The sequence below is a fragment of the Mucilaginibacter gynuensis genome, assembly GCF_039541195.1.
Lineage (GTDB): Bacteria > Bacteroidota > Bacteroidia > Sphingobacteriales > Sphingobacteriaceae > Mucilaginibacter > Mucilaginibacter gynuensis.
Genome location: NZ_BAABFT010000005.1, coordinates 346,028 through 461,370, shown reverse-complemented (window position 1 = coordinate 461,370; position 115,343 = coordinate 346,028). Strand labels below are relative to the sequence as shown.

At 42.8% G+C, this 115,343-nt stretch carries 100 protein-coding genes (1 of these 100 cut by a window edge); 47 read left to right on the top strand and 53 right to left on the bottom strand.

What is annotated here, in order from left to right; all coding sequences use genetic code 11:
- The 5 genes from ABD894_RS12835 to ABD894_RS12815 form a co-directional block, all read left to right on the top strand.
- Positions 1-376, top strand: partial view of a helix-turn-helix domain-containing protein gene (locus tag ABD894_RS12835; RefSeq protein ID WP_345211442.1) — the final stretch only. 515 nt of this gene lie to the left of the window's left edge; the window shows 376 of its 891 coding nt (coding positions 516-891); the start codon falls outside the window, past its left edge; the stop codon is at positions 374-376.
- 95 nt (positions 377-471) lie between these two features.
- Positions 472-1,452, top strand: a complete 981-nt coding sequence (locus ABD894_RS12830; protein WP_345211441.1) for a hypothetical protein — start codon at positions 472-474, stop codon at positions 1,450-1,452.
- A gap of 355 nt (positions 1,453-1,807) precedes the next feature.
- Complete coding sequence (locus tag ABD894_RS12825; protein ID WP_345211434.1) at positions 1,808-2,716, top strand: alpha/beta fold hydrolase; 909 nt, start codon at positions 1,808-1,810, stop codon at positions 2,714-2,716.
- Between the two features lie 348 nt (positions 2,717-3,064).
- Positions 3,065-3,991, top strand: coding sequence for a DMT family transporter (locus ABD894_RS12820; RefSeq protein WP_345211440.1), 927 nt, complete (start codon positions 3,065-3,067; stop codon positions 3,989-3,991).
- Between the two features lie 161 nt (positions 3,992-4,152).
- Complete coding sequence (locus ABD894_RS12815) at positions 4,153-4,800, top strand: response regulator (protein ID WP_345211439.1); 648 nt, start codon at positions 4,153-4,155, stop codon at positions 4,798-4,800.
- Positions 4,801-5,070: 270 nt separating this feature from the next.
- On the opposite strand, the gene ABD894_RS12810 is transcribed toward ABD894_RS12815, so the two are convergent.
- Positions 5,071-6,381, bottom strand: a complete 1,311-nt coding sequence (locus tag ABD894_RS12810; protein WP_345211438.1) for a glycosyltransferase — start codon at positions 6,379-6,381, stop codon at positions 5,071-5,073.
- Positions 6,382-6,456: 75 nt separating this feature from the next.
- A complete protein-coding gene (locus ABD894_RS12805) occupies positions 6,457-6,705 on the bottom strand; it encodes a hypothetical protein (protein WP_345211437.1) in 249 nt (82 codons plus the stop codon).
- A gap of 541 nt (positions 6,706-7,246) precedes the next feature.
- Here ABD894_RS12805 and ABD894_RS12800 point away from each other — a divergent pair.
- Entirely contained in the window at positions 7,247-8,062 is an 816-nt protein-coding gene (locus ABD894_RS12800) for an SDR family oxidoreductase (protein WP_345211436.1), read from the top strand.
- A gap of 75 nt (positions 8,063-8,137) precedes the next feature.
- Here the strand turns inward: ABD894_RS12800 and ABD894_RS12795 are convergent, their stop codons facing one another.
- Entirely contained in the window at positions 8,138-8,746 is a 609-nt protein-coding gene (locus tag ABD894_RS12795; RefSeq protein WP_345211435.1) for an acyl-CoA thioesterase, read from the bottom strand.
- A gap of 69 nt (positions 8,747-8,815) precedes the next feature.
- Between ABD894_RS12795 and ABD894_RS12790 the strand changes: the two genes are divergently transcribed.
- The 5 genes from ABD894_RS12790 to ABD894_RS12770 all read left to right on the top strand — a co-directional run bounded on the left by ABD894_RS12790 (position 8,816) and on the right by ABD894_RS12770 (position 13,721).
- Entirely contained in the window at positions 8,816-9,724 is a 909-nt protein-coding gene (locus ABD894_RS12790) for an alpha/beta fold hydrolase (protein ID WP_345211434.1), read from the top strand.
- A 135-nt stretch (positions 9,725-9,859) separates the two neighbouring features.
- Positions 9,860-10,225 (top strand): CoA-binding protein, encoded by a 366-nt coding sequence (locus tag ABD894_RS12785; protein ID WP_345211433.1) that lies wholly within the window; start codon positions 9,860-9,862, stop codon positions 10,223-10,225.
- A gap of 421 nt (positions 10,226-10,646) precedes the next feature.
- Entirely contained in the window at positions 10,647-10,769 is a 123-nt protein-coding gene (locus ABD894_RS12780; protein ID WP_345211432.1) for a hypothetical protein, read from the top strand.
- A 232-nt stretch (positions 10,770-11,001) separates the two neighbouring features.
- A complete protein-coding gene (locus tag ABD894_RS12775; protein WP_345211431.1) occupies positions 11,002-12,237 on the top strand; it encodes a condensation domain-containing protein in 1,236 nt (411 codons plus the stop codon).
- 164 nt (positions 12,238-12,401) lie between these two features.
- The gene (locus tag ABD894_RS12770; RefSeq protein ID WP_345211430.1) at positions 12,402-13,721 is read left to right on the top strand and encodes an SGNH/GDSL hydrolase family protein; all 1,320 of its coding nucleotides are present in this window, start codon (positions 12,402-12,404) and stop codon (positions 13,719-13,721) included.
- A 96-nt stretch (positions 13,722-13,817) separates the two neighbouring features.
- Here the strand turns inward: ABD894_RS12770 and ABD894_RS12765 are convergent, their stop codons facing one another.
- From ABD894_RS12765 to ABD894_RS12755, 3 genes are all read right to left on the bottom strand, one after another.
- Positions 13,818-14,546, bottom strand: coding sequence for a DUF3891 family protein (locus tag ABD894_RS12765; protein ID WP_345211429.1), 729 nt, complete (start codon positions 14,544-14,546; stop codon positions 13,818-13,820).
- Between the two features lie 327 nt (positions 14,547-14,873).
- Positions 14,874-15,308: a hypothetical protein gene (locus ABD894_RS12760; protein WP_345211428.1), complete on the bottom strand. Its 435-nt coding sequence runs from the start codon at positions 15,306-15,308 to the stop codon at positions 14,874-14,876.
- A gap of 5 nt (positions 15,309-15,313) precedes the next feature.
- Positions 15,314-15,601, bottom strand: a complete 288-nt coding sequence (locus tag ABD894_RS12755) for a hypothetical protein (protein WP_345211427.1) — start codon at positions 15,599-15,601, stop codon at positions 15,314-15,316.
- Between the two features lie 661 nt (positions 15,602-16,262).
- Here ABD894_RS12755 and ABD894_RS12750 point away from each other — a divergent pair.
- From ABD894_RS12750 to ABD894_RS12725, 6 genes are all read left to right on the top strand, one after another.
- The gene (locus tag ABD894_RS12750) at positions 16,263-18,629 is read left to right on the top strand and encodes a kelch repeat-containing protein (RefSeq protein WP_345211426.1); all 2,367 of its coding nucleotides are present in this window, start codon (positions 16,263-16,265) and stop codon (positions 18,627-18,629) included.
- Between the two features lie 473 nt (positions 18,630-19,102).
- A complete protein-coding gene (locus ABD894_RS12745) occupies positions 19,103-21,364 on the top strand; it encodes a GH92 family glycosyl hydrolase (protein WP_345211425.1) in 2,262 nt (753 codons plus the stop codon).
- Positions 21,365-21,759: 395 nt separating this feature from the next.
- Positions 21,760-24,864, top strand: a complete 3,105-nt coding sequence (locus tag ABD894_RS12740; protein WP_345211424.1) for a SusC/RagA family TonB-linked outer membrane protein — start codon at positions 21,760-21,762, stop codon at positions 24,862-24,864.
- 8 nt (positions 24,865-24,872) lie between these two features.
- Complete coding sequence (locus ABD894_RS12735; RefSeq protein ID WP_345211423.1) at positions 24,873-26,660, top strand: RagB/SusD family nutrient uptake outer membrane protein; 1,788 nt, start codon at positions 24,873-24,875, stop codon at positions 26,658-26,660.
- Positions 26,661-26,679: 19 nt separating this feature from the next.
- Positions 26,680-27,384: a DUF3823 domain-containing protein gene (locus ABD894_RS12730; protein ID WP_345211422.1), complete on the top strand. Its 705-nt coding sequence runs from the start codon at positions 26,680-26,682 to the stop codon at positions 27,382-27,384.
- Between the two features lie 245 nt (positions 27,385-27,629).
- Positions 27,630-28,295, top strand: coding sequence for a site-specific integrase (locus ABD894_RS12725; protein ID WP_345211421.1), 666 nt, complete (start codon positions 27,630-27,632; stop codon positions 28,293-28,295).
- Between the two features lie 114 nt (positions 28,296-28,409).
- Here ABD894_RS12725 and ABD894_RS12720 read toward each other — a convergent pair whose 3' ends face one another.
- The 13 genes from ABD894_RS12720 to ABD894_RS12660 all read right to left on the bottom strand — a co-directional run bounded on the left by ABD894_RS12720 (position 28,410) and on the right by ABD894_RS12660 (position 40,093).
- Positions 28,410-28,712 (bottom strand): alpha/beta fold hydrolase, encoded by a 303-nt coding sequence (locus ABD894_RS12720; protein WP_345211420.1) that lies wholly within the window; start codon positions 28,710-28,712, stop codon positions 28,410-28,412.
- A 158-nt stretch (positions 28,713-28,870) separates the two neighbouring features.
- Positions 28,871-29,617, bottom strand: coding sequence for a sensor histidine kinase (locus ABD894_RS12715; protein WP_345211419.1), 747 nt, complete (start codon positions 29,615-29,617; stop codon positions 28,871-28,873).
- 122 nt (positions 29,618-29,739) lie between these two features.
- Positions 29,740-30,153: a hypothetical protein gene (locus ABD894_RS12710; RefSeq protein ID WP_345211418.1), complete on the bottom strand. Its 414-nt coding sequence runs from the start codon at positions 30,151-30,153 to the stop codon at positions 29,740-29,742.
- A gap of 23 nt (positions 30,154-30,176) precedes the next feature.
- Positions 30,177-30,359 carry a hypothetical protein gene (locus ABD894_RS12705; protein WP_345211417.1) on the bottom strand — a complete coding sequence of 61 codons (183 nt, stop codon included), beginning with the start codon at positions 30,357-30,359 and terminating at the stop codon, positions 30,177-30,179.
- A gap of 56 nt (positions 30,360-30,415) precedes the next feature.
- A complete protein-coding gene (locus ABD894_RS12700) occupies positions 30,416-31,207 on the bottom strand; it encodes an alpha/beta hydrolase (RefSeq protein WP_345211416.1) in 792 nt (263 codons plus the stop codon).
- Positions 31,208-31,262: 55 nt separating this feature from the next.
- A complete protein-coding gene (locus ABD894_RS12695; protein ID WP_345211415.1) occupies positions 31,263-32,054 on the bottom strand; it encodes a DUF1223 domain-containing protein in 792 nt (263 codons plus the stop codon).
- A 122-nt stretch (positions 32,055-32,176) separates the two neighbouring features.
- Positions 32,177-32,776, bottom strand: coding sequence for a LytR/AlgR family response regulator transcription factor (locus ABD894_RS12690; protein WP_345211414.1), 600 nt, complete (start codon positions 32,774-32,776; stop codon positions 32,177-32,179).
- A gap of 59 nt (positions 32,777-32,835) precedes the next feature.
- A complete protein-coding gene (locus tag ABD894_RS12685) occupies positions 32,836-33,036 on the bottom strand; it encodes a hypothetical protein (RefSeq protein ID WP_345211413.1) in 201 nt (66 codons plus the stop codon).
- Positions 33,037-33,394: 358 nt separating this feature from the next.
- Positions 33,395-35,401: a tetratricopeptide repeat-containing sensor histidine kinase gene (locus ABD894_RS12680; protein ID WP_345211412.1), complete on the bottom strand. Its 2,007-nt coding sequence runs from the start codon at positions 35,399-35,401 to the stop codon at positions 33,395-33,397.
- Between the two features lie 73 nt (positions 35,402-35,474).
- Positions 35,475-36,854, bottom strand: a complete 1,380-nt coding sequence (locus tag ABD894_RS12675; protein WP_345211411.1) for a sigma-54-dependent transcriptional regulator — start codon at positions 36,852-36,854, stop codon at positions 35,475-35,477.
- Positions 36,855-37,133: 279 nt separating this feature from the next.
- A complete protein-coding gene (locus ABD894_RS12670) occupies positions 37,134-38,618 on the bottom strand; it encodes a catalase (protein ID WP_345211410.1) in 1,485 nt (494 codons plus the stop codon).
- 184 nt (positions 38,619-38,802) lie between these two features.
- Positions 38,803-39,471, bottom strand: coding sequence for an adenylate/guanylate cyclase domain-containing protein (locus ABD894_RS12665; protein ID WP_345211409.1), 669 nt, complete (start codon positions 39,469-39,471; stop codon positions 38,803-38,805).
- Between the two features lie 223 nt (positions 39,472-39,694).
- Entirely contained in the window at positions 39,695-40,093 is a 399-nt protein-coding gene (locus ABD894_RS12660; RefSeq protein WP_345211408.1) for a DoxX family protein, read from the bottom strand.
- A 365-nt stretch (positions 40,094-40,458) separates the two neighbouring features.
- Between ABD894_RS12660 and ABD894_RS12655 the strand changes: the two genes are divergently transcribed.
- The 9 genes from ABD894_RS12655 (at position 40,459) to ABD894_RS12615 (ending at position 48,416) form a co-directional block, all read left to right on the top strand.
- Positions 40,459-41,394, top strand: coding sequence for a heme-binding domain-containing protein (locus tag ABD894_RS12655; protein WP_345211407.1), 936 nt, complete (start codon positions 40,459-40,461; stop codon positions 41,392-41,394).
- A gap of 19 nt (positions 41,395-41,413) precedes the next feature.
- Complete coding sequence (locus tag ABD894_RS12650; RefSeq protein ID WP_345211406.1) at positions 41,414-41,875, top strand: hypothetical protein; 462 nt, start codon at positions 41,414-41,416, stop codon at positions 41,873-41,875.
- Between the two features lie 406 nt (positions 41,876-42,281).
- On the top strand, positions 42,282-43,562 hold the full coding sequence (locus tag ABD894_RS12645; protein ID WP_345211405.1) for an epoxide hydrolase family protein: 1,281 nt from the start codon (positions 42,282-42,284) through the stop codon (positions 43,560-43,562).
- 13 nt (positions 43,563-43,575) lie between these two features.
- Complete coding sequence (locus ABD894_RS12640; protein WP_345211404.1) at positions 43,576-44,046, top strand: nuclear transport factor 2 family protein; 471 nt, start codon at positions 43,576-43,578, stop codon at positions 44,044-44,046.
- Positions 44,047-44,055: 9 nt separating this feature from the next.
- Complete coding sequence (locus ABD894_RS12635; RefSeq protein ID WP_345211403.1) at positions 44,056-45,273, top strand: epoxide hydrolase family protein; 1,218 nt, start codon at positions 44,056-44,058, stop codon at positions 45,271-45,273.
- A 102-nt stretch (positions 45,274-45,375) separates the two neighbouring features.
- Positions 45,376-46,116 carry an SDR family oxidoreductase gene (locus tag ABD894_RS12630; RefSeq protein ID WP_345211402.1) on the top strand — a complete coding sequence of 247 codons (741 nt, stop codon included), beginning with the start codon at positions 45,376-45,378 and terminating at the stop codon, positions 46,114-46,116.
- A gap of 195 nt (positions 46,117-46,311) precedes the next feature.
- Complete coding sequence (locus tag ABD894_RS12625) at positions 46,312-46,689, top strand: winged helix-turn-helix transcriptional regulator (protein WP_345211401.1); 378 nt, start codon at positions 46,312-46,314, stop codon at positions 46,687-46,689.
- 164 nt (positions 46,690-46,853) lie between these two features.
- Entirely contained in the window at positions 46,854-47,906 is a 1,053-nt protein-coding gene (locus ABD894_RS12620; RefSeq protein WP_345211400.1) for an alpha/beta hydrolase, read from the top strand.
- A gap of 51 nt (positions 47,907-47,957) precedes the next feature.
- On the top strand, positions 47,958-48,416 hold the full coding sequence (locus ABD894_RS12615; protein ID WP_345211399.1) for an organic hydroperoxide resistance protein: 459 nt from the start codon (positions 47,958-47,960) through the stop codon (positions 48,414-48,416).
- 68 nt (positions 48,417-48,484) lie between these two features.
- Here ABD894_RS12615 and ABD894_RS12610 read toward each other — a convergent pair whose 3' ends face one another.
- Both ABD894_RS12610 and ABD894_RS12605 read right to left on the bottom strand, forming a co-directional pair.
- Positions 48,485-49,105 (bottom strand): TetR/AcrR family transcriptional regulator, encoded by a 621-nt coding sequence (locus ABD894_RS12610; protein WP_345211398.1) that lies wholly within the window; start codon positions 49,103-49,105, stop codon positions 48,485-48,487.
- A gap of 5 nt (positions 49,106-49,110) precedes the next feature.
- Positions 49,111-50,709 (bottom strand): ABC-F family ATP-binding cassette domain-containing protein, encoded by a 1,599-nt coding sequence (locus ABD894_RS12605; protein WP_345211397.1) that lies wholly within the window; start codon positions 50,707-50,709, stop codon positions 49,111-49,113.
- Positions 50,710-50,960: 251 nt separating this feature from the next.
- Between ABD894_RS12605 and ABD894_RS12600 the strand changes: the two genes are divergently transcribed.
- The 3 genes from ABD894_RS12600 to ABD894_RS12590 all read left to right on the top strand — a co-directional run bounded on the left by ABD894_RS12600 (position 50,961) and on the right by ABD894_RS12590 (position 53,927).
- Positions 50,961-51,992, top strand: coding sequence for a sensor histidine kinase (locus tag ABD894_RS12600; RefSeq protein WP_345211396.1), 1,032 nt, complete (start codon positions 50,961-50,963; stop codon positions 51,990-51,992).
- Positions 51,973-52,734 (top strand): LytR/AlgR family response regulator transcription factor, encoded by a 762-nt coding sequence (locus tag ABD894_RS12595; RefSeq protein WP_345211395.1) that lies wholly within the window; start codon positions 51,973-51,975, stop codon positions 52,732-52,734. The genes ABD894_RS12600 and ABD894_RS12595 overlap by 20 nt, the downstream gene beginning before the upstream one ends.
- Before the next feature lie 242 nt (positions 52,735-52,976).
- Positions 52,977-53,927: an alpha/beta fold hydrolase gene (locus tag ABD894_RS12590; protein WP_345211394.1), complete on the top strand. Its 951-nt coding sequence runs from the start codon at positions 52,977-52,979 to the stop codon at positions 53,925-53,927.
- 1,001 nt (positions 53,928-54,928) lie between these two features.
- Here the strand turns inward: ABD894_RS12590 and ABD894_RS12585 are convergent.
- Complete coding sequence (locus ABD894_RS12585) at positions 54,929-55,276, bottom strand: DUF7009 family protein (RefSeq protein ID WP_345211393.1); 348 nt, start codon at positions 55,274-55,276, stop codon at positions 54,929-54,931.
- Between the two features lie 16 nt (positions 55,277-55,292).
- Positions 55,293-56,036 (bottom strand): uroporphyrinogen-III C-methyltransferase, encoded by a 744-nt coding sequence (gene cobA / locus ABD894_RS12580; RefSeq protein ID WP_345211392.1) that lies wholly within the window; start codon positions 56,034-56,036, stop codon positions 55,293-55,295.
- 311 nt (positions 56,037-56,347) lie between these two features.
- Between cobA and nirB the strand changes: the two genes are divergently transcribed.
- From nirB to ABD894_RS12550, 6 genes are all read left to right on the top strand, one after another.
- A complete protein-coding gene (gene nirB / locus ABD894_RS12575) occupies positions 56,348-58,840 on the top strand; it encodes a nitrite reductase large subunit NirB (RefSeq protein ID WP_345211391.1) in 2,493 nt (830 codons plus the stop codon).
- 57 nt (positions 58,841-58,897) lie between these two features.
- On the top strand, positions 58,898-59,248 hold the full coding sequence (gene nirD / locus ABD894_RS12570) for a nitrite reductase small subunit NirD (protein WP_345211390.1): 351 nt from the start codon (positions 58,898-58,900) through the stop codon (positions 59,246-59,248).
- Positions 59,249-59,806: 558 nt separating this feature from the next.
- Complete coding sequence (locus tag ABD894_RS12565) at positions 59,807-61,348, top strand: alginate export family protein (RefSeq protein WP_345211389.1); 1,542 nt, start codon at positions 59,807-59,809, stop codon at positions 61,346-61,348.
- Between the two features lie 145 nt (positions 61,349-61,493).
- On the top strand, positions 61,494-62,795 hold the full coding sequence (locus ABD894_RS12560; RefSeq protein WP_345211388.1) for a NarK family nitrate/nitrite MFS transporter: 1,302 nt from the start codon (positions 61,494-61,496) through the stop codon (positions 62,793-62,795).
- 9 nt (positions 62,796-62,804) lie between these two features.
- Positions 62,805-66,317, top strand: coding sequence for a molybdopterin-dependent oxidoreductase (locus ABD894_RS12555; protein ID WP_345211387.1), 3,513 nt, complete (start codon positions 62,805-62,807; stop codon positions 66,315-66,317).
- A gap of 1 nt (position 66,318) precedes the next feature.
- On the top strand, positions 66,319-67,761 hold the full coding sequence (locus ABD894_RS12550) for a rubredoxin (protein ID WP_345211386.1): 1,443 nt from the start codon (positions 66,319-66,321) through the stop codon (positions 67,759-67,761).
- A 7-nt stretch (positions 67,762-67,768) separates the two neighbouring features.
- Here the strand turns inward: ABD894_RS12550 and ABD894_RS12545 are convergent, their stop codons facing one another.
- A complete protein-coding gene (locus ABD894_RS12545) occupies positions 67,769-68,734 on the bottom strand; it encodes a DUF5996 family protein (RefSeq protein ID WP_345211385.1) in 966 nt (321 codons plus the stop codon).
- A gap of 309 nt (positions 68,735-69,043) precedes the next feature.
- Here ABD894_RS12545 and ABD894_RS12540 point away from each other — a divergent pair, with 309 nt between their 5' ends.
- From ABD894_RS12540 to ABD894_RS12520, 5 genes are all read left to right on the top strand, one after another.
- Positions 69,044-69,463 (top strand): cupin domain-containing protein, encoded by a 420-nt coding sequence (locus tag ABD894_RS12540; RefSeq protein WP_345211384.1) that lies wholly within the window; start codon positions 69,044-69,046, stop codon positions 69,461-69,463.
- Positions 69,464-69,527: 64 nt separating this feature from the next.
- Entirely contained in the window at positions 69,528-69,881 is a 354-nt protein-coding gene (locus tag ABD894_RS12535) for an ArsC/Spx/MgsR family protein (RefSeq protein WP_345211383.1), read from the top strand.
- A gap of 13 nt (positions 69,882-69,894) precedes the next feature.
- Positions 69,895-70,746 carry an SDR family oxidoreductase gene (locus ABD894_RS12530; protein WP_345211382.1) on the top strand — a complete coding sequence of 284 codons (852 nt, stop codon included), beginning with the start codon at positions 69,895-69,897 and terminating at the stop codon, positions 70,744-70,746.
- Between the two features lie 247 nt (positions 70,747-70,993).
- Positions 70,994-71,749, top strand: a complete 756-nt coding sequence (locus ABD894_RS12525; protein ID WP_345211381.1) for an SDR family oxidoreductase — start codon at positions 70,994-70,996, stop codon at positions 71,747-71,749.
- Positions 71,750-71,972: 223 nt separating this feature from the next.
- Positions 71,973-72,851: a pirin family protein gene (locus ABD894_RS12520; RefSeq protein WP_345211380.1), complete on the top strand. Its 879-nt coding sequence runs from the start codon at positions 71,973-71,975 to the stop codon at positions 72,849-72,851.
- Positions 72,852-72,920: 69 nt separating this feature from the next.
- Here the strand turns inward: ABD894_RS12520 and ABD894_RS12515 are convergent, their stop codons facing one another.
- From ABD894_RS12515 to hmpA, 5 genes are all read right to left on the bottom strand, one after another.
- The gene (locus ABD894_RS12515; protein WP_345211379.1) at positions 72,921-74,387 is read right to left on the bottom strand and encodes an aminotransferase-like domain-containing protein; all 1,467 of its coding nucleotides are present in this window, start codon (positions 74,385-74,387) and stop codon (positions 72,921-72,923) included.
- A 38-nt stretch (positions 74,388-74,425) separates the two neighbouring features.
- Entirely contained in the window at positions 74,426-75,286 is an 861-nt protein-coding gene (locus ABD894_RS12510) for a succinate dehydrogenase cytochrome b subunit (protein WP_345211378.1), read from the bottom strand.
- A 27-nt stretch (positions 75,287-75,313) separates the two neighbouring features.
- A complete protein-coding gene (locus ABD894_RS12505) occupies positions 75,314-76,618 on the bottom strand; it encodes an NAD(P)/FAD-dependent oxidoreductase (RefSeq protein WP_345211377.1) in 1,305 nt (434 codons plus the stop codon).
- Positions 76,619-76,841: 223 nt separating this feature from the next.
- Entirely contained in the window at positions 76,842-77,282 is a 441-nt protein-coding gene (locus tag ABD894_RS12500) for a carboxymuconolactone decarboxylase family protein (RefSeq protein WP_345211376.1), read from the bottom strand.
- Between the two features lie 82 nt (positions 77,283-77,364).
- Positions 77,365-78,576 carry an NO-inducible flavohemoprotein gene (gene hmpA / locus ABD894_RS12495; protein WP_345211375.1) on the bottom strand — a complete coding sequence of 404 codons (1,212 nt, stop codon included), beginning with the start codon at positions 78,574-78,576 and terminating at the stop codon, positions 77,365-77,367.
- 140 nt (positions 78,577-78,716) lie between these two features.
- Here hmpA and ABD894_RS12490 point away from each other — a divergent pair, with 140 nt between their 5' ends.
- Positions 78,717-79,154, top strand: a complete 438-nt coding sequence (locus tag ABD894_RS12490) for an RrF2 family transcriptional regulator (RefSeq protein ID WP_345211374.1) — start codon at positions 78,717-78,719, stop codon at positions 79,152-79,154.
- An 82-nt stretch (positions 79,155-79,236) separates the two neighbouring features.
- On the opposite strand, the gene ABD894_RS12485 is transcribed toward ABD894_RS12490, so the two are convergent.
- The 13 genes from ABD894_RS12485 to ABD894_RS12425 all read right to left on the bottom strand — a co-directional run bounded on the left by ABD894_RS12485 (position 79,237) and on the right by ABD894_RS12425 (position 93,597).
- Complete coding sequence (locus ABD894_RS12485) at positions 79,237-79,707, bottom strand: DoxX family protein (protein WP_345211373.1); 471 nt, start codon at positions 79,705-79,707, stop codon at positions 79,237-79,239.
- A 109-nt stretch (positions 79,708-79,816) separates the two neighbouring features.
- Positions 79,817-80,269 (bottom strand): carboxymuconolactone decarboxylase family protein, encoded by a 453-nt coding sequence (locus ABD894_RS12480; protein ID WP_345211372.1) that lies wholly within the window; start codon positions 80,267-80,269, stop codon positions 79,817-79,819.
- Between the two features lie 68 nt (positions 80,270-80,337).
- Entirely contained in the window at positions 80,338-81,333 is a 996-nt protein-coding gene (locus tag ABD894_RS12475; RefSeq protein ID WP_345211371.1) for a hypothetical protein, read from the bottom strand.
- A gap of 49 nt (positions 81,334-81,382) precedes the next feature.
- On the bottom strand, positions 81,383-82,390 hold the full coding sequence (locus ABD894_RS12470; RefSeq protein WP_345211370.1) for a bestrophin family protein: 1,008 nt from the start codon (positions 82,388-82,390) through the stop codon (positions 81,383-81,385).
- 8 nt (positions 82,391-82,398) lie between these two features.
- Complete coding sequence (locus ABD894_RS12465; protein WP_345211369.1) at positions 82,399-83,064, bottom strand: FAD-binding oxidoreductase; 666 nt, start codon at positions 83,062-83,064, stop codon at positions 82,399-82,401.
- A gap of 131 nt (positions 83,065-83,195) precedes the next feature.
- The gene (locus ABD894_RS12460) at positions 83,196-83,534 is read right to left on the bottom strand and encodes a YciI family protein (RefSeq protein ID WP_345211368.1); all 339 of its coding nucleotides are present in this window, start codon (positions 83,532-83,534) and stop codon (positions 83,196-83,198) included.
- A 53-nt stretch (positions 83,535-83,587) separates the two neighbouring features.
- Complete coding sequence (locus ABD894_RS12455) at positions 83,588-83,926, bottom strand: YciI family protein (protein WP_345211367.1); 339 nt, start codon at positions 83,924-83,926, stop codon at positions 83,588-83,590.
- Between the two features lie 33 nt (positions 83,927-83,959).
- Positions 83,960-84,127 (bottom strand): hypothetical protein, encoded by a 168-nt coding sequence (locus ABD894_RS12450; protein WP_345211366.1) that lies wholly within the window; start codon positions 84,125-84,127, stop codon positions 83,960-83,962.
- A gap of 380 nt (positions 84,128-84,507) precedes the next feature.
- Positions 84,508-87,201 carry a sigma 54-interacting transcriptional regulator gene (locus tag ABD894_RS12445; RefSeq protein ID WP_345211365.1) on the bottom strand — a complete coding sequence of 898 codons (2,694 nt, stop codon included), beginning with the start codon at positions 87,199-87,201 and terminating at the stop codon, positions 84,508-84,510.
- A gap of 49 nt (positions 87,202-87,250) precedes the next feature.
- Entirely contained in the window at positions 87,251-89,956 is a 2,706-nt protein-coding gene (locus ABD894_RS12440; RefSeq protein WP_345211364.1) for a sigma 54-interacting transcriptional regulator, read from the bottom strand.
- 702 nt (positions 89,957-90,658) lie between these two features.
- Positions 90,659-91,582 (bottom strand): DUF5996 family protein, encoded by a 924-nt coding sequence (locus tag ABD894_RS12435; protein ID WP_345211363.1) that lies wholly within the window; start codon positions 91,580-91,582, stop codon positions 90,659-90,661.
- Between the two features lie 17 nt (positions 91,583-91,599).
- The gene (locus ABD894_RS12430; protein WP_345211362.1) at positions 91,600-92,466 is read right to left on the bottom strand and encodes an alpha/beta hydrolase; all 867 of its coding nucleotides are present in this window, start codon (positions 92,464-92,466) and stop codon (positions 91,600-91,602) included.
- A gap of 396 nt (positions 92,467-92,862) precedes the next feature.
- Positions 92,863-93,597: an SDR family NAD(P)-dependent oxidoreductase gene (locus ABD894_RS12425; RefSeq protein ID WP_345211361.1), complete on the bottom strand. Its 735-nt coding sequence runs from the start codon at positions 93,595-93,597 to the stop codon at positions 92,863-92,865.
- A gap of 391 nt (positions 93,598-93,988) precedes the next feature.
- Here ABD894_RS12425 and ABD894_RS12420 point away from each other — a divergent pair, with 391 nt between their 5' ends.
- Positions 93,989-94,675 carry a DsbA family oxidoreductase gene (locus tag ABD894_RS12420; RefSeq protein ID WP_345211360.1) on the top strand — a complete coding sequence of 229 codons (687 nt, stop codon included), beginning with the start codon at positions 93,989-93,991 and terminating at the stop codon, positions 94,673-94,675.
- Positions 94,676-94,720: 45 nt separating this feature from the next.
- Here the strand turns inward: ABD894_RS12420 and ABD894_RS12415 are convergent, their stop codons facing one another.
- Together ABD894_RS12415 and ABD894_RS12410 are read right to left on the bottom strand one after the other, a co-directional pair.
- Positions 94,721-97,072: a tetratricopeptide repeat-containing sensor histidine kinase gene (locus ABD894_RS12415; RefSeq protein WP_345211359.1), complete on the bottom strand. Its 2,352-nt coding sequence runs from the start codon at positions 97,070-97,072 to the stop codon at positions 94,721-94,723.
- A 319-nt stretch (positions 97,073-97,391) separates the two neighbouring features.
- Entirely contained in the window at positions 97,392-99,320 is a 1,929-nt protein-coding gene (locus ABD894_RS12410) for a sigma 54-interacting transcriptional regulator (protein WP_345211358.1), read from the bottom strand.
- A 330-nt stretch (positions 99,321-99,650) separates the two neighbouring features.
- Here ABD894_RS12410 and ABD894_RS12405 point away from each other — a divergent pair, with 330 nt between their 5' ends.
- Positions 99,651-100,751 carry a sigma-54 interaction domain-containing protein gene (locus ABD894_RS12405; RefSeq protein ID WP_345211357.1) on the top strand — a complete coding sequence of 367 codons (1,101 nt, stop codon included), beginning with the start codon at positions 99,651-99,653 and terminating at the stop codon, positions 100,749-100,751.
- 70 nt (positions 100,752-100,821) lie between these two features.
- Here the strand turns inward: ABD894_RS12405 and ABD894_RS12400 are convergent, their stop codons facing one another.
- The 3 genes from ABD894_RS12400 to ABD894_RS12390 form a co-directional block, all read right to left on the bottom strand.
- Entirely contained in the window at positions 100,822-101,202 is a 381-nt protein-coding gene (locus tag ABD894_RS12400; RefSeq protein WP_345211356.1) for an alpha/beta fold hydrolase, read from the bottom strand.
- A 49-nt stretch (positions 101,203-101,251) separates the two neighbouring features.
- Complete coding sequence (locus ABD894_RS12395; protein WP_345211355.1) at positions 101,252-101,515, bottom strand: alpha/beta fold hydrolase; 264 nt, start codon at positions 101,513-101,515, stop codon at positions 101,252-101,254.
- Between the two features lie 171 nt (positions 101,516-101,686).
- The gene (locus tag ABD894_RS12390; RefSeq protein WP_345211354.1) at positions 101,687-102,046 is read right to left on the bottom strand and encodes a winged helix-turn-helix transcriptional regulator; all 360 of its coding nucleotides are present in this window, start codon (positions 102,044-102,046) and stop codon (positions 101,687-101,689) included.
- A 112-nt stretch (positions 102,047-102,158) separates the two neighbouring features.
- On the opposite strand from ABD894_RS12390, the gene ABD894_RS12385 reads away from it, so the two are divergent.
- Both ABD894_RS12385 and ABD894_RS12380 read left to right on the top strand, forming a co-directional pair.
- Positions 102,159-102,914, top strand: coding sequence for an SDR family NAD(P)-dependent oxidoreductase (locus ABD894_RS12385; RefSeq protein ID WP_345211353.1), 756 nt, complete (start codon positions 102,159-102,161; stop codon positions 102,912-102,914).
- A gap of 33 nt (positions 102,915-102,947) precedes the next feature.
- A complete protein-coding gene (locus ABD894_RS12380) occupies positions 102,948-103,418 on the top strand; it encodes a nuclear transport factor 2 family protein (RefSeq protein ID WP_345211352.1) in 471 nt (156 codons plus the stop codon).
- Positions 103,419-103,795: 377 nt separating this feature from the next.
- On the opposite strand, the gene ABD894_RS12375 is transcribed toward ABD894_RS12380, so the two are convergent.
- The 6 genes from ABD894_RS12375 to ABD894_RS12350 form a co-directional block, all read right to left on the bottom strand.
- Positions 103,796-105,109 carry a DUF4302 domain-containing protein gene (locus ABD894_RS12375; RefSeq protein WP_345211351.1) on the bottom strand — a complete coding sequence of 438 codons (1,314 nt, stop codon included), beginning with the start codon at positions 105,107-105,109 and terminating at the stop codon, positions 103,796-103,798.
- A gap of 17 nt (positions 105,110-105,126) precedes the next feature.
- Entirely contained in the window at positions 105,127-106,476 is a 1,350-nt protein-coding gene (locus tag ABD894_RS12370) for a zinc-binding metallopeptidase (RefSeq protein ID WP_345211350.1), read from the bottom strand.
- A 20-nt stretch (positions 106,477-106,496) separates the two neighbouring features.
- Entirely contained in the window at positions 106,497-107,969 is a 1,473-nt protein-coding gene (locus ABD894_RS12365) for a RagB/SusD family nutrient uptake outer membrane protein (protein WP_345211349.1), read from the bottom strand.
- Positions 107,970-107,981: 12 nt separating this feature from the next.
- Positions 107,982-111,563: a SusC/RagA family TonB-linked outer membrane protein gene (locus ABD894_RS12360; protein ID WP_345211348.1), complete on the bottom strand. Its 3,582-nt coding sequence runs from the start codon at positions 111,561-111,563 to the stop codon at positions 107,982-107,984.
- Between the two features lie 110 nt (positions 111,564-111,673).
- The gene (locus tag ABD894_RS12355) at positions 111,674-112,660 is read right to left on the bottom strand and encodes a FecR family protein (RefSeq protein WP_345211347.1); all 987 of its coding nucleotides are present in this window, start codon (positions 112,658-112,660) and stop codon (positions 111,674-111,676) included.
- A gap of 156 nt (positions 112,661-112,816) precedes the next feature.
- Entirely contained in the window at positions 112,817-113,410 is a 594-nt protein-coding gene (locus ABD894_RS12350; protein WP_345211346.1) for an RNA polymerase sigma-70 factor, read from the bottom strand.
- Positions 113,411-113,832: 422 nt separating this feature from the next.
- Here ABD894_RS12350 and ABD894_RS12345 point away from each other — a divergent pair, with 422 nt between their 5' ends.
- Both ABD894_RS12345 and ABD894_RS12340 read left to right on the top strand, forming a co-directional pair.
- On the top strand, positions 113,833-114,198 hold the full coding sequence (locus ABD894_RS12345) for a response regulator (protein WP_345211345.1): 366 nt from the start codon (positions 113,833-113,835) through the stop codon (positions 114,196-114,198).
- A gap of 134 nt (positions 114,199-114,332) precedes the next feature.
- On the top strand, positions 114,333-115,316 hold the full coding sequence (locus ABD894_RS12340) for a helix-turn-helix domain-containing protein (protein WP_345211344.1): 984 nt from the start codon (positions 114,333-114,335) through the stop codon (positions 115,314-115,316).
- Positions 115,317-115,343 lie beyond the last annotated feature (27 nt).

The following is a 115,343-nucleotide window of genomic DNA, read 5'->3' as shown; positions in this document are numbered from 1 at the left end:
TCAAAATAACGACCCCGACTCCTTCAGACGATTTACGCAATTGGTAGATGCGCATTATAAAAAGAAACATACGGTAGCTGACTATGCTGATCTTTTATTAATCGCACCTAAAACACTTACCCACCGTTTTAAACGGATGAACCTGCCTCAGCCAAACGAGGTTATTAAAAACCGTATTATTCTGGAAGCGAAACGACTTTTGGTACATACTGCCATGAGCGCGAAAGAAATTGCTTATGAATTGGGTTATGACGACCCGGCATATTTCAGCCGTTTATTTTTCATCAAAACCGGAGATTCGCCATCGGGATTCAGGTCTAAGTATCTCGGGCAAAGTACTGCTGTAGCTGCTCCCCAAATTATGATGGAAGCGTAATTAACGCCTAACACGCTCAGCCGCTTTATCCGGGAGGAAGGGCATCCATTTTCAATCATTAGTTTTCAAAATTTTTGACAGTTATTATTTATCTTATGAAATTTTCCCAGACCATTTTATTCTCAGGTCTTTTTACCATCCTTTCATTAACCGCTTCGGAAAGTAATGCGCAGCATAAAAAGACCGACGCGAAATTGCAAGCAGTTCAGAAACAATATGGCCTCGATCCCAACACCCCATTGCTTTCGCGGATCGCCGTGACCCCTGACGATGTTATCATTAAATTCAGGGAAGCCGGTATGTCGCCTACGGAGCATCAGCTAACCAAAGAAGAGACGAAGGTGATCTCTAAGGCTATTGCCGCTCTGCCACCTTTACATCAGCGGGTATTAAGGCAACACTTAAAAAGTATCAGTTTTCTCGATAATATGCCTAACACCGCGTTAACATCTCCCGTTACAAAAGATGAAGGTGTTAATCTCTACCATATTACCTTTCGGGCAGGTATCCTTCATCAAACTATTTCTGAATGGGTTACGGAAAAAGAGCGAACGTGTTATACGGCGGGCGACTCATCGGTATCTGTATCCATACAGGCAGGTATGCTGAGTGCAATTACCTATGTGATGTTACATGAAGGCACGCATGTTGTGGATGGCTCACTTCAACTTCTTGCAATCGATACTATAGGCGGTAAGCCTCAACCTAATAAATTTACTGCTGATTTTTCCAGGGGGATATGGAAGAATATTGGCATCCATGACTGGCATTTTAAGGATTCACTGATGGTAAAGAGTCGTTTCCGGCCGGGCGGACGCCGTTTTCTGACCGGGGAAGCGGTCCGGGTTTATGAGGGGCTTAGTCAAACGCCATTCATGTCACTTTACGGCACAGCCAGCTGGCATGAGGACCTCGCTGAATTGCTTACAGTTTATCATCTGAATCAGATGTTTAAGCAGCCCTTCCGTTTTGTGGTCGTTAAAAATGGGAAGGAAGTTTTTAGCTATGAACCTATGAAATCAGCCTTGCTTCAGCGACGTTTATGGTTGTTAAAATATTTTTATTCAAAAGCGTAATATAAATGTGTGTAAAAGACGAAATCGTGGATTTTACACACATCATTTTCGACTTTTTCAACTGAACGCCACCTTGAAAGGATTGAATATTCCATTGTCATTATTTTGAATGAACCACAAAAATAAGCATCTGATTGCCGGAGGAAATAACCAAAAACGGGGACATGGAATATAGAAGCGGTCAGGCCACCGGATGCGGCGGGCAGACCGTTATTTCGGTCATCCGGGAAAAATCTGCAAGACACTCCGCTATTTGTCCATTCCCCGGCGCCTGTTTTCTGGTCACCTTTGTACTGTTAACCAATAGCAATATAAAACATAACATAAATCAAAAACTTAATCAAACACCAAAACAATGAAAGCACTTATCTCAACCATCAGCCTTTTAGCCGCGCTAACCTTCAACCAAACCGTTAACGCCCAGGCGAAAAGAACGCCCGCCTCAGCCGGGCGCGCAGAGTACATCGAAGTAGAGAAAAACGTTAAACTGCATGTAACGGACCTTGGCGAAGGAAAGCCTGTTGTGCTGATTCACGGCTGGCCGTTAAACGATGCTATGTACGAGTATCAGTACCAGTATCTGGTTAATAAAGGGTTCCGGGTGATCGGTATCTCACTAAGAGGTTTCGGAAAATCAGACAGGCCTTACGGGAAGTATAACTTTGATGTTTTTTCTGATGACATTAAAGTAGTACTGGAGAAACTGAACATAGAAAATGCGGTACTGGGCGGTTTTTCAATGGGTGGCGCAGTGGTAACGCATTATGTTACCAAGTATAACGGCGCGCATGTAAGCAAACTGGCTTTATTTGCCGCAGCTGCCCCATCATGGAAACAACGCGAAGGTTTTCCGTATGGTGCAACGGATGAGGCCGCGGCAGGCTTGATTAAAACGACAGAAACCAACAGGCAGCAACTTATAGCAGATTTCGGCAAAGGCTTTGGTGCAACAGAAACCAGCCTGTCGGCAGAACAATCACAGTGGCTTGCCGGTATCAACCTTGATGCGTCACCTTATGCCACTACCCAATCAATCACCGCACTGCGTGACCTTGACCTGCGCCCGGTATTGTCAAAGATCAAGATTCCGGTAGCGATATTCCACGGTACAAAAGACAAGCTGTGTGACTTTGTATTTGCCGAGGAACTGCATAAAGGCATTAAAAACTCCTACATCGTAAAGTTTGAAAACAGCGGCCATGCACTGTTCCTGGAGGAAATGGATAAGTTCAATACTGAACTGGAAAAATTCGCAAAATCATAAAGGTTCATAATCACCTGCAGGCTTACAAAGCTCTGCAGGTGATTACCTTGCTATGCGAGAAGTTAAATGTAGCGCCGAAAACGTTCACATATACAAATTAAAGGGCTCAATTTTCCGCAGCCAAACGAAGTTATCAAGAACCGCATCATCCTGAAAGCCCAACGCTTCCTGGTAGATACAGAAGTGACAACCAGGGAAATTGCCTATGAATTAGGATATGAAGATCCGGCCTGTTTCAGCCGCTTATTCTTTATCAAAAACAAATCATTCTTCCTCGGGCTTCAGGCTCAATAACACGATGCCTGGTAAAGGGCAGCGACAGTCATTAAGAAATTTATAAGTATTATCATGCAATTAAGCAAAAAACGAGCTATCTTTTTGGGGCTGGCGGCTTCGCTGCTTTTTTCGATAACGTTTATCCTCAACCGGTTGATGTCTTTACATGGCGGTGGCTGGATTTGGAGTGCATCGTTACGGTTTTATTGGATGCTTCCTTTCTTTCTTATCATTGTCGCCTGTCAGAGAGGGCTAAAGGGATTGTTGGCAGAGATCAAAAAAGATTTTGGTGCCTGGCTGGTTTGGAGCACAATAGGATTTGGCTTTTTTTATGCGCCACTAACTTTCGCCGCTGCATATACACCTTCCTGGTTATTGGCCAGCACCTGGCAGGTCACCATTATTGCGGGAATAATTCTGGCACCTTTTATTAATAGGAACGCATCCGGTATACAACATGATTTTCGTTCGTCTGTAATTTTTTCAGGAATAATTCTTTTAGGGATCATCATTATGCAGGTAAGACACGCGCAAATAATACCTGCCGAAAATATTTTAAAAGGCGTAACGCCTGTAATAATAGCTGCTTTTGCTTATCCGCTTGGAAACAGGAAGATGATGCAGCTTACCAATGGCAGGTTAAACGTTTATCAGCGTGTGTTGGGCATGATTTTGTGTAGCATGCCGTTTTGGTTCATACTCAATATTTATGAAATAGTGGTAGCCCGAAGCACACCGTCAGTTGATCAATATCTCCAGACGCTTGTTGTGGCCGTCTTTTCCGGCGTATTGGCAACGATCTTATTCTTCTCTGCTACTGATAAAGCACGTGCTGACGAAAAGCAGCTGGCGGCAGTAGAAGCCACACAATCAACAGAGGTACTGTTTGCTCTTATTGGCGAGGTTGTCATCCTCGGCAGTGCGCTGCCTGATGCCTATGGCGTAGCCGGTATAGCACTGGTTATGCTTGGTATGACGCTTCATAGCTTAAAGAGTTAGCCCGGCAAACCTACAGTTAATGATTTCGTGGTGATATAAACATTCGCATCGTTACGAAAAAAAAACGGTTCTCAGGTAACCTTGCATGTTGCATTCAGTAGCTAATCAGTTGATGGGCTTACTTATAACTATACATTTTATCAAAATTTTATTTAAAAAATATGTGTATCCGAGTAGCTATTTTTGATGACAATAAAAATATTCGTAATAGCATCATCTTATTGCTAAACACCGACCCGGCTTTTGAGGTGGTGGGAAATTTTAGCAATGCACAGCATTGCGTTCAAAATGTGTTGACCTCAAGACCGGATGTGGTGTTGATGGATATCAGAATGCCGGGTATTGATGGCATTGAAGCCGTAAAGCTGTTAAGCAAGGAGTTTCCGCACATTCAGATACTGATACAAACTGTTTTTGAGGACGATGAGCGGGTGTTCGAATCCATTTGTGCGGGTGCATCAGGGTATATTTTGAAAAACCAGCTTACCAGCTCTTTAACAGATGCTATCAAAGAATTACAAAGCGGCGGATCACCTATGAGCCCATCAATAGCCCGTAGAGTATTGAATATATTGCAGCAGGGGTACCAGGGGAAGAAACAAGCAGTAAGCGATGATTATAAACTAACCATACGTGAAAAGGAAGTACTAACGGCGCTGGTAAATGGTTTAAGTTATAAGATGATAGGGCATGAGTTGGGCATCAGCTATGAAACTGTACGGAGTCACATGAAAAATATCTATGAAAAACTGCATGTAGCCTCACTAACCGAAGTGGTAGCTAAGGCCATTAATCAAAGGATCGTATGACGAATCAGGCATCATCACCATGAACTTTGCTAACTTGTCATGTCCAGTTTTGGGCCATTTGAAAAATTGAATAATGTAATTTGCTACGTCATTCATGCTTGTTTGAGTTTTGTTTTAAATCGATCGATCCTGAGTCAAATACCGCAAGTATTAACTTCTGAGACAGATCAGGTATGATATCCCCTTTGTTTTTCTTGTATATTGAAGATGGGGATGGTAAGAATTAATACTTGCAATTGTCTCAGGAATATTGTTCTATTTGACGGTCTGCTACATCATTGAGCTATCGGGGGGCAGCAGGTTTTCAACATACATTGAACATAACGCTAAACTGTCATATTGATTCATTTCATCACGAAGTGATATCACCCGCTCTTTATAATTCTTGTCAATCATAATTCGCTCTACTGCCGCGAAAATGGCATCAGAAGACGGCTTCTCCGTTTTCAGGTCTATCCCCAAACCAAAGTAGTCGATTCTCGCACAAATTTCATTTTTGAGTTCATGTATACCTGCGGCTACAATCGGAACGCCGTTCTTAATGCTTAAAATAGTTCCACCATAACCACCATTGGTTATAAATACAGCCACATAAGGCATAATATCATCAAACGGGATATAATCTTCAATAATAATATTTTCATGCTTATATTTTTCTCGAAGCTGCTCCGTCCCGTTTCCTCCCGTCGTAGCTACAATCAATACATCCGTTCCGGCAAAAGCAAAGAGTGTTGGCTCCAATATTTTGCTAACATCGCCCTCTATTGTTCCTTGTGTAACCAACACTATTTTGTCACTCTCTTTCAGTCTCGGATCATACCATTTGTGCTGTTGTCGCGGCGCAGCATAAGGTAACAGGGCACCAATATAGTTGATGTTTTTACCGATATCACTGCGCGTATATTCAAATCCGGGTACGCCGATCTGCAGATATATTGTTGCTTCCTTTACTAATGTATCGAAAATGAAAGAACCGGTAACTGTTATATTGTAACGATGCAAATCAGCTTTATATAAGTTAATTAACTCTTTAATGCCGGTATATTTCTGCCTGTACATTTCAGCGTAAGCTACATGTGTTTCTTTGTTATTGGCTGGTGGTAGTGCCCTGCCAGCCGGGGCCGTATCTACAGAATCTTCAATAAGGGGTACTATGCCGATAGCCATTACCGGCACATTCAATTTGTAACGCACGAACGGCATTCCGGAGAACATGCTGTCGGCAATAAACAAATCAAACGGGAATGTATTATATATTTCCCTGATGTCTGCAAAGTACTCCGTTGCACGGTCAATGAAAAGGTTTTTAAGATAAATTTTCCCCTTTTGATGACCGGGTGCAGTTAAAAGTTCTGGTAGTTCGGTAACGAGATTCTCACCATTAAGCTCTTTTGCAGTTACAAAAGGGTAATGTAGAATTCCCAACCGTCTTAATTTATCACTAAATATTTTTGAAGTGTACCATCGCACATCATACCCTGTTTCATGCAGATACCTGGCGAGTCCTGTCAGTGGGTTAAAATGGCCGTCTGTCGGAACATTTGCGATTAATATTCTCTTTCCTTTAAATTGATTTTTCATGAATTATAGCGCAAGTAATATTGTACGGGTAGGAGGTATCGGCTACTATTTGTTTTTCTTCCATTCCAGATATTTTTATGCTACAAAAGCATTCCCGTCTACGGTAAAATGATCGGCGGAATTATACTCGAATACAAACCGGGCATTCAAAGCTTTCATTTTTGTTTCCAAAAGTTTCACTGCCTGATTTAGCATGAAATTACCTGAAGTACTCTCCGTTATAAGATTTTTTTGACAGACGCTACTGACATATTTTACTTTGCATTGCTGCGCATAACAGGCAAATGCCGTAATCAATAAAAAACTTAAAAATATGCTTTCCATAAAATTTGTTTAGATAGTGGCCTCCCCACTCATTATTGAGTTGTTTTGAAAATCATCATTTAACTAATTCAAAGGTGGATTTAAAATCGATCCTAATCCATCCCCAATACCGGTGAACCGGTCACTGTTCCGGGGAATAAATTCTGAAGTAACCCTGGGTAAATCAGCCTCCTTAACGATTATGTCCGGTCGCGTCATTACCGTGTGTTAATGCCGTATAGCTTTAACCGTCTGCCATGGCAAGAACGTGAATAAAGTCATGTTTGAAGCACACTGCACGATGCCATTCGGCGATCGTGTGATTATTTCGATAGGTCTCAGAATTGGTTTTTAATATCCCCATGTTTGGGGATAGTTCTGAAAATAGTCTTTCCCGTATTTTGTGTCTCAAATAGTAAAGGATGAATTTGAGTAAAACCGGTTCAACAGGTTACTCGACTGAACAAAGGGAGTGATCCCAGCCAGTTTTTTATGGAATTCATCAATATCAGGGTGCCTGAAATAAAAAATTAGCGGGTGCCCTTTCTTCAATCATCATTTTATGAAATTAAACAACAAGATTATTGTTATCACCGGTGCCTCATCCGGCATTGGTAAATCATTAGCTGTCGAATGTGCCAGCCGCGGTGCAAATATTGTTTTGGCCGCCCGGCAGTATGATAAGCTTTGTAAAATTGGGCAGGATCTTGAAAAGCAATATCAGATTAAAGCACTGGCCGTACAATGCGATGTTGTTGTAGAAGCTGACTGCGCCAACCTTATTAAACAGGCAGTGGCCACCTTCGGCAAAATTGATGTGCTGATTAGTAATGCAGGTATTGCTATGCGCGCTCTTTTTCAGGATGTTGAGCTAAATGTACTAAAGAGGGTAATGGATGTTAACTTTTGGGGTACGGTATATTGCACCAAGTACGCCTTCCCCGAAATCCTGAAAACTAAAGGGAGCATTGTAGGGGTATCATCCATAGCCGGCTACAAAGGTTTACCCGGCCGTACAGGGTACGTTTCGTCTAAATTCGCGATGAATGGATTTTTAGATTCATTACGGGTGGAAAATTTGAAAACTGGTGTTCATGTATTAACCGCCTGCCCGGGTTTTACTACCTCAAACATACGGAATGTCGCTTTGTCAAAAGACGGCACCCAGCAAGGGGAAAGTTCTATGAACGAAAGTAAAATGATGAGTAGTGAAAAAGTTGCGCGAATGATCATGAATGGGGTTGAAAACCGCTCGCGGACACTTATTATGACAGGCCAGGGGAAATTTACCGTAGCGTTAAGCAAATTTTTACCGGTGCTTCTGGATAAAATAGCATACCGCGTTTTCTCGAAAGAAAAGAACCCGCTACTTAAGTGACACAAAGCAAAGAGGCGCACAATTGCGCCTCTTTGCTTTGTTATAAATATGATATGCTGAAATGATCTTTTCCGGTTAGTCTTCAAGTACAGAAAAGTCTTGCAAACGTACAAGCACTGATTCAGGTAAGTACGGCCGGCCTCCGCTGGCAGGTACACAGGTTCCTGAAAATACGGCCTTTGCCATTGCTTTATTATTCAGCAGAATAGCTTGTTTGAAATGTAGCTTGGGCATTCCAATTCTATCCCTATAAACAGAACAGGTTACAGTGAATTCATCACCTTTTTTGAGCGATCTTAAAAAGTGGAGACTGTAACTTGAAAGAACCATATATACGCCGTTTTTCGCTTCGGTTTCAAAATCAAACCCGAGCACATCACGAATAAAATCATGCCTGCACCACTCCATATAAAAGGGATAATACAGGCCGTCCATTATTCCCTGCACATCAATGTGCTCATCTTTTACAATATAGCTTTTTGAATATTCCATTGTCATTATTTTGAATGAGACACAAAAATAAGCATCTGCTTGCCGGAGGAAATAACCAAAAACGGGGACATGGAATGTAGAGGCGGTCAGGCCACCTGATGCGGCGGGCAGACCGTTTATTTCGGTCATCCGGGAAAAATCTGCAAGACACTCCGCTATTTGTCCATTCCCCGGCGCCTGTTTTCTGGTCACCTTTGTACTGTTAACCAATAGCAATATAAAACATAACATAAATCAAAAACTTAATCAAACACCAAAACAATGAAAGCACTTATCTCAACCATCAGCCTGTTAGCCGCGCTAACCTTCAACCAAACCGTTAACGCCCAGGCGAAAAGAACGCCCGCTTCAGCCGGGCGCGCAGAGTACATCGAAGTAGAGAAAAACGTTAAACTGCACGTAACGGACCTTGGCGAAGGGAAGCCTGTTGTGCTGATTCACGGCTGGCCGTTAAACGATGCTATGTACGAGTATCAGTACCAGTATCTGGTTAATAAAGGGTTCCGGGTGATCGGTATCTCACTAAGAGGTTTCGGAAAATCAGACAGGCCTTACGGGAAGTATAACTTTGATGTTTTTTCTGATGACATTAAAGTAGTACTGGAGAAACTGAACATAGAAAATGCGGTACTGGGCGGTTTTTCAATGGGTGGCGCAGTGGTAACGCATTATGTTACCAAGTATAACGGCGCGCATGTAAGCAAACTGGCTTTATTTGCCGCAGCTGCCCCATCATGGAAACAACGCGAAGGTTTTCCGTATGGTGCAACGGATGAGGCCGCGGCAGGCTTGATTAAAACGACAGAAACCAACAGGCAGCAACTTATAGCAGATTTCGGCAAAGGCTTTGGTGCAACAGAAACCAGCCTGTCGGCAGAACAATCACAGTGGCTTGCCGGTATCAACCTTGATGCGTCACCTTATGCCACTACCCAATCAATCACCGCACTGCGTGACCTTGACCTGCGCCCGGTATTGTCAAAGATCAAGATTCCGGTAGCGATATTCCACGGTACAAAAGACAAGCTGTGTGACTTTGTATTTGCCGAGGAACTGCATAAAGGCATTAAAAACTCCTACATCGTAAAGTTTGAAAACAGCGGCCATGCACTGTTCCTGGAGGAAATGGATAAGTTCAATACTGAACTGGAAAAATTCGCAAAATCATGAAGAAATTTCCCTTAGGCTGTTACTAAAACAACCGTGCCATAACATAACCGGAAGGGGAGATCGACAATGCGTCTGGATCAATCACCTTCCGGTTCTTCTTTTAAATTAAAAAATAACTGATAGAATTTTTGACCCATGAAAAATAAGAAGACACTCATATTGGGCGCATCCGCAGATCCGGACCGGTACGCTTATCTCGCGGCCAACAGCTTGGTAAGCCATGGGCATACCATTGTAAATATAGGCGTTAAAACGGGTATGGTTGCCGGCGTTCCCATTGAAAAACCCGAAATAATTTATAACGATATTGACACTATTACGCTATATCTAAGCCCGCAGAATCAACCACCGTTATACGATTATATTTTAGCCACTAAACCCAATCGTATTATTTTCAATCCCGGCACTGAAAATCAAATGCTTCAGCAGCTGGCCACCGAACAGAATATCATGATCGATTATGCCTGTACACTTGTGTTGCTGGCAACCGGGCAGTATTAGTAGAATTGATCTCGCCTCAGGTCTGTCTGGCACCCATAGTGGACAGGTTTCTTCAAGTAAAAGCAGCAAATGTATTGCTGCCGGCACGCGGCAAGCCTTGAATAGCTTGGGCGAAAATGCTGGCGCTGTTTTTCCCCTTCCATATAATTTTTAACAGGTGGTGATTTAAGCTGATCTACCCCTATTGAGTTACAAGGCTACCGCAATCGGTGATTTTTTGACGCGCTGAGTCCTGCCATCTTTGCGCTAAAGATATGACTATGAAAATTAAATCAAATTTAGCGTTACTGGCATTTGCATGCCTGACGGTTACCAGGTGTGACAAGGATGATGAGGGGAAGCCAACTCCTTTAATCCTACGGCAGCAGATAAGAAATTCTCTTTTGTAGGCATGCATACACAAAAGCGAAAAATCACCAGTATGAGGATTACTTCGGGAAATAAGGTCATCGCTCCGGGCATAACAGATGGCGTTGCGACAGACCTCGTCACCATGGACGATTTCTTCTACAGCGAACCCAAAAGCCTGTTGATCCGGCTTTGAGGCCGCAATGAAACAGTGTAGGGGTTAAATCAAATGAAGCTTTGGCGTAACAGGGAAATATGTACTTAATGTAGTGCCTTTTCTCCATTCCCCGGCCCGCTTGCCTTCCTCAACTTTGCAGTAGCAATTTCAGGCGTTACAACGGTGATAATTAAAGTATTCGCGCTGGCAAATGAGTGGTAAGCGCATTGTCGGCCGTGTACGCCTTTACACTTAAATAAAAATAAATCAAATGAAAAATCAGCAAAACCGCACTTTAGGTGCATTCGAAAAAACCTTTTGGCTTTTGGACCAAATTGACTCCAAAGACTTTGTACTTGCCGCAGAAATTGACGGTACTGAAGCTGTTCAGGCCTGGCGACAGGCAATAGACATGGTACAACTGCGTCACCCTAATCTTTCAGTTAAAATCGTTATTGACCAGTTCTCCAGACCTGTACTTGAACACGTTGATGATATGACGATCCCGCTCAGGGTATTGAATGTAAAGGATGATTACCGTTGGGAGCAAGAGGTTGAAAAAGAGCTCGCCACCAGATTTAATACCGCAGAAGGTCCGCTTTTAAGAGCTGTTCTGATCCAGAAACCGGAAACTACGATCCTGGTGCTGGCCGCACATCATGCAGTAGCTGATGGTACCTCTATCAGCTATTTATTCAGGGATATCCTAACCGCTGTTACCGGTAGGGAATTACAGCCAATGGCTCCTCAGCAATCGAATGACGAAACTTTGGGCCTTCCGGAAGATCTTGCAATCGCGGGTTCTGATAAGACTGCATCACTACAAAATGAGTTTAAGAAAGTTGCGCCAAAGGTTTCCAGCATCAGGCTCAATAAAGAGATTTCGCGTAGGCTGATTGAAAAGGCCCGCGAAGAAGGAACCACCGTTCATGGCGCTATCTGTGCAGCAGTACTTTTCGCAACCAGAACAAAGCGTGCAACATGGTCTGACAGGAAGATTGAACTTATTTCTCCGATATGCGCCAGAAAACCACTCCGCCTGGATGATAACTATGGACTGAATATCACAACACATGCCGTGTATTTTGAGGGCGAACAGCAAAAAACATTTTGGGAGGTAGCCCGTGAGGCTAAAGCCGGCCTTGCAGGCACCGATACAGAGCAGCATGTGAAAAACTATATCAACTTTTTCCGGGATATCACTTTCAATAGCGCCGATATTCAAAAAATGATCGACATTTTGAAAAATGCCTTCAACCACGAAATTATGGTAACAAATCTCGGAAAGGTGAAATATGAAACCAATTTCGGAAAGCTCAAACTCAAAGCGGTTTATGGCCCAATGGTACGTTCGGGAAAAGGGCAGGAGCAGACTATCGGAGCGATCAGCACTAACGACTCACTGAGCCTTACCAACACAAGTGACAATCCTATTGAGGGGCTTCTTGAAGCTGTGGTGCAGACATTAACCAGCGCCTGCGCTATAAATCAGGAATTGGCGGTTTAATGCGGTGCCGGTATCGGCATCACCCGTTTGTTTCATAACTACAAAAGCCTGCAAAGTTGCATTTGCAGGCTTTTTTTAAGCCTTGTGTATGGATATCAAAATATTCCAGGCCACAAGTGCTTCGTTTTAGAAAATTATTATCATCTTTTATCAATTAATTAAAAATGAAATTTTATCCATCTGCCTTATTTAACGTTTTTATAATTGCTGTAACCGGCTTGTCGTCCTGTAAATCCGATCGTAATTTACCGGATGGAACGCCGGCAGATAAAGCGGATTTTTCCAGGTATATTGCCATTGGAAACTCCCTTACTGCGGGTTCGGCCGATAAGGGATTATATCTCGAGGGACAGCAGAATTCTTACCCGGAAATTTTGGCCGCACAAATGAAAACAGTAGGTGGTGGCAGCTTTTCGACGCCTTTTTTCAGTGCAGGCCAGGAGAACGGAAGCGGTTATCTGTTGCTGAAGGGACTGAGTACCGACGGCATACCTCAGTTGGAGGAAGTTAAAACAAACCTGGCAGTGCGGGGAGAAATTACAATTCCCGGAATAGGTAAGGTTAGCCTGCTAACCAAATACCAGGGTCCGCTTAATAATTACGGCGTTCCAAGCATCCGGCTTGCCGATGTTACTTCTACAGGCTTTGGAAATGTGAATGAATATTTCGAGCGATTGCTTCCCGGAAACCCGCCTTCGAATAAAATCTCGTATATGGACTTTGTTACGGAAAAGCCATTTACCTTTTTTACTTGCTGGTTGGGCAGTAATGATGTGCTGCAGTATGCAGCTACTGGCGGAGCATCGAAAGAACTATTTCCAACTGATAAAGCTAACTTTGATAAATTATATAACCTAGTAGCCGAAAAACTGACCTCAAAGGGCGCTAAGGGAGTAATAGCAACTATACCTGATATTACGAAAAGTGCGTTTTTTACAGCTTTTACCTATTCCTCTTTATTGAAAAGGATTCAATTGTCAGCACCACAAATTAAAGATCTCTACATACAAACAGGGGATACCCAAGTAAGGGCGGCCACGCCTGAGGATCTCTTCACTTTGTCGTTGGGTGCAGCTAATGTTTTGGGCAAACTTAATGCGCAGGGCCTGCCTTACGGCTTACATCCGGGCAACCCTATAGAAAACCATTTTGTGCTGGATAAAAGTGAAGTTGTAGTTGTTAAAGAATATACAGATGCTTATAATACAACAATTAAAGGGGTTGCAAAAGCCCGGAATCTGGCATTATACGATGCCTTTAGCGACTTAAATGAGGCAGCAGGCACTGAAGGCATAACTGAAAACGGCATTAAGTTTACAGGTGCATTCATCACAGGAAATTTGTTTTCATTAGATGGGGTTCACCTTACGCCAAGAGGATACGCGCACATTGCTAATAGAATAATTAAAGTAATTAATGAAAAGTATCAATCGAATATACCATTGACGGATGTCTCAAAATTCAGAGCTATAAAGACGCGTTAGAAGATGTTATCCATTCAACAAAAGGGCTGCTATTAAGAGCAGCCTTTTTTGTTGCCATTACGGGCAATTTTCATAGGCATACCAGGGTTTTCCGGCTCAATACCGACTGAATCTCCAAATTGTAAGAATAACCGGTGCCTCATGAAATGCGCTACTGAATTCTTTATTATCACGAAAACATAACTGATGAAGTAAACGGCTTTCAACAGGTAGATCAAATGCAGGTTTACAGAAAGGCCAGGGGCTGATGTGTAACGTACCGGTTGGTGATTGAATTAATTGGTGGCGCTGACCGTTAGGACCTTTGCTGATTTCGATGGCCCTGGCTTCGGGCTGGCATTCCCGTTTACAGATCAGCAGTGATAAGGCATCACACCATTCCAGGAGCCGGTAATCACACTCTGCCTGGTATTGGCTGATTCCAAGCTCCTTTCGCCAACATTCACGCAATGCTGCTTGCTCCTGCATAAATTTTACACCTTCCGGAACGCCGATTGCCAGTTGCCCGTAAACGAATGCCAGATGCATGGATGACAGCAGAGCGATGTACCGGCTTTTGGACGGCGAGGCTTCCATGGTGCGGATACAATGCTCGTGATCATAAGCGGACATACGGAAATCTATCGGCCCGCCCTGTTCCGTAAGCAAATGATGTTCACCCGGCTCAATACGTGCATCATCATGTGCTGAAATGGCAAGAATTGTTTCGAACCAGCGTTGAGACCGAACGCTCTGATGCCAATAAGAAGCCAACATACCCGCCAGCATACCATGCGCGCGCTGAGTGACAATCTCCCAGCCTTTTTCCGTATAATTAACGATCATCAGGTAGTTATTTAAGGGTATTTGTAATGTTAAATGTTCATGTTATATCCCAACATGCATAGCAATCCGCAATTCGGGGTCTACAATGATCTTGATTGCGTAATGACGAAAACTCTTACTGGTATCTACACAAAGGTGAAGTAATAAACTATCCGTGAATAATTCATAAGCAGTGTGATAACATGCCGGAACGGGTAAAGACGTGGTTGTAAATAGACGGCGGCCGTATAGAAAAACTACACGGCCTAACGCCATCTTTCGGTTTACTTGGTTAGCATCTTCAGTTAATAATTGAAAACGGTTAACTGATGCGAAGTTTTGGAGCGTTTATTTGAGCTTCGTCGTTGGATTTTGCGCGGCGTCAATCTCGTTTTTCAATTGTTCAACCTCCATGGTCAGGGCGGTTAATTTTGTCATCTGTTCCTGCAAGGCTGCGGTCAGGATCGAAACTAATTGCTGCACATCCAGGGCCGGTTCATTCACGCTGTAATAATTGTTTTTGCCGCGGGTTTTCCAAACAGGAACATTGGTGATGATTTCCGGCAATGTTTCCTTTGTTGCTGTTATATCGAGCCCGAATTTGAGCACGGGTTTTGTTTTTCCGTAATTTAAGATAACAGGGCGCAAACGCCCCACAATTTCCCCCGCATGTGTCAGCGCATGTTCTGGAACTGCCTGATCAATCGTTTTATTCTCCTGTGCCTTGGAGGCGCTAATTATCAATGAAAATAATACAGCTATTGGTATGATTCGTTTGTACATCTTATTTATATTTCTATCCAGTAGTTTGTGCTGAAATCTTTATCGCCCACTGTTCCGGCACTTTTTTCGAACTGTAGCATAAATTCTTCATTGTCATAAGTTTCGTCCCAGCTTTCGAGGTTAAGCTTAACATTGAGTTGCGCAGTATCAGGGATGCGGCTTTCGATAAAGCTAACAATATGCTCACCTAACTGCCTTGCCGAAACGGGCATGGGCGCTATTTCTTTTTCTTTCTCCGCGACCTTACTGATCGTTATGATGAAGCCATTTGGAATTACTTGATTTGTGCTCATTTGCGTTAAATTATAGCGCAAAGGACGATAAACGCCTGATATGATACCATACCCGATATGGGGGGTAATTCTTGTCAGATTGAGGGATAAATAATAGGTAAAAAGATTAATGCGGGGTAGCTTATCGCTGTAAACAGTTGAGGTAATTTAGCTTGGTAAAACAAGATATTGGGCATTGCCTTAATTAAAGGCAGAAATCAGTTTGACCTGTCTTTTTTAGGATTATTTGCCAAATATTTACCAGATTCATGGGCGCCGATGCCTGATTTCCCACATACTGATTAGTAACTGAATTAAGAAATTAATAATTAAAATAGCATAGTATGGTTTTGTATTTTTACAGTTAAATTTGGTATCGTTTAACGGATAAAGTCCTTTATAAACCGTCTCCGTAACAGTAATTATTAAAAAATCTGACGAGGTTTTTCATATGAGGAATATTTACTTAATAAGAAGTATATTAATTTTTGCATGTATAATTTTATTCCATCATTGCAGCTGGGGTCAAAACTATGGTCTGGGTTTTTTAAGTCATGAAGTACAGCAGGATCAACGGACATCTCTTAACCTCGGATCGGAAAAGGGGCTGTGTCTTTCTGATAATTTTACGGTATCATTTGATCTGTCGTTCGAAGCTCATCAGGGAGTATATTTTGGTTATGTGGTAAGAATTATTGAAGATAATAAACGCAATTACGACCTGGTTTATAATACATCTAAAGATCAGTTTAATGTAATTGCAGGGGATAGTCTTTGCGGTATAAATTTTAGTGTATCTCGTGAAAGCTTGTATAATCGGTGGAATAATATTACCATCAGTTTCAACGGCGATGCAGGTGAACTAACGATCATAAGCAACGGCAAAAGATACACCCAAAAGAAGATACACCCTGCAAAAGGCAGCTGTTATAAGTTACTCTTCGGCGCTAACCAGTTCGAACCGTTTGCCACTACTGATACCCCTCCGATGAAAGTACGTAACGTCAAGATATTTAAAAAAGGACGTCTCGAATATCATTGGCCGTTAGATGAAGTGGAGGGAACGGTCGCTGTTGATCTTGTAAAAAATGCCAAAGCGATGGTACACAACCCGTCATGGCAAACAGCCTTGCACTCCAAATGGCAAAAAGGCAAATCGATTACAGTTAATGGGATAGCCAGTGTGGCCTTTGATGAAAAAAACGAAGCAGTTTACGTGGTTGCGGAAGATACAGTATATAGTTATGCGGTAAAAAATGCCACATGGCTGATGAAAAATACCAATGATAAGATTAATTTAAATCAAGGTAATCGCTCTTTTTTTAACCCTGCTGATCAGCGCCTGTATAACTATATCCTCGGTAAGGAAACGCCTGCGATCCATGGGTTTGAAAACGGTAACTGGCAGGGAAACTTCCCACTTGGCGAGGTGACCGGTTATTGGCATGCCAACAAAATGTTCTCAAGCGTTGATTCCTCCTTATACCTGTTCGGTGGTTACGGTTATCTGGTATATCGCAACAGTGTGCAACGCTATAATTTTAATAGCCATAAATGGAGTAATCTTAAATATAAAGGTGACTTTTTTACGCCGCGATACCTGGCCGGATTAGGCGCGACAGAAAAAGGAGATACGGCTTATATTTTAGGAGGGTATGGAAATTCCAGCGGTCAGCAAATCCTCAACCCCAGAAACTTGTATGATATGATGCGATTTACGGTAAAAGATAAGACTTTTACCAGGCTTTTTGAATTGAAAATTAACAGGGAAGATTTTGCGCTGGCCAACTCATTAATACTGGACAGCAAAAAAAAGATATACTACGGTTTAATTTATCCAAGGCATAAGTATAATTCTTCTTTACAATTGATCAGAGGTTCATTGCAAGACCCCTCGTTTCAGCTTTTAGGAAGTGTGATTCCTTACGCATTTCACGACGTGCACTCGTTTGCGGACCTCTTTTATTGCAAAAACAGCAATAAGTTTGTTGCGGTTACTTTGTTGAGAACGGATAATAACAAATCAGTTGTAAATGTTTATACCTTATTGGGGCCGCCTTATATTGCGCCGGTTAAAACTATCCCGGAGCATAACAATAAAGTCCGGTATGCTTTGTACACCGTTGCCTGCATTGTGCTCTTTTGCCTGTTCTTCATATTTTTTAAAGGCTACCGAAGAAGAAAGCTGAAGATCGAAACAGCAGAAAGTGAATACAATCACGCAAATCATGAGCCTGTAAGTGAGCAATTTAATGAAATGGAACTCGCGGAGCATCTCGAAGTTCAAACGGCTAAGGTTCCGGCATTTAAAAATACAATCCTCTTATTTGGCGATCTGCAGGTATTTGACGCAACGGGAAACAGTATTACCAAACAATTTACTCCGCTGATCAGGGAGTTATTCCTGCTTATTCTACTTCATTCGGTTAAGCTTGGGCGTGGTGTAAGCTCTGATAAATTGAACGAGATGTTTTGGTTTGATAAATCGGAAAAAAGTGCCCGCAACAATCGTTCAGTGGCTATTGTGAAACTGAAATCGCTGTTGGAGAAGCTGGATTTCTGTACGCTTTCCAAAGATTCAGGCTATTGGATGATGGAGATTGATTATCAGCACTTTTATATTGATTACCACAGTTATCTGAATATTATCAATAACCGTAAAAAGTTAGATGACGACGCCATTAAGCATCTTTCAAGTATCGTTCAGCGCGGAAGTTTCTTGTCTACCAGTGAGTATGAATGGCTGGATAATTTCAAGTCGGAAATATCCGGTAATATTATTGATACCTACCTGCATTACTTACATAAGCCTGAGCATCATAACGATCCTGAATCTTTGATTAGAATAGCCAATTACATCCTCAATATTGATCCGGTTAATGAAGAGGCCATGACTTTAAAATGCCAGTCGTTTGTGGCTTTAGGAAAACACTCACTTGCCAAAGGCACTTTTGAGAATTTCGAAAAGGCTTACAAACACATGTATGATAAATCTTTCGGAAAAAATTTCTCAGCGATACTCGAAAATGCCTACAATTTGAAGGGGTAATTCAACGATTATTTATAGTGAAGGCGGCATTAACAGAGTTGTATTAACCGGTCGCTTTGGCATTAAATTTATGTCTTTTTTATCCTCATTTCGTTTTCCCACCGCGACACAACAACGGTAGCCGGTTAATGCGAACTACCGTACTAAGTTGTTTACAGAATAAGCGCTTCAATACTACCGTCATATACTCATTAAGCAATTACATGTTATTGCTACTACATATTTAAATTGCCGAGTACTGAAAATTATATCAATGGGCGTGAAGTACAGTACGAATAGCCTGGGTTTGCTGCCTGTTTTAAAAAATTATTTGCCTGTTCCATGAATTTGCTCAAATGCTAATTTATAATTAAGCTTTTTTTAATGATTTAAATGTACTTAGGCAACGGCTGCTATAATTATTACAGCCTGTCGTCTGTATGCATATCGTAATATGCTTAGTTAAGTGATCAGCAATCTAATTTAAACCTAATATGTTCACCAGTACATTTTCAAAAAAATCCACTAAAAATCTTGTTTCATCTATTTTGTTATTGATGGGTATTTCCTTTTCGGTAATGGCACAAAACGATAAATTTGATGGTAATCTTGGGTACGTTGATCCTTCAATAGGTAATGTTGGCCAGTTACTGGAGCCTACCCGGCCTACGGTACAGCTCCCCAATCAGATGATGCGGATGTACCCCATCCGGAAAGACTATATCGATGATCAAATTTCCAGTTTCCCTTTATTAATTGTGTCGCATCGATTAGGGCAGGCATTCTCCATTAAGCCTACGGTGAGCGGCGTAAATGAAGATAGCTATAATGCCCGGATGACCTATGATCATGACCTGGAGGTGCTACAGCCATGGCATTATTCTACTTACCTGATTGATGATGATATTACCGTAAAATATGTTCCCGGTAAAAGAGCAGGCATTTATCAATTTGATTTTCCGGAAAATAGAGAGAAGCATATTTTACTAAGCATGTTTAACGATGGGCCATCTCAATGGAAATTTATTTCGCACAACGAAATTACAGGTTTTGAAACCTATCATGGTGATATTAAGATTTTTGTGTATGCTGTACTTAGCGAGGGAGGTACTTTCGGCACTTTAACCGGCAACAAAATTACCGAAACAAAACAGGTTGCAGGAAACAAGTCCATAGCTTGGGTCCGTTTCCCCGGGGCTGAATCAAAAACGATTAGTGTTAAATATGCGGTTTCATTTATAAGTGCAGATCAGGCAAAAAAGAATTATGCGGAGGAACTATCCGGTATAACGTTCGACCAGCTTAAAAAAGCCGGTCAGATGGCTTGGGAAAAGGTGATGGGCCAAATAAAAGTAACGGGCGGTACGGAGGCTCAAAAGCGCAGTTTTTATTCGGCACTTTATCGCTGTTACGAACGGCCGGTTAATATCCTCGAAGGTGGAAAATATTATAGTGGTTATGATAAAAAGGTACACGATAGTAAGCGCCCTTTTTACGTGGATGACTGGATGTGGGATACCTATCTGGCACACCATCCTTTACGAACAATACTGAACCCGGCCCAAGAAGAAGATATTCTCAATTCCTATATTAACATGTTTGAACAGAGTGGCTGGATGCCTACTTTTCCGGTTTTGTTCGGTGACCATGCCTGTATGAATGGGTTTCATTCGGCTGTTGTATTTACCGATGCACTTAATAAAGGTATAGGTGGCTTCGATGCTGAAAAGGCATATAAAGGCATGTTTAAAAACGCAACACAGGCTACCATGCTACCATGGGAAAACGGGCCAAAAGGCCCTTTAGAAGATTTCTATTATAAAGAAGGTTATTTCCCTGCATTGCATCCGGAAGAAAAGGAAACGTTCGCAATGGTGCACAATTTTGAAAAAAGGCAGGCTGTCGCAGTTACGTTAGGGCATAGTTATGATGACTGGGCGCTGGCGCAATTCGCAGCAAAAATCGGTAAAACAAAGGATGCCGGAATGTTTACTCATCGGGCACTTAACTACAGGAATCTTTGGAGCAATAAAGAAATGATGTTTATGCCAAAAGACGATAAAGGTAACTGGATTGATATTGACCCCAAATATGACGGGGGAATGGGCGGACGGGATTATTTTGACGAAAATAACGGCTGGACGTATATGTGGCAGGTGCAGCACGATATACCTGGCCTTATGGAACTGATGGGCGGAAAAATAAATTTCGAAGCCCGGCTCGATCAGTTGTTTCGCGAAGGGCTTGATCGCTCCAAACAGGAAGTTCAGGTAAAATTTCCCGATTTTACAGGAATTGTAGGACAGTATTCAATGGGTAACGAGCCAAGTTTTCACATCCCTTATCTATATAATTACACCGGTTCGCCATGGAAGACGCAGAAACGTATCCGCATGCTGCTGGATGTTTGGTTTAAGGATAATATTTTTGGTATTCCCGGGGATGAAGACGGCGGTGGCATGACAGCCTTTGTGGTTTTTTCGTCAATGGGATTTTACCCGGTAACACCGGGCGTGCCGGTATACACTATAGGCAGCCCTGTTTTTGAAAGTGTTGTTATCGATTTGCAAAATGGAAAACAATTCAAACTTATTGCGAAGAATTGTTCGGTCATCAACAAGTATATTCAGCATGCTACCTTGAATGGTGTAGTACTTGATACGCCATTTTTTAAGCATGAGGACCTCATGGCCGGAGGCGAACTGGTGCTGGTAATGGGCCCCAAACCGAATAAACAATGGGGAGTTGAAAAATAGCTGACAGCAGGTGCATTTTAAAAGGGCAGCTTTACAATAAAGCTGCCCTTTTTTTTATGTGCTGACAGATGTCGGCATGCCTGGCAATACGCTTTAGATAATGGTTGATTTCCTTAAACCACTACTTCCGCTGTGATTATGTATGTGGTTAAAATATCTTCGATATACAAACCGGTTTCTGCTAACGGGTTCCACATATTTGAAGCCGCCGGAATAGTGTACCCAATACATCACCGCATAGAAATAAGAAAACTATTTTTATTTAATAATAATTTAATTGGTTGTTATACAGCTTGTTGCAATCGATTGCTGCACAGCTAATTCTTTTTTAATTCTTTACTAATCTCTGACATTTTCTTTGCTATTCAGTAATAAACCAAATTAAACCCAAAAGCATGAAAAAATTTTTATTTATCTTTTTGATGTGGTGTATTGTCCTGAAAGTTCATGGGCAAAGCACCTCCATTAATGGTAAAGTCCTGGATGACACAGGTCAGCCGCTGATTGGAGCCGTTGTAAAAGTCAATGGAGAGTCGGCGGCAACCGCTACCTCATCAGATGGTGTTTTTACCCTGAAAGTAATCAATCCCTCCGCTACCCTTACAATCAATTATGTAGGGTTTGAAACAAAGGAAGTACCGCTTAACGGCAGTAATACCATCACGGTAACCCTGGCTCCTTTGAGTAAAGGACTACAGGAAGTAGTTGTAGTGGGCTATGGTACCCAAAAAAAGGTATCACTTACCGGAGCTGTAGCATCCATTGCCGGTAAAGACATTGTAACTACTAAAAATGAGAACGTGTTTAACTCATTAACCGGTAAGATACCCGGGTTAAACATAGCTCAAAAAAGCAGCGAACCCGGTTCATTCAACACCATTCTAAGTATACGGGGTTCAAGCCGGAATCCGCTGATCATCATTGATGGGGTACCCCGCGGTAGCCTGGAACGCCTTGACCCCAATGATATCGATAATATCTCTGTACTCAAGGATGCGTCAGCGGCTATCTACGGTGTACGCGCTGCCGATGGTGTAATACTTGTTACCACAAAGTCAGGCAAGAAAGGAAAAACTGAACTTACCTATACCGGCAATTATGGCGTTCAGCGCCCGGTAGGCCTTGAACGGACTGTAGATGCCATTGAATACATGACGTTAATGAATGAGAAATTCGGACATAGCCTTGACAACCCGGTTGTACGTTATACTGAAGACGACTTTAACCTGTACAGGAACGGCACGAAAATCACCACAGATTGGTATACGCCGGTATTAGATCGTTCGGTTCCGCAAAACCAGCATAACATTACGGCAACAGGCGGTTCCGAAAGTTCAAACTACTTCCTTAGCTTAGGGCACAGCAACCAAAAGGGGTTTTGGAAAAGCGGCGACCTGAACTATGAAAAATACAATCTGCGCTCAAATGTTACCGCAAAAATTGCAAAAGGCCTTACAGCAGAGATGCGCCTATCGGGATTAAAGGACACAAAGAACCAGCCATGGACCGATACCTGGGTATTATTTAAAAGCCTTTTTGGACAACTGCCGCTCACCGACCTGTACGCCAATAATAACCCCGCCTACCCAGGCGCCGCACGGGATGACAACAATCCTCTGGTTACTACAAGGACAGATAAGACAGGTTACAAGCGCGACGACAATATTTTATTTCAGGGTTCAGTAGCTCTGAATTACGAAATTCCTTTTATCAGCGGCCTGAACGCCCGCGTTTTCTACAGTTATGATTATAATTCTAATGAATATAAAGGATATCAGCTGCCGTATGACCTGTATACTTACGATCCTGAAAGTAAGATTTACAGCTCAAGAACTTTTTCTACACCAATGGGCATATCCAGGGGTTTTAGCCGTGGATCTACCTACCTGATGCAATTCCAGCTTAATTACAATAGGTCCTTTGGTAAACATACGGTTGGCGCACTGGCCCTTTACGAGGAAACGACAGGTAAGGGCGATAATTTTAACGGTTACAGGGAACTGGCTTTTAAAATTGACCAGCTCTTTGCCGGTAATTCATCCAATCAAACCGCGACACAAGACGTTGGCGGGCTATCGGATTGGGCAAGGAAAGCAGTGGTTGGGCGTGTGAACTATGATTTTAATTCGCGGTACCTTGCAACATTCAGCTTTCGTTATGACGGATCTTCGAGATTCAGGAATTCGCAGCAATGGGGCCTGTTTCCAAGCGCTGAATTAGGTTGGCGCGTTTCGGAAGAATCATTTTTTAAAAATAGCAGAGCCCTTTCGGCAATCAGCAACTTTAAGATCCGGGGATCGTACGGTAAGCTTGGTAACGAGGATGCCGTAAATTATCAGTTCCTGTCAGGTTATAACTTCCCGTCTGGTAATTACTTATGGAATGGCGAACTGACGAACGGCCTTGCTGATAAGGGTTTGCCGAATACAAATATAACCTGGTATACCTATACCACATCAAACATAGGTATTGATCTGGAAATATGGAAAGGGTTACTGGGAGTGCAGGTTGATGCTTTTAGAAGAGATGGTAAAGACTTATTAGGCAACAGGCTGGGGACATTACCGGGTTCTGTAGGCGCTGATCTGCCGCAGGAAAATATCAACAGCGACCGTACACAGGGGCTCGAATTAAACCTGACGCACCGTAATGTGATAGGTGGGGTTGGGTATAGTATTGGTGCCAATATTGGCTATGCCCGTACAAAACTAAGATACCAGGAGGTTGGTATATTTGGTAACGCTTATGAAAACTGGCGGAACAATCCCAACAATCGCTACAATGATATTTGGTGGGGGCTGGGATATGAAGGCCAATTTCAATCCTACGATGAAATTTATAATTCACCGGTTAATTATGGCGGTGGTAACCGCGGTACACTGCCCGGCGATTACAAGTACACCGACTGGAATGAGGATGGGGTAATTGACGGCTGGGATGAGCATCCCATCGCTACAAGAGGCATTCAGGAAAACGATGTTACACAAAGAAACATACCTAAGATAAACTATGGTATCAACGTTTCTGCTACTTATAAAGGAGTTGACCTCAGTATGTTATGGCAGGGAGCTGCATTGGTAAATGTTGACTACCCTGAAATGCTGAAAGAACCGCTTGCCTTTGGCGGGAGCGCCAGCGCGCTGAAGATGTTTATGGACAGATGGCATCCTGAGGTACCCGGGGCGGATATCTATAATCCTAACACTAAATGGATACCGGGCTATTATGCTTATACAGGTACCGTTGCCGCAAATAATTCTGAACGGGCTGTCCAAAATGCCTCTTATCTCCGCTTGAAAAGTTTGGAGATCGGCTATACATTCCCACTGGCCTGGACAAGTAAAATCGGCATCAAACGCGCACGATTTTATTTGAACGGTTATAACCTGGTTACTTTCACAGGTATCAGGGGCCTTGATCCGGAACATACCTCAGACATTTACGGATATACCTATCCAATGAACAAAACCTATAACGCTGGTATCAACATCAGTTTTTAAACAACGCCATGAAATATTTAAAAAGATTTATAGTACTGCTAACGCTGTTTACAGCAACAGCATGCAACAAACTGGATATTGCTCCTGTAAATATCCTTAAGGATGAAGAGGTATTTAGCACAGACGCCGGGGTTGGCGCTTATATGATACCAATCTATGCAAATTTGCCGATAGAAGATTTCAGGTATAATTTTAGTGATGGCTTTAACGCGTTCCCTGCATTTCCTGCACTGGGCCTTTTCACGGCCGAACTGCTTCAGATAGATTATGTTTTCAGGGGCTCTATAGAAAGCGGAAGTTTTGGGTATTGGCCTTATGGTGATATCCGTAAGATCAATTATTTTTTAGAGGCACTGCCAAAAAATTCATCCAGTTTTTCTCAAGCACAGGTTAACGCTTACCTGGGTGAAGCGCACTTTTTGAGGGCCTATTTTTACTTTGATCTGGTGAAACGATACGGCGGGGTGCCTATTGCGAAAACACCACAGGATCCCTTCAATTCAACGCCTGAAGCTCTTCGCATTCCACGGAGTAACGAAGAAGATGTATATAAGTTTATTGAAGAAGAATTGAACCAGGCCATTGAGCTGATGCCGGATATTGCTGCAGACGAAGCTGTTAAAGGGCGCGCCAACAGAAATGTTGCCCTTGCTTTAAAATCGCGGGCCATGTTGTATGCAGGATCTATTGCGAAGTATGGCAGCATCCAATTGAATGGCCTGTTGGGTATACCGTCGTCGCAGGCACAAAATTATTTTCAGAAGAGCTACGATGCCGCGATTTTGCTGGAGGGGAAATATACCTTGTACCGTGCAAATGCGGATAAATACCAGAATTATGTAAACCTGTTTCTGGATAGGAACAGTTCTGAAAATATTTTTATCAAAGATTATAAATATCCGGAAAGAACACATTCATGGGATGCCCTTAACATCCCCAAGCAGTTTGTGAGTGGTTACGGCTCATTTATCAACCCGACACTGGATTATGTGGAGCTGTATGGCACCCTGAAAGTTAACGACGACAATGGTAACCCGATACGTTTTGACCAGCGGGTTGATCTTTTTAAAGATGTGGAGCCGCGCTTGCGTGCCACGGTTATTTTACCCGGCGACACATTTCGTGGTGACGTGATAGACGTACAGCGTGGTATCTACCCAACGTATAAAAATGGTGACGAGTCAGCTAATAACGCCGTACTCAAAACTGCTGGTAGTACAGATGTGCTTTACAATGGTAAACGGGTGGTTGGCCTGAGTGGGATGGGTATAGGCGGATCTACAGGAACGGGCTTTTATGTACGTAAATATCTAAATCCCAATTTAGCACAGGCTGATTTAAACTTGTGGCGTTCTGACCAGGCCTGGATAGACATACGTTATGCGGAAGTTTTATTAAATAAGGCAGAAGCCGGAGTAGAACTGGGCACTTCAAATGCAGCGGCAAAAGCATTGGAAGCCATCAATGATATCAGAGATCGTGCCGGCGCAGTGTCATTACAACCGGCGCAACTTACCCTCAACGCGGTACGGACAGAGCGACGTAAAGAACTTGCTTTTGAAAACCACAGCTGGTGGGACAACAGAAGATGGAGAGTGGCGGATAAGGAGTTTAACAACCGAATATACAAAGTGCTGTATCCTTATTACGTATTCGATGAAAACAAGTACATCTTTAAAAAGGATGACGATATAACGAAGTCGAGATTTACTTTCCAGGTTAAATTTTATTACGAGCCGATTCCTGGCAATCAGATCAACAAAAACCCATTACTGGTGCAAAATCCGCTTTACTAACATACCCAATTAAAAAACAATGAAAAAATATAGATTTTATATCACGCTTCTGTTCGTAGCTGCAATGTTAACAGTAAGCTGCAACAAAGTAGACAACTACCCGGAGCCCGACAAAACCCTTACAGGTAAAATTGTTGACGCGGAAACCAACGAGCCGCTGTATACCGAACAACCTGATGGTACGAGGATCAGACTATTGCAAACGGATTGGAACGAAAGCCCCATACCGCAATACTTTTGGGCCAAATCAGATGGTACTTTCCGAAATACAAAAATTTTTAAAGGTAAGTATGATGTAACCCCGGTGGACGGACCGTTTGTGCCGCTTACCGAACCTCAAAAAATTGATTTAACCGGCGAGGCAGATGTTACTTTCAAGGTAGTGCCTTTTTTGAGAGTGACGTTACTGAATTCGTCAGTGAATGGCACTACAGTCACCGTAAGCTACAAGATCGAAAGGCCTTCTGCAACGTTTAAAATTACGGATGCGAAGGTGTTTGTATCAACCACCTCGCAAGCCACTAATGCATCCTTCGATAACAAGTTAAGTCAAACAAATGATTTGCAGGGTATTGCTGATGATGTGATATTGGCAACCACTTATACAGCTAACCTCACCCTGCCGGCCAAGCGCAGCTTTTATATAAGGGTGGGAGCGCGATCTGAAGACAATGTTTCCAGGCGGTATAATTACACCAACGCGATTAAAGTAGATATACCTTAGTCTCAAACAACAGTGTTATCACCGGCTTAAAAATGCACAACTTATGCAGCCACTATCAAAAAGGATATATCAAATTCTTTGAGTTTTGAACCGGCTTTTTTGTCGATTGTTTCATGGTTAATAATACAATTAGATTTTTTGAGAAATTACGGAGGTAGCCCCGTAGTAAGGGATACCTCCGTAATTTACTAACGTATATTTTTATTGATACTGATAAAATCCATTGAAAAGTAGCCTCACCTGAATTGGGCTGGAAAGCGGATAATTATTTCGCAAAATTTCGATCCGCATTGCAAGAAGCATTTAATAAGGGTCTACTCCCGGAAAACCTATATGCATTGGTCAAGCCTATCAAAGTTAATGAAACACATAGGGAACGATTAGAATTAGAGGAACTGCAGAAATTAATATCGACACCAATTCAGCCTGAAATAATGAAACGTGCATCTGTTTTTTCAGTTTTGACCGGCCTGAGATTTTCTGATGTTAAAGCGATAAAATGGTCGGAACTGAGAGGAACTTCAGGCAAATATTATTTTCAATATCGTCAACAAAAAACACTGGTTGCCGAGTATTTGCCAATTTCAGACGATGCCGTAAAATTAATGGGAGTGAGGGGGTGCGAAGATGAAGAAATCTTTAAAAACCTGCCTTATTCATCCATTCGTATTTTCCTGGTAAAATGGCTCGCTAAGGCAGGGATCAAAAAAAATATAACATTCCATAGTTTTAGGCATACTTATGCAACCCTACAACTTGAATTTGGAACTGATTTATATACCGTTTCAAAAATGCTCGGCCATAAACATATTAAAACTACCCAGGTTTATGCGAAGGTTGTCGACAAAAAGAAAAATCAAACTGTTAACAAAATCAAGTTGAATATAGATAAATTAAATTTATTTGCATAAATAGCAGTCTTCTAGCAACAAAAGTGCTGCAGTATATGGTACTTGCAGCACTTTTTTTATAATGACATATGTGTGTTAGTTTTTAAGAAAGCTATTGGCAGAAGCTACAAATTGTTAATGATTTTGGAAGAACGAAGAATGGCCTGCATCAGGATAAACCACTAAAGTGGCGTTAGGTAAACTCTTGGAAATATTTGCCGCATTGATTATCTGTATTGAGATGTCGTTCTCACCCTGCGCAATAAAAACCGGCTGATTGACTTTTTTTAAATCATTAAGCGCCTCAGGATAAGGCTGAACCCAACCCAGTACCGCTGTAACTTCGGCCAGACCTGTTTCCTGACTTAGTACAGCGTCGCGGTTAACTGTTCTTTTTTGTATTCGGGCATAAGCTGGACATCCGGAGTCATTGATCACCGTGTTCGGAAAAAGAGGATAAGGTGTTCCGTTACACTTTGACCATGTTAAGTAGCTGATTTGAAAGTTGGAATTTATTTTTAACAACACAACACCATGGTCTGATTAGCACGGAATAGAATGGTGAAGCATGCAGGAATGTTCTGCAGATTGCTCTCTCAAGTTAATGTGAAAGGTAAAGGCACCGGTAAAGAAATAAAGAAGGTTGAACCGCTGCCTTCTTTACTTTTTACCCATATTTGTCCGCCATGGTGGCAAACAATTTCTTTTGCGATATATAAACCTATACCATAGCCTTTTTTGAGTCTAACCTGATCACAGTCACCCCGGAAATATCGGCCAAAAAGCTTTTGTTGATTTTCCTGACTGATCCCGATACCTTGATCGACAACGGCAAGCGTTATTACTTCATTGGCATATTTGCACGAAACGTTGACCTCGCTCTGCTGGGATGAATACTTCACCGCGTTAGAAATAAGATTTACTATTACCTGTTTGATCTTTCCACGGTCAGCGTAAACACTACACTCGTAATTGCTAACCATAGTAAAATGATGGCTTCTAAAGTATTGAGAATAGTCATCTAAAATTTCGGTCAGCAAATCGTTAATTTTGAAACAGGTTTTACGAAGTACGATCTTTCCCGAAAAAACCAGGCTCATATCCAGCATATTATCTAAAACTGCGGTCATTTCGATTACCTGATGGTCTATTTTTTCCAGCAGGCTTTCGGCATGGTCATTACGGATGTTGAGTTTTTTTGCCATCTGAACATATAACTTTATGACGGAAAGAGGGGATTTGAGTTCATGGCTCAATAAGGCCATTAGGTCGCAGTTATTATGCTCTGCTGAGAGGTTGTCTCTCTTCTCAATTATCTGCTGATGAGCTGTACTTGTCGCCATGATTCATTAGATTGTCAATAAGGTAAAAATATTTGTCCCGGTATATAAATCCAACCATAATAGAGCGAAACGGGCTCATTAATATCTGAAAAAGGCATTTGCCTCCCTGAGCAGGAAACGATTTACTGTGTAGTAACGTCGGTTTGGTAAGTGATTATAGCGGGCAAATAAAGGTTATACTTCCGTGCGTCTGCCGCCCAGCTGCCTGTAATGCTGAAAATATTTTTGTAAGTGGGCAGGTGCCTGCTTACGGAGTTTCTTTTAATGCTATCCGCAGCAGCCAGGTACTTCAATAACCAAAGCGGGTTAGGTAATAAATTCCCTAAGTCCCGGTCTATATTTACCTGGTTCGCATGGGTTGCAGGCATAAACTGCTGGCGGCCAATAGCAATCGGACTAAAATGCCATCCCGACCGGCTATTGGTTCTGATGGTGATGGCTTCCTCTGTACAATGCAACTCGTTTGGCCCGGCGTTCTGAGCTTTGGTTATAACAGCAAACAACAAGATGAGCACGCTAAATAAGATATTTTTCATAACGTTGATGGGTCAGGGTATTCTCAAAATATCTTTTTAACGCGAGATCCGTCATTCAATTCAGGTTTTTTCCTTTGTCCCAGTATGATCATTCCACAAGACTGGGCATTTGTTTCGAAGCGGCTGGATGCTACATTGAACAGGGATGCCAATCCAATCAGGCAACCGGATAATGTTCGTTTTATTTGGCTGAAGATGGTTTTCATTTTTTAATGATTTAAAAAAGGCTTCGTCTTGGAGTGCGCGAAGCCTTTTGTGGGTATTACTGATGATTTGCTGCTGCCATGATTACCCTGGCAACTGCTTCGGGTTGTGAGATGAACACGACATGAGAACCTTTTATTTCTGTTATCTTAGCTTTGGCTCTTTTATACATCTGCCGCTCCACACCAGGATTGATCGCCTTATCGGCAGTTGCAACAATACCATAGGCAGGTTTGGTTTTCCAGGCAACTTTGCTCACTGGTTCAGCAAAGCAATGGCCAATGATAGGGGCCTGTGACGCACACATGAAATCACTTTGTGCTTTTGGAACATCAGCGGCAAAACCACTATGAAATTTGGCCAGAACGAAATACACAAAGCCTAATTTGTCGGGTTCGGTAAAGCCTGCTTCAGGCGCTGCAGGTGCCGCACCTACCCATTTGGCGGTGTTTTCGCCGGCATCAGGCGCAAAGGCTGCAACGTAAACCAGGGCGGCAACTTTTGGATTAACACCAGCCTGTGTAATCACAGTGCCTCCCCAGGAGTGGCCAACCAGTACCACCGGCCCTTTCTGGTTTTCAATAACACTGTTAGTAGCATTAACATCTGCCGCAAGCGAGGTGAGCGGGTTTTGTACTATACTTACGTGATAACCTTTTTTGATCAGGATATCATATACCCCTCTCCAGCCCGAGCCGTCGGCAAAGGCGCCATGTACGAGTACGATGTTCTTTATTGGCTTTTGTCGGGCTTCGGCAGTTTTTACCGGGCCAAATAACAGCCCGGTTAACAGCAATGCGGCGATCATCGTTAATTTAAAACCGTGTAACAGATTCGCTTGTGTTTTCATGATTTGATTTTTATAAGGTGAATTGATTAATATGTTAGTTATGTGATTTGTATGATTACTGGTTATGTCCTGCGTTGCTTAAAGTTGCCCGGCCCACCGCGCTGATCACACCGGTATCTGCATTTTGTAAGAAGCCTACAATCTCCCAATCTGTTGCATTAAAAGCTACCGGTAGATCGATTTGAGCGGATCCGCTATCCCCGGTTTTCAGATCGAAGGTGTACAGGTTTCGGACGATCTGTGCATGGTGCAGGGTTCTGCCTTCATTCTCGCCTTTAGTTACTTTACTTACTGCATGCTTTTCTACAACTGCCAGCAGTAACTGATCGCCGTTGGCTTTACTTTTTAACTGGTAATCTATTTTTATTTTACCGGCCGATAGGTCGCTTTTAAGTACAATATCCTGTGCGACAGGGGTGTTTAAAGCGCTTTTTATAGCAGAATTTGCAGCATTTTCGTCTGATCCGACAAATTCTGCTTTACCATTAACAATCACCTGCGGCGTATATACCTGGCCGGTGAACTGACGGCTGTACTGGTACTGACGTTTGCTGAACAGCGCATTGCTGAAAACATCCTTCCAGCCCTGACGGTTCCAGTAATCTACATGATAGGCCAACACATAAACCGGTTTATTTCCGGCTTCCTGTTGGATGCGGGCCAAAAGTTCGTCGGCAGGCGGACAACTGCTGCAGCCTTCTGAGGTGAATAATTCGAGAACGGCAAAGCCGTCACCGGCAACACTTTGTTTTGATTTAGACGCGAAGCTGCTGTTTGCTAAAAATGCCCCGGTAATAATAAGCAGTGCTGCAAAAGCACATATTGTTGAAAGTTTGATCGGTTTCATGATATTTATTTTTTGTTTTGATTCAAAAGTAGCAGCCATTTTAACCGGCTTTCAGCAGTTATTGGCCGAAGCGGACATCTTCAGCCTTCAATCGGGATTTATCCGGCCCGAGCTCAATATGCTTACCTGTCACCCATCCACGATAAAAAGGTATTGGTCTTCTCCTTATGGATCAGTAATTTATCAGGCGTATCAATAACAAGCTTTACAAACAGTTTACGCAGGAAGTAATGTTCTACTTCCTTAATGGCCTTGAAACTGATCAGATATTTGCGATTGACCCGAAAGAATTGATCCGGAGATACTGAATTAGTGATTTGGTCGAGTGATTGATTGAGTGTGTATTCCTGCTGATCGAAACCCACCAGTGAAACCGCATTATTGCGGATATTAAAAAAAGCGATATGATCAGTTTGTACGGTTGTATACTTCTGATTTTTAAATACCAAAAAGCTTGTTTTGTAAGTGGATGGTTTTATGGGTGATGCGTCAGGCTCGGTTGCCATCATTTCTTTTTCTGTTGCTTTAGGTACAAAAAGCGACGGTATTGGCTGCGTCAGCACATTATTAAAAAATAAGTTATCGGGTCGGCCAAACTCGCTGATTACAGGCAAGCTATATTCCGGCAGAAATAAGAACTTGTCTTTGATGAACAGGACTTCTCTTCCAACTCCCGTACTTTGCAGATCGATTATCGTTGCGTTTTTAAATAAGTTATTCATATCAGATAATTAAATGTGTATTGGGTAAGGATCTTATGCTATTTGGTATTTATTGGGTATTATTTAGTTGTGGCTATGTCAAATGCTCCGGATTCTTCCTTTACAATTTCAGCAAGCGGAAACGGGTAGTCAACCGTGTTCAGCTTAGGCTTAAGAGAATAGCTCGTAACAGCAGGGTATTTGATACGGGCTGCACAAATAATAATGACGACTATACAGTCGAGCATCACCAGGTGGGTTAATATGAACATGAGTTCCATTTCAGATGATTTTAAATATTTGGTATTACTTTCCGCCACATCCCTGCCAGAATTAACTATTGTTTAAACTCCCGGGCTTAAATACAAAGCTTGTGCCTGTATTTAAATATTTGAAATACAGATACATAAGTTAATGCGCCAAAGTCGGTATCATGATATTTCATGATTTTCAAGGGTAAAAGATGAAATTCAATGATTTTACAGCGTGGGTTGCTGCAGGATAAAAATTGCTTAAATAAATGGAGTGCAGCACGACAGAATGATACGTACTTGCAGTATAGTGATTTGATGAGTGGTGGCTATACTGGTGGCGATCGGTAAGATGGTTTAGTCAAAAGGATATTTGTTATCTTGGTGATTAAAGCTCTAGGTTTGGATTAAAGCTTACTATAACGGCCGTGCCGTTAGCGATCTCGAAACTTATTGTGGCATCGATGTCTGAGCACAGCCCTTTCATCAATTCGATCCCGAGTGAGTGATTGGCTGATTCATACGGATCGTTCAGAAAGCCGATGCCATTATCAGATATCCTGAGTTTAACCTGCTCCTCATCCCAAAATAAACTGATATGAATTTCATTTCTGTACCGGTCCGGAAATGCGTATTTGATGGCGTTGGTAACGGCTTCATTGATGATCAGGCTCAACGGTATGGCATAAGAAATGTTCAGCGTGATTGGCGTTATATCGAACTTAAAACTGATATGATTGGTTACGCCGAAGCTCGTTTCCAGATTATGAACAAGCTCTGGGATGTATTCCCCCATATTGATGGTTTTGATATCGTCGGAACGGTATAATTTTTGATGGATGAGCGACATGGCAAATATCCTGTGCTGGCTGTTCTGCATGGCCTTGAGCGCATCGCCGTGAAGGTACTTTGCCTGTGTTTCCAGCAACGAAATCACCGTGTGCAGGTTATTTTTCACCCGATGATGTATTTCTTTTAACAACCATTCTTTTTCTGTAACCAGCTGTTCCAGCATGTTGTTTTTACGGGCCATGGTGTGGTTGGTTCTTTTAGTAACCCGGGCCTGGCGAAAAAGCAGACCGGCTATTACTAACAGCATTATGGAAATTGCTATGATCCAGTTCCTGGTAGATTCTGCTTGTTTCAGATTCAGAAACTGGACTTTGGCCGAGTTGTTCAGGTCATGAATTTTTTTATCTTTTTGTTCAGAATTGTAAGCGATCTGTAACTCTTCAATCTGTTTATTTTTTGAATCGTTAAAGATGGAATCTTTGATGCGAATATTTTGCTGTAACCAGCTAATTGCGCTTTCATTGTGTTTCATTGCCGAATCTGCTTTAAAGAGCAGCAAGTAAACATTCTTCTTTTCCGTTTCGTTGCCCGATTTTTTATAACCCTTAAGCGCTTCCAACAAAAGCGTTTTGGCAGCGAACAGGCGTTTTCTGATTAAATAATACTTACCAACGTGATGATAGCTAACGGCCTGTTCATGGAGCGAAAAATGATTTTCGGGGTTCTTCACCATGCCAATTATTTCCTGGTTCCTGTTATCAGCAAGTTTAAACAGCTTTAAAGCTTCGTAGCACATTGCAAGCTGGGAAATGTTATCTCTGCGGATACTGGGATCATTGGATGGAAACTTTTCAATATCTGCTTTTACAAGTAAGAGTGCCTCTTTAGGCCTGCCTAAATCGATAAGGTTGATCACTATAGTCGTCCGAATGATAGACATCAAAGAAATATTTTTGATCCGCCTTGCACACTCATAAGCTTTTTTCGACCAATGCAAGCTGCTTTTAGGATTATTCAGGTCAAAATAGATCACGGCAAGGCGATCATAAAATGTCAAAGCATAAATCGTGTCAGCACCGCGCATAGTCTTAACGGTCTTCAAGGCATAAAACAACGATTTGTCGTATTTTCCGGAATAGGAATACACTGATGAAAGCAAATCGGTCGCAAGCATTAAATTATGATCAGAAGCCTTTGGGTTGTTGATGATCTGGAATAATTCATGCTCGGCAGAAACGAAAGATTGTTGCTGTAAATAGATATCAGCTATTTGCCTGTTGATTTCCAGTTCTTCCTGCAGGTCATTCAATTTTCTAATGAGGTCCAAAGCTTGCTGATAGCATTCCAGACGGAAAATATTATTTTTTGGATTTACAGGTATGTCCCTGGCGATGTAAAGCCAGGCATTGTATTCGTTCCTCACATCCCCTGCATTTTTGCATTGCAGAGCAATAGGCATAAGCAGCTTCTTTGTTTCTATAGACGGGTCTTGCTGATAGGCTGTATCAATCTTTAATATTTGCTGTAAAACAGAATCTTTAAGTTGCGCTATAGTCGTAGCGGTAACAAAAAGCAAGCAAAATAAAGCTGTGAAAATTTTCATGAATGGGTACTTTAATAGCATATCAGAACGCGCCGGATAATGTTTTTAACACAGATGAAATGATGAGTGCGCTTTAACCAAATTGTTTAGAAATGCCCAGTTTAACCATTCGTGATTTAAGGGTGGATGAATTTATTTCCAGCAACTCTGCCGCGCCCCCGGGGCCATAGATCTTCCAGTTGCATTTTGCCAGTGCGCCGAGGATGTGGTCCCGCTCGTTATCGGTTATATTTTTGATAGATTTAGATTCGGTTCCCGTAGCGCCGGTTTGTATAAGAACCGGCAATAATATATGGTCAATTTCATGGCCTTTACAAAGTAATACAGAACGCTCAATAAGGTTGATAAGCTGGCGCACATTGCCCGGCCAGGGGTAATCGTTTAGCGCCTGCTTTACAGAATCTGAAAAACCGGAAATAGTTTTATGATTTGCTTTTGCAAAAATCTGTAAGTAATGCTCCGCAATAGGCATAATGTCGGCTTTTCTGTACCGTAACGGGCTAAGTTCTATTGGAAATACGTATAGCCGGTAATACAGGTCGAGCCTGAATCGCCCGGCCTCAATTTCTTCCTCCAGCTTTCGGTTGGTGGCAGCAATGATGCGAACGTTCACTTTCCTGTTTTTTCCCCCGATGGGGCAAATTTCTTTTTCCTGCAGAACGCGTAATAGTTTGCACTGTATCTCCAGCGGCATTTCACCAATCTCGTCAAGAAAGATGGTGCCGTTCTCCGCTTGCGCAAACTTGCCGGTTCGTTTATCGGTTGCTCCCGTAAAGCTCCCTTTTTCGTGCCCAAAAAGTTCGGACTCGATCAACGTCGGTGTAAGAGCTGCACAATCTACAATCACCAATGGCATCTTACTGCGGCCCGAATGTTCATGAATAGCTTTTGCCACCAATTCTTTACCTGTTCCGCTTTCACCCAGAATAAGCACAGGGCTTTCTGCCGCCGCGGCAATTTGTATTAGCCGGCCAACTTCTTTAAGCCCCGAACTTTTGCCTGCCATACCGAAGTTGGAAGCAAGGGTGCTTTTGGTACCGGCCGGGTTTTTCGGCAGCATAGATGCCCGGGTGAGAGAAAGATGTTCCTGGTGCAAATCTGCAGCAATATCCAGCATGGCCAATACGTCTTTTTCACGGAATGGTTTAACCAGGAAGCCATATGGCTGGGTTTGCTTTGCCAGGGAAAAGGTTTGCTTATCTGAATTTGCTGAAAGATATATGAAGGGAATTTGTTTCTCTTTGAGGATGGGAGCCAGGTCAATGCCGGTTCGTGGCCCCTTCAAAAAAATATCAAGCAATACAAGATCAGGTATTTCAGATCGTAGGATATTTAGCGCTTCGTCAACAGATCGTGCGATGGGGCAAGTAGCATATCCTGCCGGCTCCAGCATCTTGCGTAAATTATTCGCTTCAATAAATTGATCTTCTACAATCAGTACCTTGCTCTTCATAATATTTCATTTTCCATTTATTATACAATAAGATAACAATTACCTCAAATATATAGGCGATATCAAAAAAAATGTTGGTTCCCTTCATGATACCACGTCATCTAAAATATAATTTTTTCGCAAGCTTTCTGATAGCGGCAGCCAGGTCAAAAAAAAACAAGATGCGGGTTAGAAGAAAGTTTTGCCGATTGATACTTTGTTGAGCTGCTTAGTGATTATTTAAGCTGAACAGTCAACCCTGCCGAAAGACGGGGTTGACTAATACTTTTTCCAGGCTTACTAACTTATTTTATACATTCCATAACCTTCAAAATTGTTCACTTCCTCAAGCGATAAACCAAGGCTGGCAGCTACGCCCTTTCCATAGTTCAGATCCGCTTTAATGCAATTCCTGATATGACGTATCTGAATAAATTTTTGCGCTCCGCCTATTGATGCGGCAGTATTGTTGAATAACAATTGCTGCTGCTCGGGGTTCATTAACCTAAACAATGCCCCGGGCTGGCTGTAGTAATCTTCATCTTCCCGATGATTCCAGTGTGCAGCATCTCCGGTTATTTTTAGCGGCGGCTCACTAAAATCCGGCTGCTCCTGCCATTCCCGGAAGCTATTCGGTTCATATGATTTTGCACCGCCGTAATTCGTATCCGTGCGCATAGCGCCGTCGCGATGATAAGCATGATACGGACATTTTGGTGAATTCACCGGAATTTGGTGATGGTTTACTCCTAAGCGGTAACGTTGGGCATCTCCATATGAAAAAAGCCGCCCCTGCAACATTTTATCCGGCGAGAAACCAATACCGGGAACAACATGAGCCGGATTAAAAGCGGCCTGCTCTACTTCCGCAAAATAGTTATCAGGATTGCGGTTAAGCTCAATTTCACCTACTGGAATCAGTGGGTAATCGGCATGGGGCCATACTTTGGTTAAATCGAACGGATTTATCGGGTAGCTTGCGGTGGCCTCCTCATCCATAATCTGTACAAAGAATTTCCATTTTGGAAATTCGCCCCGCGCTATACTTTCAAGCAGATCGCGTTGATGACTTTCCCGGTCGGCCCCTATCAGCAGCCCGGCTTCCTGATCAGATAAATTTTGAATACCCTGTGCGGTTTTGAAATGAAACTTTACCCAATACCGCTTATGGTTTGCACTAATGAAACTGAAAGTATGGCTTCCAAACCCATTCATATGGCGATAAGTTTTGGGCAGCCCCCTGTCGCTCATTACAATAGTTACCTGGTGCAGCGCCTCCGGTAGTAATGTCCAGAAATCCCAGTTGTTATCCGCGCTTCGCAGATTCGTATGCGGGTCCCTCTTGACCGCATGGTTGAGGTCGGGAAATTTCATAGGATCTCTTAGAAAAAAAACCGGAGTGTTGTTACCAACCAGGTCCCATATACCTTCTTCGGTGTAAAACTTAATGGCAAAACCACGAATATCACGTTCTGCATCCGCAGCACCGCGCTCTCCTGCCACAGTAGAGAAACGAACGAATATCGGGGTCTCTTTTCCAACCTCAGCAAATAATTTTGCGCGCGTGTAAGGCGTTATATCGTGCGTAACCTTGAAGGTGCCGTAAGCGCCTGAGCCTTTGGCATGCATCCTTCTTTCCGGGATAACCTCCCGGTCGAAATGTGCCATTTTCTCTAGGAACCAGGCGTCCTGTAAGAGTGCCGGCCCATGCTGTCCGGCGGTCATAATGTTCTGATTGTCGGGTACCGGCGCACCGGCACGTGTAGTTAATTGATGTTGGTCCATTGCAATTAATATGGTTAATGATTGTTTGATGACATGATTACCTGCTCTATACTTCGACTGAAATTATCTATATCTGCTTTTAACGCAGAGCGGCAAATAGGCGAACCGGGCAATTTTAGCCTTCAAACGGACACTAACCAGTAGCTTTCAAACAAAACCATGTACTTTACAATAACCTTGAATACTATCCGGCGATAGCCATATGATGGTCAAGTGTTATTCCCAATGTATAATTATTGCAAACTTTATGGTAGCTGCGGCCGGCCAGCCAAATTGTTTGTAAAGCACGTACGCCGGGAATCGCTACTTGTTTTTTGTTCTTTCCGAGTTTTTCGTGTTCAACTACGGCCAGTTGACTGTAAAAAGCATCAGACAAGATCAGGTCGTTATCAACCTTTTTGGTATGAGCCTGTAACCGCGCGGCTATATTTACCGGAAGCCCCATAACTGACAATGGCATATCTTCACTATATTCATGCTCTACAATAACTTTGCCGGTATGCAGCCCGATACCTACTTCCAGCGGAAAGCCAAACTTGGATAAGGCAAATTCCTGGTTAACAAATTCTAATGATTCAAAAAGCATTTTCGTGCTGCGCAGCGCCTGCTTAGCGGCCGTACGAAGCGTAGTATCCAAACCGAACACCGCATATAAACCATCGCCGGCCCGGTTAATGATATTGCCACCAAAGTTGGTAATGATCTTGACAAACAGATCAAGCAGCTTTTTAATGGTTTGTATGTTCTCCTTTTCCGATCCATGCTGAAGTAATCCTGTAAAATCCCTGATGTCCAGAAATAATATGGCCAGTTCCATTTCGGTCACCAACTGATCTGCCGGCAATATTGCCATCGTCTTTTTGGCATCGGGGCATAATAGCCCGTCACGTCCCTTTTCGCAGTCTTCCTGTAACAGTTCGGTTAGCGTAAACCCGATAGTGGCATTATCGGTAGCTTCTGTGTAATTTTAATGGACAAGATTATTCATACTAATGGTGTTTAAAGGAGTTTTTGAGATTAAATTACTGCCAATTCCTTTGTTAATCCGCCAGGAATTGACAGTAAAACCCGTAAAATTATTTGATCCCGTTTGCGATCGAGTAAGTGGCAGGGTATAATCTGCGGAACATGAGATAGGTAATGCCAACCATAACGAATGCGACGATCGCATCTGTTGTTGCCGGAAATCCCAATACGGCGATTTTTGACAAGAAAGCGAACGTGATATCAAAAAAGATCCCTGCGAACACCCATTCTTTTAACCTTAACAGGCGGTTAGGGATAAGCAGTACGGCAACGCCCGAAAGCTTAGCTACGCCCAGGATATAAATAAAGTGTGGAGGATAACCCAGTTTTACGGTAATATCCCAGATAACCTGGTTGTGAGTAAGTTCACCTGTTCCGCTTGCGCCGAACCATAATGAAGTTAATGCTGCACCGATCCAGTAAATTGTTTTTGTTGTTTTAAGTGTCATGGCTTACGTTTTTTATTTGTTTAATGATGTAAAGGTGAGGCCGTTTGGCGTGTTTAAACAGCGTAATCGCTCCGAACCGGGCGATTTGAGACTTCAGATAGACACTTCACCGGCTGACCTATTTTCGGTTGTTTAATTTTGCCGTGGCAAACACCGGAAATCATTAAGGTTGAGATTGATTTAGGTTTCCCCAATTACGATTGATACAACAATACTATTAAATACGGGTGATGATGTTACCCGGGTCTGGTTCGCAGTCAAAAATGCCTGTTTCGATACTTGCTTTGTCCAAATCGGCGCTTTAATAATTTTTTAGGGCAATACCGGCAGTTACTTTTATGCTTAATCAATAACAAAGCAACGCTATGAAAACCCCGGGCAATACATTATATAAAAGATCATTGATCATCTTGATCGGACCAGTTATACTGCTGGCTGCTTTACAGTTTTTTTCACCGGCTGTTGAAAATCCACCGGTTAAAAAAGAGATAATACTGCCTGCAGATGTTAAAGCGATTATGAAAAGGGCATGTTATGATTGCCATTCCAACCAGGCTGAGCCGGCCTGGTTCGACCGCATAGCGCCGGCATCCTACCTGGTAGCACATGATATTAAGGAGGGCCGCTCAAGATTTAACTTTTCAGACTGGGATGCCAATCCTCCGGCAGTGCAGCAGTTGCTGCTGTGGGAAATGGTAAACGCTATAACAGAAAATAAAATGCCGCTGCCGTCTTACCTGGCCATGCATCCGGAAGCCCAAATTTCGGCAGCGGAATTAACAACGCTCCGCAACTATGTAAATACCCTGCCGGGAAGGCATAAAACAGATACTGCAAGCATCGTAAAACCCGGAACTGCCCGGCAGGTTAAACCGCCTGTACCTGTATCACTGAACGGTATAGCCTATTTCGCAGATTTTAAAACCTGGCAAATTATCAGCACTACAGATAAATATGACGGCGGCAGTATGCGGGTGGTTTACGGTAATGAACTAATGATAAAGGCTATTAAAAGCCGGAAGTTTCCCTTTCCGGATGGGACGAAGATTGTGAAGGTAGTTTGGGGGAAACAAAAGGAAGATAAAGACGGCATTGTTTACCCCGGTAATTTTCAAAATGTTCAGATCATGATCAAGGACAGCAAAAAATATGCTTCAACCGAAGGCTGGGGCTTCGCCAAGTTTGACGGATTGGACCATAAACCATTCGGTAAAACGGCACTTTTTGCCAAAACATGTATTAATTGCCACCGTTTACTGGTGCCTGAAAGTGATTTCGTTTTTAATATTCCAACTAAATAAATTATTAAACCTTAATACCATGTTAGTAAAAACACCCTCTGCGGCTATCCTCATACTTGCACTTTTTTCCTGTAACCGTCCCGATGTGCCGGTACTTGCGCCCGAATACCTTCATAACGTAAAAAACTTAAAAGTAATCACATCCATGATCAACACTAAGGATAGTACTATCTCCATCCTGTATGGTAACGAACAAGCTTTAAGATTCTCCGGCGATACGCTTAACGGTCACCAGCCCGGCGAAGAATTTGAAATGGTAACCTGGGAACAAAAGCCTATGCCCCATTGGTATGGAACGAATATGAACGGCAGAATCTTATTCATAGAAACGGTAAAGGTAAATGCCGGCACAGCCAATGGTGTAAATTTCAAATACGCGCTAAAACAGGGTCCGGCAGCACCCTTTATTAAACCAAAGTCTCATCAGGCTGACAGGATAAATTTGATTACCAGGCAGGTGGCAGCGGTTTTTCCATTTTAGCGAATGAGCGCAATTAACCCGCACGGTAAATATTAAAAAATTAAATGCGAAATGTCGGGAGAGGTCCGGCTATCGCAATTATCTACGTTGAAAGCAGTAGTGATGTCAGCGTGTATTTTTTAATAATTAATGGCTGGAATTTCTTCCGGCCATTCGCGTACCTGGTACGCTTTTTCTGTTTTTAGCGACCGGCATAAGGTAACCGCATCTAAGCAGTGATCAATATTTACCTTTTGTGGGATAACCATTGCGGGTGCTGCAAGGCACCCTTGCTGGCTTCGAGGCTGGTATTGCCCGATACACCGCCTAATACGTCCGCTTAAACCCTTTCCTAATGGATGCAGGCCTGCTGTAAAGATACTTTTGATCTAACAACGCAATTATGCATCATATTAACCTATTACAAATGAAAACTAAATTCAAAAACTTTGGCAAGGCTATCGCAGGAATTATCCTGATCGGCGCGGGCTTCTCTGCATCTGCACAATCGGTTACCGCAGGCAAAAACGATCAGTCTATCAGACCCTTCACCGTAAACATTCCTGATGCCGCTATTGCGGATATGAAAAAACGAATAGCGGATACCCGCTGGCCGGAAAAAGAAACCGTTAACGACGCTTCGCAGGGTGTGCAACTACAACGATTGAAAACACTGGCAAATTATTGGGCAACAGATTACGACTGGAAAAAAGCAGAAGCTAAAATTAATGCCTATCCACAGTTCATGACTACAATTGATGGTCTTGATATTCATTTTATCCACGTTCGGTCAAAATATCCCAACGCTATGCCTTTGATCATGACACACGGCTGGCCGGGTTCGGTTTTTGAGCTTTTAAAGGTAATTGGCCCGCTAACAGACCCGGTAGCTTACGGCGGAAAAGCCGAAGATGCATTTGACCTCGTTATTCCTTCTATACCCGGTTTTGGATTCTCCGGTAAACCTGCTACCACCGGCTGGGATTCTGACCACATCGGGCATGCCTGGGCCGAACTGATGGAGCGGCTGGGTTATGCCAAATACGTATCACAAGGCGGCGACTGCGGCTCGGTTATTTCCCAGCGCATGGCCAAAAACCATGAAAAGGGCTTGATCGGAATCCACGTAAATATGCCGGCAACCATTCCTGCCGAAATTGCAAAAGCATTGACCAATGGTGAAAAAGCGCCTGCCGGTTTATCTCCCAAAGAACTGGAAGCCTATAAAACCATTGATATTTTTTACCGCAAAAGCACCGGTTATTCCGGAATGATGGTGACCAAGCCACAAACCATAGGTTATAGTTTGGCAGATTCGCCGGTTGGCCAGGCTGCCTGGATGTATGATGAATTTGCAGGCTGGACATTTTCTGGCGGTGACCCGGAAAAATCACTCACCAAAGATGAAATGCTTGATGATATCTCATTATACTGGTTAACTAATACCGGCGCCTCATCAGCAAGAATTTATTGGGAAGATCACTCCAATAATTTTAATGCAGTGAACCTGGATCTTCCTGTTGCAGTAACCGTATTTCCCGGTGAGATCTACAAAGCACCAAAAAGCTGGGCTACCCGGGCTTACCATAACCTCATCTATTTTAACGAAGTAAGCAAAGGCGGGCATTTTGCTGCCTGGGAGGAGCCCCAGTTATTTTCTGAAGAGGTGCGTAAAGCTTTTAAATCCTTACGTCCGTCAATTAAATAAATTCAGGATGACTATGTCAACGATACATATCCTCGAGATCAAGGATGAAATAAGAGGATTGATGGCCGCGTATGTAAGGTATGCCGATGAAAAGCAATGGAATAAATTGGCAGCACTTTTTACTGTTGATGGAACCTTTATACCAAAAAACGTAGCGGGTGAGGTGCTCCTGGAAATGAAAGGCAGGAATGAGATTGAGGAAACCATATTCAATAGCATTGGCGAAACCATCGCCATACATCACCTCTTTTCCTATCAGGTTGAAGTGGAAAATGAGCAAAGCGCCCGTGGTGTATTCTCCATGGAAGACCGCCTGATCCGGCCGATCGACCCGAATGAAGAGCTGACGGTAAGCGATACCATTACTGATTTCAAAACCATGCATGGCTATGGCCATTACCATGGTGAATTTATCAAAGACGATGGCCGATGGTACATTTCGCGGCTGATACTTGCCAGATTAAAAATTGATTTTACCTATTAAATATTTTATATGAAAACGCAATTAGAACCCTATAGAATCCATGTTCCGGATGATGTTTTAACCGACCTTAAGGAGCGATTAAAAAGAACACGCTGGGCCCAGGATCTTAACAACGAAGATCAGTACTACGGACTGAGCACTGCATTTTTAAAAGAATACGGAGATCACTGGTTAAACAATTATGACTGGCGAGCAGCAGAAGAACAATTGAATGCAGTGAACCAGTATAAGGTAGAGATAGATGGTCAACCCATTCATTTCATTTACGAGAAAGGTAAAGGCCCTAACCCTACGCCGATCATCCTTTCGCACGGTTGGCCATGGAGCTATTGGATGTGGAGCAAACTGATTGGGCCGCTGACCGACCCGGCAGCCCATGGCGGCGACCCGGCCAACTCTTTTGATGTGATCATCCCTTCGTTGCCCGGTTTCGGCTTCTCTACCCCGGTAACTAACGGCGAACTTAATTTTTGGAAGATTGCCGATCTGTGGCATAAACTGATGACCGAAGTGCTGGGGTATAAAAAATTTGCAGCCGCAGGTAGTGATTACGGCATGCTGGTAACCGCGCAGTTAGGGCATAAGTATGCAGCTGATCTGATAGGTATCCATTTAGGCCACGAGATGCCGCTCACTATTTTTCAGAGCGAACGCCCCTGGGACCTTACCGAAGGTAACCTGGTACCTGCCGGCCTTCCCGACGATGTACGCAAGGAGATACTGCATTTTCAGCAAACGTTTGCTTCACACGTAGCCGTCCATATGCTGGATGCACAAACGCTGACGCATGCCCTCAATGATTCGCCAATTGGAATGCTGGCCTGGATACTGCAGCGCTGGAAAAAATGGAGCGATAAGAATGCGCCTTTTACAGATTCTTACACCAAGGATGATGTGATCACATTTGCCATGATCTACTGGGTGAATCAGGCCATAGGCAGTTCTATCCGCAATTACGCCAATGCGAGCCGCTATCCGTGGAAACCATCGCATGACCGTATGCCGACAGTTGAGGCACCTGCAGGGTTTTCGTTATTGACCGGCGAGGTATACCCGCCATTTGCCACTGTGGAAAACCGGGTGGGTATGTTGACCGGGGGACCGCTGGCCAATCAGTTCAACATCGTATATGCGAAAGCTTTCGCCAAAGGCGGACACTTCGGCCCCTGGGAAAACCCGGATGCTTTTATTGAAGGGATACGGGAAACCTTCAAATTGTTAAAATAATGTCATATAGAATAGTGCCGACTGGTATCATCAGTGATACTGGTAACAAAGTTATACCAGTTAGCCATTACCTTTGATGAATATTAATAAATAAAAAGAAAAATGGAAACTTTAAAAGGAAAAAAAGCCCTGGTAACAGGCGGAAATAGTGGTATCGGTTACGCTGCCGCAAAAGAGTTAAAAGCACAGGGCGCGGAGGTGATCATCACCGGCAGACGCGAAGATGCAGTTCAGAAGGCTGCGGCTGATCTGGGAGTAACGGGTATCGTATCCGATCAGGGAAAAGTTGCTGCTATTGAGGATCTGGCAGCTCAGGTAGCCGAAAAATTTGGCAAATTGGATATCTTGTTCATCAACGCCGGCGTATTGGGCGGTGCAAGTATAGAGGGTGCAAAAGAAGAAGATTTTGATTATGTAATGGATGTTAACTTCAAAGGCGCATTCTTTACCTTAAGTCGTTTTATACCGATACTTAACGATGGTGCTTCAGTTGTATTCTTGTCATCTAACGTAGCCAGCATGAACGCCGCAAACGCGTCGATCTACTCATCAAGCAAAGCCGCGATAAATTCAGTAATGAAAATAGCTGCGGCTGAACTGGCACCACGTAAGATCCGTGTGAACGCGATCAGCCCCGGCCCGACACAAACTGAGATATTGAATAAACTTGGTTTAGACGACGCATCGCGTAAAGGCCTGGACGATCACATGATCTCTAAAACCCCGCTGAGAAAATTAGGAACTGCCGAGGACGTTGCTAAACTTGTTTCTTACTTTTCAGGAGATGCGGCAACGTTCATTACTGGTGCTGAATTGATCATTGACGGTGGTTTCAGCCTGTAATGAGGTTCTGAAAAAAGTTTGACGGTCAGAATTGAATTAGCGATAGCGTAGAAGTGTGCGTACCGTTAAAAGGGAAAAGCGCGGGTGTGATCCACCTGCGCTTTTGGCATTTAAGCAACCACTACAATTTCTTTGTTGTGATACATGAAATTGACCGGGATGATATAATTTTGTAACCATCAAATATTGGTCGTTATGGTAAATGAAGAAATGATAAGAAAGGCCGGGGAAGTACTTTCCGATCCGAGAAACCATAAAGAGGAGGTACAGGCCTTACAGGATACCATGTATGTGGTTGGTGGAAAATGGCGTTTGCTGATCATTAATTCCATTTGTAACGGTAATAAACGTTTCAGAGAGATTGAAAGAAGCATTCCCGGTATCACCACGCGGATGTTGTCACGGGAATTAAAAGATATGGAAGCCAACCAGTTGATCAAGCGTACGGTATTCCCGGGAACGCCTGTTTTGGTGGAATATACCGAAACCGATTATTGTATGTCTTTCGGTGGTATCATCCTGGAAATGATCAATTGGGGCAAGATGCACCGCGAAAGAATGAGGCAGGGCTAACAGCAGGCCGGGGTGTTCGGCGGGTTATATGCCTGATCAGCGAGCCGATTTGTCCACTTCAACTCATCTCTCATTCCTGATGTACCCGGGTGAGGCTACATTTGTTCTGTCAAACGGTAAATACCGGCTGTCTGACGAATAAATTAAAGCCAAACTCAGCTACCATGGAAAATAAAAATCTTGATCGCCGCCGTTTTTTAAGCATTACCGCGCTTGGTGCAGTGGCTACTCAGTTCGCAGGTTTCAATATTCTGCAGGCCAAATCATTACAAAACAATAAAATAGCGTCACAAAACTCCGTCACCGGGCTGCGTACCTTCGCCATTAAGCAGGTCCGCACCCCTTTGCTTGATATCGGTTATGCCGATGAAGGGCCCGTAAATGGACGGGTTGTGATTCTGTTGCACGGCTGGCCTTACGATATCCATAGTTTTGCCGACACGGCTGCGTTACTGACCGCCAAAGGCTACCGTGTACTGATCCCTCATTTGCGCGGACATGGTACCACCATGTTCCTTTCAGAAGTAACAGCCAGGAATGGACAGCAGGCCGCGATTGCCAAAGATATTATCGATTTCATGGATGCACTGAGGATCAAAAACGCGATCATCGGTGGGTTCGACTGGGGCGCAAGGACCGCCAATATTATTGCGGCCCTGTGGCCCGAACGCTGCCAGGCGCTCATCTCGGTTAGCGGCTACCTGATAGGCAGCCAGGAGGGCAACAAAAAACCGTTACCACCAAAAGCAGAGTTAAGCTGGTGGTATCAATATTATTTCTCAACAGAACGAGGGCGTGAGGGTTACAAAGCCAATACGCATGATTTCGCTAAACTAATTTGGCAAACGGCATCTCCTGAATGGAAATTTGATGATGCTACATTTGCCCGCTCGGCAGCATCTCTGGACAACCCCGATCATGTTGATATCGTTATTCATAACTACCGCTGGCGCCTTGGGTTAGCCGAGGGAGAAAGCAGATATGATGCCTACGAAACAAAACTGGCAACTTTCCCGGACATCACGGTGCCGGCTATAACGCTGGAAGGTGACGCTAACGGCGCCCCGCACCCTAAACCGGAGGATTATGCCAAACGTTTCAAAAATAAATATGAACACCGTACGCTTACCGGCGGCATAGGTCATAACCTTCCGCAAGAAGCACCGCAAGATTTTGCCGGGGCCATTATTGCCGCCGCTGCAATGGTACGCCAATAAGCACCAGTAGTTTAATTATTATAAATACTCATCATAAACTAACAAAATATCATGAACAATCAACAGATCATCGGCTCAGCCAATAACGCGGGAACCCCGATCAGTAAAGTCCTTTATACAGGCAAGGTACATATTACAGGTGGCCGCGAAGGTGCTGCTAAAAGTACTGATGAACATTTGAACGTAGCGCTTTCTACACCCGGCGGGCCCGGTAAAGGAACAAACCCTGAGCAATTGTTTGCCGCTGGCTGGTCGGCTTGTTTTATTGGCGCAATGCGTCACAACGCAACCGCTTTAAAAATACCCTTGCCGGAAGATGTTGCTGTGGATGCAGAGGTTGATTTGGCAACCGGCCCGGATGGTTTCGCGCTTCAGGCCCGCCTAAATGTAAGCCTGCCCGGTTTAACATATGACCAGGCTAAAGTGGTGATAGAGGCTGCTCATCAAACATGTCCTTATTCAAAAGCTACCCGCGGAAACATCAACGTGGAGATTAACGTGGTGTTGTAAGCACATCGATACATAAACAAAAAGAGGAAATGCATTGTATTTCCTCTTTTTGTTTGAGAAAGCACGATTTATTCCTGCGCACCTTCTAATTTACTGTAACTATCCTTAAGCAACATTTTGTAAACCAATTGACGCCTTTGATGGATGATCCGGTCGAAATCATCCTTGGTCAGTTGGAAAAACTGCTGGTATAATGGAGCCATAATAATAGGGTAGGATAACAACCCGAATAAATTGATCAAAAAATGGACCGGGTCCATTTTTTCCAGCCGGCCAGCTTCCATTTCTGCGGCTACCTCCCTTAAAAAAGAGGCCACCGGCGCTTCACGGATATTGCTCACCAGTTTTTGGCCTGCGCTATTGATCTCTGTAACCATAAAAGTTTCCTCGTAGGGATAGGCGATCATTTCTGCCAGGTAAATATCAATCAGTTCAGCGATCTTTCGGTCAAACGTTAATTTGGATTGCATCGCCTGATCCAGCCGTACACTTAGAGCGGTCATCGATTCTTCAAAAACCTCTGCAATTAACAGGTCCCTGGTTTTAAAGTAATAATGAACCGCCGAACGGTTGATGCCGGCTGCATCAGCAATTTCCTGTGTAGTGGCATAAAGCCGTCCTTCGGCAAATAATATCCGTTTGGTAGTCTCCTTAATCAACTGCTCAGTGCCTGTGTTTTTAAGTGGCATCTTTTTTATGATTTAGTATTTAAACTGATTGACTGGCTAATGCCGATATCAGCAACAAATTGCCGGTCATGCGAAACGACAACGAGTGTGCCGTTGTAAGTTTTTATTGAGGCCGTTAAAATATCAAGACTTTGAACATCGAGGTTATTGGTCGGTTCATCAAGTATGAGCATATCAGGTGTGTAATTGCTTACGGCAAGGCAGCAAAGGGAAAGTTTCATTTTCTCTCCTCCGCTCAGATCTTTGCTTTTCCTATCCCAGGCTTCCCTCGGAAACTGTGAATAGATCAGCAGGGATTTTAATTCATGTTCTTCCAGGTTCCGGCTGTTATAATATGACACCTGTTCATACACGGTCAGTTCTACGCGAATCAGCGTATAATCCTGGTCAAGATAAAGATATTTAAAGTTAACCCGCTGTAAAATGCCCGACGTAGCCGTTAGCTTACCCGTGATCAGGCCGATCAAGGTCGTCTTTCCTTTCCCGTTATCGCCGGAGATTTGTACACGGTCACCAGATCTTATCTGGAAATTGAGTGGTTCCCATAACCACTTTTCTCCGTACCGGAAATTGATCCGCCGGGCATCAACTAAAAGTTTTCCGCGATGAACGGAAGAACTGCTGATATCGATCTGCAAAACCTGGTACTGCTGTATCTGGCTGCGCAACTGCCGTATCTGCTCTGTAATTCCTTCCGCTTTATCGTGCTGTCTATCTAATACCCTGGTGGTACTTTGCTCGGCCTTGCTTTTTAGTCCTCCGGCAATGATACGTGGGAGCGAATTGGTTTGGCCGGCTGCCTTTCCCCTGATTTCTTTCTTCTGGCGCTGTTCGGCCAACTCACGTGCTTTATGCTGGGTTTGCTTTAGCACTTTGGACCTGTCATCCAGTTGGTTTTGCAGCGCATCGGCTTTTATCTGTTGCTGTTCTTTGAAAAAATCAAAATTACCGCCATAAACCTCCAGCCCTGAGCTGTTAAGTTCAATGGTTTTATTGACCAGGTTCAATAATAAGCGGTCATGGCTTACCAGCAGGATCGTCGCCTTGCTTGTTACCATTAATTTATAAACCTTTTCCCGGCCGGCACTGTCCAGGTGGTTGGTGGGCTCATCCAGCAGGATGATACCGGGTTCCCAAATGCTGATGCCTGCTAAAAACACTTTCGTTTTTTCCCCTCCGCTCAACTCACGCATCAGTTGGCCAGGCAGCAAATGCCCGATGCCCCATTCGCTGAGCGCGGCCGATACTTTGTCTGCAATTGTCCAGTCATCCTCCAACTGATCGTACAGGCTCAGATCCGGGTCACCAGAAGTAATAGCATCAATAGCTTTAAGCTTGATAGCTACCTCGAGTACTTCTGCAATGGTGCATTCATTGTACTGACCCAGGTGCTGGGGGACGAACCACGGTTTTTCCGTTAAGATTATTTCCCCGGATGAAGGCCGTAACTTGCCCGCGATAACCTGCAATAAGGTAGATTTTCCGGCACCGTTATTACCCACCAGGGATGCTTTGTCGCCTTTGCTGATACTCAGGGTAAGTTGCCTGAATAAAGTTTCTTTATCCGGATGGATGAAGCTGACCGAGTTGATAATGATACTCATAAGCAATTACTTTTAACGTTTGATCACCAGAACGAAAATGGTGAATGGAAGCAATATTTTATTCAACAAAATTGTTGAATAAAAATTATAATTCCTAATTTGGCTGTAGATTTTCTTGAGTACCGATTTGTCTTGTTCAAGGCGGAATGTGTCCGGTTCAGGGTTTAAAATGCTCCGTATCCGTTTCAAATCAGGTAAATTTATCTTCATAAAATATAGTTTATTAATCGCCAGTAGCGGCAAGCTCAGTAATGGATCAAAAAACAAAACATCAAAAAATAAAGATCGCGCCTGCAGTTATCTGGGGCAGTTCGATATTTTTGGGCCTTTTATCTTCTGTTCCTCAAATTGCCGCACTTCATTTTAATGTTGCAGAAGCAGCGGTAAACGCCGCAATCACTGCAGCCTTTGCGTTGGTGATGTGGTATTTTAACATTTTCATGTTGTCCCGCCAGTCTGATAAAAAAACAGGGCAAACAATTTCCTACAAACGCTTGATCGAAAGCCTGCTTTTTGGCTTGATTCTGATGCTGGGCCTGGCCTGGATACAACAGTTGATCCTCTCTCATATCAATTTCGGCCCGGTTATGCTGATGGTAGAGGTACGGGGTATTCTCATCAATCTGGTATTTTACATGTTTCTGCACCTGCTTCAGCAAAACTATGAAAACCAGACAGTAAGCATGGAGCTGGAACAGATTAAAAACGATAACCTGGGTGCACAGTATGAATTGTTAAAACAACAAGTTAACCCCCATTTCCTGTTCAATAGTTTAAATACACTTAAGGCCATGGTAGAAAGCGGAGACGAAGATGCCATTGATTTTATCATTAAGTTATCCAATTTCTATCGCTACACCCTGGAAAGCCGTAAACTGGATCTGATTCATCTCTCCGAAGAAATGGAGATTGTGAATGCATACCTGTTTTTACAAAACGCGCGGTTTGAAGGCGGCTTTACTTTCAAAGAGGATTTACCCAAGCATGTGTTGCAGACATTAATACCCCCATTCACCTTACAATTACTGGTTGAGAACTGCATTAAGCATAATGTGGTTTCTCTCGACAGGCCTTTACATATCTGCCTGTATGAAAAAGACGGAAAGATCATAGTGGAGAATCTGATCAGGCTGAAATCGGGCGACCATAATTCGCTGGGCGTGGGCCTGAAAAATATTCAGCTGCGTTATTTCCATTTACTCGAAAAAGAAATCGAGATCATCAACGACGGTAAATTTTTTCAAATCAAACTACCATTAATAAATGAATATCATCATCATTGAGGACGAGCTAAAAACAGCAAAATCGCTTGAAAATATCATCTTAAGCCTGCGCCCCGCATCAAAGATCCTCGGGCAGTATCAAAGTATCGAAGGTTCGGTAGCAGCCCTTTTAGGTGGTTTGCAGCCTGACCTCATTTTTATGGATATCCAGTTGGCTGATGGCTTATCCTTCGAGATCTTCAAATCGGTAAACATCACCTGCCCGGTTGTTTTTTGCACCGCGTTTGACGAATATTCGTTGGAAGCTTTTAAAAGTAAAGGCATTGATTATGTACTTAAACCATTCTCTAAAGACGATATTAGCCAGGCGCTGCGTAAAGTGGACGAACTGAAGAATTTTTTTCAGCAAAAGGTGGTGCCTGAACTTGGCGATCTGCTATCAAAATTAAATACGCCGAGCGGGAAAACGAGTTTTTTGGTATTTAAAAACCAGAAGTATGCCACCGTTCAAACCGATGATATTGCCTTTTTTTATATCCGGAATGACAGCACTTCTATTATGTGTTTTGATAAGCAGGAATTTGCGCTCAACCAATCACTTGATCAGGTGACAGCTTCGGTAGCTGCAAGACAATTCTTCAGAGTTAACCGCCAATACCTGGTCAACTTTAAAGCAATCAAGGAAGTTGAACATTATTTTATGCGTAAATTGTACGTTAAACTGCTTATTGAAACACCGGAAAAGCTTTTAATTAACAAGGAAAAATCCCACAGCTTCCTTACATGGATGGAGGAGCGCTAAACCCACATTGTATTTGCAATAATTATCAATGCGATAAGCTTTAATATAAGGCTTGGCTTGTTATATTTTTCCACCTGCCTTATGTAACCGGGTAGTTAACTTTCGGCTAAACTTTCCGGCTATCAGCTTAACCACAACAATTGCCCTGATCATACCTTTATATGTCCTGTTCAACTGTTTTTGGCTGTTAGCAGGGCAGCATAGCCGCTAATTTTGGATCATATAATTCAAAAACAAGTACTATGGAAACTTCAAGAACTAAAACAACACTAACAAAATTAGGACTAATATGCCTGCTGAGCCTGGCTTTTATTGCCTGTACAAAAGACGATCAGCCAACGCAGCCTCCAGTAGAAGAGGTCGACTATCATTTGAAAGCTCCAACTAAATTCGCCTTGGTCGGTCAGGCAAAATTCGCCTATAGAATATTAGGCAATAAGCCGGGCATTCCATTAATAATGGCTTCATCCCTGGGTGCTTCAATGGATGATTGGGACCCGGCTGTTACCAACGGACTGGCACAAAATAATACGGTAATTATTTTTGATATAGAAGGTGTTGCATCCTCTACCGGTAAAACGCCAGATAATGTAGCGGATATGGCTAAGGGCGTAGTAAATTTCATCAAAACATTAGGCTATACCAAGGTAAACCTGATGGGATTTTCTATGGGGAGTTTCATTTCACAGCAAATAGTACTTACTGAACCCGGTATAGTCAATAAGCTGATTCTGACTGGCACCGGGCCAAAGGGTGCCCAGGGACTGAGCAACTTGCCGAACTTATTAGGCGCAGCGGCTGGCCTGAGCCCAAAAGAAAGCTTTTTAAAATTTGCATTCACCAGCTCTCCTGCAAGTATTGCAGCAGGTAAAGCAGCCTGGAAGCGTTCACAAAAACGCACCGTAGATCGTGATGTTGCATTGAGTCCTGAAACAGGTTTGGCGGAACTCACTGCTGTATTGGGTTGGGCCCAGCCATACCCGGAAGCATTAAATGAATTAAAAAAAGTTACCCAGCCAGTACTGATAGCGCAAGGTGAAAATGATATACCCGTGCCTGTGATCAATGCGCAAAACATGGCCAAAAGTTTTCCTAATGTTAAATTGATAGTATATAAAGACTCGGGCCATGCTTCTTTTTCTCAGAACCATGATCAGTTCGTCACTACAGCGAACAGCTTCCTCAAAAATTAATACAGATCAATATATTCTATAGTAAAATGCCGCAGACTGCTTAGTAGTTGCGGCATTTTCATTTCCTTTAGTTCCGGAGGCGGGATGGACTTTCCGGAGCCATTGATCATAGAGTTTCACAGAAGAGGTCAATGTGTTATGGGACACATTAGCCTATTTTTTCGGAAAGCGGTGGTTAATGTGCTTGGAATATATAGACCAACTGTCTCGTCCTGGTTTTACTTGTCGTTTTTGAATAGTAATACTGGAATCAGTTTACACCGTTATTCTGTAGTTCTAATTTTTGGATTCGATATTAGATTTATTGAGCAAAAAAAATTTACACAATTGGATAAACAAAAACTTTTAAATATAAAGCATAAAGCCAGCAGTAAGCCGGCTTTAAAGAACATTATAGTATTTGTTGGACTTTAGATCGTATTTTCCCAAGCTCTCACTTGGTGATTTTTCAACATACCCTCTACGAATTTAGGGACCACGTTACGGAATTTACCGGTATCGGATGGAAGGATCCCAAACATCGAATCGATCATTTCTTTAGGATCTAAACGGCGGGATTACTTGCTCCGGACTATTAATGCGGGATAGCCTGTTCATACCGGATAGCGTTCACATCATTAGAATAACTGGGCATTATTGAGGTCTCAACTGCTTTTGGACTTTTCGATTTATTTTGCGATATTTGGATTAATAGTAAATGTTATCAAATATCCCATTTTTGATGCTTAACTACCTGTAAATAAGGCGTTTGTGCCTTTGGTGATTTTTGTTACCTATTTGTTACCAGTTTTGTGTAATTGTCTGATTATCAGTATATAAATTCTTTCTGTATCGGTAAGTGACCGAGTTGCAAAAAGAATACTTAAAAATTATTCGTTTACAATAAGTCAAAGAATCAAACGAAACTAATACACGATAAATAAACTATGCAATTAGTTGAATGAATTGACTAAAAAGTCAATAGCGAGCCGTGGCGCTTTCACTTTAAGAAATGCACTCTTTTATTTCAACAAAGGATTGGGGTAATTATCACTTTGATCTTCACTCATGGCATCAATACACACAAAATCCTTTTCAATTAACAGGTATAAAGTGCTGCTGTTGTTGTTGAATCCTACACGATCGGTAGTGGCCCACTCTTTCGCCAATAGTTGGGGCATTAATAAAGTGATCTTGTTATTTTCAAATTTTGCTGATAATTCAGCTTCATTGTATTGTTGCAGCGCGTATATCAATTGCTGATCGCCAAAAGAAGTTGCTTCTTCAAAATAGCCTGTGGCGGTAAAGCGCTCAACTTCCGAGCGTGTAAGGCGGTAGCGTACCGAGTTGCCTTTAATGCGGATCTTCATAATTTTATTATGTTATTTATGCTGATAAATACTGTTGTGGCAGGGCTGTCACCTGGCCAATAATAATAAGCGCTGGGTAGGTAAGCTGTTGCTCTTTCGCTAACGCAGGCAGGTCTTTAACCAATCCCCTTGCCGATTTTTTATGCGGAAGTGAGGCATGTTGAATAATGGCTGCCGGTGTATCGCCCCGGTTTTCCTTAATATAGGTATCCGCAACTGACTCTATTTGTTTCATCCCCATATATATAACTACTGTAGCATTGCTTTGCATGGCCAGGCGCAAATCGGCAGATAGGCTGCCATCTTTTTTGGTTCCGGTTATCATCCACACGCCCTCGCTCATGGTGCGGTGTGTTAATGGAATATCCTCAAATCCCGATGCCTGCATACTGGTAATGCCGGGTATATAATGTGTAGTAATGCCATGCTCGCGTGCGTATATAATTTCTTCAAAGCCACGTCCAAAAATAAAAGGGTCGCCTCCTTTTAGCCTTACAACGCTGCCTTTTTTAAAAGCGAACTGTTTTATCAGCTCGTGTATGGTCTCCTGCGGAGTGTATTCGCCATAAGGCTGCTTGCCAACGTAAACTTTTTCACAGTCCTTAGGCACAAGATCTAATAATTGCTGATTAGCCAAATTATCATATAATACAACACGTGCCTGTTGCAATACCTTGTAGGCTTTCATTGTAATCAGTTCCGGATCACCCGGGCCGGCTCCAATTACATATAATTCCAGTTTTGTATCAGTCCTTATCATTTTTATTCTGCTTTTCTATAGATTTTATATGTAATTCGTGTTTTATTCTCATCTATTTTGATTTTATGCTATAAAAATCATGTTTGGTGTTATTGATAATTGCTAATATCTGCAATCTTATTGATTTATTTAGTTAAAATATCTAATTTTTATATCTTAAATAATATAAATATGTATTATAAAAAATAAAAACATCAAAAAATATGATTTAAAATAATTAATTGCTACTATTGCTATGGTAAATCATTCGAGGTCGCATTCGGAATTGATTTGTTAGATTAAAAAGAGCTTTAACATTTAAAAAACTTTATATGTTGCAACCAACCATTATAGTGATTGGCAATGGCATGGTAGGATACAAGTTTTGTGAAAAACTTGTATCCAAAACCTCCCGGTTTAATGTCATTGTTTTTGGCGAAGAGCCAAGGCGCGCTTACGACAGGGTTCACCTGAGTGAATATTTTACGGGTAAAACAGCTGATGATCTTTCTCTTTCTGCATCATCATGGTATGTCGAAAATAGTATTACCCTTCATCTTGATGATCCTATACAGGAAATAAACCGCGCCGAAAAAACAGTACATTCATTAAAAGGCCTTAACCTGCAATACGATTACCTGGTGTTGGCTACAGGATCGGCGCCGTTTGTGCCCGATATTCCGGGGATTGAAAAGGATGGGGTGTTTGTGTATCGTACCATTGAAGACCTGGAGTTGATAAAGGCTTACGCTGCAAAATCAAAAACAGGCGCCGTGATGGGTGGTGGTTTGCTTGGTTTAGAGGCGGCTAAGGCACTTATTGATTTGGGTATTGAAGATACGCATGTAATTGAATTTGCACCGCGACTAATGCCTCGCCAGGTGGATGTCGCGGGCAGCGAAATGTTACGCCAAAAGTTAAAGCAGCTCGGCTTAAATATTCATCTTAATAAAAGTACCACCAATATAACCGGCGAGCATGCTGTAAAGGCCTTGCGTTTTAATGACGACACGGAGCTTGCGGTAGATATGCTGGTAATATCGGCCGGTATTCGTCCGCGCGATGAGTTGGCGAGGCTGGCCGGGTTGCAGGTAGGCATGCGTGGCGGTATTTTGGTAAATGAAAAAATGCAAACCAGCGACGATTGTATTTTTGCCATTGGCGAATGCGCCTTGTATGATGGCATGATATACGGGCTGGTAGCGCCGGGTTATGATATGGCCGAAGTGGTGGTGTCTTGTGTAACCGAAGGTGATAAAGCCTTTTATGGGTTTGATATGAGTACCAAGCTTAAGCTGATAGGCGTAGATGTGGCCAGCTTTGGCGATCCTTTTGTTACCGAGCCCGATTGCCGCACTATTGTTTTTGAAGATACGCACAAGGGAATATACAAGCGCATTAATATTACTAACGATGGTAAGTATTTGTTGGGAGGTATTTTAATAGGTGATGCCGATGCTTATAATATACTGCTGCAAACGGTAAATAATAAAATAGTGCTTCCGCCCGATCCTGAAGATTTGGTGCTCGGTGCGCGTGGCGGCGAGGCTAATGCAGGTGCCGGTGTAATGAGCTTGCCCGACGATGCGCTGATCTGCTCGTGCGAGGCGGTTACCAAAGGCGCGATCTGCGCGGCGGTTACCGATGGGGGTGTTACCGGGATTGACACGATGAAGAAATGCACCAAGGCGGGTACGGGTTGCGGTGGTTGTGTGCCTTTGGTGAAAGATTTGATTGCCGGTACAATGAAAGCGAACGGGCAATATGTTAAAAATGTGATCTGTGAGCATTTTGATCGTTCGAGGCAGGAGCTGTATGATTTGGTGAAAATTAATAAGCTGAAAAACTACGACCTCGTGCTCGATCATTTTGGCAAGGGGGATGGCTGCGAGGTGTGTAAGCCGGTTGTGGCAAGCATTCTATCGAGCCTTTGGAATGATGTAATTGTTAAGCAGGATACCATACAGGATAGTAATGATCGATTTTTGGCGAATATTCAAAAGGGTGGTACTTATTCGGTAGTGCCGCGCATCCCCGGAGGTGAAATTACCCCAGATAAGCTAATTGTTATTGGTCAGGTGGCTAAAAAATACGGATTGTACACAAAAATTACCGGCGGGCAGCGTATTGATCTGTTTGGCGCGCACGTGGGCGACCTGCCGCTGATATGGGAAGAGTTGATTGATGCCGGTTTTGAAAGCGGGCATGCCTATGGTAAGGCCTTGCGTACGGTGAAAAGCTGCGTAGGTAGTACGTGGTGTCGGTTTGGTTTGCACGATAGCGTGTCGTTTGCCATTGAGGTAGAGGATAGGTATAAGGGTGTGCGCTCGCCGCATAAATTAAAAGGAGGGGTTAGCGGTTGTATCCGCGAGTGTGCCGAGGCGCAATCGAAAGATTTTGGCATTATAGCTACCGAAAAAGGCTGGAATTTATATGTATGTGGTAATGGTGGCTCCAAGCCCCAGCATGCGCAATTGCTCGCGGCTGATATTGATAAGGAAACTTGTATTAAGTATCTCGACAGGTTTTTGATGTTTTACATAAAAACAGCCGATCAGCTAACCCGTACCGCCACCTGGTTAAATAAAATGGAAGGCGGCATGAGTTATCTTAAAAATGTGGTGGTTAATGATAGTTTGGGCATAGCCGATCAGTTGGAGGAGGAGATGCAGGGGCTGGTAAATACCTATCACTGCGAGTGGAAAGAAGCTGTTAATGATCCGGCTTTGCGCAAGCGTTTCGCTCACTTTGTAAACGCTGTTGACGAAAAAGATCCGAACGTGAAATTTGAAACCATGCGCGGCCAGGTAAAGGCAAGCTGGTAAGGGTTGTTATTAATTAAAGAAAACACCGGCACCTGCCGGAAAAAAATAGAAGCAAATATGGAAACGCAAATAGCACAACAATGGATACTGGCCTGCTACGCCGATGATGTTCCGGAAAATGGCGGCGCATGTATTAAGCATGGCAGTGAGCAAATTGCCATATATAATTTTACCCGTAGAGGGGAGTGGTTTGCTACACAAAATTTATGTCCGCATAAGCAGCAAATGGCTTTGTCGAGGGGGATGATAGGTAGTAGCGGCGATACCTGCGAGCCGAAAGTGGCTTGTCCGTTTCATAAAAAAACCTTTTCGCTGCTTACCGGCGAGAGTTTAAGCGGAGATGAATGCGCCATAAAGATTTACCCTATTAAGGTGACAGAGGGTAAGGTTTATGTAGGTGTGTCTTAGTAAATATTGAATAAGCTTTATAAAATTGTTAAAGGCGTTACTTCGGTAATGCTTTTTTTTTGTTAATGCTTTTTTTTATAGACGATTTTGATAATTAGGGTGTTTCTTTTTGATATTGTAGTTGTGCTTGTGATTTTTTATGGTTTGTTTAAGATATTGTTTGGGTTTTTATATAGTATAGTACCTTTATTATTGAAATTTGTCAATGATTTTTACCTTTCATAAGGTAATTGTAAGTTTTATTTATGTTTGATTTGTTTGATTTGCTTGTTGTGATGAAATTTTGACTTTTGTAAATTGATATTCTTATATAATATTCACTTTTTTCTATTTTATTTAATAAAATTTGTTGTTTTTGAATATTAAAATTGCTTTTTTGTCATAAATAAGATATATTTATAAAAGAAAATGAAATAGAATGATGTCCCATCAAAACAATTACTGCCAATGGATGAAAAAATAGAAAAGTAACCACATAAAAAAGCCCTGTCGGGAGGTCGCATTCCCGGCCAGGGTTAGATAGTTTTTATTGCTTTAACAGATAAAAAACCAAACCAAATGTACAAAATTGCATTTAACCGCTATGCCTTTGCCTCTTTTTTGTCTTTTTATTTTTGCTCCGCCGGTTTCAAAGCAAATGCCCAATTAACCTTTACAGGGCAATTAAGACCACGCGGCGAAATACGCGACGGCTACGGTACACTCAAACCAAAAGACAACAAAGCTGCCGCTTTTATTTCACAGCGAACGAGGCTCACTCTTAATTACAAATACAGTAAACTCATTTTTCAGGCATCTGTACAAGATGTACGCTTATGGGGGCAGGATGCTTCAACTATTTCACCTGCCGATGGCAATAAACTTGCCCTGCACGAAGCCTGGGCCGAACTCATCCTCTCCAACAAAAAAGATACTTCCTTTAAAAATTCCCCCTTTGATTATTTCGCCATAAAAATTGGCCGCCAGGAATTGTCTTATGACGATGACCGCCTGCTGGGTAATTCCGATTGGCTACAGCAAGCTCGCCGTCATGATGCCTTGATATTCAAATTATTAAATAATGGCTGGCAGGCAGATGTAGGCCTCGCCTTTAACCAAAGCTCGGAGGCTATTAATTACAATGGCACCTATTATACGCCCGCCAATGTACCTGCAACCGTAAAAGATAGTAAAGGCAACTTAGCCAATACCCCCGCAGGCTTTATTCCGCTTGTTAACGCAGCGGGAGTGAGCGCTAAAAACGGCAGTCCGGCATTTCTTAATTCGCCGGGTACTAATGCCCTCAATCAAAACTATAAATCACTACAATATATATACGTAGCTAAAAAGATCAGCAAAACTAAGGTGTCGGCGCTCTTCCTGGCCGATCAGTTTGGAAAATACATTACCGATTCGGTTAAAAATGTAGCAGGCGACGACGTTGGTTATATTTATGGCAAACGCTTTAACCAAGCCGGTGTAAATACACGCTATACCACAGGCTTACTGGTAAACCCTGTTTGGGGTGGTAAGGATGAATGGCTTGCTACAGGTGGGTTTTACTATCAGGGCGGGCATGATCGCGACGGACTTAAGTTAAACGCTTATACCTACACTGCATCTTTAAGCTATAAACCATCGGCTATAGGTTATACCATAGGTTGGGATCGCTTGTCGGGCGATAATGCCTTGTCGGGTTCTAAAACCAATCACCGTTTTGACCCGCTTTATGGTACCCCGCATAAGTTTTGGGGCTATATGGATTATTTTTATGCCGTAAGTGGTGCGCCAACAGGCGGCCTTGATGATCCTTTTGTAAAGGTGAAATACATCTCGGCAAGTAAAAAAATCACCGCCGAACTCGCCGGGCATTACTTTGCCCTGGCCGATAATCAAAAAGATGGTGCAGGCAATGCGGTGAGTAAACACCTCGGTACCGAAATTGATTTTACCACAGGCTACAAGCTCAATAAATATACAACGGTTGATTTAGGCATCAGCTATATGGCTGCTACCCATAGTATGGAGTATGCAAAGGGGATAACTCCCGGTACTGCGGCGCTGCATCCCGTTTGGGCTTACCTCCAACTAAATGTAAAACCTGAATTTTTAAATAAATGATGTAGAATGGATTTAACCACAAAGTTAGCAAAGGCCTACACAGAAAATACAAAGTCTGTCATCGTATCTATGCTTGGTGACCTTTGTGTAAAACTTAGTGTACTTCGTGGTTAAAAAATAACATGTACTCACAATACTAATCACAATGAAAAATCAACTTACCAAAATAAATATATTCTCGGTTAAGGGCGTGCAAATGCGCACCTTCCACATCACCTGGCTAATGTTCTTTGTATGTTTTTTCGGCTGGTTTGGCCTGGCACCATTGATGCCTACCATCCGTACCGAACTCGGTTTGAGCAAATCGCAGGTGGGCAACATCATTATCGCCTCGGTTACCGCTACCATTATCGCGCGGCTTATTATCGGTAAACTATGCGATACCTGGGGGCCACGTAAAACTGCTGTCAGGTTATTGATCTTCGGTTCTATCCCCGTTTTATTTGTAGGCCTGGCGCATGATTATACTTCGTTTCTGTTATTCAGGCTGGCAATAGGCATTATCGGGTCTTCTTTCGTTATCACACAGTTTCATACCTCAATGATGTTTGCCCCGCAAATTAAAGGAACGGCCAATGCCATTACAGGTGGCTGGGGCAACCTTGGCGGCGGCGTAACCAATATGGTAATGCCGTTAATATTTGCGGCTATTGTAGGCTTTGGTTATACCAGCGCTCAGGCCTGGCGCTACGCTATGATCGTACCGGGTGTAATGATGCTTGTGGTGGCTTACCTGTATTACAAATACACCAAAGATACTCCTGAAGGTAACTACGACGAAATTGGTTACACCAAAGCAAACTCATCAAAAACAGATTGGAGCGTACTGGCCGATTGGCGTATATGGGCGCTAACCGCCGCCTATGCCATGTGCTTTGGCATGGAGATCACTTTTGACAACGTAGCATCGCTCCATTTTGTTGATTCATTTGGCCTTTCGCAAAGCAGCGCGGGTTTTTGGGCGGGCATATTCGGTTTCATGAACATCTTCGCCCGTGCCTTGGGTGGTATCGTATCTGACAAGGTAGGCGCCAAATTTGGTATGCGCGGCAAGGGTTTACTGCTTGCAGGTGTATTACTTTTAGAGGGGATTGGCTTACTGTTCTTTGCACAGGCAGGTACTTTAACTACGGCTATCGTGGCTATGCTCTCGTTCGCGTTGTTCCTCAAAATGTCTAACGGGGCCACTTATGGTATAGTGCCTTTTGTAAATGCTAAAAATGTGGGCCTGGTAAGTGGTATAGTGGGCGCAGGCGGCAACCTGGGTGGTATGTTCTTCGGGATGCTGTTTAAGTCGGAAAATATTACTTATGTACAGGCATTTACGTACATCGGTTACACCGTGATGTTTATTTCATTAATAGTACTGGTTACCCGCTTTAATAAACAGCCTGCCCCAAAGCAAGAGGCTGAAGCTCAAATGATACCCGGATCAATAGCATCATAAATTATCAGCATGTCCTCAAAAAAAAATACCGATACCCGTGCTACGTCTATTTGCTGCTATTGCGGCGTGGGGTGCGGCGTGCTGATCAATAAAGAAAAAAACGGATCGATCACCGTTGAGGGCGATAAAAATTACCCAGTTAATAAGGGTATGCTGTGTAGCAAGGGCATGAACCTGCACTATACCGTAAACGATAAGAGCGACAGGCTGCTTTATCCGCAAATGCGCTACAATAAAAGCATGCCCATGCAAAGGGTAAGCTGGGATGAAGCGCTTGACCGTACAGCTGCCGTTTTCAAAACCTTCATTAATAAATACGGGCCCGATTCGGTAGCTTTTTACGCATCGGGCCAATGCCTTACCGAAGAGTATTACGTGATCAATAAACTCATTAAAGGCTTTATAGGCAGTAATAATATGGATACCAACTCGCGCCTGTGTATGAGCAGCGCGGTAGCCGGTTACAAAATGGCTTTGGGCGAAGATTGCGTACCCGTTTGTTATGATGATATTGAACTGGCCGATCTGTTTTATGTAACAGGGGCTAACCCGGCCTGGTGCCACCCCATATTATGGCGCAGGGTGGAGGCCCATAAAGCCGCCAATCCTAACGTAAGGCTGATTGTGGTAGATCCGCGCGTTACGGATACCTGCGCCATTGCCGATCTGCATTTGCAAATCAATCCCGGTACGGATGTTACCCTTAACCATGCCATAGGGCGTGTGCTGATTGAGAACGGCGATATTGATGCCCATTTTGTACAAAACCATACTGAAGGTTTTGAAAAGTACAGTGCGCTTGTTTTTCAAAGAACAGTTGCCGAAGCATCGCGAATTTGTGGCGTTACCGAATCAGATATCCGCCTCGCGGCGCTTTACATCGGCGAAGCCAAAGGTTTTATCACCATGTGGACAATGGGTCTTAACCAAAGCGTAGTGGGTGTAAATAAAAACCTTAGTCTGATCAATTTGAATTTGATCACCGGCCACATCGGTAAACCCGGCTCGGGGCCCTTATCGCTCACGGGGCAGCCAAATGCTATGGGCGGGCGCGAAGTAGGCGGATTAGCCAACCTGCTGCCCGCGCACCGCGATATGAATAATCCCCTCCATCGCGAAGAGGTACAAAAGTTTTGGGGCGGCACAACCATTAATCCCAAACCCGGGCTAACCGCTACCGAAATGTTTGAGGCATTGAACGATGGCCGCCTGAAAGCCATCTGGATACTGTGTACCAACCCGCTTACCAGTATGCCTAATGTACGTATGGTAGAGGAAGCCCTTAAAAAAGCGAAGTATGTAGTAGTGCAGGAAATCAGCAACAAACCCGAAACGCTTCAATACGCCGATGTGATACTCCCGGCTGCTGCCTGGGCCGAAAAGGAGGGTACCATGACCAATTCCGAGCGCCGCATCAGTTATCTCAATAAAGTAGTTGAGCCCCCGGGCGAGGCCTTGCCCGACTCAGAGATCATCTGCCGTTTCGCTCGAAAGATGGGTTACAATGGTTTTGATTATAAAGATGCCGCGGCTATATATGCCGAACATGCAAAGCTCACCGCCAAAACCAATATCGATATCAGCGGCCTCAACTACGATATACTGAAAGAGAACAGATCGGTACAGTGGCCTTATCTCAAAAAACGCTATATAAAAGACAGTAGCCGTTTATTTACCGATAAGCAGTTCTACACACCATCGCGAAAGGCACGCATACATGCCGTGCCCGATGAATTTACCAGCGAACGCGCCGATAACGATTTTCCGTTTATATTAACTACCGGCCGCATTCGCGATCAGTGGCATACCATGAGTAAAACGGGTAAGGTAAACAAGCTTAATCAACACTATCAGCAAGCCTTTGTAGAGATACACCCAGATGACGCCGCACGGTTAGCCATTGGCGAGGGAGAAGTAGCTGTGATTACGTCCCGAAGGGGCGAGGTACATGTTAAAGTCAGGCTATCTGCACAAATAAAACAGGGTGTAATATTTTTGCCGATGCATTGGGGCAAAATACTGGGCAACGATCTTAACCGTGCCAATAACCTTACTAATGATATTATTGACCCTATATCAAAGGAGCCCGATTTTAAATATTGCGCCGTAAATGTGGTTAAGTTTAGTAAACCTAAGCAGCGTATTGTGGTGATAGGCGCAGGCGCGGGAGCTTACGGTTTTGTGCGATCATACCGCGAACTGAATCCGGATGATGAGATAATAATTTTCAGCAAAGAGAATTTTCCTTTTTACAACCGGGTAATGCTGCCCGATTACATCAGCGGCGAACAGCAATGGGAACAACTGGTTAAGATGAAAGATTCGGAAGAACCGGCTTATAATATCTCCTTACTGCGTGGTGTAAGTATTGAAAAAATAGACCGAGAGAACAAATGCGTGCTTGATTCGCGGGGTAAAAGAACCGCTTATGATGTATTACTGATGGCGACCGGCAGCCGTGCCGCCATACCAAAAAATATACCCAAATTGCCGGGTGTTTTTAGCATGCGTACCCGTACCGATGCTGATAACTTTAAAAAGCATGTGCCTAAAAACGGACATGTGGTAATTGTTGGCGGTGGTTTGCTGGGTTTAGAAATGGCCGCTTCGTTACGCGAGATTGGTATTAGTATAACAATTATACAACGTACCTCGCGCTTTTTGAACCGGCAACTTGATGAACTGGGCAGCCGTTTGCTGCACGAGGAAATGGTTGACCAGGGCTGTGATATTTATTATGATGATGAGGTGCAGCTTTTTTACGGCCGCTCTAAGCTGACGGGTATTGGCCTTAGAAGCGGCCGCAAAATCAATTGCGATGCTATGATACTGGCCATTGGCACATCGCCCAACCTGGAGCTGGCAAAAGATTGCGGTATTGATTGCAAGCGTGGTGTGGTAGTTAACGAACGCCTGCTCACCAGCGATCCTAACATATACGCCATTGGCGAAATTGCCGAGTTTGAGGGCACGCTTTATGGTATTACCGCCGCTGCCGAGCAGCAGGCCGAAGTTGTTGCCAGGTACATGAACGGCGATATTGCCAGCTATTATAAAGGCAGCCTGTTTATGAATATAATCAAGATCCACGGGTTCGACCTGTGCAGTATAGGCTTGTCTGAATGCCCGGATGATACTTACGAGGAGATCACCTTTATTGACAAGGCCAAGCGCTACTACAAAAAATGTATCATACATAACGACAGGCTGGTAGGCACCATATTGATAGGCGACAAAAGCGAGTTTAACGAGTTTAGAGAATTGATAGCCAATAAAACGGAACTGAGCGATAAACGCCTTAAACTGTTACGCAGCGGCAGCAAAGCCGAACCTGTGATGGGTAAGCTGGTTTGCAGCTGCAATAATGTAGGTGCCGATAACATTCGCAACAAAATAGCCGCGGGCTGTACCGAGTTAAAAGATATTTGCTCGGCAACAGGTGCGGGTACGGGCTGCGGTTCGTGCAGGCCCGAGGTGAAGCGTTTATTGGAAGAAAGTTTAAATGGCATTTTACAAAGTTGATATGAGCGTACAACACACCATCAAGATCAATTTAACGGGAGGCGTAGTATCTGCCGGCGATTTATATGAAATACTGGTAATTGCCGAAAAGGCCGGTGCAACCAATATTTATTTTGGTACCCGTCAACAATTGTATTTTCATATTGACGATAGCCTGCTGAACGATATGAATTATAACATGTTGGGTGCCGAAATAGCTTATGAACTTGGTGTCGAAGAATATCCCAACATAGTAAGTTCATACGTTGCCGATACTATTTTTAATACCGAAGGCTGGCTGAAAGAAGGGGTTTATAAAGATATATTCGACCTGTTTACACATCAGCCTAAGTTAAAGATCAACATTGCCGATAGCGGTCAAAGCTTTGTGCCTTTTTTTACCGGCAACCTCAACTTTATATCGTCGGGGGTAAGTAATTATTGGTACTTGTATGTACGTTTCCCTAAAACAAACCAGGTTTGCTGCTGGCCTGCGCTTGTATACTCAGATGATATTCCGGAAGTAAGCAAGGTAATAGAAGGGCTTATTTATAGCAACAAAACGAAGTTTTATGATAAGGCGGTAATTGATGAGCAATTGTTTTTTAATATGCTTAAGCCACTCATGAGTCATGAGCAGGCCATTACCCATCCCTTAAACCTGCCGGAGTTCTTTTTGCCCTATTACGAGGGTTTTAACAAGTATGGCAGTAATAAGTACTGGCTGGGTATTTATCGCCGTAACGAATGTTTTGAATTAAGCTTTTTAAAGGATGTTTGCATGCTTTGCCTGCAAACAAGGGTAGGGCAGTTGTACATTACCCCATGGAAATCCATCCTGATCAAAAGCATTGATAATACCGACAGGCAGTACTGGGGAAGTCTGCTCAATAAATACCGCCTCAATGTGCGGCATGCTGCAAACGAGCTCAACTGGCAGGTAGAAGATCAATGCCCAGAAGGCCTGGCGCTTAAAAGGCAATTGGTACGTGAGTTTGAGGAAGCCGATATGCGCACTTACCGCTTGTGCTTCGCTATAAAAACGCAACCGCGAACAGGCTTGTTCGGATCGGTGATCCTGAAAAAACAAACCGGCGAACACTGGGAAATTATGTATACCCGCGATTTTAACCCTAACTCTAAAGATTTTGTAGTTTACAAAAAGCGCGTACCCAAAGCCGAAATAATAAAGCATCTCGAAGAGCTTTGCCGCATTTACTATAGTTTTTATGCCGATAACGAGCTAAAAACAGGTAACGACCATTCACATACCGAAGATACCGGCGAACCGGTTAAACAGAAAACCGTACATCAGTGTATTAATTGCTTAAGCGTGTATGATGAAACCTATGGCGACAACGAAAATGGCATTTCGCCTGGAATAGCCTTTTCAGATGTATTGAATTATAGTTGCCCTGTTTGTGGTTCTTCAAAAGCGTATTTCGAAGAAAAAAAGTGGGCATGAATCCCAATTACAACTCATAAAATCCGGTGACGATTGGTGTTGGCCGCGTAGCTGTAAGGTCGTAACTAAGCTCTTCGCTCCAATGGCCTGTTTTAACCGCGGCATTAAAAGTTGTCTGCAAAAACTGTAATAAAGTGGCCTCCGGATCATCGGCTTTTTGTACTGCATCATAATTGAGTATATATTCGCCCATATTGGTATGGTAAGCTGCCGCGGCCGGTAAAACGGTCTGTGTTCCATAATCAGGTGCGGCGGGATAGCAATACGCGTAAAAAGAGGGATATGGGTGACTTTCGCTTCCTCCCCAAAAGCCGGCACCGGCCACTTCGTGTGAATATGCTTCCTGCATAATGCTTTCGGGCATGTTAGGCATTGTGCCATGGTGTACAGGAGCTTTTCTGCCAGAAAAAAGGCTGACAGCAAGATCAAATTCTCCCCAATATAGATGAACAGGACTGCATTTGCCGTTAAAACCTGCCCTAAACCGGGTTAAAACGGCTTCTATTCTTATCAGCGCTTGCCAGTAATTGTGTATTTGCTGTTTATCATAAATCCGGTCGGCATGGTCTTCAGCAAACGGAACTGCTTCGGCCATTTCATTTGGCTTGGCGTAAATAACCACATGTATGCCCAGTTGTTCTAACAAATTAAAAGTTTGGTTATAAAAATCGGAAACCTTACCGGGTTGTAAATTCATGGTGGCCGAACCACCGTTACTTGATGTAACTGATAAACGATGGTCTATAAAATCGAAATCTATTTGAAAAGCACCGCCTGCATAAGGCATTAACCCGGTCGTTAATCCTCTGGGCGACGTATAGAGGGTCACATTCCAGCCATGATTGATCCATGGAGTGCTAACCAATCTTATTTTACCAACAATTTGGCTCCATAGCTGCACGGTTAATAAGGTGTCTTTTAACTTATTGTAATTAAGATTAGGCCATTGGCCTTTTTGTTTGTGTTTTGTCATAACCGTATAATTTATGAGGCGATAAAGGGTTGCTTCAAGATGTAGTTATCGAAAAATTATACCATATCATAAGTGTTTGAATTGTAAATAGTTGTGTGTTTTTGTAAAGCATTAATCCACTGTATTACGCCCATTGGTTAAACTTTAGCGATATAAAGTGCAAAAGAGCCATGCTTTAAAATAACAGCCGTCGCCCTAATGGCTTTGGACCCCATTGAATCTGTTTGCTGGACCATTATCGCCGTTTTTTTGCGCTATAATTTTGCTGCACAAACTCAAATGGATGGGTTTGCTTAAAACTCAAATACTATGAAAAAGTTAGCATTATCTCTTTTAGTTTTTTGCGCGGCATTTTTAACTGCACACGCCCAGCACAGTACAAAATCTGTAGATGTAACTCAAACACCTCCCGAGGTGATCTTTAAAAAGGTTATCAATACACCAAAACTGAAGAACCAGCAAATTACCATGATCATTGTAACCTTCGCTCCGGGTGAGGTATCAGGTGCACACAGGCATCCTATTCAAACGGTGGCGTATGTTTTAGAAGGTGAGTTGCAATCAACCTTTAACGGCAAAGTTGAGCGCTTTAAAAAAGGCGATGCTTTTTATGAAGACCCGAATGGCCTGCATGCAGAAACCAGGAACCTAAGTGCTACCAAGGAGGCTAAATTACTGGTATATTTTATTGGTGATAAAGGCAAAACATTTATTACAGCGGCACACTAACCTGTATTGATAAGTACTGATGCCGTTGGGAAACCGATGGCATTGGTACAATGAAAATAAGCAAATGAAGATATACGGATTAACAACATGCCGAACCACTCAAAAAGCACTTGCCTGGTTTAAGTTGCACGGTATCAGTAATGATTTTCAAAACTTTAAAAAAACAGGTGTAGCAAAAGAAAAATTACAGGAATGGGATTGGAAGCAAGGGTATGAGGTTTTCTTGAACAAAAAGGGATTGACCTGGAAAAAGCTCGACCCGGAAATTAAGGCGGGTATTAACAATAGCGAAATGGCCTTGGCCTTACTACAGCAGCAACCCGGCATTATAAAAAGACCTGTAATAGAAGATGGTGATTTTCTGTTCTTCGGTTTTGATGAAAAAGTATACGAAGATCATTTCTTGAGCCTAACTTAAAAAAATACAAACTATGAAAAACATAATTGTTATAACCGGCACCAGTACAGGTTTCGGTTCATTAATGGTAAAAACCTTTGCCGCGGAAGGCAATACGGTTATTGCTACCATGCGCGGACTAAACGGTAAAAATGCTGAAGCCGGCAAAAGCCTGGCTAAGTTGGATAATGTAGAAGTGCTGGAGCTTGATGTAGCCGATGATGAATCTGTAAGGATTGCCATTGGTGAAGTATTGAAAAAACATGGCCGCATTGATGTATTGATCAACAATGCCGCCATTCAGGGAAGTGGCCTGCTGGAGGCTTACAGCCTGGAACAGGTGCAAAAGATTTTTAATGTGAATGTATTTGGTGTGCTGCGCCTGTATCGCGAAGTGCTGCCCGCCATGCGATTGGCAAAAAACGGTTTGATCATTAATATCACCAGCAATGCCGGCCGGTTTTCGCCGCCTTTCCAGGTGCCGTATAATGCATCAAAATTCGCGGTTGAAGGCATTTCAGAAGGTGGATATGATGAGCTGTTACAGCAGGGGATAGAAACCGTTATTATTGAACCGGGCGCTTTTTTAACAGAGATATACAGCAAAGAAGGTACCCATGCCGATCGTGCCGGCATTTTGGAGGCTTATGGCGATGCCACAATAAAACAAATGGCTGCCTTTAGCGAAAAACTGGGCGCTGCAATGATGAAGCATCAGCCAAATCCTATCGCTATTGCGGAAGCCGCTTTAAATCTTGTGCGGATGCCAAAAGGAGAGCGGCCATTACGCACCCCTGTAGATCCGATTGCCGATGGTGTTGACCTGGAATATGACCGGGTCACATCTGAAATTAAAGGCAGATGGGTAGCAAAATACTTGTCCTGATCCGGAAAACAACTGACCTCTTACAAGCCGTACGCATAAGTGTACGGCTTTTTGTTTTTAGCGCGGCTCGTAATATAGTGGCCAGGGGCGTACATCCACGCTATTAAGTGGATAGTGAAATATTGAATTGTATTAATGTTCTGTACATCAATTTGTTATATAGTGGCATTGCTATTGTAAAATAGCCGGCAAGAATATAAAATTTAAACAACTGCCCGTGTAACGGGCATTCAAAAACTATCGAATTATGAAAATTGTAGTAATCGGCGGTAGCGGGCTTATCGGAAGCCAGCTTGTAAACAAGCTTCGCCAGCTTGGTCATGATGTTAATGCTGCGTCTCCGGCAACTGGTGTAGATACCATTACCGGTGAAGGGCTTGCTGATGCACTTACAGGTGCCGATGTTGTTGTAGATGTGGCCAATTCGCCATCGTTTGAAGATAAGGCAGTAATGGAGTTTTTTGAAACTGCGGGCCATAACCTTTTAGCGGCAGAAAAAGTTGCAGGCATCGGGCATCACATCGCGTTATCGGTTGTAGGTACCGACCGTTTACAGGAAAGCGGTTATTTCCGTGCCAAGCAAGTGCAGGAAAACCTGATCAAGGCTTCCGGTGTGCCATATACCATTGTGCATTCTACCCAGTTTTTTGAGTTTTTGAGCGGTATTGCCAACGCGGCTACCCAGGGTGAAGAAGTTCATCTTTCTCCGGCGCATATTCAACCAATAGCATCGGCAGATGTGGCAGAAGAAGTTGCCGTGGTTACTTTGGCAGCCCCACTTAATGGTACAGTAGAAATAGCCGGACCGGACAGGATCAGCCTTTCAGACCTGGTGCAACAATACCTTACCAAAAACAATGATCCGCGTAAAGTTGTGGCTGATGAAAATGCCCGCTACTACGGTGCTATCCTGAACGACCAGTTATTGGTACCCGGAAAAGATGCCCGCATTGGCAAGATCGATTTTGAGTACTGGTACGAAAATCAGCCTAAAAAATCTTAACTCTTAACATAATTTAAAGCCGTGTATGCCGCCCGTTTAAAACGAAGATGACGGGTGTCAGCTCTTCCCGGATGATGTAAGGGGCAGGTACTTTCCACCCGTTCGTACCTTTGGACAACCTACGCCGGCACAGTGTCCTTGTGAAAACCGGTCAGCAACAGGAAGAGAACAGCGGGCGGCAACAGCTTTAAACAGATTTACAGCACCATTTAAACTTTATAACGTGAGTAATCTTAAAATTTCAGAAATTATATCTCCGCATGTATCCGGTAATTCGGAGTTTTCGGCAAGAAAAATAAGATCGGGAGAATTCGGCGGTCTTTTAGACCCGGTGATTGGTTTCGATCATTTTCAGTTAACCAATGATGTCTTCGGCGCGCATCCGCATGCCGGAATGTCGGCCATCAGTTACGTATTTGACGATTCGGTTCCTTACCATAGTTTAGACTCTCGCGGTAACGATGTACTGGTTACACCCGGAAGCCTCCTTTGGACATGGGCCGGAAGCGGGGTTGTACATACCGAATACCCGGTTCCTGACGGTGCAAGGGTAAACGGATTACAAATGTTTGTTACCATACCTGCCGATGAGCAGCAGCAAGCGCCTCAAAGTATCTTCATAGATAAAGATGAAATGCCTTTAATAACAACCGAAGGCGTTAAGGTAAAAGTGGTGAGCGGCGTTTCGGGTACAACCGGCAACCCTGTTGTTACACCCAACCCTTTAACTATACTGCATATTTGGCTGGCAGATGGTAAAAGTTTTTCACACCAGCTTCCGGCCGGTTGGAATGGCACCATCTATACAATAGAAGGGCGTAATGATTTAGAAACCTCTGCCGGAAAATTATTGCTGCACAGCGGTTCTGTTATTGCTTTAGGATCATCAAACCTGGCAGAAACAATAAACTTTACGGCCCATGTAGAAACACAACTGATACTGATTAGCGGGGCTCCGTTAAAACAAGCTGTATTTTCATCGGGAGCAATGAGCATGAGTTCGGCCGAAAAACTGGCACAGGCAACTGCCGATTACCGCAGTGGTAAAATGGGTTATGTTGAAATACAGGGTACAACGCGTAAAGTGATCCTGCCGGTTTAAGTTACAGGCTTAACCTAAACCCACAAGCGATATAAGTTTAAAGGAGATGCGGAATCGTTATCTCCTTTTTTATTTCAAAATCTTTAACAATATATCAATTGCCCATTCTATTTTTTCTTCACTAAGCGAAGCAAAACCAAATCGGATACCATTACCATTTGGGTTGCCGGGCTGATGAAACGCCATACCGGTGAGTAAAAGCCCATTTCGTGCCGCGTCATCCCTTATTTTATTAACCGGGTATTGCTCCCTAAAGCGAAGCCATATTGCCATACCCCCGTTTGGTTTTGTAAATTCAACCGCGTGGCTAAGTTTACGGCTAAGCATATCACATGTAAACGCGCACCTTTGGGCATATAGCTTGTTGGCCTTGTTTATATGACGGCTTAGGTCGCCGCTGATGATCATTTTAGCCAGTATGTACTCCATAAAGGTATCTCCCCGCAGGTCTATCAATCTGCGTAAGTGAATCGCTTTCTTAACAATTTCCGGGGCTGCAATGAGGTAGCCTATCCGCATAGAGGGCGCGAGCAGCTTGGTAAAAGAGCCTATATAAATGATATTACCATTATGGGCCGAGCTGGCCAAAGGCAGTATAGGGTTGTTATTGTAATGAAAATCATAATCGTAGTCGTCCTCAATAACGTGAAAGTTAAACTGCCCGATGAGTTGCAGCAGCTTTAACCTGCGTGTGGCAGATAGGGTTACTGTAGTGGGGTGGTGGTGATGGGGTACAATGTAAAGCAGTTTAACAGGTTTGGTAAGCGGTATCTGTGCTAACTCATCCACATCAAGCCCCTCGTTGTCAACCTTTACAGTAATGATATTCGCGCCGGTGCCCGCAAATATCTCATTAGCGAAAATATAATTCGGGTCACTTACCACTACATTATCACCCGGTTTAAGCATAATGGAGGCCGCAATGTATATAGCCATTTGTGCACCACGGGTAATTACCATATCTGCTTTGCCAATGTTAAGCCCACGCGTTTCATTCAAAAAGCTACTGGCAGCCTCCTTCAGTAAATTCAACCCGCCTTCGTCCGGAAGGGACATTAAATGCAGTATTTTTTCAGTGGCTATGGAATCGCGATACAGGTTACTCAAATCTTTAAACGGAGCCAGTGCCGGGTCCGGAAAACCATCATTAACTACAATGTCTGTGTTTGTGATCTGTCTTTTCCAGGGAGTATGAATGTTATCGTAATTGTGTTTGGCAATTGGGCTTCCGGCCGGAAGGAAATTGTTTTTAGGGTGGAAAGATCTTGGTTTGATACCCGGTAATTGAGGTTTAACGCGATAGCCTTTGCGTGGTACAGCTTCAATCCATTCGCGAAGCAATAGTTCATCATACGCGCTGATCACCGTTTTCCGGTTTACGTGCATTAGATCTGCCATTTGCCGGGTTCCCGGAAAATAAACGCCGGGCTGAATAATGCCATCCTGTATAAGGCCTATCAACCGGGTGGAGATTTGCTTATATACGGGTAAAACGTTGGCTCTGTCAACTAATACCAGGCTTTGGTACGGCAGCATGTTTTATATCTTGTATTTGTTGCAATTATCCGGCTTAGTCATTTTTTTGTTGTTGCTGGTGAAGGCGTGCCACATACAGGTACCGGGCGCCTTGGTTGCGCGCCAATAGTTTTTGTATCTATAAACGTAATTTTTATATAGTATACTGCCGGCATAGCTGCAAAGGCAAGTGGTATTGCTACTGCAAAAAGCCATATTCCCGTTTTTTCAACCAGGGGAGTGTATTTACGATGTGTCCAGCCTAATGTGCGGAATGCGCTTTGAAAACCGTGCAACAGGTGATAGGCCACGGCAATCATAGAAACGAGGTAAAGCAATACATACCACAAATGGCTGAAGCTGTAGGTTACAATAGCGAAGAGGTCCTTTACTCTTACAATCTCGGTGTTTTGTTCTGATGTTACGGCATAAGTAAAATCAGCATTGGCGGGGTAATAGGGGAGAGACGTTATTTTACCGGTAAGCTGATCTGTTCTGTACTCGCGGTATACCACTGCCGTATATTTATAACGATACCAAAAGTTGGCCATGTGGATTACAAGAAATAACAAGAGCATGCTGCCCAGCAACCCCATATTTACCGAGGCCCATTTTACGGGTGACCGCGAAACCACGGAATACCTTACGGGCCGTGCTTTACGGTTTGCAATGGTAAGTATAAGGGCATATACCGCATGCACTAATATAGAGATGTATAAAAGATAGCCCACCACTTCCACAGGCGGAAAGTGTGTCATAAAATGGGCGAAAACGTTAAAACTATATCCTTCATCCTTAACAAACAAAGTCATGTTGCCGGCCAGGTGAACTATTAAAAAGGTGCACATGAATAAGCCGGTGAGCGCCATTATCAGTTTTTTGCCAAGGGAGGAGCGAAGTGTTTTTGTGAAGTTGTTCATCGGTGATCTTTTAGTATTGAATAAGTGTTAAGGTTTATCTGCTCTGTTTTCCCTGTTTTCAGAGCGAAATATCATCCGAAGAGCCTGGTCGTGCGTGAGGTAAGCTATTGTCCAGTTGTAGAAAGTTTTTATGATGTTATTGTAGTTTACAAGTGATATGAGGTGTATAAACAGCCAGCTTAAAAGACCAGGAATTCCACCAAGGTGGAATTTGTGTTTAAAAAGATCAGCAACCGCAATTTTTCTTCCGATGATGGCCATATCGCCGCGGTCAAAATAAATAAATGGCTTCATGAGTTTGCCTTCGGCTTCAAGAATGAGGTTTTTGGATAGCCTTTTACCTTGTTGTATGGCAGGCTGTGCCAATTGCGGGTAGCCGGCAGGGTAGGCAGGATCATTAAACTGGATACTGATATCCCCAATAGCGTATATATTGTTATACCCATGTACCCGGTTATAAGCATCGGTTAGCATACGCCTGCCTTTTCCTATACTTGATTCCGCTATTCCTTCAAAAGTATTAGCGATAACTCCGGCAGCCCAAATCAATGTTGCCGCTTCAATAATGCGGCCGTCAGATAAATGCACCCTGTTATTCTCAAACAGGTTTACATGTGTATTTAATGTTATTTGTACCCCTTCATCATTAAGCGCTTTATAGGCTGCCTTGTGAGATTTATCGCTCATTGGAGCCAGCAGGAAAGGGGAGCCATATATAATATGGATCTCCGCAGGAGATTGCCGGAGTTGAGGATAGTCTTTACCAAGAATGTACTTCTTCATTTCTGCCAGCATTCCGGCTACTTCAACGCCGGTGGGGCCGCCTCCGGCAATTACTATGGTGAGCAATTGCTGGCGTTTTACCGGGTCTGTTTCTATCGCGGCCTTCTCTACCGTTTTTATCAGCTCATTACGCATGTACAGCGCATCATCAATGCCTTTTAAAGAATAAGCGTTAGCACGCACGCTTTCATTACCAAAAAAGTTTGTTTTTGAGCCGGCAGCAAATACAAGTATGTCATAAGAGAGTTCTCCGCCATCACTCAAATATATTGTGTTAGATTCGGCGTCTACACGTACCAGCGAGGCCATTCTGAAAGCTACTCCCTTATTTTTTAAATATTTACGGAAAGGGTAACTAATACTGGCCGGTTCCAGAAAACTGGTTGCTACCTGGTAAAGTAATGGGGTAAAATAATTGTAATTGTTTTTATCGATAAGGGTAACATCATAATGCCTGTTATTAAACAGGCGTGTAACGAAGTTTAACCCTGCAAAGCCTCCACCTATAACTATTATATGCTTTTTCTTATTACCATTAGCCATATCCATTATTGAATTTATTTGGGATGGCTTGCCTGTATCATGGTTCGGCAGAAAGCGGAAGAACATAAACAAACAAAGCCGCCTGTTTTAAACAAGCGGCATGCCGAATTGTAAATGTTTGATTATTAGTGCTTAATAGCTGCGGCGCTTTTTATGATACACTGTATGTAGTAAAAACACGGCCGCTACACGAAATAGAGTGTATTTAAAAACGAGGGGCAATTGGGTATCAATTAAGAATAGGCAGTTGTTTGGTAGATATTGCCAAGCGATTCCAACTGTTAATGGTTACTATGGTTACCATTACCTCGGCCAGGCCAACTTCACCCAGCAATGCTGCTGCCCGGGCATAAGTATCTTCATTTACACCATTATATATGTAGGTCATCTCTTCGGCAAGCGCCAATATTGATTTCTCTGTTTCTGTAAATACATCACCCTGTCGCCATGCACTTACAGCGTAAATTTGCAAGTCGGTTAAACCAAATTCTTTTGCCTGTTTTACATGTAATTCAAAGCAAAGCGAGCATTCGTTGATCTGCGAAACACGCAGGCCTATAAGCACTTTTTGTACGGGGTGCATGGCGGTTTGTTGAATATAGGTATGTAAGCCGGTAAACGCTTTGTATGCCTTCGGTTGAATTTGTTTTAAGTTGATTCTGTTGCTCATGGTAGGTTGTTTAAATACGGAAAGGCAATTTAAAATGAGGCCCTTTCCGTATGGTTTATATATTTTTTAGTGGTTGATACAGTTAATTCAGGGCAAGTAATTGCGGCCCGAACTCTTCAAAGTAGATATTTTGCTTGCTGATTCCGGCCGAAAGCAGGTCCTGATAATGTTTTTCAATAAACTTAGACGGGCCGCAAATAAAATAATGTGCATCCGGGTTAAGGTTAACATCCTGTAATTTGCTGATATCAAGGTAACCTTCATTAATGCCATTAGCCCTGTGCTCATCGGTTAGCCGGTCGTAAAATACATGCTGCGTAACCAGGGGATATTCTGCGGTGATTTGTTCCAGCTGATCTTTAAACGCATGTACCTCTTCACTGCGGCACCCGTGTAGCCAGGTAACCGGGTGAGGGTGTTTCCTGTCGATAAGGTTATGCAGCATACTCATAAGCGGCGTAAGCCCAACACCACCGCTGATAAGTGTAACAGGAGCATCAATTTCGCCTGCAAGTATAAAATTGCCTGCCGGGGCGGTAATATCTACCATATCACCAATATTTAAAAAATTATGCAGGTAATTACTGATCATACCGTCGGTATCAGGCTTTGCGCCGGTTTCTTTTTTTACTGATATGCGGTAATAATCTTCATTAGGGGCACTTGAAATACTGTATTGCCTGGCTTGTTTTAAATTAAGTTCGGGCAAAAATGTGCGCAGGCTTATAAACTGACCGGGCAGGTGAGCAGTTACATGGCCACCATCGGCAGGGTATAAATAAAAGGAGGTAATTTCGGTTGATTCTTTTTCTTTGCGAGCAATTTTGAAGGGACGCCATCCGGTCCAGCCGTTTTTACGGATAGTTTGTTGTTCGTATAGTGTGGCTTCATGTCCGCTCATTAAAGCGGCGAGTTGGTTGTAAGCAGCTGTCCATGCATCTAAAATTTCGGGTGTGGCAGCTTCGCCTAAAACCTCTTGTATAGACGCAATCAGGTGTTTGCCAACAATGAGATAATGTTCCGGGCGAATATCAAGGCTGATATGTTTATGACCTATGCGGTCAACCACAGGTAATAGTACCGATGGATCTGCTATATGTTCTGCATACGCCAATACCGCCATGGCCAGGGCCGTTTGTTGTTTACCGCTTTGCTGGTTACCCATATTAAACATGTTTTTCAATTCGGGGTGATGTGTAAACATGCGGTTATAAAAATACCTGGTAAGCAATACACCGTTCTCTTTCAATACCGGAACGGTTGCGGTGATAAATGATTTTTGATCTGTTGTCATGATAAATATATTAATACCTTTTTATCTTTTATTAAACTATTACTATGCCTTGTTTTTGCTTGACGAAACAAACCTATGGATAAAAATAATAAAAGACAAAAATATCTTTTACTATTTTTATATCTTTGTTTAATAAGAGTATGGCAATATTTTCAAAAACGTGTGAGTACGCTATCAGGGCAGTGTTTTTCATCGCCAAAACCTCTACTTCGGGCAATAGGGCAGGGATTAAGGAGATAGCCGCCGGAATAGATTCCCCGGAGTTTTTTTTGGCAAAAATACTACAGGACCTAAGCAGAAAAGGACTGATCAGCTCTGTAAAGGGGCCTAACGGTGGTTTTTATATCGGATCGGAAGAATTATCAAGGCCAATAAGTGATATTGTTACAGCGGTAGATGGAGATAGTTTATTTCGGGGCTGTGCCCTGGGCCTCAAACAATGTTCGGAAGTGAAACCTTGCCCCCTTCATAACGAATTTAAAGACATACGTAACCGTATACATAGCATGCTTAAAAATACTACAATAGGGGAGTTTAACTCGGAGCTTATGGAAGGGCTGCTTTCATTGAAAAAATAAACCGGCTTTCTTTTTTGAGAAACCCGGTTTTTGGAAACTATTCTTTTGGGCAAGTACTTGTTAAGTTAAAAATGCCATGAATTTATGAAAGACGGTTTGTATCTGTTTTGCCACTAATCAAGTAATCGAGGCTTTTTTTACCAGGACCGGAAATAATCAGCGAAATGGCAATGCCTATTATCAGTAAATGGTATTCATAACCTTCTCCTTTTTGGTTTCCGAGCCAGTTCATAAAAAAACCAAATGAAAAATGAGCTTTAAATATCATCCCTAAAACGAGTAGGATGAAGGCTAATGCAAATACCCGCGTAAACAGACCGGTAAGTATAAAAAGGGTTCCTATCGATAATAAAAAGATATTAAGAAACCCAACAATAGCAGGTAGCCCTATTGAACCAAAAAATTGCATAGATGCACTGTAACCACCGCCGCCAAACAAGCCAAAGAGTAATTGAGCGCCATGTGGCCAAAGTACAACAGCCAAGGTGATGCGGAGGATTAACGGAATAGTATCCGCATTTAATTGGGTAGGTGAGTGTGATAGTAATTTCATTATCTTTTTTGTTTGAAATTTGTTGATCAGTGAGTTGTAATAACATTGAGGCGCGCCTAAACAACCCTTTACTACGATGTGCCTCATTCACTATTTTATAAATATGATTTTATCCGAACTGACCAACCCTGTAGCTCCCCGGTAGCGTTGGGAAAGCGATATTGAAGCGGTTCCAGGTGTTGATAGTTGTAATAGCCAGCGTTAGGTCAATAAGTTCGGCTTCGGTAAATAAGGCGCTTGCCTCGTTATACACACTATCGGGCACATTGCATGTTGTAATTGCTTCTGCCCAGGTAAGGGCTGCCCGTTCCCTGTCAGAATAATAGGGGGTTTCTCTCCAAGCGCTAAGGCCATATAAACGCTGTTCTGATTCGCCCTCGTGGCGCGCTTCTTTTGCATGCATATCAAGGCAATATGCGCAACCATTTATTTGTGAAACCCGGAAATATACCAGGGAAAGCAAACGCTCTTCAACCGGCGATTCTTTAAGGTAAGTTCCGATACTGAAGAGAGTTTTCAGGGCTTTTTGTCCTTTTGCGTGAACATTTATTCTTTGTTCCATTATTAATAAATTGGTGGTGAAAATTGGTGGGGACTCGCCGGATTGGTAAACACCGGCATTTATGAAAACTATTGATAAAGATCTATTGTAGAGGGTTTATCCAGATCTGCAAGCCATGTATCTATATAGCTCAAAAGATCATTACGTTGCGGCTCTGTTCCGAGCGCGCCTGCCGTGCCAAAAGCTATAAGCCCAAGTGTGATGCAATACGCGATATCCATATCAAACAAAAATCCGGTGCTTAAACCTGCAATATAATCCTGCCTGGCATCGGGGCCGTATTCTATTTTGGCATCTACGGTTCTTCTGGAGAGCACAAACTGTTTTTCATTGGAGAACATGCTGACATCATTGGCCGAGTAGATCATTAAACGCGCGATGTTCATGGTTCTGAAAATTGAAAAGTATTTCCGTTTCAGGTCTATAGACGATTGTTCGGGTAAGGTATCCTGGTTTTTCACACCGTTAAGCATCATCCATAATTTAACGGCTTCTTTTTGGTCGAGCGCAAAAGTTACGTTGCCGTGTCTCGAAAAATCACCTATTACATCAAGCGCTTCATCCACCTCAAAAAAGAGTTTGTTCAATGCGTCGCCCAAATAAAAGATGAATTCTATGTCTATCTTCCCGGTTGGCATAATCACATCTCTCAGCAAGCCGTACCAAAGATCAGAAGCTCCCCACATACCCGCCCAGTCGTCAAAAGCAATGGTTTTACAGTTTTGAAACAGTTCTCGCAATGCTGTAAGCACCGTTTCGTCTTTAAAATAAACCCATTGGTGCTGCTCGTTTTCGCCGGCAGGGGTGGTTACCTTTAAGTTAGAAAGCGCCTCCAGGTTAACCGAAGTATTTAAGGTCATGCTGCGGATACCAAGCATTATCAAAATTTCGGGCAGCGGAGCCTCGTTAACGCCCAACGCATTTACACCTGCAATAAAGGGAGCTTCATTTTTACGATACCTGCGTAGGTAAGTATTGCTTGTAGGGGTAGACAGCTTAATTTTTGTAGCAAGATTTTTTAAGATAGGGGTAACATTGCTGATATCCATATTTAGTGTTTCCATGTTGTGTAGTTTTATTGGTTTAATGAATGTGTATGGTAGGGGAGTGTTATTATAAGATAATATCGTTTTTGGGCTCAAGAGCCGGCGGCAGTTCGGTTTCGCCAAGCAGCTCCCGCAATTCAATTTCAATGGCGCGGCTCATTTGAGAGATAGGCACATCGTTGGCACTGCCTTCAAATGGGTTCTCTGTACTTTCACCAACTTGTTCCAGCGAGGTAAACATCCACGATATGAGTGTGCTGAACGGCACCAGTAGCCAAACCATATGTCCTTTAATAGCACCCTCAACCACTTCATTGAGCTTGTCAAAGTCCTTGATCATGCCAAAAGGGAGCAGCGTGCAAAACAGCCAAACAAAAAATGTATTGATAATAGCATATTGCCTGGGGTAAGGCGCATCTTTCATTTGTTCGCTTTTGGCCTGTTGTAAAAACAGATCGCGTATAGCGCGTTCTATCTCTATAAACTGAATAAGCACGAGTTTCTCTTTGTTATATAATGATTTAACAGTTTTACTTTGCAACCCCAATATTTGTGTTGCTTTGTTATCCGTAGTTAAAATATACTTCAGCTCTTTGGCGGATAAATACTTCGCGAGTTCTATATCCAGAGGGGTTTCCCATTCGGGGATAGAATAATATTGTTGATATTCGGCATTGTGCTTTTTGTTGGCGCTTTCCCATACACGGTGCTCCCTTAAATGATACCGGAGTGCGGTGAGCCATGCAAAATGGCGGTAGATCAATGTTTTTGTATGGTTGGCATCATCTACAAGATCACGGCATATTAAGCCCCATGATCTGCTTAAACTCAATATATTAGTCCATATCTGCTGTGCCTCTTCGGTTCGCCTGTAGGTTTGAGTGTTAGTAAAACCCACAATAAAAGCGGTTGAAGTTCCGAGCAAGGCAATAACCGGCCAGGGGATATCCAGCCATTTTATGCCAAATACCTCGTAAAGTATCACCGGGAAAAATCCCAGCGCAACCAGTAAATAAACTTTTCTTCTGGTCCATACCAAAAACTCTGATAGTTTATATGATTTACCTGTGTGCATAGTTCAATTTATTTTTCAAATACAACGGCGTCGGTACTTGCTCCCAGTTTGGTAAGTATTTCAGTAATGCCCAAAACCATAGGATCCGGGCCACATACATAGAAATGCTTACTAAAATCATTTACTTCTGCCTTTAAAAAATCTTCATCAATTCTTCGTTTATCATAAACACTATCTGTTTGCCTGCTCACACAGAAGTGCGCGTTATCGCCCAATAGCTCGGTTAGCTCTTCGGCAAGTATGATGTCATCGTCTGTACGGTTAGTATAAAATAGTTTGTTTTCAGCGGCTTTACCCTCGTGTTTCAGCATCCGCAGAATTGCCAGAAAGGGTGTTATCCCGGCTCCTCCTGCTATAAAATAGCCGGGGCCTTTGTATTCAATTACGCCCCATGGCTCACGCAGAATAACATCGTCTCCGGCATTGAGCATGCTTAGCTGGTTGGTTACGCCATCGCGTTCGGGGTATATCTTAATGGTAAATTCGAGGTATGGGGCATCGGTAAGGCAGGTAAATGTAAACGGGTTGCGCTTATCTCTCCAGCCATCTTTATTAACCGATAGTTCGGTTGCCTGGCCCGGGCGGTATATGAAACCTTCAGGTTTTTCGAGCCTGAAACGCCTCACGTTATGTGTTACATATTGGGCAGATAGTATTTTAACGATAGTTTCCATACGGTGTATTTGGATTATAAGGGCTTCGATTGTATGTGGTTAACAGGTGTTGGAGCTATGTTATTTATAGGTTTGTTTTAAAATGCCTTTGCTAATTGCAAAGGCATTTTAATTACCAGTCTTTAAGAAAATTAAAGAGCCTGACGAACTTCAACGTTTCCGCCTAATTCAAGTACCGGGCAGCCTTCGGCTATTTTAATGGCTTCTTCGTAAGAACCGGCTTTAACAATGATAAGACCACCGATAGATTCTTTTGGCTCAAGGTATGGGCCGTCTACTACAGATTTGTCATTTTTCAGGATCTTGCCTGCACCATCAAAACGATGTGGCGGCGCTACTAACTTGTCTTCGGCTTTTAATTTGCCAAACCATTCACCCCAGTGTTTTAAGCTTTCCTGCAATTGTTCTGCGGTTGGTTGTGCTTCCGGTGTTTTGTAATCTCTGCGGAATACTAATAAGAACTCGTTCATGTTGTTGATTTTTAAATTGTTATTTGATTGTTTGTTGTTTTTAATTTTTGTGGTTATTGTAAAACCAGGCGTATTTCAATGCTTCCGCCATATTCCAAAATGGGGCTGCCCCCGGCAATAACAATAGCTTCTTCATAATTTGCAGCGTTAAGTAACAGCACACCACCAATTGAGCCACCAACGCCCCTATACGGGCCCGGATTTATTTTTTTGCCGGTTATAACTTTTCCTTCTCCATCAAAATGTATTACCGGGTGAGCAATTTTATCCTGTGCTGCAAGACTGCGAAACCAGTTAGCCCAATGTTGCAGATGATTTTGCAATGCATGAGGGCTTGGTTGTAATTCGGGAGTTTGATAGTCTCTCCTGAACACTAATAAAAATTCGCTCATTTATTATTGGTTATTAGCGGCTTTAACAGCCTGTTAATTATCACCTAACGGCTGATCTATCATCCTTAAAGAATCATCCATATATTCTGCACCCTGGTCAAGGCTTTCATCAAAATTAGGATCGCCAATATTTTCGTATTTATCGCCTTCCTGATTGTCTTTGTGCGTAGGGGCATGGCCGCCAAAAAAGAATAAGTTCATGTCGTTTAATTTTTATGATTCAACATTGTTGTTAATTATCTGTCAACCTGTTTGTACAGTTGTGCTATGGGGTTTGCAAGCGTTGTGCCAACTGGTTATTTATTTGATTTACAGTTGTTTGATGAATTATGCGCGCTGTTTTTTACACCTAATAAAGTGGGAATGCGATTACCGCCACTAAATACAGTGCATTTATAATAAAAGCATATCATTCAATTACCTGCCGGCTAACCTTTTGCGCGGAGTGTTTAATTATATACACCGCAGAAAACCCCATAATGAATTGGTGGAAATGCAAAAAGCCCCGGAAAATATCCGGGGCTTAGCCTAAAAAAAGAATGAAAACATACCACTGTTTCATGGCCGTCTATCGGCCTTTGTTACGTTTCATCATCGCCAAAATAATCGCCCCTGGTAATATTTAATTTTTTCATTTTTGAGTGAAGCGTAGTGGAGGGAATATTCAGCAATTGAGCTGCACCGCCGGTACCCGCAATTTTACCGCTGCACCGCTTAAGCACTTCAACAATGTAATCCCGCTCCAGATCGTCCAGAGTTCTGTTCATCACTATTTCTTCGTCGGCTTTGGTTGTAGGCGGTTTGGGCAAGTCAATTTCACGTATAACGCTGTCGCTGCTTAACAATACGCTTCTTTCAACGAGGTGTTCCAATTCCCTTACGTTTCCGGGCCACTGGTAGGTTTGTAATTCTGTTATTATTTTGGAGGCAAATGAGTTTACTCTTATGCCGGTAAGCTTGCCGTAGCGCGATAAAAAATAATTTGCCAGCGGAATAATATCCTCCTGCCGCTCCCGGAGCGAGGGTAAATGTATCGGGAATACATTTAAGCGGTAAAACAGATCTGACCTGAATTTTCCTTCATCTACCTCGTTTTCTAAATTACGGTTAGTTGCCGCTACTATCCTTACATCTACTTTAATAGTGGTAGTGCCGCCCACGCGCTCAAACTCGCGTTCCTGAATAACCCGTAATAATTTTACCTGTAATTCAAGTGGCAGTTCGCCAATTTCATCCAAAAAAATGGTGCTGTTATTGGCGAGTTCAAACTTACCTATCCTGCGGTCGGTAGCGCCGGTAAAGGCACCTTTTTCATGGCCGAACAACTCACTTTCAATAAGGTTGGCCGGCAATGCCGCGCAATTCACCTTAATCATTATTTTACTTTTTCGGGGCGATGAATGATGTATTGCGCGGGCTATTAGTTCTTTCCCGGTTCCGGTTTCACCTAATATCAGTACGGTTGAGTTTGATTCGGCAACTCTTTTCATTAAACCGTAAACCTTCTGCATTTCCGGGCCCTGACCAACAATATCTGAAAAATTATAGATCGTATTTATTTGCTCATTCAAATGGCTGTTTTCAATTTCCAGTTGTTTTCTTAAAGCCAAAATCTTTTCATTTGCAATAATGTTAGACATCGCAGTTGATACCTGTGCACCGATGCTCTTTACCAGGACTATATTAATTTCATCAGTTACTATCCATAAAAGGCCCAGCGCTTTATTACCTACTTTAAGCGGTACGCCGTAAGCTTTTTTAATTCCGTTATTGCGCCACAACTGAATATAAATATCCCGGTTACCATTTGCGTACTCTTTTTCTACATCAATTATCACCGGTTGGTTACCGGCCATTACCCTGCCTGTTAAACCCTTTTTCGGGTCGGTATTATTGTGCAGCAATTCCTGGTAAATAGGGTCATCAACTAATACCATGTCCTGATCGAACATATATGCGCTAAGACCCAGCCCGTCATCAGTCATTTTTCTGATAACGTATACCTGAATGTTACTTAACTTTTTTAGAGCGTGATAGATCACCAATTCCAGATCGGTCTTTGTACGCACTGCCGCAATGCTGCTGCTAAGCTCTAAAAGGAAAGATGTATCCTTCTCTTTATTTAATATTTCTTCATTAGCTGCAATATTATTTACAGCGGTGCCTAACTGGCTGGCAATACTGTTTATGATGCCTAAAGCTCTGTCATTAAATACATTTTGTTTTTCGGCGAATAAAATGAGCTTATGCTTTGGTACATCGTTATATGGTAAAACCTTTATAAGCATTTCCCTAGCACCGGCAGCGTAATTAAGCTTTAGCCAAAGTGGCGCATCAGCAAGATCTAACGAACGGAGGTCGAATAAATAAGTATCATCGGTATTGGTTACGCTGCTATAAATACCGTCATTGGCAGAATACGGTATTGAAATGGCTTCTGAATAGTCGGATGTTTCATTTATTTCGGGGGATGCCAAAAGAACGTGGTAGGTATCACCTCCTTCATCTAATACTGTCATTTCATTATGGGTGAAATCGATCAGCTTCTTTAAACCGGTATTAATGGTATTTAAAAGATCGCTTCTGTTTTTAACGGAAACCATTTCATTACTTACAGAAAGCAGCACCTCACTGGTCAACTCGTTTTTATTGATCTCATCATTAGTAATAATATTAGAAACCGCGCTGGATAGCTGCGGCGCTATCCCCTTCAAAATAGCCTTAAATTCATTAGTGAAGCTGTCCGTTCTGTCTGAATATACCAGTATAAACCCAATGGTTTCCATTTTGCTTTTCAACGGGGTGATCATCATTTCCCTTATACCGCATTCATAATTAATATTAATGAAAGAGGGGAGGCCCGGAATATGCAATATTTCTTTCAGCAGGAAGGTAATGGGGCTATCAGCTGCTATAACTTCATTAATAACCGGCGCGTTAATTGAAAAAGTAGTTTTAACCAGGTCCGGGTAGCCCGGGTGGTTGATTATAGGCGAATTAACAGGATCAAGCAAAAATGGGGCGTAGGTGCCTTTTGCCTGATCGATCAGCATAACTATGGTATGTTTAAAATAAAAGAAACCTTTCATCCGCGACGCGAAAAGCGTAATCAGATCTGATTTTTCTCTAACGCGTGTAATATCATCGCTTAAAGTGAGCAGTATAGATTTCTCCTGCTCGTATGATAGTATCTGTTTTTCTATCGCCTCAAACGGCATTTCATCAGCCGTAATTGTTTGTGTATATGTTTTAGCGTTGCTATCCAATTTTGCCATAATAATTTAGTTTAGAAATGTTCGTTTGCTGATTGCTTACTAAAAGAAATTAGGAGCGGGGATAATAATCGCCTTTTGAAATATTCAGTTTCTTCATTTTGGAATGCAAAGTAGTGGAAGGGATATTCAGCAGTGTTGCCGCTCCGCCTTCACCGGCTATTTTGCCGCTGCAGCGTTTAAGCACGCCAATAATGTAACTGCGTTCCAGATCTTCTAAGGTGCGGTTGGCAATTTTCTCCATTGGGGAGGCATTGTCGGTTTTGCTTTTTGGCAAGTGAACCTCGCGTAAAATAGTATCACCGGCAAGTAGTATACTCCGTTCAATAAGGTGTTCCAGTTCGCGTACATTGCCGGGCCACAGGTATGCCCGTAATTGCTGAATTATTTTGGGTGCAATACCTGTAACCTTTATCCCGGTTTGTTTACTATACCTTGCCAAAAAGAAATCTGCCAGTGGCGCTATATCCTGTACCCTGTCCCGGAGCGGCGGTAAGGTGATGGGAAAAACATTGAGCCTGTAAAATAAGTCGGACCTGAACCGGCCGGCATTTACCTCTGCTTCCAGATTGCGGTTGGTTGCCGCGATAATGCGCACATTCACTTTTATAGTTGTTTTTCCGCCTATACGCTCCAGTTCACGTTCCTGAATTACCCTAAGTAACTTTACCTGCGATTCCAGCGGCATTTCACCAATTTCATCTAAAAACAAAGTACTGTTATCGGCTAATTCAAATTTACCTACGCGCCGGTCAAATGCGCCTGTAAAAGCACCCTTTTCGTGCCCGAATAGTTCACTTTCAATCAGGTTTGCGGGCATGGCTGCGCAGTTTACCTTGATCATCGCCTTGTTTTTACGAGGCGATGCATTATGAACGCCACGGGCAATCAATTCTTTTCCGGTACCTGTTTCACCCAAAATAAGTACCGTAGCGTTTGACTGCGAAACACGCGACATTAAACGATAAACTTTTTGCATTTCAGGGCCGCTTCCAATAATTTCCGAGAAATTGTAAACAGTGGTTATCTGTTCCTTTAAATGATCGTTCTCTATCTCAAGCTTCTGTTTGTAGGCTATAACCTGTTCATTATTAATAATATTAGCTATGGCAATTGATAATTGCTCGCATATACCCTGCAGCAGCTGAATATTGATATCCTCTATGCCTAACCATAACAAACCGAGTGTGGTATTGCCTGTACGCAAGGGTGTGCCAACCATGTTTTGAAAGTTCATGTTTTTCCAAAACCGCAGGTATACCATTTGCCGGCCGCGTTTAATCTCGTCGTCAACATTAATCATCACAGGGTGATTACTTTGCAGCACCCTGTCCTGTATCCCGTCTTTAATAGGATGCTTAGTATGGGTGACCACTTTGAGCAAGGGATCATTTTCTGCGGCAATACTGCCATCATGAATATAGGTGCTCAATGTGGTTTGATCTTCATTAACCAGGCGCACAACAAACCCTTTCAGGCTGTTAATTTTGCTTAATGAATCGCGCATTGCAATGGTAAGGTCTTCTTTACTTCTTACGGCTGCAATATCATTACTAAAATTAAGCAGAAAGGCTTTATCCTTCTCCTTTCTAATTATCTCTTCGTTTACAAATATGTTGGTTGCAGCTGTAGATAATTCGCTCGAAATTCTTTCGATAATATTGATGCAGGCTTCGCTGAATGCGTTGTTATGGTTAGCAAGTAAAATCAGACAGTGTTTGCATTGCCCGTTACTCGGAAGAACTTTTACCAGCATTTCGCGCGCGCCCGCCGCGTAGTTTAACTTTAACCATAAGGGGGCTGCGGCTAAATCAATGGCTTTCAGGTTAAATACCACCGGTCTATCTGATAGCGCTGCAACATTGTATATGCCATCATTAACCGGATAGGGGATGGTTGTAGCTTCTGTATATTTGGAAAATTCCTGCGCGGGTGAATCAGGGTTTATCAAAAATGTATGGTATGTTTCTGCCGAATCATCTAACACTGTGATTATACTATGCGTAAAATTGATCAGCTTTTTAAGTTCAGTATTAATAGCTTCTAACAGTTGGGTATGGTTCCGTACGGTTACTATCTCGTTACTTAGGGCAAGCAATACGCCATTTACCCATTGCTTGTACCGTATCTTTTCGTTGATAATAATGTTTGTTACCGCATTGGATAACTGCGGGGCAATGCCGTTCATAACCTGCTTAAACTCGTTAGTAAAACTGCCGGAACGGTCTGAATAAATCAGCACGAAACCAATAGTTTCCATTTTATTTTTCAATGGGGTGATGAGCATTTCACGTACACCGCATTCATAATTCACCCTGATAAATGAAGGGAGTTTGGGCGTAGTAATAATTTTTTCTAATTCGAAGTAAATAGGTTCTTTCGCTTCTTTTACCTGTTGTATTATGGGGGCATTAAGGTCAAATACGGTTTCAATTATAACAGGATACTCCGGATGATCCTTGATTTTTGAAGCCGCATGATCAAGCAAAAAGGGGGTATAAGTTTGCTTATTTTTATCGATAAGCATAACAATGGTATGCGTAAAATAAAAGAGCCCCTTTAAACGAGACGAGAATAAACTGATCAAATCGTTCTTTTTGCGAACCTTAGTAATATCGTTACCTAAGGCGAGCAGTATGTTTTTTTCTCTTTCGTAAACAGTAGCTTTCTTTAACAATGTTGCCAACTGATCATTTTCGGTACTATCTGACGATCGGAAATCATTTAACAGCGCTAAAAAATCGGGTTTCTTATCCATAAATATTAATAGTAGCGTAATAAAACTTGAGCATTCTACAACCGGCAGCACTTAGGTTAATTTGCTAATGGCCTTAAGCAAATACTAAGCATTGGCACATTTATCCATCTCGCATTATTTGTTGTTTTCTTAATTAAGTAAACCGGCATTTATTCGAAAACACAATGACAATCGTACTGGCAGAATTGGACAGTACTTCATTAAATTTTTTAGCCTCGTTTAAAATGAGAACCGGGCATGGCTGTTATTTTTCATCGATGGTTTTTTACCGATGGGGTTTACCACAATATTTCTAAAAGAATACCGCCAGAATAGTAGGATTGCCACGGAAATTTCTGGCACAATCTGCTTTTGTGTATTCGTAAATTCATAAGGTGTTTTTCACGATATGTTGCAAGATCTATACCGTTTGATAAGTATTTAACAGCCAGTAATATATGTGTATGCTGGAGTAGCTTGATGCGCTAAATGCAGTTAAAGCGAGCATGTTACCCGAAATATCGAGTCTGTTTCACTATATTATTTCAGCAAGAAAGCAATGCGAAACGTAGGTTTGGTATCTACGCCGGGGAGGGCATAGTGCTAAAAAGCGAAGAGGGCATTATGAAAACTCCTCTTCGCTTTTATTATCAATTATAACCGGTTCACCGGAGATTTTCGGTGGACTGCTTAGAGCAGATTACACCGGTTAACACCGAGCTTTTATTCTTCCTGTTTCCAAAGACCATTGTCCCATTTGGCAAGCCCCGAACCTATTGCATAGGTGCTTTTTAGAAAATCGAGCAACTTGGCTTTAGGGTTTTCTGCGCGCTGAACTGCTGCATAAGGTAATATAAACTCTCCCATTGGTAGGCTGTAGAAAGCCTCTGCCGGAGATACTTTAGCTGTTTGATAGCCTGCCGGTTCCGGGTACAAATAACAATAAAAGGCAGCTTCAGGGAATGCTTCGCTACCGGTCCAAAAGCCACAATCGTTAACCTCGTGGCTAAAGGCATCTTGTAAAACCTTATCGGGCAGGTGGGGTAGTTTACCGGGATGCCTTGGCGCTTTGCGGCCCGAGAAAAAGGCAAGGGCCAAATCAAACGTTCCCCAAAAGAAATGGACAGGACTGCTTTTGCCGGTAAAGCCGCTGCGGTAAATCATAAATACCTGCTGTATGTTTAGCAAGGCTTTATGGAACGCCGCCGCCTGGTTCTCATCATACGTAACGTGCTTATGGTCGCTATCAAGCGGAATAACATCGCCAAATACTTCCGAGGGCATGGTTTTAATAACGATATGGATGCCCATTTCACCTAATATAGCAAATATCTTATCATAAAAATCAGCAACTGAAATATGTTTAAGACTAAATTGCCGTACGCTGCCATCGCTTTTAGAAACCCTTAATTCATGATTAACAAAATCGAAATCTATTTGAAAGTAAGTGTTTTGGTAAGGTATGGTTTGGGTTGTTAAACCGGTGGGGGTAATGTGCAGCGTTATGTGCCACGAGTGGTTCACCCATGGCAAAGCTTCCAATTTTATCTTTCCAACTATTTGGGTCCATAACTGGAGTGTTTCATAAGTTTCCTTGCCGTTTTTGTAAGATAGCACCGGCCATTCATTGTTGTTATTATTGGTCATGATGGTTAAATGTTTGTTTAGGCGTTGATGAATGATAGTATAGCCCGGGTGAGCAATCCGTTCGCCGTTTCAAATTCGTTTAATATGCTGAAGTGATTTTTTCCGGGAGCGATAAGCTCGCTGCATGGGTTGCCCGCGCTTTTAAGCGCCTGCGAATAATTTGCCGATTGCTCTTTAAACGCAGCCGTTTCCTGATCTCCCCAGGCTACAATTACAGGGATACTTCCCGGCTTAAGCAGTCGTATAGGGCTGTACCATAAAATATGTTCGGCAGTAATGCGTACCGCAGGCTGTACAAAGGTTTGTGCCACCGATTCAAGGTCATAAAGACCACTGATTAGTAACATGCCTTTAATAATATCCATAGGTAAACCATAATCGGCCCAGCGGGTAGATAATGCCATTGCAGCAAGGTGTGCACCGGCAGAATGGCCTGCAACATATAGCTGGTCGGCATTGCCGTTATAGGCTGCTATGTTCTTTACCGTCCATGCGATGGAAGATCGTATCTGCCTGGTCATTTCAGGAATGTTGACGGCCGGCGCCAATGCATAAGTAATTATAACAACCGTAAAACCTGCTTTTGTCGGTCCTGCTGCTACAAAATCATAATCGTCTCCTATGCCTAATCTCCAGTATCCGCCATGTATAAATAGCAATACAGGAGCGTTAGGCGTATCTGCTGGATAGATAGTTAACGTCTCCATTTTTGTTGCGCCGTATGGCAACGAAATTCTTTTATTGAGCAGAGCCCTTACCTGGTCGCTGTTTTTTTGATAGCTACTGATATACTCTTCAAAGTTAGGTACGGCTTTTTCCACGTCGTACTCTGCGTCAAGTTCGTTTTGTGTTTCAAACTTTCCGTAAAGTCTGTTTTCTTTCATAATTCTGCATTTTTAATTAATGATCTATTGGTATGCTGTTCAGTCAAGTTCAATAGGTATGCCATTGCTTAAAGTGCTGTTATGTAGTTTGTTGTGTGGTTTTCTGTTTGGGTTTTACACGGTATTAAGAGTATGCGCTTTAAAGAGGCGAAATAACGTGTGACCTATCCTGTAAAATATTGGCCTGAAGAATTTGATGTAATCCGCAGCAGGCTGTTTTGGGATCTACACGCTGGTTACCGATAGATTTTATTGCTTTTAATGGGGAAGTGCCGCGCTGATAATTTGCTAATAATCCGGCTTCGGATGCGGGGTTGTTTTAGTAAGAAGATTTATACAAAAAGGGGATACATCAATGTCCCCCTTTTTGTATAAATCTTAATTTAATTGGAAATATTAATCCAGGTTATGACCGGCACCTAAACCGCCATCCACATTAATAATAGCCCCTGTAATGAAGGTGCTTTTAGCTACAGCATAAACCATATCCACAATATCTTTTACTTCGCCCACACGACGCCGTAAAAGTAAACCCGCATTGTTATCTTCCTGCCCGCCATGCATCGGCGTGCGAATGATACCCGGGGATATTGTATTTACCCTGATGTTATTTTTGCCAAATTCGGCAGCCAGGTGCACCGTTAGGCTATCTATAGCCGCTTTGCTGGCCACTTGTGCGGTATGCGGCATGCCGCTTATGCCATGATTTGTTAAAGGAGAGCCAATATTAATAATTACACCGTTATTTTGCTTAAGCATTTGTGCTATTGCAGCCTGGCTGGTGTAGTAGGTGCCTTTAAAATTGGTATCCATAAAACGATCGAGATACGTTTCATCAACTTCAAGAAAAGGGCGGGTTTCAAATATCCCGGCATTGTTAACCAATACATCTACAGAACCGAACTTTTCCATGGCAATGTTTACCATTTGTTCGCCCGTGCGCTTTAGGCTGATATCGCCTGCAAACATCGCTAAGCTTTCGCCTGCACCTAATTCATTGTAAACTTGTTCAAGTTTTTCTTTGGTGGCAGAATTGATCACCACATTATAGCCATTATTTAAAAAATAGGTAGCTATGCCTTTACCTATGCCCGATGAGGCACCTGTTACTAATATTGTTTGCTTTTTCAATGCTTTTCCTTTTAATTATTAAAATAATATTCAGAAACGGAATGCCGTTTTCGGGCAAAATTAGCATGAAAGAAAGGTCGGTAAATGGTCCAGTGCTTATGTTATGCAGGGTCCAAGGAGTTTTTCCGGTTCAAACTACATAATGAAATAGGTGGCTTTAAACCGGTAAATAGATTCATCTGTCACCCCTTACGCTTAATATCGTATCTGTCACCGTGCTTCCACTATATTAAGCATCATTAAAATATTCGAACGTTTATTAATTTATTGATAGTCATTTGTTTAAATGACGGCATGCCAATTGGAATGGGTTTAGTAATTAATTGATAGGGTGAAACAGTAATTGCTGGTAATGTATCCTTGTCGCCATTTCTGCAACAATAAACTATATATGAAAATTGAAATCTGGTCTGATATTGCTTGCCCGTATTGCTTTATCGGCTTTAAACACCTTGAATATGCACTTAAACAATTTAAGGGTGATCGGCCTGATCTTATCCTTCGCAGTTTTGAGCTTGAGCCCGATATTGCTATTAACAGTGGCGAAACGCAGCACGCGGCTGTTATGCGTAAATATCACCAATCATCTGTACGGGCGCAACAAACACTTGATGGTGCTATGAATGCGGGTAAATTAGCAGGGCTGAGTATTGATTTTGATAAGGTTATCACTACCAATACTTTTCATGCCCACAGATTAATCCATTTTGCCTCAACCTTGGGTAAGGAACTGGAGATGAAGGAGCGCCTTTTTACAGCCTATTTTATCGAGGGAAAGCATATTGGAGATAAGTACGTATTAGCACAAATAGCCACAGATATGGGGATTCATGCCGGTGCAATTTTAAATAGCGAACTGTTTTCGGCAGAAGTGAGAAGCGATGAGCATCAGTCTCATCAACTGGGTATCCGCAGTGTACCGTTCTTTCTTTTTGATGGTAAGTTCGCGGTTTCAGGCGCACAGCCGGTTGAAACATTTCTTGAAGTGTTGAACCGCTTGCAGGCAGTGAAAGAGTTAAAGCTTCATGAGCCGGGTAATAATGAAGCAGGCTGTGAAGGTGGCAGTTGCACTGTTTAAGTTATAAGGTAATGTTACTGAAGGATGAAGAGCCGTCTGAAATTATCAGGAAAACCGGTGCGGTTCTTCATCCGGAAGTGCTTTAACACTCTTATCAATTGTAAATTGAATAGTGATTTTCACACCTGCATTAGTTGATACATCAAAGGTACCACCAAGTTGCTTACTCAATGCTTTCATCATTTCCATCCCTAATGATGTGGTTTTATTAATATCAAAATCAGGAGGGAGGCCAACGCCGTTATCTGCAACAGTTAGCGAAACTATATCATGTGCTATTAAACGGCCTTCAATACGGATATCTCCGCCGGTTTTTAAAAAGGCATATTTTATACTATTGGTAACCGCTTCATTCACAATAAGCCCTAAAGGCACCGCTTGTGCTATATTGAGATTGATAAGATCCATTTCCTCAATAAATTTGATTTTCATTCTGCCGGTATCATAGCCATCCCGTAGGTAATGTACCAGTTCTTTAATGTACTCGGCCATTACCAAAGTAGCAACGTTAGTTTTACTGTATAACTTTTGATGGATGATAGAAATGGCATGCACCCGGTTTTGACTATCCTTTAATGCTTCAATCGCGGCCGGATTTTTTAAATAGGCCGATTGATTATACAACAGGCTCATCACAATTTGCAGGTTATTCTTAACCCGGTGATGCACCTCTTTAAGCAGCCATTCTTTATCGGTAATTAAACTTCGCTGCTGGTTCAATAAATTGTCCAGATCGCCTATTAACTTTTCTTTATCAGTAAGTAATGCAGATAGTGAGTTGTTTTGATCATTAATGGCTATTTGCTGTTGTTGTAATTGATTATTAACCCGTTGTTTACTCTTGTATCCTACATACAATAAGGAAGCTATCACAATAGCAACCAAAATGCCGACTAAGGTAATATTGCGCTGCTTATTTATTTTCACCATATCAATATTTTGCAGTGTTGCACGGCTATTGAGCTCTTTTATGGCTTGCTCTTTTTTTATGGATAATAATTGGGCGTCGAACTCATTTGGTTTTGCTTTTAAATCTGCTGCATTAAGCGAGTCGTTAAAATTTCTTATTTGTTGTATACTCTTAAATGCCGAGAGGAAATTGCCATGCAGGGAATCAAGCCGGAATTTAAATCGAAGAATGGATATTTGAGATGATCTTGTGAGCTTACGGCTCTTTAATTTATCATACAAATTAAGCTCTAAAGCTAATTTATCCCATTGTTTATTTTGGAGGTAGTAATCTAAAAGAGGATTGTATAAGTAAACAAACGTGTTTACTTCCGAATCGTCCGGGGTCTTTTTTAGTGAAGTATGCCACTTCATAAATATTTGTTTAAACTCCGGGATTATCTTTTCCGTCGCTTTGCTGTCTTTTAAATAATTGTGTAAAACAAGTTGTGATGATAACATAAATTGTTTTTCGGAATCAGTTGAGGGAGGGAATTTTTTAGATACCTTTTCGAGCAGTAACAAACCGGCGCTGTGGTTTTTTTGTTTTTCATACAATTTTATAAAGTTTCTAAGGCACCTGTAGTAATATAAACGATCCTTGAATTTTTCAGCCAAATCAAGTGTTTTCTGATAGTAAAAGGCGCTTTGAGCATATTTTTCATATCGCATATAATGTTCTGCTAACCCTTGATAATATATGTACCCTTCCACCTCCACACGATTTTTATCGGCATCAAAAGCTTTTACGCATTCTATTCTGCTAAATAAGGAGCTCAAATTGTCGCGTTTTCGGTCATAAACCTCTGCTAAGAGGTAATGTGCCTGGTAAATTTTGGGATACTTTAATTCTTTAAATTTTTCTATAACTGCGCCAAGCTCAATTTCGGCCTGGTATTGATTGCCAAGACTTAAATGTGTATTAGCTACCTTATTTAATTCCTGTGCTGCCAAAAGCTCATAATTGCCAGCCAAATATATTTTACGCGATTTTTGAAAAGACCTGAGCCGTTGTTCATAATTAGATAGATCTCCGTAAAAACCGATGCTTTCACCCATTATATCCCAAACCAAAGCTTCGTTCGCTTTGTCGCCTACACTATGGTAATAATCAGCAACTTTTGAAAAAATAATCTCGGCTCCTTTAAAATCTTTTTGCTCAAGAATAAGCTGACCATCTATCAATAAAGCCAAAAAAATATGCTCCTTTGAATCAAGGGACCTGGCCAGCTCCCTGGCCTGGTGAACGTAATAAAGGCAGCTATCAACATCCGTTTTGTTTAAACCATCTTTAAAAAGATAGTAGTAAGCTAAATCTAACTGAACATTTACCCGGTTGGTATCTAATGCTGTTTTTTTAAGCTTTACAAGTAAAGTATCAGCTTCCTGGGCAAAAGCGCCTAAGCCGGTAAAAAGCAACATACAGCAGATGATAAATTTCCTAATCATTTATTTAATTGAATTACACGCGCCATTTTTAATCCATTTAATTTTCAGATCAAGCTGTGATATAGCTCATAATGCATTTATTTCAGCCATGTTTAATAAGTACCGGCTTGCAGCTGTGAGATCTGAAAATTAACGGATAATATTCTTATACGAACTGTATGCCACTATTTATGTTATTGAATTATAGGTTATTGTGTGTGATGGAAAGCGCAAAGCAGATGATATATCGGCTATACTGATCGCAGCGGGCGATATATCGTCTGTTTTGAAAAAACAGGCCTGTAAGTATTTTTAAACAGTGCCTTATAAATGTAACTTATTACTTAATACCTAACCGCTTCATTTTTGAATGGAGCGTTGTTGGAGGCAGCCCCATTACTTCGGCGGCGCCATTGGCACCCCTAATGCGTCCATTGCATTTTTTTAAAACATCCAGTATATAATCCCGTTCGTTCTCCTCAATTGTTTTTAGCCTTCCAACAGGTTCCGGAACTGTACTTTGATGTATGTATTTCGGGAGGTACATCTCGGTTATCAGTTTGTCGCGGCTAAGCAGTACCGAACGGTCAATGTAATTTTCAAGCTCCCTAACATTGCCCGGCCATGGGTAGTCAATTAATTTATCTAACACGGCAGGTGTTACCCCGGTAACTGCTTTGTTATATTTTTTAGCGTAATGGCCGATAAAGCTTTCTATTAAAGCCACTATGTCTTCCGGTCTTTCTTTTAAAGGAGGCACCACTATCGGGAATACAAAAAGACGGTAATAAAGGTCGAGTCGGAAACGGCCTTCTTCCATTTCAACTTCCAGGTTGCGGTTGGTTGCGGCTATAATACGTACATCAATTTTGATAGGGCTATTGCCTCCTATACGTTCTATTTCATGTTCCTGTAAAGCACGAAGTAGCTTTACTTGCAGGTCAAGCGGCATTTCGCCAATTTCATCCAAAAATATAGTACCCTTATGGGCTAATTCAAACTTACCTGTACGCCGTTCTGCAGCACCGGTGAAAGCGCCTTTTTCATGGCCGAATAATTCACTTTCAATCAAATTGGCAGGTAGCGCCGCACAGTTTACAATTACAAGCGGTTTAAGTTTACGGGCCGAAAGCGCATGCACACTTTTTGCAATTTTTTCTTTACCGGTACCACTTTCGCCTAATATAAGCACAGAGGTATCTACTGGTGCAACTATAGCAATGTGATCTAATACCGATAGCATAGACGGACTGCGTGCTATAATTCCGTCGAAACGCAGGGCATGATCTTGGGTGCCCACATGTGAAATTTGTTTTTCCGCCGGAACTACAATTTGAGGCGTTGTTTTACCCGGGCTATGATGGCAATCTTCAAAAATATTGCTGATAGCGTATTGTAAACGGCTTAACAATGTAATGTGTTGCCGGGTGTAACTATCATCTTTCCTGTTATAAAACTCATACCTTATAGTAGTCGACTCATTTTGCAATACCGGGAAAAACAATGCAGAGGTTGTTTCATAGGTATTGGCGATGATATTGGTTAAAGGATTATCCTGATATAAACCCGAAAAGCCTCTGGCGTTAAATAGCCCGGACCTTGCTATTTGAGGCATGGAAGCGTAAATATCCAATAACTTCTGATGGTTTAGCCCATTGATATTAATAAACTCATCGTCGCCGATAAGTTGGTACTCATCAAATCCTATCCTGTAAAATCCTAAACTGGTGATGATGCCTTCGCCGGCTTTTCTGATGAAAATGTTTAAATAATCGAAAGGGACATGCGGCTGCAGGGTTCGCGCTACAGCCATAAGCTTCTGCTTAATATCAATATTAAGCGCCCTTATTTCTTTAACCTTGGTATCCAGTTCCATTTCCTGTAGCTGTCGTGATGCCTGGCTGTTCCGGTAACGGTAGAAGGCAACGTCCAGTGTAGTTAGCAAGTCGTGTTCTCTGAAGGGTTTCACCAAAAAGCCATAGGGCAGTGTTGATTTTGCTTCTTCGAGCAAAGTACCCTGAAAATTGGCGGAAAGGTATACAAATGGGATGTTGCTTTCGGTAAGTTGTTTGGCCAGGTCAATCCCGTTTAACGAACCTTTAAGATGAATATCAAGTAATACGAGGTCAGGTTTCTGATCTTCAATTGCTGAAAGCGCTTCAGGTACCGAATCTGCAATGCCAGATACCTTGTAACCTGCACCATTTAAAATTAATTTTAAATGGTGAGCCACCAGCGATTCGTCTTCAACAATCAGAATTTTTTTCATTAGCTAAATAAAATGCTGAAGGTAAGATTATTAACCACAATAACACGCTCATATATTGTCGCCTCCACAAAATGAGATACTTAATTTAGTTTGCGTTTAGCTATGATGTGCGAATTTTTCAACCGAGGTACCTTTATCAGCCTCCTGATCATTTTCTGCTGATGAATAATTATATCAAACTTTTTAAGATTGCCGACTATATATCATTCATCAAATCTGCGAAAAGCCGAAATGCAGTCGCTTTACATTTAAATATAACTGGTTTTGGTGTGCAATCCGGTTGGCACATATTTAGCACATGGTAACCGGCTACAATAAAAAAACAGGATAATGGTAACAGACAGATCAATATTAAAACCGAAAATTGAAGGATATCCGATGCATTCTCTCGTATCTAATCAGTCGGATAACATCACCGTTATTGAGATTGAAAACGAATTATTAAAAAAGGATATTGAACCAAGCTATCACTTTCCGGGCATTATAGGTGAAGGTGTTGAAATGCAAAAGGTTTACAGGTTGATGTATAAAGTAGCCGAATCAAACTCAACTGTTCTGCTGCTGGGCGAAACAGGTACAGGCAAAGAAGTGGTTGCACGTGGCATACACCAGGCATCGAACAGGAAAAACAAACCTATGATAAAGGTAAACTGCGCCGCGCTACCTGCCAATTTAATTGAAAGTGAGCTTTTCGGGCATGAAAGAGGGGCATTTACAGGGGCTACAGACCGCAGGATTGGTAAATTTGAACTGGCACATGGCGGTACTTTGTTTTTAGACGAAGTTGGTGAACTGCCTCTCGATCTTCAGGTGAAATTATTGCGGGTGATTCAGGAACGCGAATTGGAAAGGGTTGGCGGCAGTGTAACTATCAAGGTAGATGTGCGTATCATCGCGGCTACTAATCGTGATCTGGAAACCGAAGTGGAGGCTTGTCGTTTTCGTTCTGATCTTTATTACCGGTTAAATGTTTTTCCGATCTGCCTGCCTCCATTAAGAAACCGGATAGAAGATATCCCGCAATTGGCGAGTTTTTTTCTTTCGGTGTACAGTAAATCATCAGGTATTAAAGTTAGTTCCATTTCAAATAAGGTGCTTCAACAACTCAAAAGTTATTTGTGGCCGGGCAATATAAGGCAGTTGGAGCATTTGATAGAACGAAGCATCCTTTTATCTAATGATGTTGTATTAAAGGAAGTTATACTGCCTGCAAACTCCGATGCAGGTAAAAGAGATAACGAATGTTTTAAAAATAAAACACTTGATGACGTTGAAAGAAATCACATAATTGATGTGTTAAGAAGATGCAGTGGAAAAATTGCAGGTAATGGAGGTGCTGCGGATTGGTTAGAGATACCGGCCACAACACTTCATTCTAAAATGAAAAAATTGAAAATTATCAGAGAAGATTATTACGAGAATAGGGTTTAAAGTAAGCATGCGGTAATGAAGGGCAAGTCAGGGCTACATTAATTAGGATTCGTTGATCCTGCAATGTTGATCATCCGGCTAATGCTTCAGCGGCTTCGATAATCAGCGCGCTGATCTCTTCGCTATGGGATGCCATGGAAGCGTGACCTGCATCCAAAGTAATGGTTTTGCGGGCTTTAATGCGTTCAGCGAACCAGGTTTCGGTTTTCGGTTGAATCATTTTATCATTGTTAGATATCTGGTACCAGCTGGGTTTAGTTTTCCATGAGGCTACGCCTGATGTTGTGCCGAAAGCTGCACCTGAGATCGGTTTTTGCGAAACGGCCATCACCAAAGCATCTTCGTCAGCTACGCCCTTTGAAAAAACTTCGTTGTATTTATTATAATCGAGATAAAGAAGGCCGGATGCGCCCGGTGCTATGTAAGCACCACCCTCAGGTGCAGGGTGCAATTGTAAAGCCCGCCTGCGGCTTCGCCGTCATCCGGCGCAAACGCGGCGATTAAACTAAGCCTTTTACGCTGGGATGGTTACCTGCACCGGTAATTACCATAACGCCATAAGAATGACCGACCAATAATACCAGACCTTCGAGTGAATCTACCATTTCGGTGGTGCGCTGCACATCTTCTTCCAGGCTGATCAGGGGCAATTGCATAGCCCTTACGTTATGACCTTTTGCTGCTAATGCAGGTATTACTTTTTTCCAATAAGAGCCATCTCCGAAGGCCCCATGTACTAATACGATGTTCATGTTTGTTTTCATGTATTTATGATTTGATGAAACAAAGATCGTCGCTGCGGTGACACGCATAAAGGTAGATTCCGTCCGGATGATGGTAAGTTTAAGCTGGGAAGAAAGCTTTGCGAAATGCTGCCGGTGTTTGGCCGGAATGTTTTTTAAAAAATTTGTTGAAATTGGTGGGCTCGATCAACCTTATCGGCCCGTGATCTTGTGCCGGTGTCCGGTTCCCCAATCAGCAAGTGCCTGGATGATCGGCTCAAGCGTGTGTCCGTAGGCCGTTAATTCATAAGTTACGGTGATAGGTTTTGTGGAATTTACTGTCCGGGTGATCAATCCGTTGATCTCCAGGTCATGCAACTCTTTCGAAAGCATCTTTGCGCCAAGACCATTGATCCGGTGCTGAAGATCTGTGAAATTCTTTTTACCATATAACAGAACGCCCACCACTTTGATCTTCCATTTTCCGCTGATCAGATCAAGCGTATCCTGTATGGCAAAAAGTATTTTGGAACAATCTGCCTCTTCTTCATATATCGTTTTGCTCTTTGCCATTTGCTGCTGTCTGTCTGTACAGGCACCCCGCTTTACTTGAGGAAACCCATAACATAAGTAAAGTTAGGGGTATCTACCTTTGAACCATCATTTATTACAGATTAAAATAAAAATGGAATTAAAACTTAAAGATAAAGTGGCACTGGTTACAGGTGCTTCCAAAGGAATAGGTGCCGGGATAGCCAAGGCATTCGGTAAAGCAGGCGCAACAGTGATAGTAAATTACGCCTCCGGTGCAAAAAATGCTGATCAGGTGGTCAGTGAAATAGTATCAGCTGGTGGAAAGGCATTCGCTATTCAGGCAGACCTGAGCAGTTCAGGCGATATTACACGCATGTTCGATGAGGTTAAAGAAAGATTCGGTCCTGTAGGTATCCTGGTCAATAATGCAGGTGTCGCAGTTTTCGAAATGCTTGATGACTTGACAGAATACGCTTTTCACAAACAGTTTAACCTGAATGTATTGGGCTATTTACTGGCTGCAAAAGCGGCAGTTATACAAATGGGCCATGGCGGCAGCATCATCAATATCAGTTCTATTCTCAGTACCGACCCTTACCTGGCATCAAGTGTTTACTCGGCAACAAAAGGCGCAGTAGATACCTTGACGGTGGCCTTGGCCAGAGAACTGGGCCCCCGTAAGATCAGAGTAAATTCTATACTCCCGGGCCACACCAATACACCAGCCACGGCCGGAAATTTTGATGGTGAGTTTGGTGAAAAACTTATTGCTGGAACACCCCTTGGCAGATTTGGCGAGCCGGAAGATATCGCCCCGCTGGCTGTATTCCTTGCCTCCGACGATGCACATTGGATAACAGGCGAATCTATCAGGGCATCGGGCGGTGTCAGAGGCGTTGGCTATTAACTTCTTAAAAAATCAGATCTTAAATTTAATAAAATGGAAAATCAAATAATAAATTTTCAAGAAACCGCAGACAAGTTCGCGGTAGTTGAAACCCTTCATCGTTTCGCAGCAGGTATCGACCTGCGTGACAGCGAACTCCTTGCGTCCGCTTTCGCGGAAGATGCGGTATCCGATTTCAGACCTGCCGGTAAAAAAGCTGGCTTTGAATACCCGGTACTGGAAGGTCGCGAAACCATTGTAGCAGCACTTGCAAGCTCATTGGCAAAAATTGATACCACCCATTCGGTGAGTAATCAAAGGGTAGTAATAAGCGGGGATAAAGCGGTGATGGATGCGCTTGTCGAAGCGCAACATTTGCCCTCTAATGACCACTCTCGCCATTATCTCATGAAAAACAGATACGATGTTGAGCTTATCAGGCAGGATAATGTCTGGGTTATTCAGCGGGTAACGATAGATAATGTTTGGCGTTCTGGAGATTCCTCGGTGCTGACGGATATCTAAACACAATATCAACAGGTCATAAAGTATCGAGCCACTTTTATATATTCTTTGAAAGTTAGAGTATTGTCCGATGCTTTTGTCGAACTGTTTTTCAAAACACCATTCTGTGCAAAATCTTCAGGGAAAAATTTAAGAGAATTATCTGGCGTGGAGCTGCCATTCCTATTTAGCGGGAGCGGCAAAAGTTTTAACTTCATGCCGACTCGGAGGTTGTTAGGGGTGAGTTTATTATGTAAATAATATAATAAACTGGTGAAATTGATGAAGTAAATATGAAATTATAAGCACATAAAAACCGCTGTATTATTTTCCTGTAAAAGCAAAACGGGACTGCCCATTCAGGCAGCCCCGTTGCTAATTAACTAATAAGGATATTTTTAGTTTAATGTTCCTGAAAATGTAAATTCAGGATGTTCAACACTTTTAAACTGGCCCAATACCTGGCCGCTTGCCGAATCAAAGAAATAATCTAACGTAAACGTATCTACACTCAGGCGTTGCGTGGTAAGCGGTGCCATATTATCACGTATCAATGAGGCATTGCCCGATAAATTACCTGCTGTGAATTTGTATATGCCATCGGCTGTTTTGCTGTAGGTGTATGGGAAATCGGCAAGGAATTTATTTCCGCCTTGGTAAATATCGGCGGTGATGGTAAGCCTGCTGCTTAATACATCAAACTGGAACTGCATTCTATCCAAACGTAAACCGTAAGGACCTGCCAGCATGGTGGCCGCGGCTGCCGCACGCCTGCTCACAAAATCTGCCGACCAACCCGGGTAGCTGCTTGCGTAAGGTACAATTATGTTTGAGTAGCTAACACCTATGAGTAAATGCAATGGCAATATTGGGGTAGGCGATACCTGCACAATTACCTTTTCGCCGCCTACCGTGGTGTATAACTGCTTATTGGCAGCATCCCAGGTAAGTTCGGTGATCTGCTTGCCTTCGTACTCAACAGGTTCTTTCAACACAATCCCCGTTAACGTAAACGCGAATGCCGATGAACTGGTTGATATCACATTATCTTTTAACCAGTTAAGGGTGAAAATTTTGTTTGAAGCGTTAATGGTAGCCTGTACCTGCGTGGCATCGCCTAAGTTTACAAACAGGTACTGGTTTTCGGCAGTATAGCCTAATATATCGTTTACAAGCGTGTTTAGGCCTTTATTGTTATACGATTCTGCTTGCGCGGCGGTGGCTTTTATCAGTATCAGCTTACTATCAAGCAAATTGCCGCGCAGGGTAATGGTATCGCCGGATACCTTATCAAATGAAAACTCAAAATCAGAGTACAATCCCCAACCGGCCACGCCTCCGTTTACTTCGGGGGCAGGGTCGGCGAGTATGTGCATATAGTTGTAGGTATCAAACAAAAGTGAAGGTGCCAGTACCGATTTTAGGCGGTAGCTGCTCTCGTGCACGTCCTGGGTTGATTGCTCGCTGATATCGGCCAGCATGGTCACCCTGTTATTGGTAGAAAATTTCATGTAGAACGAAAACCCGCTGCCGCCATCAGGGTACAGGTAAGCTACCCAGCCATTGGTACTGCCGGTAAGCGCGTCGTTGTATTCTTTTAGTTTTGCTTCCGTGCGCTCCTCGGGCCTTTCGCCCGGTGCCGGGTCAACGCCTTTTTTACAGCTGGCTAACAAGCCTACCGAAAGCAGGGTATATATGATATATTTTTTCATGTTTTGCTTGTTGTGTATTAATTCAATGTTCCGATCATGTACGAGCTGTTATCGTCAATTTTGTAAAACGCGCCGAATGCACCCTTGGCACCTTTTGAACCCGGTACCAGGTTTGGCGCCCAGTCAAACCTGAACTCGTTATTTTTAATGTAGTTGTCAACAGCGGTCATACTGGCTTTTATAAAGTCCATATTGCCGTAGGTAACACCTGTTGGCTGCGGGTTTAACGGTACCAGTTTAACACGACCGATATCGGTAGGGTCAAAATTCATCTGGTAATCGGTATCGGCATAATAGGTAGTAGTACCACGGATGAAGTAATAGCGCAGCGTCATCTTGTTACTGGCCGTGAAGAACATGTCATAACTGTCGAGCGTAAAACCCTGTCCATTCAACGCGGTTTTAGCTGTATTCCATAACCCTAAAAACTCAGCCGATTGCGGCGTTTCTGTGGTAGGGCTTGCACTAAATGAGCTGTAAGTGTTATTTGGCCCTATGGAGTTAGTTAAAATAACCGGGGCTGTTTTATCAACAGCATCAGCAACGGCTTGTTGCAGAGCGTAGAAGTCTATATTCCAGGCGGTTTTAAAATACTCAACTACCAGTTGCTCTTTTTTACGCAGTTTGGTACGCGGGTCAATCGGCAAAGCGTTTACAATATTATTGTACTCGTAGCTGCCCATCATCAGCATGTTTGATACCATTTCGGCAAAATCCTCAATAGGGTTGCTGCGCGAGTATTGGGTAATAAAGCCCAGTGAACGCGCCTCATCCAAGGATGGAATGTTCCAGTTAGCGGTATAGTCTGATTTTGTTACCAGTATAAAAGCCTGATCGAACGCTATTTTTTGATTTAAAATGTGCGTAAACTCATGCTGTATAACCTGAATCATTTGCTTTACATTCTGCGTGTTGGTTTTGTTGAAGTTATTGATCACGTAAAGCACAATTTTACGGCCGCCTTCAGCAGTACCTAAAGTAATGGTACCGTCGCCGTTAAACTGCGGACTGCCCACCAGTACAAACTGTTTCGGGGTGTTGATCTTCATAAAATCGGCACCGCCTACTACTTCGTAAGGCTTTATCCATACATCAGTCACCGTTTGCATGGCAGGTATTACCTTGCTTTCTTCGGGCGGGGTCATGTCTTTTGAAAGGTTAAGTTCAAAAGCATCCCAGCGGTATTTTACCTCGATGTTGTAGGGGGTAACAAAATTGTCGTCAATCCACCTGTCCAGATCGGTTTTGGCAGTCTGGTTCCTGTCAATGGCATCGAGGTTGGCATTTAAGGTGCCTTCTTTTTTACACGCGCTTGTTGCCGCTAAAAGCAGTACAATAAGCAGGTTTATAAAATATCTCTTTTTCATTTGTTAATGTTTAGGTTCAATTATCTTGGATTTAATGGCACGCCCGATAATGCTACCTCTGATGGCAACTGGAATAATCTTCGCGGATCATCTGCCGGTAAGGTAACGTAGGTGTCGGTGTTGTTAACTGCTTTAATGTTATGCACAACAGGTATCTTCAACCTAATGAGGTCGAACCATCTTAAACCTTCCTGTATAAACTCCGATTTTTTAAAGTCGAGCGCTGTTTGTATCAATCCGGCTTCCGGGTCATCGGTTCCGTAAAAATCTGCCACTTTTGCAAGGGTGATGCTTTGCGATGCAGCGTCGTAATTTCTGATCCGGGTGCTGGCAAACGTATTCAGATCGGCAAGCGCTTCGGTATATTTGCCGGTACTGGCATAAGCTTCGGCTCTGTTTAGTAACAATTCATCAGCCGTAAATTGCGGCATAATGGTGTAGGGGATGCCTATGTTTGCATTAGGGCTTGAGCGGATAAACAACTCTTTAAACTTAAGATAGCTGTAGTTTGGCACACCATAATTGTACATTTTACGGCCGCTAAAAGTAGTACCGGTTACGTTAGGCTGCGATTGCTCGGTGTTTAAATATAAACCCATCGCGTAGCGAAAGAAAGAATAGTTACGTGCCCAGCCCGATGGTGCTTCTGTTAACAGCAGGTTTGAATTTTCGGCTGCCTGGGTAAACATAATTTCCATTTCGTTTGCCGATGCATCATAATACTTGGTGCTCCATGGCCTGATGTTGGCCGCGAAGCTGTTACCAGGGAACGCGGAAGTAGCATATTGAATCACTTTATCATACTGTTGTTTAAACAGGTAGAAACGTGCCGCGAAAGCGTAAGCAGCTGCCTGGTTAAAATGGTACTTAGGTACACGGTAAACGCTGTTTTTAATAAGCGGCAGACCTTCAAGCAGGTCTTTCTCTATTTTTTCGTAGGTAGATGCCACTGTACCACGGTCGTATTGTTGAAATACAACTTTTTCGGGCGTAGTAACATACGGTATCCCCGGCGAATCGTTAGCACCATTAGGCTCATATACCTTGGCATACAGTAAGGCCAGCATAAAGTGCGCGTAAGCACGGGCTACCAAAGCTTCGCCTTTGTAAGGTAAGTATGGGGTTTGATCGGGTGCTTTAGCAATGGCATCAAGGGCTGCATTAGCGGCGGCTATGGCCGCGTAACTGGCATTCCAAAAAAAGGTTGGCGTACCGGTATCGCGGCTGTCCACATCCTGCCACTGGTATGGGTTTTGGTTGGTAGGGTTAAGGTTACCTACGTTTACGCCCTTGTCTTCCGCATTATCTGATGCAGCCTCGGTAAAAGTGGCGTAATCTGCCTGGGTGTAAGCTGTAGCTAAAATTTCGCTCACCTTTTCAACTGTATTCAGTTGGGTTCGCTGATCGGGCACCTGTTCCAGGAACTTCTTACACGATGAAGAAGAAAGTACAAGGAGGGCCGATGTGAATATGATAGTGTATTTTTTTGTCATGACGTGGAGAAATTAAAATCCGACCTTAAGTGAAAGTGTGAATTGACGCGGGATTGGCAAAGCGACACCACCCGATCCGAAAAATTCAGGATCTTGTCCGTTCAATGCTTTATCCGAGTAGATCAGCCAAACGTTGTTGGCAACCATGGTAAGGGAAGCGTTTTTGAAACCGAATTTCTTAACGAAATCCTGCGACAGAAAATACCCGAACGATACTTGTTTCAACCGCACAAAACCACCATCGGCAACACGGGCTGATGAGTAATTGTAGTTGTTATACGGATAGCCGTCTAACTGGCCAACTTCACGTGCACTTAAAATAGAAGGTACATTGGTCCTGGTTTCATCGCCCGGCATTACCCACCTGTTTAAAAAGGTTGATGATACGGCATCCATATCGCTGTAGCTTGATTTAAATACAGGGTTTAACCTAACCTTGTTACCCGCACTGTAAGTAATTAATGCCGATAAGGTGAAGTTTTTAAATTTAACCGAGTTGAAGTAACCGCCATTGATGGTAGGGTCAACAGGGCCTTCGTATTTCAGGTATTTGGTTACATCGCTTTGCAGGTATACGTTGGTGCTTCTTTCGCCATTTTCGTTGGTAAAGTAAGGCACGCCTGTGTTATGGTCTAAACCTACAAAATCAATGGAGAACAAACCGCGTTGCGGATAGCCTTCCTGCGCGCCGCCATCGGGATTTACCAGGTTGAATATCAGCGGCTGATTTTTCAGGTTGGTAATTTTGCTGGTATTGTGGGCAAAGGTAAGTTGGGTGGTCCAGGTCCAGTCTTTCTTTTTAATGATAGAAGCGCCAAGAGTAACCTCAATACCTTTCGAGCGCATATCGGCATAGTTGGCTACTTTGGTTTCTTCGCCGCCTATACCCGAGGTTCTGATCAAACCTATCAGGTCAAATCCGCGCCTGTCGTAAACATCTACCGTTAAGGTGATCCTGTTGTTCAGGAATGCCAGATCGGCGCCAATGTTCAGCTCTTTTTGTTTTTCAAACGTTAGTTCTGAGTTCTCTAAACCGGCTATATATAGTACGGTTTCTTTTTCGGTAGCGTAAGGCCTGTTAGTGTTACGTGCCTGTAAAAACAAGCTGGAGTTGGTTGCAGGGCCCATGCTGGCTGTTAAGCCGTAGGTTGCACGTAACGTAGCACGACTTAATATTTTGCTGATGGCGTTATTCTGCATAAACTCTTCGGTATCGATATTCCACGCGCCCGATACGTTCCAGGTAGGTAACCACCTGGCCGTACGCGATTCACCTAACAAGTTTGAGCCATCATAACGACCGGTTGCATTAAAACTATACTTGCCTTTGTAGGAGTAGGCCGCGCGCATCTGGTAGTTAAGGTAGCGTTCGTAGCTATAGTTCATGCTGTAATAGTTGAAGTTTGATTCAACGTTTTGCTTAACTATGTTAGGATCAATAAATGGCACGCCACCCTGATCGTATTGATAACCATAACCATCAAATGTTTTGTGCTGGCGGTTAATGTAACGCAACTCCTGCGCCGCGTAAATGTTTACAAGGTGATCCTGGTTAATGGTTTTGTTCCACTCCAACGCGTTACGGAAGTAATAGTTGGTAATATTGTCATCAACCGTATTATAAAAACCACCATAAGGCAATACCGATACCGGCAGCGCGTTCGGGTCATCCGGGTTGCGGTACAGGAACCTGTTTGAATTGATGATGGTAGAATTTTGCTCGGCAATACCTGCCCTGTAGGCCATGGCCTGATTTGAGTTTTCAGTTACCTTATGTTCCTGGTTGGTTTTGGCAAAGCGGTAAGCGCCATCAAATGAATATTGCAAAGCTGGTGTTATTTTATATTTCACACCGGCCTGGCCTTTAAAATCAATCTGGGTTAAGCCCAAAGTGTTGTTTTGCAACTCATGAATGATGTTGAAAGGAGCGTAATCCCTGTTAAAGTATTCGAGATTGCCGTTGGCATCATAGGGGGTAAGTACACGGCTGGTATTGATGGCGTAGCTGAAGGGGTTAATGTCGAAATCCCTGTCGTACTGGCCAAAAACCGGGTTGCTGATACGGCCCAAAGTACCCGGGGCTACTTGGTCACGAACCGATCCCTGGGTTAACAACTCGAAAGATAGTTTATCGCTTATCTTGAATGTTCCCCTTAAGTTACCGGTAAAGCGTTTTACGTTATCGCCTATGGTCCAGCCGTTATCCTGCAAAAAGCTGGTTGAGGCATAGTACTGCGATTTTTCGGTACCTGATGATACGCTTAGCGAGTGCTCCATCATCAGCGAGTTTTTGAACAATACGTCAAACCAATCGGTGTTTGCATTGGCATAGCGTTGCAGGTAAGCTTTTTGGCTTGGTACGTTGTTGGTTAACGCGTAAGTTTGAGTGGCAGGGTCAAACTTGTACATTTCGTTATACATTTTGGTAAACACGCCGCCGCTTGGATTATTAGCGGTTGACGAGTGGTTTAACCAGCCCTTGTTCTGCATTTCGAGGTACACGTTCATCTGATCGGCCGAGTTTAAAATATCGTAATTGCTGTACGATGGTTTTAAATAGCTGGAGAAGTTACCCGTATACGATACGATAGGCGCGCCCGATGTGTTTTTACCCTTTTTTGTGGTTACTACTACTACACCGTTCATGGCGCGTGCACCATATTGGGCTGTTGCAGCAGCATCTTTCAGGATAACGAAGCTCTCAATGTCATCAGGGTTTAAACCCGCTACCGATGAACCAACCAATGTGTTGGGGTCACCGGTTGATAGCTGCTCGTTTGATATGTTTACCACATCTTCAAGTATCACACCATCAACAACCCATAGCGGTTTGTTATCACCATTGATAGAGGTAGCGCCACGTACACGTATTTTAGGCGCGGCACCAAACGTACCCGATACGTTTTGTACCGATACACCCGCTACGCGGCCTTCCAGCATACGGCTTACGTCAGTAATACCGTCGCGCTTTACATCTGATGCCTTTAAGGTGGTAGCGGCACCGGTAAATAATTTACGATCGAGGTTTTGATAGCCTGTAGCTACTACGCTCACTTCGTTCAGCGCGGTGCTTTCCGCTTCGAGGGTAATGTTGATGGTAGTATTGGCAGGCGATACGGTGATCTCCTGGGATTTATAACCCATCATGCTGAAAACCAATACCGCGTTTTGATTAACCCTGATGGTGAAGTCGCCTTTTGCATCGGTTGATACACCATTTTTTGTACCCTTTTCAAATACGTTTACACCCGGCAAAGCCTCAACGCTATTGTTTTCCTTTGATGTTACATGGCCCTTCACGGTAATGTATTCATCGGCTTTTTTAACAGCGGCTGTTTTTTTCAGGATGATGTTGTTGCCTACAATGGTATAGCTGATGCCGGCCTTGGCAGGCAGTTCTTCCAAAGCATCTTTTAACGATGATGGTTTGGTGTTGGCGGCAACAACCTGGCCTTTGTTAATTTCGGCAGCATCATAAATAAAGTTTACGTGGTAGGCATCTTCCAGTTTCTTAAGGTAGGGTTCCAGCTTTACATTGCCGGGGGTTAAGCTTTGTGCAACCAAGTCGGCTCTTGCATTTATTGCAAGGCACATACCGGTCAAAAAAACTTTGCAGAACGTTAAAGTTCGCTTTTTGTAGAAATTTTTGATCATACGTGTCAGTTAGTTAAAGAAAAGATGAGGGGTTTATGGGTTTGTTTTTGTTATTTTCTTCGGATGATGAGCCTGTCTGCCTTGTGCGATATTTTGATAGGGTAGGTTTGTTCAAGCACGGCAATTACTTCATCAATATTGTTATTAATAAAGCTGGCGTTCAGTTTACCCAGGCGGGAGAGGTTGCTGTCCAGGTCAATATTGATCTTGTAGTGTTGTTCCAGTTTCTTCACCACATCTGCCATCGGCTCATCAACAAAATGCAGCTGACCCGTTAGCCAGGCATCACTGTTTTGATTTATGCTGGCATAGGTAGTTAGCTTATTGGTACGCAGGTTATAGTTGGCGGCAGTGCCCGCGGTAAGTATGCCTTTGGTTTCCCGGTTGGCAATAAACATTACGCGGCCGGTTTTTACATCGATATTGATGTGATAGGTTGTTTTGTTGATATTGAACGAGGTGCCCAGTACACGCACAGCCGTATTATCCATGTGGATAAAGAAAGGCTTTGAGGCATCTTTAGCTATTTTAAAAAACGCATTGCCCGCTACGAAATAGATTGGCCTTGTATTGCCGCTGAATTTTTCGGGGTACCTCACGGTAGAATGTGCATCAAGATAAACTTTTGAGCCATCTGCCAGTAAAACAGAATCCTTTGCTACCGATGTGGTCTTGGTGATGTACACCGGTTTTTGCGGCTGCATATAATTATACACCAAAACAGCGATAGCCAGCATGGCTGCCACACCCGCGGTCCATTTAAGTGCCCTGAAGCGGGAGCGTAACGGAATAACTTCAGCTTCCGCCGGGTTATATCCGATTTTGGCTGAAAGTTTATCTACAGCTATGGCTACATTAACCTGCTCAAGCGGCGCGCTTTCAGCAGCCCGCTGCCATATTTTATAAATGTCCTGGTAGTATCTTTCGTTCTCTGAGTTTAATAAACGCCATTCGTTAATGGTGTTTTCGAGCTCTTTGTCTTCAGGATTATTTAGAAATAGAATTATTTGTTGTAGGTAGAGGTCTTTTTCGGCCATCTGTTTTCGTTTATTTGTGCATTAGACAAACGAAAATGGTATTTACCCCTAATAGATTTTAAAGTTTTTTTAAAAAATTAAAACTTTTTTTGACAATAGAGTATTTTAAATGATTAAACCATTTACTTGGGTTGTTTTGTAGGTTTATAATATGGCCTAATTTAGGCCGAAAGCTAAAATTATGGCTTTGTGTTTTAATAAATCTATCCCGAGTTCGTTTTTTATGGCGTAAAGTCGCTTTCTGAGGGTTTTTAACGCGTTAGAAATGTGGTTTTCCACTGTTCTTTCGCTAATATTTAACATTTCAGCTATCTCCCGGTACTTTAGCCCTTCAAAGCGGTTCATTTTAAAAACCCGTTTACATTGTTCGGGTAGCAGTTCTATTTCTTTGTAAAGTATAACTTTTAATTCGGTTTCGTGCAGTTTGGCGTAAGCATCCTGTTCGGTAATTTCCTGGCCTATCTGGTCGTGGTGGCGTTGTATATTCTTTTCGCGCTTGAGGTAATTGAGCGAGTTATTAATAACAATTTTGCCAAAGTACGATTTGATAGCCTGCGGGTTATCCATATTAAAAGGCGCTTCCCAAAACTTTATAAACACATCCTGTACTATGTCCTCGGCCACATCGGTATCTTTAACATACTGAAATGCCAGCAGGGTATAAGTTTGAAAATGCCGGGCGTAAAACTCAGTGAACGCTTTCTTTTCAATTGGTGCCGTGTTAAATATATCGAAGTCGGTAGACTGCATTATTAAAAATGGGGTACTTTTTAATTAGGTCGCGACAATATAGTGTGTTATTTTCAAACAAACTATTTTCTTAAAATTAACATTCAGACTTTATAAAATAATATAAGGAATTTAATGTGCCGAAAAGTAACTGATGGTTATTTATTAGTTAAGCAGGTTAGCATAAAGAACAGCACTTGGTTGATGCCATAATAGACAAGATCAAGATTGCCATCTTCTTTATGCGTAACATTATGTCTTTAGATAACCTCATCGGTATTTTGATTTATATTATTCCATGGTGAGTTTATAGCGACTATCTGTTCAAACAGGCCTATTCGTTTTGCAACGTCGACAGTGTTTTTCAACGAAATATTGTCATCAAAAAGGAGAATGACGTGTTTCGCACGGTTTTTGCTATGCGAGACGGAACAATTACAGGCATGGCTCAAAATAAACATTTGTTGATTATTGAAGACGATACTGATATGATGGAGATCATGACAGCGATATTGGAAAAGGACGGATACAGTGTTAGCGGCATTGCGGGAGCGGATGATATTGTCCGTACCGTATTGGAACAGCAACCCGACCTGGTGATCACTGATTATATCCTTGAAGTGATCAATGGTGGTGAGTATTGCAGCCAGTTGAAGAGCAACCCGCTGACCCGGCAAATTCCGGTGATGATCGTCTCGGGTTATCCGAATGTGCTGACCTCTTTAGGGAATTATGGTGCAGACGAGGTGATCTATAAACCATTTGATAATGCCGATCTATCTGCCAGGGTGGCCGCTTTGCTGGCATAAAGGCAACATGACCGGGCTTAAATTACATGCAGTTTTACCTGTATGTTTTCGTGGGCCTCAGCTCATCCGTCTGTTTTAAATATAACGGATCATAGTTGTACATTGCCATCATAAATCCCGAATAAATTCGTGTAATGATATTCAGTTTTTCAGCAACAGCCGATTTTGATTTTCTTACGCAGTTCGCACGCCATGTAGGTGTGCCTGTAGATAATGATACAATGCTGATACCCGAAGCCTTGGGGCAGGGGTACATCCGCAGGCTGGCCTTTGGCGCAGACTTTAAGATTACGCTGCATCATTATACGCTTAAAGAAGATCTTATCATTAAACGCAATTGTTTCGAAGGTGGCAATGACCTGATCACCATCTTTTTTTACAGCAATGAACAATCGTTGGAAATCGCATTTGACAACAACCCCAATGTGTTGTTTTCGCAACGGGATGACTCGGCCGTTCAGGTAACCTCTAACGACCTTAGCTCAACTATCCGTTTTCCTGCAAAGCACAAAATTAGTTACGCGGTGATCGGGGTGATGGTACCCCGGTTAAAATCGATGTTAACCCTACGCAAGCCCAATACCATACTGCAAACCATTACCAGCAGCGGTAATTCTTTTCTGTTTTTTGAAAGCATGACGGCAGAAACAAAGCTGCTGCTTAAAAACATGGCAAGCCTGAATATGGACGATAGCTTAAGCCATTTTTATATGCAGATCAAAGTGCAGGAGTTGCTTTATGTGCTTTTTCACCAGCTCTCTAAACGTGAAAGCACCACGCATCAAAATATCAATAGTGCCGATGCGGAAAGATTGCTGCATATCCGTAACGAGATCATCGGCGACCTTAGCGTGCCCCCTGTGTTGGGTGAACTGGCACACATCGCAGCCATGAGCGAAACCAAACTAAAGCAGCTTTTTAAGCAAACCTTTGGCAGTAGCATCTATAACTATTTTCAGCAGGCGAGGATGGAGGAAGCGGCATTTCTTTTAAAGCAGGGCAGGCGTTCTGTGGCCGAGGTAGGCTACGAGCTGGGTTTTACCAATCTCAGCCACTTTAGCAGGCTCTTTGAAAAGCATTATGGCCTAAAACCGAAACGCTTTTCTTCCTCGTCTTAGTTGTATAACTACAATCTTTATTTATGG

Excerpts from the sequence above, each read along its gene's own strand:
- ABD894_RS12830 (WP_345211441.1), top strand. The coding sequence starts at position 472 with ATGAAATTTTCCCAGACCATTTTATTCTCAGGTCTTTTTACCATCCTT.
- ABD894_RS12825 (WP_345211434.1), top strand. The coding sequence starts at position 1,808 with ATGAAAGCACTTATCTCAACCATCAGCCTTTTAGCCGCGCTAACCTTC.
- ABD894_RS12820 (WP_345211440.1), top strand. The coding sequence starts at position 3,065 with ATGCAATTAAGCAAAAAACGAGCTATCTTTTTGGGGCTGGCGGCTTCG.
- ABD894_RS12815 (WP_345211439.1), top strand. The coding sequence starts at position 4,153 with ATGTGTATCCGAGTAGCTATTTTTGATGACAATAAAAATATTCGTAAT.
- ABD894_RS12810 (WP_345211438.1), bottom strand. The coding sequence starts at position 6,381 with ATGAAAAATCAATTTAAAGGAAAGAGAATATTAATCGCAAATGTTCCG.
- ABD894_RS12805 (WP_345211437.1), bottom strand. The coding sequence starts at position 6,705 with ATGGAAAGCATATTTTTAAGTTTTTTATTGATTACGGCATTTGCCTGT.
- ABD894_RS12800 (WP_345211436.1), top strand. The coding sequence starts at position 7,247 with ATGAAATTAAACAACAAGATTATTGTTATCACCGGTGCCTCATCCGGC.
- ABD894_RS12790 (WP_345211434.1), top strand. The coding sequence starts at position 8,816 with ATGAAAGCACTTATCTCAACCATCAGCCTGTTAGCCGCGCTAACCTTC.
- ABD894_RS12785 (WP_345211433.1), top strand. The coding sequence starts at position 9,860 with ATGAAAAATAAGAAGACACTCATATTGGGCGCATCCGCAGATCCGGAC.
- ABD894_RS12780 (WP_345211432.1), top strand. The coding sequence starts at position 10,647 with ATGAGGATTACTTCGGGAAATAAGGTCATCGCTCCGGGCATAACAGAT.
- ABD894_RS12775 (WP_345211431.1), top strand. The coding sequence starts at position 11,002 with ATGAAAAATCAGCAAAACCGCACTTTAGGTGCATTCGAAAAAACCTTT.
- ABD894_RS12770 (WP_345211430.1), top strand. The coding sequence starts at position 12,402 with ATGAAATTTTATCCATCTGCCTTATTTAACGTTTTTATAATTGCTGTA.
- ABD894_RS12765 (WP_345211429.1), bottom strand. The coding sequence starts at position 14,546 with ATGATCGTTAATTATACGGAAAAAGGCTGGGAGATTGTCACTCAGCGC.
- ABD894_RS12760 (WP_345211428.1), bottom strand. The coding sequence starts at position 15,308 with ATGTACAAACGAATCATACCAATAGCTGTATTATTTTCATTGATAATT.
- ABD894_RS12755 (WP_345211427.1), bottom strand. The coding sequence starts at position 15,601 with ATGAGCACAAATCAAGTAATTCCAAATGGCTTCATCATAACGATCAGT.
- ABD894_RS12745 (WP_345211425.1), top strand. The coding sequence starts at position 19,103 with ATGTTCACCAGTACATTTTCAAAAAAATCCACTAAAAATCTTGTTTCA.
- ABD894_RS12740 (WP_345211424.1), top strand. The coding sequence starts at position 21,760 with ATGAAAAAATTTTTATTTATCTTTTTGATGTGGTGTATTGTCCTGAAA.
- ABD894_RS12735 (WP_345211423.1), top strand. The coding sequence starts at position 24,873 with ATGAAATATTTAAAAAGATTTATAGTACTGCTAACGCTGTTTACAGCA.
- ABD894_RS12730 (WP_345211422.1), top strand. The coding sequence starts at position 26,680 with ATGAAAAAATATAGATTTTATATCACGCTTCTGTTCGTAGCTGCAATG.
- ABD894_RS12715 (WP_345211419.1), bottom strand. The coding sequence starts at position 29,617 with ATGGCGACAAGTACAGCTCATCAGCAGATAATTGAGAAGAGAGACAAC.
- ABD894_RS12710 (WP_345211418.1), bottom strand. The coding sequence starts at position 30,153 with ATGAAAAATATCTTATTTAGCGTGCTCATCTTGTTGTTTGCTGTTATA.
- ABD894_RS12705 (WP_345211417.1), bottom strand. The coding sequence starts at position 30,359 with ATGAAAACCATCTTCAGCCAAATAAAACGAACATTATCCGGTTGCCTG.
- ABD894_RS12700 (WP_345211416.1), bottom strand. The coding sequence starts at position 31,207 with ATGAAAACACAAGCGAATCTGTTACACGGTTTTAAATTAACGATGATC.
- ABD894_RS12695 (WP_345211415.1), bottom strand. The coding sequence starts at position 32,054 with ATGAAACCGATCAAACTTTCAACAATATGTGCTTTTGCAGCACTGCTT.
- ABD894_RS12690 (WP_345211414.1), bottom strand. The coding sequence starts at position 32,776 with ATGAATAACTTATTTAAAAACGCAACGATAATCGATCTGCAAAGTACG.
- ABD894_RS12685 (WP_345211413.1), bottom strand. The coding sequence starts at position 33,036 with ATGGAACTCATGTTCATATTAACCCACCTGGTGATGCTCGACTGTATA.
- ABD894_RS12680 (WP_345211412.1), bottom strand. The coding sequence starts at position 35,401 with ATGAAAATTTTCACAGCTTTATTTTGCTTGCTTTTTGTTACCGCTACG.
- ABD894_RS12675 (WP_345211411.1), bottom strand. The coding sequence starts at position 36,854 with ATGAAGAGCAAGGTACTGATTGTAGAAGATCAATTTATTGAAGCGAAT.
- ABD894_RS12670 (WP_345211410.1), bottom strand. The coding sequence starts at position 38,618 with ATGGACCAACATCAATTAACTACACGTGCCGGTGCGCCGGTACCCGAC.
- ABD894_RS12665 (WP_345211409.1), bottom strand. The coding sequence starts at position 39,471 with ATGGCAATATTGCCGGCAGATCAGTTGGTGACCGAAATGGAACTGGCC.
- ABD894_RS12660 (WP_345211408.1), bottom strand. The coding sequence starts at position 40,093 with ATGACACTTAAAACAACAAAAACAATTTACTGGATCGGTGCAGCATTA.
- ABD894_RS12655 (WP_345211407.1), top strand. The coding sequence starts at position 40,459 with ATGAAAACCCCGGGCAATACATTATATAAAAGATCATTGATCATCTTG.
- ABD894_RS12650 (WP_345211406.1), top strand. The coding sequence starts at position 41,414 with ATGTTAGTAAAAACACCCTCTGCGGCTATCCTCATACTTGCACTTTTT.
- ABD894_RS12645 (WP_345211405.1), top strand. The coding sequence starts at position 42,282 with ATGAAAACTAAATTCAAAAACTTTGGCAAGGCTATCGCAGGAATTATC.
- ABD894_RS12640 (WP_345211404.1), top strand. The coding sequence starts at position 43,576 with ATGTCAACGATACATATCCTCGAGATCAAGGATGAAATAAGAGGATTG.
- ABD894_RS12635 (WP_345211403.1), top strand. The coding sequence starts at position 44,056 with ATGAAAACGCAATTAGAACCCTATAGAATCCATGTTCCGGATGATGTT.
- ABD894_RS12630 (WP_345211402.1), top strand. The coding sequence starts at position 45,376 with ATGGAAACTTTAAAAGGAAAAAAAGCCCTGGTAACAGGCGGAAATAGT.
- ABD894_RS12625 (WP_345211401.1), top strand. The coding sequence starts at position 46,312 with ATGGTAAATGAAGAAATGATAAGAAAGGCCGGGGAAGTACTTTCCGAT.
- ABD894_RS12620 (WP_345211400.1), top strand. The coding sequence starts at position 46,854 with ATGGAAAATAAAAATCTTGATCGCCGCCGTTTTTTAAGCATTACCGCG.
- ABD894_RS12615 (WP_345211399.1), top strand. The coding sequence starts at position 47,958 with ATGAACAATCAACAGATCATCGGCTCAGCCAATAACGCGGGAACCCCG.
- ABD894_RS12610 (WP_345211398.1), bottom strand. The coding sequence starts at position 49,105 with ATGCCACTTAAAAACACAGGCACTGAGCAGTTGATTAAGGAGACTACC.
- ABD894_RS12605 (WP_345211397.1), bottom strand. The coding sequence starts at position 50,709 with ATGAGTATCATTATCAACTCGGTCAGCTTCATCCATCCGGATAAAGAA.
- ABD894_RS12600 (WP_345211396.1), top strand. The coding sequence starts at position 50,961 with ATGGATCAAAAAACAAAACATCAAAAAATAAAGATCGCGCCTGCAGTT.
- ABD894_RS12595 (WP_345211395.1), top strand. The coding sequence starts at position 51,973 with ATGAATATCATCATCATTGAGGACGAGCTAAAAACAGCAAAATCGCTT.
- ABD894_RS12590 (WP_345211394.1), top strand. The coding sequence starts at position 52,977 with ATGGAAACTTCAAGAACTAAAACAACACTAACAAAATTAGGACTAATA.
- ABD894_RS12585 (WP_345211393.1), bottom strand. The coding sequence starts at position 55,276 with ATGAAGATCCGCATTAAAGGCAACTCGGTACGCTACCGCCTTACACGC.
- cobA (WP_345211392.1), bottom strand. The coding sequence starts at position 56,036 with ATGATAAGGACTGATACAAAACTGGAATTATATGTAATTGGAGCCGGC.
- nirB (WP_345211391.1), top strand. The coding sequence starts at position 56,348 with ATGTTGCAACCAACCATTATAGTGATTGGCAATGGCATGGTAGGATAC.
- nirD (WP_345211390.1), top strand. The coding sequence starts at position 58,898 with ATGGAAACGCAAATAGCACAACAATGGATACTGGCCTGCTACGCCGAT.
- ABD894_RS12565 (WP_345211389.1), top strand. The coding sequence starts at position 59,807 with ATGTACAAAATTGCATTTAACCGCTATGCCTTTGCCTCTTTTTTGTCT.
- ABD894_RS12560 (WP_345211388.1), top strand. The coding sequence starts at position 61,494 with ATGAAAAATCAACTTACCAAAATAAATATATTCTCGGTTAAGGGCGTG.
- ABD894_RS12555 (WP_345211387.1), top strand. The coding sequence starts at position 62,805 with ATGTCCTCAAAAAAAAATACCGATACCCGTGCTACGTCTATTTGCTGC.
- ABD894_RS12550 (WP_345211386.1), top strand. The coding sequence starts at position 66,319 with ATGAGCGTACAACACACCATCAAGATCAATTTAACGGGAGGCGTAGTA.
- ABD894_RS12545 (WP_345211385.1), bottom strand. The coding sequence starts at position 68,734 with ATGACAAAACACAAACAAAAAGGCCAATGGCCTAATCTTAATTACAAT.
- ABD894_RS12540 (WP_345211384.1), top strand. The coding sequence starts at position 69,044 with ATGAAAAAGTTAGCATTATCTCTTTTAGTTTTTTGCGCGGCATTTTTA.
- ABD894_RS12535 (WP_345211383.1), top strand. The coding sequence starts at position 69,528 with ATGAAGATATACGGATTAACAACATGCCGAACCACTCAAAAAGCACTT.
- ABD894_RS12530 (WP_345211382.1), top strand. The coding sequence starts at position 69,895 with ATGAAAAACATAATTGTTATAACCGGCACCAGTACAGGTTTCGGTTCA.
- ABD894_RS12525 (WP_345211381.1), top strand. The coding sequence starts at position 70,994 with ATGAAAATTGTAGTAATCGGCGGTAGCGGGCTTATCGGAAGCCAGCTT.
- ABD894_RS12515 (WP_345211379.1), bottom strand. The coding sequence starts at position 74,387 with ATGCTGCCGTACCAAAGCCTGGTATTAGTTGACAGAGCCAACGTTTTA.
- ABD894_RS12510 (WP_345211378.1), bottom strand. The coding sequence starts at position 75,286 with ATGAACAACTTCACAAAAACACTTCGCTCCTCCCTTGGCAAAAAACTG.
- ABD894_RS12505 (WP_345211377.1), bottom strand. The coding sequence starts at position 76,618 with ATGGATATGGCTAATGGTAATAAGAAAAAGCATATAATAGTTATAGGT.
- ABD894_RS12500 (WP_345211376.1), bottom strand. The coding sequence starts at position 77,282 with ATGAGCAACAGAATCAACTTAAAACAAATTCAACCGAAGGCATACAAA.
- hmpA (WP_345211375.1), bottom strand. The coding sequence starts at position 78,576 with ATGACAACAGATCAAAAATCATTTATCACCGCAACCGTTCCGGTATTG.
- ABD894_RS12490 (WP_345211374.1), top strand. The coding sequence starts at position 78,717 with ATGGCAATATTTTCAAAAACGTGTGAGTACGCTATCAGGGCAGTGTTT.
- ABD894_RS12485 (WP_345211373.1), bottom strand. The coding sequence starts at position 79,707 with ATGAAATTACTATCACACTCACCTACCCAATTAAATGCGGATACTATT.
- ABD894_RS12480 (WP_345211372.1), bottom strand. The coding sequence starts at position 80,269 with ATGGAACAAAGAATAAATGTTCACGCAAAAGGACAAAAAGCCCTGAAA.
- ABD894_RS12475 (WP_345211371.1), bottom strand. The coding sequence starts at position 81,333 with ATGGAAACACTAAATATGGATATCAGCAATGTTACCCCTATCTTAAAA.
- ABD894_RS12470 (WP_345211370.1), bottom strand. The coding sequence starts at position 82,390 with ATGCACACAGGTAAATCATATAAACTATCAGAGTTTTTGGTATGGACC.
- ABD894_RS12465 (WP_345211369.1), bottom strand. The coding sequence starts at position 83,064 with ATGGAAACTATCGTTAAAATACTATCTGCCCAATATGTAACACATAAC.
- ABD894_RS12460 (WP_345211368.1), bottom strand. The coding sequence starts at position 83,534 with ATGAACGAGTTCTTATTAGTATTCCGCAGAGATTACAAAACACCGGAA.
- ABD894_RS12455 (WP_345211367.1), bottom strand. The coding sequence starts at position 83,926 with ATGAGCGAATTTTTATTAGTGTTCAGGAGAGACTATCAAACTCCCGAA.
- ABD894_RS12450 (WP_345211366.1), bottom strand. The coding sequence starts at position 84,127 with ATGAACTTATTCTTTTTTGGCGGCCATGCCCCTACGCACAAAGACAAT.
- ABD894_RS12445 (WP_345211365.1), bottom strand. The coding sequence starts at position 87,201 with ATGGCAAAATTGGATAGCAACGCTAAAACATATACACAAACAATTACG.
- ABD894_RS12440 (WP_345211364.1), bottom strand. The coding sequence starts at position 89,956 with ATGGATAAGAAACCCGATTTTTTAGCGCTGTTAAATGATTTCCGATCG.
- ABD894_RS12435 (WP_345211363.1), bottom strand. The coding sequence starts at position 91,582 with ATGACCAATAATAACAACAATGAATGGCCGGTGCTATCTTACAAAAAC.
- ABD894_RS12430 (WP_345211362.1), bottom strand. The coding sequence starts at position 92,466 with ATGAAAGAAAACAGACTTTACGGAAAGTTTGAAACACAAAACGAACTT.
- ABD894_RS12420 (WP_345211360.1), top strand. The coding sequence starts at position 93,989 with ATGAAAATTGAAATCTGGTCTGATATTGCTTGCCCGTATTGCTTTATC.
- ABD894_RS12415 (WP_345211359.1), bottom strand. The coding sequence starts at position 97,072 with ATGATTAGGAAATTTATCATCTGCTGTATGTTGCTTTTTACCGGCTTA.
- ABD894_RS12410 (WP_345211358.1), bottom strand. The coding sequence starts at position 99,320 with ATGAAAAAAATTCTGATTGTTGAAGACGAATCGCTGGTGGCTCACCAT.
- ABD894_RS12405 (WP_345211357.1), top strand. The coding sequence starts at position 99,651 with ATGGTAACAGACAGATCAATATTAAAACCGAAAATTGAAGGATATCCG.
- ABD894_RS12395 (WP_345211355.1), bottom strand. The coding sequence starts at position 101,515 with ATGAAAACAAACATGAACATCGTATTAGTACATGGGGCCTTCGGAGAT.
- ABD894_RS12390 (WP_345211354.1), bottom strand. The coding sequence starts at position 102,046 with ATGGCAAAGAGCAAAACGATATATGAAGAAGAGGCAGATTGTTCCAAA.
- ABD894_RS12385 (WP_345211353.1), top strand. The coding sequence starts at position 102,159 with ATGGAATTAAAACTTAAAGATAAAGTGGCACTGGTTACAGGTGCTTCC.
- ABD894_RS12380 (WP_345211352.1), top strand. The coding sequence starts at position 102,948 with ATGGAAAATCAAATAATAAATTTTCAAGAAACCGCAGACAAGTTCGCG.
- ABD894_RS12375 (WP_345211351.1), bottom strand. The coding sequence starts at position 105,109 with ATGAAAAAATATATCATATATACCCTGCTTTCGGTAGGCTTGTTAGCC.
- ABD894_RS12370 (WP_345211350.1), bottom strand. The coding sequence starts at position 106,476 with ATGAAAAAGAGATATTTTATAAACCTGCTTATTGTACTGCTTTTAGCG.
- ABD894_RS12365 (WP_345211349.1), bottom strand. The coding sequence starts at position 107,969 with ATGACAAAAAAATACACTATCATATTCACATCGGCCCTCCTTGTACTT.
- ABD894_RS12360 (WP_345211348.1), bottom strand. The coding sequence starts at position 111,563 with ATGTGCCTTGCAATAAATGCAAGAGCCGACTTGGTTGCACAAAGCTTA.
- ABD894_RS12355 (WP_345211347.1), bottom strand. The coding sequence starts at position 112,660 with ATGGCCGAAAAAGACCTCTACCTACAACAAATAATTCTATTTCTAAAT.
- ABD894_RS12350 (WP_345211346.1), bottom strand. The coding sequence starts at position 113,410 with ATGCAGTCTACCGACTTCGATATATTTAACACGGCACCAATTGAAAAG.
- ABD894_RS12345 (WP_345211345.1), top strand. The coding sequence starts at position 113,833 with ATGGCTCAAAATAAACATTTGTTGATTATTGAAGACGATACTGATATG.
- ABD894_RS12340 (WP_345211344.1), top strand. The coding sequence starts at position 114,333 with ATGATATTCAGTTTTTCAGCAACAGCCGATTTTGATTTTCTTACGCAG.